Annotated in this window: 101 protein-coding genes, 2 tRNA genes, 1 pseudogene and 1 other annotated feature (1 of these 105 only partly in view); of the genes and pseudogenes, 90 read left to right on the top strand and 14 right to left on the bottom strand. The window is 52.9% G+C overall.

Features of this window, described 5'->3' with window-relative positions:
- The 4 genes from recQ to ACFVTB_RS06180 form a co-directional block, all read left to right on the top strand.
- Nucleotides 1–1,242: the 3' portion of a DNA helicase RecQ gene (gene recQ / locus ACFVTB_RS06195; protein WP_387746442.1), read on the top strand. Its footprint begins 930 nt before the window's first position; the window shows 1,242 of its 2,172 coding nt (coding positions 931–2,172); the start codon falls outside the window, past its left edge; it ends in the stop codon at nt 1,240–1,242.
- 90 nt (nt 1,243–1,332) lie between these two features.
- A complete protein-coding gene (locus ACFVTB_RS06190; protein WP_387746440.1) occupies nt 1,333–1,752 on the top strand; it encodes a hypothetical protein in 420 nt (139 codons plus the stop codon).
- A gap of 27 nt (nt 1,753–1,779) precedes the next feature.
- Entirely contained in the window at nt 1,780–2,736 is a 957-nt protein-coding gene (locus tag ACFVTB_RS06185; RefSeq protein ID WP_387746438.1) for a sugar kinase, read from the top strand.
- Nucleotides 2,737–2,738: 2 nt separating this feature from the next.
- On the top strand, nt 2,739–3,536 hold the full coding sequence (locus tag ACFVTB_RS06180; RefSeq protein WP_387746436.1) for a DeoR/GlpR family DNA-binding transcription regulator: 798 nt from the start codon (nt 2,739–2,741) through the stop codon (nt 3,534–3,536).
- Between the two features lie 121 nt (nt 3,537–3,657).
- On the opposite strand, the gene nagA is transcribed toward ACFVTB_RS06180, so the two are convergent.
- Nucleotides 3,658–4,875 (bottom strand): N-acetylglucosamine-6-phosphate deacetylase, encoded by a 1,218-nt coding sequence (gene nagA / locus ACFVTB_RS06175; RefSeq protein ID WP_387746434.1) that lies wholly within the window; start codon nt 4,873–4,875, stop codon nt 3,658–3,660.
- On the bottom strand, nt 4,872–5,600 hold the full coding sequence (gene nagB / locus ACFVTB_RS06170) for a glucosamine-6-phosphate deaminase (protein ID WP_387746432.1): 729 nt from the start codon (nt 5,598–5,600) through the stop codon (nt 4,872–4,874). Before nagB ends, nagA begins: the two co-directional genes overlap by 4 nt.
- Before the next feature lie 266 nt (nt 5,601–5,866).
- On the opposite strand from nagB, the gene fni reads away from it, so the two are divergent.
- Together fni and ACFVTB_RS06160 are read left to right on the top strand one after the other, a co-directional pair.
- Nucleotides 5,867–6,937, top strand: coding sequence for a type 2 isopentenyl-diphosphate Delta-isomerase (gene fni / locus ACFVTB_RS06165; RefSeq protein ID WP_387746430.1), 1,071 nt, complete (start codon nt 5,867–5,869; stop codon nt 6,935–6,937).
- A gap of 119 nt (nt 6,938–7,056) precedes the next feature.
- Nucleotides 7,057–8,055 carry an MBL fold metallo-hydrolase gene (locus ACFVTB_RS06160; RefSeq protein ID WP_387746428.1) on the top strand — a complete coding sequence of 333 codons (999 nt, stop codon included), beginning with the start codon at nt 7,057–7,059 and terminating at the stop codon, nt 8,053–8,055.
- Between the two features lie 755 nt (nt 8,056–8,810).
- Here ACFVTB_RS06160 and ACFVTB_RS06155 read toward each other — a convergent pair.
- Nucleotides 8,811–9,347 (bottom strand): phosphatidylglycerophosphatase A family protein, encoded by a 537-nt coding sequence (locus ACFVTB_RS06155; RefSeq protein WP_387746426.1) that lies wholly within the window; start codon nt 9,345–9,347, stop codon nt 8,811–8,813.
- A gap of 131 nt (nt 9,348–9,478) precedes the next feature.
- Here ACFVTB_RS06155 and ACFVTB_RS06150 point away from each other — a divergent pair, with 131 nt between their 5' ends.
- The 3 genes from ACFVTB_RS06150 to rdgB all read left to right on the top strand — a co-directional run bounded on the left by ACFVTB_RS06150 (nt 9,479) and on the right by rdgB (nt 12,136).
- Complete coding sequence (locus ACFVTB_RS06150; protein WP_387746424.1) at nt 9,479–10,540, top strand: GerMN domain-containing protein; 1,062 nt, start codon at nt 9,479–9,481, stop codon at nt 10,538–10,540.
- A gap of 193 nt (nt 10,541–10,733) precedes the next feature.
- Nucleotides 10,734–11,480 carry a ribonuclease PH gene (gene rph / locus ACFVTB_RS06145; RefSeq protein ID WP_387746422.1) on the top strand — a complete coding sequence of 249 codons (747 nt, stop codon included), beginning with the start codon at nt 10,734–10,736 and terminating at the stop codon, nt 11,478–11,480.
- A complete protein-coding gene (gene rdgB / locus ACFVTB_RS06140) occupies nt 11,477–12,136 on the top strand; it encodes an RdgB/HAM1 family non-canonical purine NTP pyrophosphatase (protein ID WP_387746420.1) in 660 nt (219 codons plus the stop codon). The genes rph and rdgB overlap by 4 nt, the downstream gene beginning before the upstream one ends.
- 117 nt (nt 12,137–12,253) lie before the next feature.
- Here rdgB and asnB read toward each other — a convergent pair whose 3' ends face one another.
- A complete protein-coding gene (gene asnB, locus ACFVTB_RS06135; RefSeq protein ID WP_387746418.1) occupies nt 12,254–14,098 on the bottom strand; it encodes an asparagine synthase (glutamine-hydrolyzing) in 1,845 nt (614 codons plus the stop codon).
- A 149-nt stretch (nt 14,099–14,247) separates the two neighbouring features.
- Between asnB and ACFVTB_RS06130 the strand changes: the two genes are divergently transcribed.
- The 3 genes from ACFVTB_RS06130 to ACFVTB_RS06120 all read left to right on the top strand — a co-directional run bounded on the left by ACFVTB_RS06130 (nt 14,248) and on the right by ACFVTB_RS06120 (nt 15,143).
- Complete coding sequence (locus ACFVTB_RS06130; RefSeq protein WP_387746416.1) at nt 14,248–14,586, top strand: hypothetical protein; 339 nt, start codon at nt 14,248–14,250, stop codon at nt 14,584–14,586.
- A 50-nt stretch (nt 14,587–14,636) separates the two neighbouring features.
- Complete coding sequence (locus tag ACFVTB_RS06125) at nt 14,637–14,783, top strand: hypothetical protein (RefSeq protein ID WP_387746414.1); 147 nt, start codon at nt 14,637–14,639, stop codon at nt 14,781–14,783.
- Between the two features lie 162 nt (nt 14,784–14,945).
- Entirely contained in the window at nt 14,946–15,143 is a 198-nt protein-coding gene (locus ACFVTB_RS06120; protein ID WP_387746412.1) for a WYL domain-containing protein, read from the top strand.
- A gap of 84 nt (nt 15,144–15,227) precedes the next feature.
- Here ACFVTB_RS06120 and ACFVTB_RS06115 read toward each other — a convergent pair whose 3' ends face one another.
- From ACFVTB_RS06115 to ACFVTB_RS06105, 3 genes are all read right to left on the bottom strand, one after another.
- A complete protein-coding gene (locus ACFVTB_RS06115; protein ID WP_387746410.1) occupies nt 15,228–15,836 on the bottom strand; it encodes a hypothetical protein in 609 nt (202 codons plus the stop codon).
- Nucleotides 15,837–16,304: 468 nt separating this feature from the next.
- Nucleotides 16,305–16,381: transfer RNA gene (locus tag ACFVTB_RS06110), tRNA-Arg, on the bottom strand.
- Nucleotides 16,382–16,443: 62 nt separating this feature from the next.
- A tRNA-Gly gene (locus ACFVTB_RS06105) sits at nt 16,444–16,517 on the bottom strand.
- A 301-nt stretch (nt 16,518–16,818) separates the two neighbouring features.
- Here ACFVTB_RS06105 and ACFVTB_RS06100 point away from each other — a divergent pair.
- The 58 genes and pseudogenes from ACFVTB_RS06100 (at nt 16,819) to yajC (ending at nt 84,591) form a co-directional block, all read left to right on the top strand.
- Nucleotides 16,819–17,814: a hypothetical protein gene (locus tag ACFVTB_RS06100; RefSeq protein WP_387746408.1), complete on the top strand. Its 996-nt coding sequence runs from the start codon at nt 16,819–16,821 to the stop codon at nt 17,812–17,814.
- Between the two features lie 88 nt (nt 17,815–17,902).
- Nucleotides 17,903–19,192, top strand: coding sequence for a trigger factor (gene tig, locus ACFVTB_RS06095; RefSeq protein ID WP_387746406.1), 1,290 nt, complete (start codon nt 17,903–17,905; stop codon nt 19,190–19,192).
- Between the two features lie 274 nt (nt 19,193–19,466).
- Nucleotides 19,467–20,054, top strand: a complete 588-nt coding sequence (clpP, locus tag ACFVTB_RS06090; RefSeq protein ID WP_387746404.1) for an ATP-dependent Clp endopeptidase proteolytic subunit ClpP — start codon at nt 19,467–19,469, stop codon at nt 20,052–20,054.
- A 25-nt stretch (nt 20,055–20,079) separates the two neighbouring features.
- Complete coding sequence (gene clpX / locus ACFVTB_RS06085) at nt 20,080–21,336, top strand: ATP-dependent protease ATP-binding subunit ClpX (RefSeq protein WP_387746402.1); 1,257 nt, start codon at nt 20,080–20,082, stop codon at nt 21,334–21,336.
- 155 nt (nt 21,337–21,491) lie between these two features.
- Nucleotides 21,492–22,601 carry a flavodoxin-dependent (E)-4-hydroxy-3-methylbut-2-enyl-diphosphate synthase gene (ispG, locus tag ACFVTB_RS06080; protein WP_387746400.1) on the top strand — a complete coding sequence of 370 codons (1,110 nt, stop codon included), beginning with the start codon at nt 21,492–21,494 and terminating at the stop codon, nt 22,599–22,601.
- Between the two features lie 281 nt (nt 22,602–22,882).
- Entirely contained in the window at nt 22,883–24,586 is a 1,704-nt protein-coding gene (gene lonB, locus ACFVTB_RS06075; protein ID WP_387746398.1) for an ATP-dependent protease LonB, read from the top strand.
- A 36-nt stretch (nt 24,587–24,622) separates the two neighbouring features.
- Nucleotides 24,623–27,094: an endopeptidase La gene (lon, locus tag ACFVTB_RS06070; RefSeq protein WP_387746396.1), complete on the top strand. Its 2,472-nt coding sequence runs from the start codon at nt 24,623–24,625 to the stop codon at nt 27,092–27,094.
- Nucleotides 27,091–27,690, top strand: coding sequence for a ribosome biogenesis GTP-binding protein YihA/YsxC (yihA, locus tag ACFVTB_RS06065; protein WP_387746394.1), 600 nt, complete (start codon nt 27,091–27,093; stop codon nt 27,688–27,690). Before lon ends, yihA begins: the two co-directional genes overlap by 4 nt.
- A 196-nt stretch (nt 27,691–27,886) precedes the next feature.
- The gene (locus ACFVTB_RS06060) at nt 27,887–28,477 is read left to right on the top strand and encodes a non-ribosomal peptide synthetase module (protein WP_387746392.1); all 591 of its coding nucleotides are present in this window, start codon (nt 27,887–27,889) and stop codon (nt 28,475–28,477) included.
- 1,098 nt (nt 28,478–29,575) lie between these two features.
- Entirely contained in the window at nt 29,576–30,310 is a 735-nt protein-coding gene (locus ACFVTB_RS06055) for a YjgB family protein (protein WP_387746390.1), read from the top strand.
- 281 nt (nt 30,311–30,591) lie between these two features.
- Nucleotides 30,592–30,990, top strand: coding sequence for an adenosylmethionine decarboxylase (gene speD / locus ACFVTB_RS06050; RefSeq protein ID WP_387746388.1), 399 nt, complete (start codon nt 30,592–30,594; stop codon nt 30,988–30,990).
- Between the two features lie 257 nt (nt 30,991–31,247).
- Nucleotides 31,248–32,648 carry a glutamyl-tRNA reductase gene (gene hemA / locus ACFVTB_RS06045; RefSeq protein WP_387746386.1) on the top strand — a complete coding sequence of 467 codons (1,401 nt, stop codon included), beginning with the start codon at nt 31,248–31,250 and terminating at the stop codon, nt 32,646–32,648.
- A 49-nt stretch (nt 32,649–32,697) separates the two neighbouring features.
- Nucleotides 32,698–33,510 carry a cytochrome C assembly family protein gene (locus ACFVTB_RS06040; protein WP_387746384.1) on the top strand — a complete coding sequence of 271 codons (813 nt, stop codon included), beginning with the start codon at nt 32,698–32,700 and terminating at the stop codon, nt 33,508–33,510.
- Between the two features lie 72 nt (nt 33,511–33,582).
- Nucleotides 33,583–34,242, top strand: a complete 660-nt coding sequence (locus ACFVTB_RS06035) for a precorrin-2 dehydrogenase/sirohydrochlorin ferrochelatase family protein (protein WP_387746382.1) — start codon at nt 33,583–33,585, stop codon at nt 34,240–34,242.
- Nucleotides 34,226–35,209, top strand: a complete 984-nt coding sequence (gene hemC, locus ACFVTB_RS06030; RefSeq protein WP_387746380.1) for a hydroxymethylbilane synthase — start codon at nt 34,226–34,228, stop codon at nt 35,207–35,209. Before ACFVTB_RS06035 ends, hemC begins: the two co-directional genes overlap by 17 nt.
- A 3-nt stretch (nt 35,210–35,212) precedes the next feature.
- Entirely contained in the window at nt 35,213–36,784 is a 1,572-nt protein-coding gene (gene cobA, locus ACFVTB_RS06025; protein ID WP_387746378.1) for a uroporphyrinogen-III C-methyltransferase, read from the top strand.
- A 131-nt stretch (nt 36,785–36,915) separates the two neighbouring features.
- The gene (gene hemB, locus ACFVTB_RS06020; RefSeq protein WP_387746376.1) at nt 36,916–37,911 is read left to right on the top strand and encodes a porphobilinogen synthase; all 996 of its coding nucleotides are present in this window, start codon (nt 36,916–36,918) and stop codon (nt 37,909–37,911) included.
- 6 nt (nt 37,912–37,917) lie between these two features.
- Entirely contained in the window at nt 37,918–39,219 is a 1,302-nt protein-coding gene (gene hemL, locus ACFVTB_RS06015) for a glutamate-1-semialdehyde 2,1-aminomutase (RefSeq protein WP_387746374.1), read from the top strand.
- A gap of 85 nt (nt 39,220–39,304) precedes the next feature.
- The gene (locus ACFVTB_RS06010; RefSeq protein ID WP_387746372.1) at nt 39,305–40,270 is read left to right on the top strand and encodes an RluA family pseudouridine synthase; all 966 of its coding nucleotides are present in this window, start codon (nt 39,305–39,307) and stop codon (nt 40,268–40,270) included.
- A gap of 88 nt (nt 40,271–40,358) precedes the next feature.
- Entirely contained in the window at nt 40,359–41,687 is a 1,329-nt protein-coding gene (locus ACFVTB_RS06005; RefSeq protein ID WP_387746370.1) for a LysM peptidoglycan-binding domain-containing protein, read from the top strand.
- A gap of 294 nt (nt 41,688–41,981) precedes the next feature.
- Nucleotides 41,982–42,211: a binding site (T-box leader), on the top strand.
- 298 nt (nt 42,212–42,509) lie between these two features.
- Nucleotides 42,510–45,170: a valine--tRNA ligase gene (locus ACFVTB_RS06000; protein WP_387746368.1), complete on the top strand. Its 2,661-nt coding sequence runs from the start codon at nt 42,510–42,512 to the stop codon at nt 45,168–45,170.
- A 29-nt stretch (nt 45,171–45,199) separates the two neighbouring features.
- Nucleotides 45,200–46,573, top strand: coding sequence for a bifunctional folylpolyglutamate synthase/dihydrofolate synthase (locus ACFVTB_RS05995; protein WP_387746366.1), 1,374 nt, complete (start codon nt 45,200–45,202; stop codon nt 46,571–46,573).
- A 7-nt stretch (nt 46,574–46,580) separates the two neighbouring features.
- Nucleotides 46,581–47,972 carry a UDP-N-acetylmuramate--L-alanine ligase gene (gene murC / locus ACFVTB_RS05990; RefSeq protein ID WP_387746364.1) on the top strand — a complete coding sequence of 464 codons (1,392 nt, stop codon included), beginning with the start codon at nt 46,581–46,583 and terminating at the stop codon, nt 47,970–47,972.
- Between the two features lie 140 nt (nt 47,973–48,112).
- The gene (locus ACFVTB_RS05985) at nt 48,113–49,624 is read left to right on the top strand and encodes an SPOR domain-containing protein (RefSeq protein WP_387746362.1); all 1,512 of its coding nucleotides are present in this window, start codon (nt 48,113–48,115) and stop codon (nt 49,622–49,624) included.
- A 62-nt stretch (nt 49,625–49,686) separates the two neighbouring features.
- Entirely contained in the window at nt 49,687–49,929 is a 243-nt protein-coding gene (locus tag ACFVTB_RS05980; protein WP_387746360.1) for a DUF4321 domain-containing protein, read from the top strand.
- Between the two features lie 54 nt (nt 49,930–49,983).
- Nucleotides 49,984–50,634, top strand: a complete 651-nt coding sequence (locus ACFVTB_RS05975) for a Maf family protein (protein ID WP_387746358.1) — start codon at nt 49,984–49,986, stop codon at nt 50,632–50,634.
- A gap of 232 nt (nt 50,635–50,866) precedes the next feature.
- A complete protein-coding gene (gene radC / locus ACFVTB_RS05970; protein WP_387747018.1) occupies nt 50,867–51,556 on the top strand; it encodes a RadC family protein in 690 nt (229 codons plus the stop codon).
- Between the two features lie 41 nt (nt 51,557–51,597).
- Entirely contained in the window at nt 51,598–52,620 is a 1,023-nt protein-coding gene (locus ACFVTB_RS05965) for a rod shape-determining protein (RefSeq protein ID WP_387746356.1), read from the top strand.
- A gap of 44 nt (nt 52,621–52,664) precedes the next feature.
- Nucleotides 52,665–53,546 (top strand): rod shape-determining protein MreC, encoded by an 882-nt coding sequence (mreC, locus tag ACFVTB_RS05960; RefSeq protein ID WP_387746354.1) that lies wholly within the window; start codon nt 52,665–52,667, stop codon nt 53,544–53,546.
- Nucleotides 53,546–54,076: a rod shape-determining protein MreD gene (gene mreD, locus ACFVTB_RS05955; RefSeq protein ID WP_387746352.1), complete on the top strand. Its 531-nt coding sequence runs from the start codon at nt 53,546–53,548 to the stop codon at nt 54,074–54,076. The genes mreC and mreD overlap by 1 nt, the downstream gene beginning before the upstream one ends.
- An 87-nt stretch (nt 54,077–54,163) precedes the next feature.
- Nucleotides 54,164–54,796: a septum site-determining protein MinC gene (locus ACFVTB_RS05950; RefSeq protein ID WP_387747015.1), complete on the top strand. Its 633-nt coding sequence runs from the start codon at nt 54,164–54,166 to the stop codon at nt 54,794–54,796.
- A gap of 16 nt (nt 54,797–54,812) precedes the next feature.
- Nucleotides 54,813–55,604: a septum site-determining protein MinD gene (minD, locus tag ACFVTB_RS05945; RefSeq protein WP_387746351.1), complete on the top strand. Its 792-nt coding sequence runs from the start codon at nt 54,813–54,815 to the stop codon at nt 55,602–55,604.
- Nucleotides 55,605–55,611: 7 nt separating this feature from the next.
- Entirely contained in the window at nt 55,612–56,760 is a 1,149-nt protein-coding gene (locus ACFVTB_RS05940) for an FtsW/RodA/SpoVE family cell cycle protein (RefSeq protein ID WP_387746350.1), read from the top strand.
- A 147-nt stretch (nt 56,761–56,907) separates the two neighbouring features.
- Nucleotides 56,908–57,828, top strand: coding sequence for a peptidoglycan DD-metalloendopeptidase family protein (locus ACFVTB_RS05935; RefSeq protein ID WP_387746348.1), 921 nt, complete (start codon nt 56,908–56,910; stop codon nt 57,826–57,828).
- On the top strand, nt 57,821–58,705 hold the full coding sequence (locus ACFVTB_RS05930; protein WP_387746346.1) for a M50 family metallopeptidase: 885 nt from the start codon (nt 57,821–57,823) through the stop codon (nt 58,703–58,705). The genes ACFVTB_RS05935 and ACFVTB_RS05930 overlap by 8 nt, the downstream gene beginning before the upstream one ends.
- Nucleotides 58,706–58,789: 84 nt before the next feature.
- Entirely contained in the window at nt 58,790–60,034 is a 1,245-nt protein-coding gene (locus tag ACFVTB_RS05925) for an Rne/Rng family ribonuclease (protein WP_387746344.1), read from the top strand.
- 452 nt (nt 60,035–60,486) lie between these two features.
- A complete protein-coding gene (gene rplU, locus ACFVTB_RS05920; RefSeq protein WP_387746342.1) occupies nt 60,487–60,798 on the top strand; it encodes a 50S ribosomal protein L21 in 312 nt (103 codons plus the stop codon).
- 12 nt (nt 60,799–60,810) lie between these two features.
- On the top strand, nt 60,811–61,149 hold the full coding sequence (locus ACFVTB_RS05915) for a ribosomal-processing cysteine protease Prp (RefSeq protein WP_387746340.1): 339 nt from the start codon (nt 60,811–60,813) through the stop codon (nt 61,147–61,149).
- Nucleotides 61,150–61,164: 15 nt separating this feature from the next.
- The gene (gene rpmA / locus ACFVTB_RS05910; protein WP_387746338.1) at nt 61,165–61,476 is read left to right on the top strand and encodes a 50S ribosomal protein L27; all 312 of its coding nucleotides are present in this window, start codon (nt 61,165–61,167) and stop codon (nt 61,474–61,476) included.
- 144 nt (nt 61,477–61,620) lie between these two features.
- Nucleotides 61,621–62,358: a Spo0B domain-containing protein gene (locus tag ACFVTB_RS05905; protein WP_387746336.1), complete on the top strand. Its 738-nt coding sequence runs from the start codon at nt 61,621–61,623 to the stop codon at nt 62,356–62,358.
- Between the two features lie 12 nt (nt 62,359–62,370).
- Nucleotides 62,371–63,690 carry a GTPase ObgE gene (gene obgE / locus ACFVTB_RS05900; protein ID WP_387746334.1) on the top strand — a complete coding sequence of 440 codons (1,320 nt, stop codon included), beginning with the start codon at nt 62,371–62,373 and terminating at the stop codon, nt 63,688–63,690.
- Nucleotides 63,691–63,996: 306 nt separating this feature from the next.
- Nucleotides 63,997–68,052, top strand: a complete 4,056-nt coding sequence (locus tag ACFVTB_RS05895; RefSeq protein ID WP_387746332.1) for a discoidin domain-containing protein — start codon at nt 63,997–63,999, stop codon at nt 68,050–68,052.
- A 251-nt stretch (nt 68,053–68,303) separates the two neighbouring features.
- Nucleotides 68,304–68,741: an ACT domain-containing protein gene (locus ACFVTB_RS05890; protein ID WP_387746330.1), complete on the top strand. Its 438-nt coding sequence runs from the start codon at nt 68,304–68,306 to the stop codon at nt 68,739–68,741.
- 46 nt (nt 68,742–68,787) lie between these two features.
- The gene (locus tag ACFVTB_RS05885; RefSeq protein ID WP_387746328.1) at nt 68,788–70,074 is read left to right on the top strand and encodes a homoserine dehydrogenase; all 1,287 of its coding nucleotides are present in this window, start codon (nt 68,788–68,790) and stop codon (nt 70,072–70,074) included.
- Nucleotides 70,075–70,117: 43 nt separating this feature from the next.
- On the top strand, nt 70,118–71,089 hold the full coding sequence (thrB, locus tag ACFVTB_RS05880) for a homoserine kinase (protein WP_387746326.1): 972 nt from the start codon (nt 70,118–70,120) through the stop codon (nt 71,087–71,089).
- Nucleotides 71,086–71,964, top strand: a complete 879-nt coding sequence (pheA, locus tag ACFVTB_RS05875) for a prephenate dehydratase (protein WP_387746324.1) — start codon at nt 71,086–71,088, stop codon at nt 71,962–71,964. Before thrB ends, pheA begins: the two co-directional genes overlap by 4 nt.
- 117 nt (nt 71,965–72,081) lie before the next feature.
- Nucleotides 72,082–72,963 (top strand): branched-chain-amino-acid transaminase, encoded by an 882-nt coding sequence (ilvE, locus tag ACFVTB_RS05870; protein WP_387746323.1) that lies wholly within the window; start codon nt 72,082–72,084, stop codon nt 72,961–72,963.
- Nucleotides 72,964–73,113: 150 nt separating this feature from the next.
- Nucleotides 73,114–73,266 (top strand): annotated as a pseudogene (locus ACFVTB_RS05865) (branched-chain amino acid aminotransferase); the annotation flags it as partial.
- Between the two features lie 1,027 nt (nt 73,267–74,293).
- Entirely contained in the window at nt 74,294–76,297 is a 2,004-nt protein-coding gene (locus tag ACFVTB_RS27615) for a LysM peptidoglycan-binding domain-containing protein (RefSeq protein WP_483875110.1), read from the top strand.
- Between the two features lie 164 nt (nt 76,298–76,461).
- Nucleotides 76,462–77,085: a BofC C-terminal domain-containing protein gene (locus tag ACFVTB_RS05850; protein ID WP_387746321.1), complete on the top strand. Its 624-nt coding sequence runs from the start codon at nt 76,462–76,464 to the stop codon at nt 77,083–77,085.
- 261 nt (nt 77,086–77,346) lie between these two features.
- Entirely contained in the window at nt 77,347–77,847 is a 501-nt protein-coding gene (gene ruvC / locus ACFVTB_RS05845; RefSeq protein WP_387747010.1) for a crossover junction endodeoxyribonuclease RuvC, read from the top strand.
- Entirely contained in the window at nt 77,844–78,473 is a 630-nt protein-coding gene (gene ruvA, locus ACFVTB_RS05840) for a Holliday junction branch migration protein RuvA (protein ID WP_387746319.1), read from the top strand. Before ruvC ends, ruvA begins: the two co-directional genes overlap by 4 nt.
- A 20-nt stretch (nt 78,474–78,493) precedes the next feature.
- The gene (gene ruvB, locus ACFVTB_RS05835; RefSeq protein WP_387746316.1) at nt 78,494–79,495 is read left to right on the top strand and encodes a Holliday junction branch migration DNA helicase RuvB; all 1,002 of its coding nucleotides are present in this window, start codon (nt 78,494–78,496) and stop codon (nt 79,493–79,495) included.
- Nucleotides 79,492–79,938 carry a thiol-disulfide oxidoreductase DCC family protein gene (locus ACFVTB_RS05830; protein ID WP_387746315.1) on the top strand — a complete coding sequence of 149 codons (447 nt, stop codon included), beginning with the start codon at nt 79,492–79,494 and terminating at the stop codon, nt 79,936–79,938. The genes ruvB and ACFVTB_RS05830 overlap by 4 nt, the downstream gene beginning before the upstream one ends.
- Before the next feature lies 1 nt (nt 79,939).
- Complete coding sequence (locus ACFVTB_RS05825) at nt 79,940–82,039, top strand: SpoIID/LytB domain-containing protein (RefSeq protein ID WP_387746313.1); 2,100 nt, start codon at nt 79,940–79,942, stop codon at nt 82,037–82,039.
- Between the two features lie 8 nt (nt 82,040–82,047).
- Nucleotides 82,048–83,094, top strand: a complete 1,047-nt coding sequence (queA, locus tag ACFVTB_RS05820) for a tRNA preQ1(34) S-adenosylmethionine ribosyltransferase-isomerase QueA (RefSeq protein WP_387746311.1) — start codon at nt 82,048–82,050, stop codon at nt 83,092–83,094.
- 30 nt (nt 83,095–83,124) lie between these two features.
- Nucleotides 83,125–84,258, top strand: coding sequence for a tRNA guanosine(34) transglycosylase Tgt (tgt, locus tag ACFVTB_RS05815; protein ID WP_387746309.1), 1,134 nt, complete (start codon nt 83,125–83,127; stop codon nt 84,256–84,258).
- Between the two features lie 15 nt (nt 84,259–84,273).
- Entirely contained in the window at nt 84,274–84,591 is a 318-nt protein-coding gene (gene yajC / locus ACFVTB_RS05810) for a preprotein translocase subunit YajC (RefSeq protein ID WP_387746307.1), read from the top strand.
- 86 nt (nt 84,592–84,677) lie between these two features.
- Here yajC and ACFVTB_RS05805 read toward each other — a convergent pair whose 3' ends face one another.
- Nucleotides 84,678–85,070, bottom strand: coding sequence for a TIGR04086 family membrane protein (locus tag ACFVTB_RS05805; protein ID WP_387746306.1), 393 nt, complete (start codon nt 85,068–85,070; stop codon nt 84,678–84,680).
- A gap of 294 nt (nt 85,071–85,364) precedes the next feature.
- On the opposite strand from ACFVTB_RS05805, the gene ACFVTB_RS05800 reads away from it, so the two are divergent.
- Nucleotides 85,365–86,114, top strand: coding sequence for a YetF domain-containing protein (locus ACFVTB_RS05800; protein WP_387747007.1), 750 nt, complete (start codon nt 85,365–85,367; stop codon nt 86,112–86,114).
- Nucleotides 86,115–86,199: 85 nt separating this feature from the next.
- On the opposite strand, the gene spoVB is transcribed toward ACFVTB_RS05800, so the two are convergent.
- Nucleotides 86,200–87,789: a stage V sporulation protein B gene (gene spoVB / locus ACFVTB_RS05795; protein WP_387746304.1), complete on the bottom strand. Its 1,590-nt coding sequence runs from the start codon at nt 87,787–87,789 to the stop codon at nt 86,200–86,202.
- Between the two features lie 213 nt (nt 87,790–88,002).
- Here spoVB and ACFVTB_RS05790 point away from each other — a divergent pair, with 213 nt between their 5' ends.
- From ACFVTB_RS05790 to ACFVTB_RS05725, 14 genes are all read left to right on the top strand, one after another.
- A complete protein-coding gene (locus ACFVTB_RS05790) occupies nt 88,003–88,242 on the top strand; it encodes a post-transcriptional regulator (RefSeq protein ID WP_387746302.1) in 240 nt (79 codons plus the stop codon).
- A gap of 81 nt (nt 88,243–88,323) precedes the next feature.
- Nucleotides 88,324–89,556, top strand: a complete 1,233-nt coding sequence (secD, locus tag ACFVTB_RS05785; protein ID WP_387746301.1) for a protein translocase subunit SecD — start codon at nt 88,324–88,326, stop codon at nt 89,554–89,556.
- A complete protein-coding gene (secF, locus tag ACFVTB_RS05780; protein ID WP_387746299.1) occupies nt 89,546–90,466 on the top strand; it encodes a protein translocase subunit SecF in 921 nt (306 codons plus the stop codon). The genes secD and secF overlap by 11 nt, the downstream gene beginning before the upstream one ends.
- 44 nt (nt 90,467–90,510) lie before the next feature.
- Nucleotides 90,511–91,416 (top strand): cation diffusion facilitator family transporter, encoded by a 906-nt coding sequence (locus ACFVTB_RS05775; protein WP_387746297.1) that lies wholly within the window; start codon nt 90,511–90,513, stop codon nt 91,414–91,416.
- Nucleotides 91,417–91,447: 31 nt separating this feature from the next.
- A complete protein-coding gene (recJ, locus tag ACFVTB_RS05770; RefSeq protein WP_387746295.1) occupies nt 91,448–93,481 on the top strand; it encodes a single-stranded-DNA-specific exonuclease RecJ in 2,034 nt (677 codons plus the stop codon).
- Nucleotides 93,482–93,524: 43 nt separating this feature from the next.
- The gene (locus ACFVTB_RS05765; RefSeq protein ID WP_387747004.1) at nt 93,525–94,040 is read left to right on the top strand and encodes an adenine phosphoribosyltransferase; all 516 of its coding nucleotides are present in this window, start codon (nt 93,525–93,527) and stop codon (nt 94,038–94,040) included.
- Between the two features lie 435 nt (nt 94,041–94,475).
- The gene (locus tag ACFVTB_RS05760) at nt 94,476–95,438 is read left to right on the top strand and encodes an ABC transporter permease (RefSeq protein ID WP_387746293.1); all 963 of its coding nucleotides are present in this window, start codon (nt 94,476–94,478) and stop codon (nt 95,436–95,438) included.
- A 52-nt stretch (nt 95,439–95,490) separates the two neighbouring features.
- The gene (locus ACFVTB_RS05755; RefSeq protein WP_387747001.1) at nt 95,491–96,384 is read left to right on the top strand and encodes a carbohydrate ABC transporter permease; all 894 of its coding nucleotides are present in this window, start codon (nt 95,491–95,493) and stop codon (nt 96,382–96,384) included.
- A 99-nt stretch (nt 96,385–96,483) separates the two neighbouring features.
- Nucleotides 96,484–98,160 carry a type 2 periplasmic-binding domain-containing protein gene (locus ACFVTB_RS05750; protein ID WP_387746291.1) on the top strand — a complete coding sequence of 559 codons (1,677 nt, stop codon included), beginning with the start codon at nt 96,484–96,486 and terminating at the stop codon, nt 98,158–98,160.
- A gap of 114 nt (nt 98,161–98,274) precedes the next feature.
- Nucleotides 98,275–99,084, top strand: a complete 810-nt coding sequence (locus tag ACFVTB_RS05745; protein WP_387746289.1) for a response regulator transcription factor — start codon at nt 98,275–98,277, stop codon at nt 99,082–99,084.
- Nucleotides 99,085–99,086: 2 nt separating this feature from the next.
- Nucleotides 99,087–100,880, top strand: coding sequence for a sensor histidine kinase (locus ACFVTB_RS05740; RefSeq protein WP_387746287.1), 1,794 nt, complete (start codon nt 99,087–99,089; stop codon nt 100,878–100,880).
- 80 nt (nt 100,881–100,960) lie between these two features.
- Nucleotides 100,961–103,141, top strand: coding sequence for a RelA/SpoT family protein (locus ACFVTB_RS05735; RefSeq protein ID WP_387746285.1), 2,181 nt, complete (start codon nt 100,961–100,963; stop codon nt 103,139–103,141).
- 85 nt (nt 103,142–103,226) lie between these two features.
- Nucleotides 103,227–103,670 (top strand): D-aminoacyl-tRNA deacylase, encoded by a 444-nt coding sequence (gene dtd, locus ACFVTB_RS05730; protein WP_387746283.1) that lies wholly within the window; start codon nt 103,227–103,229, stop codon nt 103,668–103,670.
- Nucleotides 103,671–103,821: 151 nt separating this feature from the next.
- Entirely contained in the window at nt 103,822–103,998 is a 177-nt protein-coding gene (locus ACFVTB_RS05725) for a hypothetical protein (protein WP_387746281.1), read from the top strand.
- A 274-nt stretch (nt 103,999–104,272) separates the two neighbouring features.
- Here ACFVTB_RS05725 and ACFVTB_RS05720 read toward each other — a convergent pair whose 3' ends face one another.
- Nucleotides 104,273–104,950: an LrgB family protein gene (locus ACFVTB_RS05720; RefSeq protein ID WP_387746279.1), complete on the bottom strand. Its 678-nt coding sequence runs from the start codon at nt 104,948–104,950 to the stop codon at nt 104,273–104,275.
- Nucleotides 104,947–105,348 carry a CidA/LrgA family protein gene (locus tag ACFVTB_RS05715; RefSeq protein WP_387746277.1) on the bottom strand — a complete coding sequence of 134 codons (402 nt, stop codon included), beginning with the start codon at nt 105,346–105,348 and terminating at the stop codon, nt 104,947–104,949. Before ACFVTB_RS05715 ends, ACFVTB_RS05720 begins: the two co-directional genes overlap by 4 nt.
- 120 nt (nt 105,349–105,468) lie before the next feature.
- Between ACFVTB_RS05715 and ACFVTB_RS05710 the strand changes: the two genes are divergently transcribed.
- From ACFVTB_RS05710 to ACFVTB_RS05695, 4 genes are all read left to right on the top strand, one after another.
- A complete protein-coding gene (locus tag ACFVTB_RS05710; protein ID WP_387746275.1) occupies nt 105,469–106,350 on the top strand; it encodes a LysR family transcriptional regulator in 882 nt (293 codons plus the stop codon).
- 637 nt (nt 106,351–106,987) lie between these two features.
- Nucleotides 106,988–108,238 carry a histidine--tRNA ligase gene (hisS, locus tag ACFVTB_RS05705; protein WP_387746273.1) on the top strand — a complete coding sequence of 417 codons (1,251 nt, stop codon included), beginning with the start codon at nt 106,988–106,990 and terminating at the stop codon, nt 108,236–108,238.
- Between the two features lie 95 nt (nt 108,239–108,333).
- Complete coding sequence (aspS, locus tag ACFVTB_RS05700) at nt 108,334–110,136, top strand: aspartate--tRNA ligase (protein ID WP_387746271.1); 1,803 nt, start codon at nt 108,334–108,336, stop codon at nt 110,134–110,136.
- A 30-nt stretch (nt 110,137–110,166) separates the two neighbouring features.
- The gene (locus ACFVTB_RS05695) at nt 110,167–110,922 is read left to right on the top strand and encodes a tRNA threonylcarbamoyladenosine dehydratase (protein WP_387746269.1); all 756 of its coding nucleotides are present in this window, start codon (nt 110,167–110,169) and stop codon (nt 110,920–110,922) included.
- Nucleotides 110,923–111,086: 164 nt separating this feature from the next.
- On the opposite strand, the gene ACFVTB_RS05690 is transcribed toward ACFVTB_RS05695, so the two are convergent.
- Nucleotides 111,087–112,580, bottom strand: a complete 1,494-nt coding sequence (locus tag ACFVTB_RS05690) for a methyl-accepting chemotaxis protein (protein ID WP_387746267.1) — start codon at nt 112,578–112,580, stop codon at nt 111,087–111,089.
- A 33-nt stretch (nt 112,581–112,613) separates the two neighbouring features.
- Nucleotides 112,614–113,174 carry a hypothetical protein gene (locus ACFVTB_RS05685; RefSeq protein WP_387746265.1) on the bottom strand — a complete coding sequence of 187 codons (561 nt, stop codon included), beginning with the start codon at nt 113,172–113,174 and terminating at the stop codon, nt 112,614–112,616.
- Nucleotides 113,175–113,458: 284 nt separating this feature from the next.
- On the opposite strand from ACFVTB_RS05685, the gene ACFVTB_RS05680 reads away from it, so the two are divergent.
- A complete protein-coding gene (locus ACFVTB_RS05680) occupies nt 113,459–114,766 on the top strand; it encodes a replication-associated recombination protein A (protein ID WP_387746263.1) in 1,308 nt (435 codons plus the stop codon).
- Between the two features lie 359 nt (nt 114,767–115,125).
- Here the strand turns inward: ACFVTB_RS05680 and ACFVTB_RS05675 are convergent.
- On the bottom strand, nt 115,126–115,343 hold a 218-nt coding region (locus ACFVTB_RS05675; protein ID WP_387746261.1), incomplete at its 5' end, for a hypothetical protein.

The following is a 115,343-nucleotide window of genomic DNA, read 5'->3' as shown; positions in this document are numbered from 1 at the left end:
GAATCGTATTACCAGGAAGCCGGACGCGCGGGTCGCGACGGCGAGGAAAGCGAATGCGTGCTGCTGTTCGAGCCGCAAGACGTGCAGGTGCAGCGTTTCCTGATAGACCAGGGAATGGGCGGTGACGAACGGAAGTCCATTCAACTGGGCAAGCTGTACACGATGATGAATTACAGCCGCACGCAGCGTTGCCTGCAACAATTTATTGTCGATTATTTTGGCGAGAAGGACGTAGAGCCTTGCGGCAAATGCAGCAGCTGTCTCGACAAAAGCGAGTTGGTCGATCGGACGCCGGAAGCGCAAAAAGCGCTCAGCTGCGTCGGCCGGATGAAGGGCCGTTTCGGCGTAACAATGGTCGCCAAAGTACTGAAGGGCTCCCGGGATAAACGGGTCATCGAATTCGGTCTGGACCGGCTGTCGACCTATGGTTTGTTCGGCAACTGGCCGGAGAAGGAAATCGCCGATTGGTTGTACTGGCTTGTCGCAGAAGGCTATTTGCGCATGAGCGAGGGACAATATCCGACCGTTTCGCTGACTGCCGAAGCATTGCCGGTGCTGGAAGGGAAAACGACAGTCATGCAGCGGCTGCGGACGACCGTTAAGCGTCAAGCATCATCGGGAGGAGCGGCGAATGCGCCGCTGTTCGAGGCGCTGAAGGCATGGCGGAAGGAGGCGGCCGCCCGCGAGAATGTGCCGCCGTTCATGCTGTTCTTCGACGCGACGCTTAAGGAACTGGCCGATCTTGCACCCCGAAGCGAAGAACAACTGCTGCAGACGAAAGGGATTGGTGCGGCGAAGGCGGCGAAATATGGCTCTGAATTGTTTCGGATTATCACCGAGCATGCCGGTGAAACGGCAACTGCTGAGCGGGATGAGGACGGGAACGGTTTCGTTCGTCGTCCGCCCGCCGCAGCCAAAGCAGACAACGGCGAGCCAAGCCATCTCCAATCGCTGAAGCTGTTTAATGAAGGACTTACAACGAAAGAGGTTGCCGAAGCGCGTGGCTTTAGCAGGGTTACGGTCGAAGGCCACATCATTCGCGGCGCGGAGGAAGGCCATGAAGTTGATTGGAGCCGTATTGTTCCGGAGGAGTACGAGAGTCGAATTGTAGAGGCCGTTAAGGAGCTGGGGGCGGCGAAGCTGCGCCCGATCAAGGACGCGCTTCCGGAAGAGGTCGACTACTTCGCGATTCACGGTGTTCTCGCCAAATACGGTTTCAAGGACGATCCGCAAACACTGTAAAATCGGCTGCCGCTGTGAAGTCGCTTTTGTAATTACCGCTTTCATTTAGTATACTATTTGGTAGATTAATTAATTTAGGAGGTAAGTTTCATGACTGAAATTATGTTGTTTTTGCACGTACTCGGCGCAGTTGGCATGGGCTTCTACGTCGTGCTGCCGATTATGATTGGCAAAGCATCGAAGCTTGCAGGCGTTGGCCAGGAAGGACTAGCGGAAGGTTTGTCGTCGGCGAACCGGATCGCGCAATATTTCTTGATCGTGCAGCTGCTTACAGGCGGCTACTTGATGTCGAAAAGTGATTATGCAGTCGCTTGGATGATTATTGTTACTGTGCTGTTCCTCGCTATTGCGGCACTTTCCGGCATTATGTCCAAGCCGCTGAAACGAATCATCGCTTCGATTCAAGAAGGACAAAGCGCAACCTCGCACATTAAGAAAACTCGCGTATTCAGCATTATTATCCTGTTGGTGTACATTCTGATTCTTTATTTTATGAAGTTTACATTCTAAGGATAAGTAGCTCAGGGGGAGAAAATCGTGCATCAGTCATCACCGGATATTGTGACGTTTGGGGAATCCATGGCTTTATTCATGCCGCCGGAGCACAAAGCATTGGAACGTGCAACGGTGCTTGAGCAAGGCTTTGGCGGAGCGGAGAGCAACGTGGCGATCGGTATTGCGCGGCTCGGCGGCTCGGCCGGCTGGTTCGGCGCACTAGGCAATGATCCATTCGGTAAAATGATTTTGAAAACGCTGCGCGGCGAAGGGGTCGATGTATCCCGCGCTGCGCAAAGCGATGAAGCGTCCACAGGAATGATGTTTCGTGAAACGGTTGCTGGCCGCATGGCGGTCCACTACTACCGCAAGCATTCGGCAGCGAGCCGAATGGAGCCGGAGCAGCTGGACGAGGATTATATTCGCGGAGCGAAGCTGCTCCACGTTACCGGTATTACAGCAGCGCTGAGCGACAGCTGCCGAAGAACGGTCAAGCGGGCGATCGAAATTGCGAAAGATGCCGGCGTAAAAGTCAGCTTCGACCCGAATTTGCGCCTGAAGCTTTGGACGATCGAGGAAGCTCGTGAAACGCTTCTACCATTCGCCGAACAGGCCGATTATTTTCTGCCCGGCTGGGATGAATTGAAGCTGTTGTACGATACCGATTCGTACGAAGAGGTAAAGACGAAGCTGACGCAGTTGAAAGCGGTAACGGTCATTAAAGGGGTCGGCGATACGACCGTTGTGCTGGAGAACGGAACGGAGACGCCGGTGCCGTTCTACCCGGCGGAGAAGGTAGTCGATACCGTCGGCGCTGGAGACGGCTTCTGTGCAGGCTTCCTCGCTGGATTAATGAAAGGCATGACGCCGGCCGAAGCGGTTGGGCTTGCCAGCATTAACGGATCCTTGGTTGTGCAAATGCGCGGCGATTGGGAGGCGCTTCCAGAGTGGAGCGCAGTTGAACAAAGAATGTCGGCTAAAGCGTGGGTGGAGAGATAACAATGGCAGACGCAAGCGTATCCGCATCGAAAGGTCAGCGCCGTCGAGAGGCGATACTTCAGGTTCTAAAACAGCAAGGGCGCATTACCATTCAAGAAATGGTTGAACGGTTTGATTGCTCCGAGGCGACGGCTAGACGGGACCTGGAGCAAATGGAGGCGCTCTATCCGATTATTCGAACGATCGGCGGAGCGATGTACGACGGCATGAATACGGTACGCGATATCGGTTTTGCGGAGCGGGAAGGTTTGTCTTATCTCGAGAAGGAACGCATTGCCGCGAAAGCGGCTGCCTTGATTAACGAAGGCGATGTTATCGGCTTGTCTGGCGGGACGACCAATTATTTGCTGGCGAAGCTGCTGAAGCATCGCAGCGGCATTACCGTTGTTACCAATGCGGTCAATATTGCGCTGGAGCTGGCGGGAAGCGAAGTTCAGGTTGTTGTGACGGGCGGAATTATGCGTCATAACAGCTTTGAACTGTGCGGACCGCTAGGGGAAGGGATGGTATCCCATCTGAACATCGGCAAAATGTTTATCGGTGTGGATGGCATTTCGGCGGCTGGAGGCATTACGACATACTCCGAGCAGGAAGCGCAAATTGCCAAGGCGATGATTAAGCGATCCCATGTCACCTATGCGGTGTTCGATCAGACGAAGGTTGGCAAAACGTCGCTATTCTCCATCGCCTCCTTGGAGGAGCTGCAAGCATTCATTACCGACGTCGCGGTACCTGCTGAATTAGAGGAAGCGGCTAATAAGCAGGGTATCCAAATTCACGTAGCAGATCAAACGAAATAGCGTCAAATTCATCATTTGACGCTTAGATCAACTAAAAAGGGCTTGCCCGGTTAAAAGCTTTTGATAAGCGATTAACCGGGCAAGCCCTTTTTTTGTATTTGATTAGTTATAAAGCCGCCTATTAGTTTGTATAAGCTTCATAGACCAGCTTGCCGTTCACCCAAGTGCGCGAAACGGTTTTGAAATCTGGACTTGCCAGTACGAGGTCGGCGCGCTTACCTTCGGCAATCGAGCCCGTTATGTCGGACAAGCCCAATTGACGGGCTGCATTGCCGCTGGCGCAGCGGCTGACGTCGATGACGGACAAGTCGGTGTGCTCCGTCATATAGCGAAACGCTTGGATCATCGTCAAACTGCTGCCGGCCAGATTGCCTTCCTTCAGTCGGGCAACGCCTTCTTGCACGAAGACGGGCAAGCCGCCCAGCTCGTACTGCCCGTCCGGCATACCGGCGGCCGATATGGCATCAGAGACGAGGACGAGCTTGTCAGCCGGCTTCGAGGAAGCCAGCAGCCGAATGGCGCCAGGATGAACATGATGACCGTCAGCAATAATTTCCGCGCAAATCCGGTCGTCGGACAGAACTGCGCCGACCGTTCCCGGTTCGCGATGATGAAGCGGACGCATCGCATTATACGTATGAACCGCATGCGATAAGCCTGCGTCGGCCGCTTTGTTCATCGTTTCGAAGGAGGCGTCGGTATGACCGCATGCCGCGACAATGCCGTTAGCTGCCATCCATTCAATCGCTTCAAGCGCTCCTTCATTTTCAGGAGCCAGCGTGACAAGCTTCACTAAGCCGGGGTAACGTTCCTGCCATTCCTGAAGCCAATCGAGACGAGGCGGCGAAAGGTAGGCGGGATTTTGCGCGCCGATCCATTTCAGGCATAGGAAAGGCCCTTCCAAATGGACGCCATACAGCGCCGCATAAGGCATTTCGACGTTCATGAAGGCGCTGGACGCCTCCAGCACCTTGTCGATCGCTTCCTTTGAAGCGGTGACCGTCGTCGCCAGCAAACCGGTTGTGCCTTGCGAAGCGTGCAGTTTCGTAATCGTTTCGTAGCTTTCCGCGCTTGCATCCATGAAGTCGCCGCCGGCTCCTCCGTGAACGTGAACATCAATGAAGCCGGGAAGCAGCCATTGGCCTTCGCCATCGATCCGAGCGGCCCCGGCCGCTGCTTGCTTTACGGCCGCTGACAAGCGATTTGTCTCCGGTATGATTTCTGCAATACGCCCGTTTTTCACACGTACGGCTCCTTCGACGACTGACTGCTCGAGTACGATTTTAACGTTGTCGATCAGCAGCTCATCGCGTTCGGTTTGATTGCCGCTTTCGTTCATAGTTCCAACTTCCTTCCGGCTTCGAGGTCGAGAAGCACGACGACCCGGGCATGGGTCTGCAGGAGCGAGGCCGGTACCTCCGTCGTAATCGGTCCGGTCAACGCTTGCTTGACAATGTCCGCTTTGTCCGCGCCTCTGACCACCAGCAGTATCGTGTTTGCTTTCAATATCGATCCAACGCCCATCGTAACAGCTTGCTTCGGAACGTCGTCCATCGAGGCGAAGAAGCGAGCGTTCGCTTCTAGCGTCTCTTGTTTCAGTTTGACGACATGAGTGCCGCCGGAGAGCGATCCATCCGGTTCATTAAAGCCAATATGGCCGTTGTGGCCAAGTCCGAGCAATTGCACGTCGACGGGCTGTGCTTGCAGCATCCGGTCATAGTTCTCGCATTCGGCTTCCAGCTGCTCGCCCATGCCGTTAGGCAAATGAGCCCGGCTTGCAGGCAGATCGATATGAGAAAATAAGTGCTCATTCATATAGTAAGCATAGCTTTGATCATTGTCGGACTGTAATCCGACGTATTCGTCTAAATTAAACGTCGTTGCGTCTTTAAACGAAACTTCGCCGCTTTTGTATTGCTCTACTATTTTGGCATAAATGCCGACCGGTGTCGATCCGGTGGCGAGTCCGAGCACGGCATTTGGCTTCTCGCGGACGATGTTAACGAGATAATCGGCGGCGAATGCATCTAGTTGTTCATTGCTGTCAAAAATTTTGATTTCCATAGTCGGGGCCTCCTAGGCAGCCATTGTGTGAAAAATGGAGTTTGGTTTTGGATTTGGATTGATGTCTTACTTTGCATGCTTTGACTTCCTTACTCTGATTCTATTTTACGATATAACACTCATCCTAACAATAAAAATGATTGAAAAAATCAAAAATATGAAATATAAGATCACTGAAGATGATTCAAAGCTCCATTGTTGCCGGTTGACCGAACGCTGCGTTATGATGGACAAAGCAAAGTTAACAAGTTCGCAGGGGGAAAACGATGACAGATCAAATTCAAGCATCCGAGGTAGCGGCCGTCACGTCGCGCAGGAAAAGCGAGCATATTCGCATATGCCTACAAGAAGAAGTGAACGGGTTGGGAGTCGATACCGGTCTGGATCGGCTCCGGTTTCGTCATAACGCGCTGCCGGAGCTGTCATTCGACGATATATCGCTTGCATCGAACCTATTTGGGCGGCAGCTAAAAGCGCCACTACTGGTCAGCTCCATGACGGGGGGGACCGATGCCGCCGGCGCCATCAACCGCAGGCTCGCGGAGGCAGCGGAGGAGCGGGGCTGGGCGATCGGACTCGGCTCCATGCGTGCGGCGATCGAGCAGGATCAGCTTGCGGCTTCGTTTTATATTCGTAAAGAAGCGCCTTCGGTGCCGGTCATCGCCAACCTTGGTGCGGTTCAGCTCAATTACGGTTATGGAGCGGAAGCGTGCAGACGAGCGGTCGCTATTGCGGACGCGGACGCGCTCGTGCTTCATTTGAATAGCATGCAGGAAGTGTTCCAGCCGGAAGGGGACACGAACTTCTCCGGCTTGCTTCGCCGCATCGAGGAAGTGTGCCGTGCGCTGTCTGTGCCAGTCGGCGTGAAGGAGGTGGGCTGGGGAATCGATGCGAACGTCGCGGTCAAGCTAGCTGCCGCAGGGGTTTCTTTCATCGATGCAGCTGGCGCGGGCGGCACGTCCTGGAGTCAGGTAGAAAAATATCGGGTCGCTGATCCGATTCGCAAACAGGCGGCGGAAGCGTTCGCCGATTGGGGGATTCCGACCGCAGAGAGCGTTAATGAGATTCGCGGCGCATTGCCGAATATGACGGTTATCGCAAGCGGCGGACTGCGCCACGGAGTGGACGCGGCCAAGACGCTGGCGCTTGGAGCCAACGCTGCAGGCTTTGGTCGCGTGCTGCTGCCGCGCGCCGCTCAAAGCGACAAACAAGTATCGGTGGAGCAGTTGATCGAGCAGTTTGCAAAAATAGAATTCGAACTGAAGACGGCCATGTTCGGCATCGGAGCAGCAAATGTCGAAGAGCTGCGGGGAACGGACAGGCTGGTCAAGCGTTAATGGGCAGGTTAGTCGAATGACTGCTGTCATACAGCGAAATACCGCGTGATGGGAGCTGGGGCGAAAGCGACAGCGTATCATCTGGATCGAAGCTTTTTATATAGGAAGGATGCAGCATAATGGCAGACGGGCAAACGTCTACAACAATATGGAACGGAAACTGGATACAAGTAAAAGTTCCGCTCCCTTTTTCGCTCAAGTGGGTGAACAGTTATGTGCTGCCTGAACCGGACGGGGAAGGATTCACAGTCGTCGATCCCGGCCTGCGGACTGAGGAAGCGATCGGCGCCTGGCAAGAAGCGATGGAACGGCACGGACTGTCTATGCGCGACGTTAAGCGAATCATACTGACGCATCAGCACCCTGACCACTACGGTTTAGCTGGTTACTTCCAGGAGCAAAGCGGCGCTCCCGTCTATATGACAAAGCGGGCGCATGACTATACGATAAGGCTTTGGGGAGAGCGGGCCGATTTTTCCGGCGATCTGCACCAGCTGTTTGAAGTACATGGCATGCCGAGAGAGCTGCTCGAGGCGATTGACGGCAATCTTGATGCCTTTTTGGAGCGGGTGTCTCCGCAGCCTGTCGTCACTTACATAGAAGCGGGCAGCGAGATGGAGTTCGGAGGATCGATATGGCAGTTGATCGACGCGCCGGGCCATGCGTTCGGTCAAGTTTGCTTTTACGATGCGCAGCATGGCTGGATGCTGTGCGGCGACCAGGTGCTGCCACGGATTACGCCTAATATTGGCTTTGTGCCGGGGGAAGAGGAGAATCCGCTGGAGCATTTTTTAACGAGCTTGCGGGAGTTGTCGCGTTATGAGGTAAAGATGGCGTTTCCGGGACATCGCGATCCTTTTCCTGAATTTGAAGAGCGCATTGAGGCGCTGCTTCAGCATCACGAGCGCCGGCTGACTAGTATGCTCGGTCTGTTGAAGCAGCCGTTGACCGCGTTCGAGTTATGCGAGGAAACGTTCGGAAAGAGTCTCCGCAGCAACCCGCACAACTTGCGCTTCGCCATGCAGGAGACGCTGGCGCATTTGCATTATTTGGAGCAGCAAGGAAGCGTCATTCGGACTGTAGGAGCGCCTGTTGTCTTCCAGGCGGCTGGAGATTAGTTTTATCGGTGGGGCAGTGTTGGGAGAGGCGGGTGTGTGTGTAGATTCTGAGGAGATCACTCGGTCTCAGCGTGTTCGATTGCGAGCATTCGTGAAGGAATAACTGCAATTGAGCAGTTATTTGCTCGCCCTGACCCTGAAACTAGCACAATAACTGCGTTTTGGCAGTTATTGCGGTCTCAGCGAGGTCGATTGCGAGCATTCGTGAAGGAATAACTGCCATTACGCAGTTATTTACTCGCCTTGGCCCTGAAACTGGTACAATAACTGTGTTTTGGCAGTTATTGCGGTCTCAGCGAGGTCGATTGCGAGCATTCGTGAAGGAATAACTGCAATTGAGCAGTTATTTGCTCGCCTTGGCCCTGAAACCGGTATAATAACTGCGTTTTGGCAGTTATTGAGCTCTCAGCAGCGTTGGGTGCGAGCATTCGTGAAGGAATAACTGCAATTACGCAGTTATTTGCTCGCTCTGTCCCTGAAACCGGTACAATAACTGCGTTTTGGCAGTTATTGCGGTCTCAGCAGCGTTGGGTGCGAGCATTCGTGAAGGAATAACTGCAATTATGCAGTTATTTACTCGCTCTGCTCCTGAAAATGGTACAATAACTGCGTTTTGGCAGTTATTGCGGTCGCGGTGCCGCTGAATGTTTTAGCTGAGAGCTACCCGACATCGATTTGTCATAACATAAAAAAGAAGCAGGGAGCCTAGGCTAAGCTCCCTGCTTCTTTGCGCTGCGCTTCCCAATGACGGATCGTTAATCGAGAGGCAGGTTCGTGTTGCTTTCGCGTTCGGCCTGCTTGCGGTGAGCGATCCGGCTGGCGGCGGATGCGGCGATGGCGCCAACGATGTCGTCCAGAAACGTATGCGCATGCTTGCCGTTTTTTTCGTTCAGCTTTTTCAATATGCCGGGCTTGAGCTTATCGATATAGCCAAAGTTGGTAAAGCCGATGCTGCCATATACGTTAACGATCGACAGCGCAAGTATTTCGTCGCAGCCGTACAGGCCTTCGTCGTTGCGAATCATCTCCTGCAGCGGACTCATCAGCTTGCCTTCCTCGGCGAGGATATCCAGCTGAATGCCGGTCAGAACCGCGTTTTGCACTTCTCGTTTGGACAATACGGCCTCGACGTGCACGACGCATTCATCAAGCGTCAGTTCAGGAAAGTAATCCTTTTGCAAAAAATGGACAAGCTGTCCAATTTGTATTTTCGTTACTCCGCGCTTGGCAAGCCATTCGTCAGTTGCTTCGGCTACCTTGCGGCTGTTAAGACTGTAAGAATTAGGTGTCATAACAATTTACCCCCTCATGATTTTGTGGACAAAACTGGTCTAAAAAAGGGAAGGGCTCGTATACATAGTACTACAAAATCAACAAATGTAAAAAGCCGCAAGGCAAAAACGATTGGGGAGGAAAGGTTATTATGGTTCGTACGAAATGGCTTCGCCGCGCAGCGATCGGCGCTTTACTGGTACTGCCCATTCTGACGGCTGGATGCGGAATCTTTTCCAGACAAACGGATGGGGCGATCGATCCGCCGCAAAATGGTTCCGGGGTGACCGACGAAGGAACGAAAACCGGACAGGCTGCGACGTCGGAGCAAGGCGATGGTTCGCATCTCACGGTGTACTTAAAGGATCGCAATGGCTATTTAGCGCCGGTCGCTTTGCGGACGACGTTTGGTAAAAACGAGGAACCTGGTCAAAAAGCGCTTGAAATGATGGTAAACGGCGGCGCGTACGCCAGCCAAATTCCGGAAGATTTCAGCGCGGTGCTGCCAGAGGGCACGCAAGTTAATTCGTTCCATGTCGACAAGGACAGTAAAATCGCCACAGTCGATTTCTCAGAGCCGTTCAGCGGCTACACAGCAACAGAGGAACGCTCCATCGTTGAAGCCATTACGTGGACGCTGACAGCCATTCAAGGAATCGAAGGGGTCGAAGTATGGTCCGAGGGCGAGAAGCTGACGGAAATGCCGGTGGACAGCTTCCCGTTGGATGAGCCGCTCACTCGTGCGGTCGGCATTAATCTTGAGGCGGCCGACGGCGTCAACTATTCCGATTCAACGCCTGTTACGCTTTACTTCTCATCGCAAACGTCGAACGACGAGCAATATTATGTTCCAGTAACAAGGCTGATCGCCAGACCTCAAACCACCAAAGCGCAGGCGGCGTTGGAGCAATTGATCGCAGGTCCGCTGGATCGCAAACAGCTCAGCGCGGTTATTACAGACGATGTTAAAGTGACAAGCGTACAGGAGAAAGATCATATTTTGACAGTCGACTTGAAGGATGACGCTTATGAAAGAGGGCAAGCGGCTCCGAAAGAAATGCTGGAGGCGTTAGTGCTTTCGTTAACAGAGACGACAAGTGCGGATAAGGTGCAAATTTTGTTGAACGGCGACTCTAATATTGTGGACAGCGAAGACAATTCGTATCAGGAGCCTGCATCCCGGCCGCATCACGTCAACGCGATCAAAAGCTAGAAGAAAGCGCGGCAATAAAGGGGCCGGTCGGAATGACCGTGGGAAAAGAAGGAAGGAGCCAAGGCGCGGCTCCTTCCTTCTTTGTTTGAGCGGGTGCAATTCTTCGGCTACTTTGGTAAAATAGACAGGATTGCAAGGAAGCAATCGTGGAAGTTTATACATAAAGAGATGCGATTTTCAGGAGGATTACAAAATGAGAATAGACGGACGCGCGCCGAGCGAGCTTCGACCGGTAAAAATAACGACAGGCGTCAATAAATATGCGGAAGGCTCCGTGCTGATTGAAGTGGGCGAAACGAAAGTGATTTGCACGGCTTCAGTGGAGGAACGAGTGCCTCCTTTCATGAAAGGACAAGGCAAGGGATGGATCACGGCGGAATATTCTATGCTGCCGCGCGCTACCCATAGCCGCAATCAGCGGGAATCGGCAAGAGGCAAGCTGACGGGCCGGACGATGGAAATTCAGCGGCTGATCGGCCGAGCGCTTCGTTCCGTTGTCGATCTGCATGCGCTTGGAGAGCGGACAATTACGCTCGATTGCGATGTCATCCAGGCTGACGGAGGTACGCGGACGACGTCGATTACCGGCTCTTTCGTTGCTTTGTGTCTGGCGGTCAACAAACTGAACGCTGCTTCGCCGTTTGCTAAATACCCAATTACGGACTATTTGGCTTCGGTCAGCGTGGGCGTCATTCAGGAGGAAGCGTTGCTCGATTTGAACTATGACGAGGATTCCAAAGCCAAGGTCGATATGAACGTCGTGATGACCGGCGGCGGAGCGTTTGTCGAGGTGCAGGGCACAGGCGAGGAAGCGCCATTCTCGCGGGCCGAGCTGAATCAGCTGCTTGAGCTGGCGGAAGGCGGCATCTTGCAATTGGTTGAACAACAGCGCGAAGCGCTGGGCGAGAACGCCGTTCGAATCGGAGGAGCGGGAAAATGAGCGGATTGTCTCAGAACCGGGTGCTAGTTGCGACGAAAAATGAAGGCAAAGCGAAGGAGTTCGCACATGCGCTTGCCAAACTGGACAAAACGACGGAAAGTTTGAATGATTATCCCGCTTTCCCCGATATTCCGGAAGACGGCGACACGTTCTCTGCTAATGCCCGCATTAAAGCAAAAGCGGCGGGCGACGCATTCGGCGTTCCTGTATTGGCCGACGACTCGGGACTGCGGGTCGAAGCGCTGAATGGCGAGCCTGGCGTCTATTCGGCAAGGTATGCTGGTGAGAAGGCGGCGGATGAAGCAAACAACGCCAAGCTGCTGCGGGAGCTGGCCAAGCTTGCGCTGCCGGATGCGGCGGAGCCGCTGGCGGACGGCACGCGTCTGCTTAGCGCAGCGCAGTTCGTCTGCGCGCTCGCTCTGTACGATCCGTCAACCGGCTCCTTCGTGGAAGCGGAAGGAACGGTCGATGGCTTCATCGCCGACCGCCCTCACGGCGACGGCGGCTTCGGCTACGATCCGTTGTTCTGGCTGCCGCAGCTTGACCGGGGAATGGCCGAGCTGTCGAAGGAAGAAAAACAGCAGATCGGCCATCGCGGGCATGCGCTGGCTGCATTGATCGCCAAATTGGAGCAGGATGGCGGTTTGGTGAAATAAGCGAAGCCATAAGGCTGCTGCAAATTCGTCTGCTTTTCATCTAAATCTTCTATAAATAAAAGCCCCTGAACAAGCGCTTTCCGAAGCGCCGGTTCAGGGGCTTATTTGGTTACCGTATTATTTGACAGAGACGCCGTATTCCTTCAGCCATACGTTCACCTGGTACAAATAGGCGAACAGCTGCGGGCCGGACATTAATTGGCCGAACCATGGAATGTTCGACTTTGCGGAATCGGATTCCGCCAGCTCTCTCACTTTTGTTGCATTTATGAGCGGTAGGATTGGGGAAGACGGATCGTTCAGCACATCCAGCACTAAACCTTTTACCGCAGCCAAGTAATTGGGATTGTGAGTTTTCGGATAAGGACTTTTTTTGCGCGTCAGCACATCGTCAGGTAGTACGCCCTTCAGCGCTTTTCGTAAAATACCCTTTTCGCGGTCGCCAGCCGCTTTTATCTCCCATGGAATATTCCACACATACTGTACGAGCCGGTGATCGCAGAATGGCACGCGAACTTCGAGGCCCGCGGCCATGCTCATACGGTCCTTCCGGTCGAGCAGCGTGGGCATAAAGCGGGTAATGTTCAAGTAGGACATTTGCCGCATTTTTCTTACCTGAGGGGACTCTCCGTCCAAATGAGGCACTTCGGCAATAGCGGCGGCGTATCGGTCTCCGATATAATCGAGCGGCTTGATCCAATCGGCAACTTCCGGATTCAGCAGTTCTGCGCGCATTGCGGAGGCGAGGGACCATGGGAAGATATCTGCATTCAAAGCTTCCTCCCGATGAAACCACGGATAACCGCCGAAGATTTCATCGGCTGCCTCCCCAGAAATAGCGACGGTTGCGCCTTTTTTAATTTCTCGGCAAAACAGCAGCAGGGAAGCGTCGACGTCGGCCATGCCCGGCAAATCGCGGGCTAGCGTTGCGTCTCGGAGGGCGGCGACCAGCTCCGGCGTATCGAATTGCACCGGATGATGGATCGTTTCAAGATGGGTCGTCATTCGCTCGATCCAGGGAGCGTCGCTGTTCGGCTGGAAGGCGTGAGCCTGAAAATGCTTGTCGTTGTCGCGGTAGTCCACCGAATACGTATGGACGCTGCCTTGCCCGGTCTGCTCATAGTAGCGGACAGCGAGCGTCGTCAATGCGCTTGAGTCCAAGCCGCCGGACAGCAGCGTGCAAACCGGCACGTCCGAGACGAGCTGGCGCTCCGTCGTATCCCGGAGCAGCTCGCGCACCCGATCGGCCGTCTCGTCAATCGTTTCCGCATGCGGCAAGCTTTCCAGCTTCCAATATTGCGTTCGGCGGATGCCGCCGCGGCTAACCGTCATGCACCAGCCCGGCAGCAATTCAGTTAATCCTTTGTATACGCCTTGGCCCGGCGTGCGTGCAGGTCCCATAACGAACACTTCCGCAAGGCCTTCCGCTCCTACTTCGGCTTTCATCGCCGGATGGGCCAAAATCGCTTTCGGCTCGGAGCCGAACAGAAACAGGCCGTCTTCAGCGCTATAGAACAGCGGCTTCACGCCGAGACGGTCCCTAGCGAGAAACAGCTCCTGCTCCTCCGTATTCCAGATCGCAAAAGCGAATATACCGTTAAAGCGCTCTATGCAGCTTTTTCCCCATTCCATGAATGAGACAAGCAGCACTTCAGTATCACAAGTTGTTGAAAAGGTTCTGCCCCTGTGCTCCAATTCTTTGCGCAATTCCAGCGCGTTATATAGCTCGCCATTATAGACGATGACATACGTGCTGTCGCCCGAGTGCCGAATCATCGGCTGTGCGCCGTTCACGGGATCAATAACGCTGAGCCTTCTATGACCGAGCGCGCAGCTTGGCGATAGCCAGGTGCCGGATGCGTCGGGGCCTCGCAGCGACAGCGTCTCTGTCATCCGCTCGAGGCTGTTGCCGTCTTGAGTCAAATCGCGGCTCCAATCGATCCAGCCGGTTATTCCACACATCGTAACTCATTCCTTTCTTCTGCTGGGCGCAAATAGCGATAATAACCGTTATATGCCGGAAAAAGGCATAAAATGTCTGTCCGCCAGGGGAAGCTATGGGAGCATCGAAGCGACGGGGTATGACGGTGCGAAAGGAGACGTTGATGGAAATGGGTAACGAGTTTTATTCGGAGGACGAACGGAAAATATATTACGTATCGGTTCAAACCGGACAACTGCTGGAGGAAGAGGGGGCCGCAGGTTACGAGCTTGTCATTAAAGCGAACCGAGAAGAATTGACCGAGCTGCAGGAATTGTTTGAGCAGCTGTCAACGGTGGATGAGGCGCAAACTGCCCAGTTTGGGCTTCGCCCATTTGCAGGTGCGGGCGTTGATGACGAGGAAATGAACAAAGGGTACGACCAAACCATCCAGCAAATCTACAAAAGACTTTACGATTTGGGCACCGACTCAACGAAGCGGCATATCGAATCGATGAGATTGTTTTAGCCAATTGGCAATGCCCGCACGCGCATCCTCGCGGAAAGGAGGTGAAGCGAGTGACCCAATCTCCGAAGGATAAAAGCTTGAAATATGACATTAACCCGGAGTTCGCCGATCGCGTGCTCGAGAAAAACCGGCAGCAAAACGCGCAAAATAACCCGAGCGGTAATCGAGGCGGAAACCGCCGCTCCGGTCGCCATTAAGAAGCTTTGCTAAAATAAATAAACGCGCCGGATGGGGGAGCAATCGTTCCGGTTCCTGCCTTTCCGGCGCGGTTTAATCTGATTGGATTATTTTTTCGGTTGCATACAGAACGTATGTTTGGTATATAATAAGAACAAACGTTCTATTGAGGGGGCTGCCGAATGGAAAGCTACATCGGGCAAACCGTGCAACTGATTTATATCGATCGCAAACGGAAGGTAAGCATTCGTGAAGTTAAAGTCATTTCGGTGAAGGGGCCGCTGTTCAAAGCATATTGTTACAATGCTCAGGCCTTTCGTGTTTTCAACGCGGCAAATGTCGTCGACATAGAGCCGGTTCGAAAAAGAGTGCAGGCTTAAAGGAAGCGAATATGGCGCTAACAATAAAAAAGCCATCGAATAGCGGCAAGCCGCCGCTTCGATAGCTTTTTTTGCGATTGAAAATTATTGTTTGTCCTCTGTTTGCGGGAAGACTTGCGTATGGAACACTTCGCCTGTGCTCTCGTCTTTCACGTTCATTGTCACTTTTTGTTTGTCGGCGCTGATGCCTTCAAACGTTTTGTAGGTTATGGCTTGGATACTTAGTCCAATAATAACGAAGCCGTCCATGCTTTGTTGGTAGGCTGCCTTGTCTACGGAGATGGTATACTCGCTAAAGTCATCCTTATACTGGATATCCTTAATGGAGGCGAATGTACCATCCGTCAGGATCTCTTCGATCGATTCTTTGATACCGGCTGCCATTTCCTTCAACATTGCTTCATGAGTGGATTTGGACATTGTATAGGTAAGCGATCCATCATCATTTTTCACAACTTCCTTAACGCCATCAGCTTTCGCATCTTCGATAATTTGCTCCATGTCCTGGCCTTCAAACATTGCTGCGGGCAGCGTCACGTCCACGTTCAGCAATTTTTTGTCCACTTCGATGCCCTTGTCCTGCTTGTTATTGGAGACTTCATTTGTCGAGGCCGGTGTGTTTTCCTTCTTTGCTCCCGAGCAACCCGATAAAACAATAGAAGCGGCCAACAGTAAAACAGCTAACTTTTTCAAAAAAATAACCCCCTTGTTCTGATAACTCCAACAGTCTACTATATAATCCACAATATGACTATCCTCTTTTCGACATATTTTTCCTCTGTTTTATGTCGAAAAATGTAATATTGTGTGTAGAATGTAACGACTCAACCTTAAAATCAGTGCTTGACTGAAAAGGTGAAAAAACGAAGGGGCAGAGGGATTCTGGAGAGTCGACAGTGGTCGCTTTTAAAGCATGATTCCTACCACAACCATCAATAAAATAAAGGAATCAGGCTTTAATGGCGATTGGAAGAACCCTCTGCCCCGCAGTGCTTCCCCTCACTTCAAGTCAAGCAGTGTTTTCGTTTTAAGAGGAGGTCATTCAACATATCGCAAACGCATTTTTATATTCCAAGCATAACAAAAAGACCGAAAAGCCTGATGAACCAAGCTCTTCGGTCTTTTTCAAATCTATATGTCCGTTGCATAATTTCATAAAAATGGCGTCCCAGAAGGGATTCGAACCCCTGGCCAACGCCTTAGAAGGGCGTTGCTCTATCCAGCTGAGCTACTGGGACACGTAAGAAAGATTATAGCATGCTAATCGTGGTTATGGCAACAACAATTTTTTCAGGCATGCTGGAGCGGGTGATGGGAATCGAACCCACGCCTCAAGCTTGGGAAGCTGGCGTTCTGCCATTGAACTACACCCGCAAGAAGCAACAATGGATAATGTAGCATATCGAGGAAGAAAACTCAAGCCGAAATACTATTGACGAAATATTCAACATTTTTATAAGAAAAAATGCCTATAAACCGTAACGGGAAAGAAGAATTTTGTCGATAAAAAGATCAATGACTAGAAATCGGCATTCGAGGCAACAACTACAACCAACGCTTCTAAAAAAGAAAGAAGCGGATAGCGGTTGTGGACTTGTCCTGTTGTGCCTTCGCAATCGCATAATTTATTCTATGGGCGCATCCATGGTATAATCGAACGCGAGGAAGCAAACGAATGATGCGGTTTGACCGACAAGGCGGTGGTACCATAACGACTCCAAACGACAGACAAACAGAAAGCAAAGACGGCAACGTTTATTTATTTCCTAAAATGCTCGACCATTATCAAATTCAATTGACGCGTCTGCTAGAGTCGGAGCAGTACGGAGAGGCGAAGAGGCTGCTCCGGTTTTTAATGCAATGCCAAGGGGAAGACGAGCGGCATTACGAGGAGTGGGCAAGCTTGCTCTCGTGGCTCGATATGGCTTTTCCCGAGGCGGGCGTTACGGCCGGACGCAGCGAATACATAACGGAAGCGGATCAACAAGAAGAAGAGGATGAAGCGCTGCTGCGCGAGCATGCGCTTAATCCATTCGGACAAGACGAGGCATACATCAAGCAGGTGCTCTACATTATGGAGCATCATCCGATGATCGACCAGCAAATATTGGCGCTGGAACGGGCCGCCTACATTAAGGATCCGGAAGTGGACGACGCAATCAAGCAGTGGCTGACCGCCGGCAAAGACATTCATCCGATCGTTCAATTCAAGGCGCTGCAATGCTTGCGCAAACGAGACGTCACTGGAACGATTGTGCTGGAGCGCATGGGCGAGACGGTGGAACTCGAGGTTGAAGCGACGCCGCTCTCGATGGAACAGTTTCCGCCTTCCGTTACGCGCATATTGGAACGGGTGGAGGACGTGACGGAAGCGGACGATCCGACGCTGCCCCATTTCGCAAGAGAGCTATGGAAAGAGAGCCTGCAGTTTTTGTACGGCACAACGGCGTATGCATGGATGCTGCGAGAAGAAGACGACACGATCGATTGCTTTGCGGCAGCGTTGCATCTTACGCTCATGCTGGCGGTTTACGGAACGGCTAACGACGACGACATTCGTGAAACCTATTTAATAACGGAATCGCTTCGGTTTCGGTATGAGCAAGCGTGCAGGCTTTTGAGGCAAGTGGCCGTATTTCGGCAAAGTGGGGAAGATGATCCCCAGCCTTGAAATGATCGCGCAGAATGATTATAATAGAATGGTTTATGAAACGTGAAAATTTGAAGACGCATGCGTTTTTTGGAGGGGAAAGCATAAAATGAAAGCTACTTGGGAAAAAATAGACAAGAACGTCGTTTCCATCGACGTTGAGGTTGAAGCGGAGAAAGTTACCGTTGCGCTTGACCAAGCTTTTAAGAAAGTCGTTCAAAAAGTGAACGTACCTGGTTTCCGTAAAGGCAAAGTGCCTCGGGGCATTTTCGAATCCCGTTTCGGCGTGGAGAGCCTGTACCAGGATGCGATCGACATTTTGCTGCCGGACGCGTACTCCGAAGCGGTAAAAGAAACGAACTTGCAACCTGTTGACCGTCCTGAAGTGGACGTTGAGCAATTCGCGAAAGGCGAAACGTTCAAGTTCAAAGCGAAAGTCATCGTTCGTCCTGAAGTACAATTGGGCGAATACAAAGGACTGGAAGTACCTGCTGCCGACGTAACTGTTGGCGACGAAGAAGTAAGCGCAGAGCTCGAGCGTCTGCAACAACGCCATGCCGAACTGGCTGTCGTGGACGAAGGTCCAGCTGAGAACGGCGACATCGCTGTTATCGACTTCGACGGCTACGTTGACGGTGAAGCATTCGAAGGCGGCAAAAGCGAAGGACACTCGCTGGAACTCGGTTCCGGTTCGTTCATCCCTGGCTTCGAAGAGCAAGTCGTAGGTATGCAAATCGGTGATTTCAAGGACGTGGAAGTGACGTTCCCTGAAGAGTACCATGCCGAAAATCTGGCGGGCAAACAGGCCGTATTCAAAGTGAAGCTGCATGAGCTGAAACGCAAATCGTTGCCGGCTCTTGACGACGAGTTCGCAAAAGATGTTAGCGAATTCGATACTTTGGAAGAGTACAAGCAGGACCTCGTTGTCAAGCTGAAAGAAAACAAAGAAAAAGCGGCTGAGCAAGATCGCGAGAACGCAATCGTAGCTAAAGCTGCTGAAGCGGCGGAAGTGGATATTCCGGAACCGATGATCGTAACGGAAGTCGATTTCATGATTCGCGATTTCGAAAACCGTCTGCGTATGCAAGGCATGAACATGGAGCTGTACTATCAGTTCTCCGGCCAAGACGAGTCCGTGCTTCGTGAGCAAATGCGCTCCGACGCCGAGAAGCGCGTCCGCAACAACCTGGTGCTGAGCGCTATTGCTAAAGCGGAAGGAATCGAGGCTACGGAAGAGGACGTAACTGAAGAGCTTGAGACGTTGTCGAAAGCTTACAACCGTCCTGCTGAAGAGCTTCGCACGATCTTCACAGAAAACGGCAACATCGACAGCCTGAAAGAAGACGTAGAGCTTCGCAAAACGATCAAGTTCCTGCTCGATAACAGCAAAACGGCTTAAATATCAGTCGTCTCTGAGCGAGCGCGAAACTGTTCAACTGAATATATAGCTTTAAGCAGAAAGTAAGGCACGTCGTCGATATGATACGTGCCTTATTTTCACCCTACATAACATATTGTGGTGGATTTGGGGATTCGTCTGGTGTACATATCGAGCACTAAGCGCAGTATAATGTAATATCGGAATGCGGTGCTGCGGGAAAAATGACATTGCCGTTTCTTCGTGTTACAATATCTTTGTTTAATAAGTCATATACCGAAAAGAGGTTGGTCGCATGAATCTGGTACCGATCGTAGTCGAACAAACGAATCGCGGTGAGAGATCTTACGATATTTACTCGCGATTATTGAAAGACCGCATTATATTTCTCGGGAGCGCAATCGACGATGATGTAGCAAACTCCATCATTGCGCAGCTGTTATTCCTGGCGGCCGACGATCCAGAGAAGGACATTCATCTGTACATTAATTCCCCGGGCGGCAGCGTAACGGCCGGCATGGGCATTTTTGATACGATGCAATATATTAAGCCGGACGTATCGACGATCTGCATGGGCATGGCGGCGAGCATGGGCTCCCTCTTGTTGACGGCTGGCGCCAAAGGCAAGCGCTTTGCGCTGCCGAATGCAGAAGTTATGATTCACCAGCCGCTCGGCGGCGTGCGTGGCCAGGCTTCGGACATTAAAATCCATGCTGACTGGATCTTGAAGACAAAGCAAAAGTTGAATCAAATTTATGTGGATCGCACCGGTCAACCGTACGAGAAAATCGAACGAGACACCGACCGCGACAATTTCCTGAGCGCTCAGGACGCGTTGGAATACGGTTTGATCGATAAGGTGATTACATCTCCGGTATCGTGAAGATTTTATTGAAGGGGTGATACCAGTGTTTAAATTTAACGATGAAAAAGGCCAGTTGAAATGCTCGTTCTGCGGCAAATCGCAGGAACAAGTGCGCAAATTGGTAGCCGGACCCGGCGTCTATATATGCGATGAATGCATCGAGCTTTGCACCGAGATCGTTGAGGAAGAGCTCGGCCACGAGGAAGAGCTCGACTTGAAAGACATTCCAAAACCGAAGGACATTCGCGCCATTCTTGACTCGTATGTCATCGGACAGGAATTTGCGAAAAAATCGCTGTCCGTAGCGGTTTACAACCACTACAAGCGCGTTAATTCCGGCAGCAAAATCGAAGACGTCGAGCTGCAAAAAAGCAATATTTTGCTTGTAGGCCCGACAGGCTCCGGCAAAACGCTGCTGGCGCAAACGATGGCTAAAATATTGAACGTGCCTTTCGCTATTGCAGACGCGACTTCCTTGACGGAAGCGGGTTATGTTGGCGAGGACGTCGAGAATATTTTGCTTAAGCTGATTCAGGCAGCAGATTACGATGTCGAGAAAGCGGAACGCGGCATTATTTATATTGACGAAATCGATAAAGTTGCCCGCAAATCGGAGAACCCTTCGATTACGCGCGACGTATCGGGAGAAGGCGTACAGCAGGCGCTGCTCAAAATTTTGGAAGGCACGGTCGCATCCGTACCTCCTCAAGGCGGCCGCAAGCACCCGCATCAAGAGTTTATTCAAATCGATACGACGAACATTTTGTTCATTTGCGGCGGCGCGTTCGACGGGCTGGAGCAGCTGATCAAACGTCGTATCGGTAAAAAGGTAATCGGTTTTAACTCCGCTGGAGAAACACAAAAGGATTTGAAACCGGGCGAGTATCTGTCGATGGTACTGCCGGAAGACTTGCTGAAATTCGGTCTTATTCCGGAATTCGTCGGCCGTTTGCCGGTTATTTCCACATTGGAGCCGCTCGACGAAGCTGCTTTGATGCGTATCCTCTCGGAGCCTAAGAACGCGCTTGTCAAGCAGTATCAAAAGATGCTTGAGATGGACAACGTGAAGCTCGATTTCGAGCCGGCCGCGCTGGAAGCGATCGCCAAGGAAGCGATCAAGCGCAATACCGGAGCGCGCGGTTTGCGGGCGATCATCGAAGGCATTATGCTGGAAGTGATGTACGAAGTTCCATCGCGCGACGACGTGAGCACTTGCCTCATTACGGAGCAATCCGTACAGGAGAAGATCATGCCGGAGCTTACATCGAAGAAGGGCAAGAAGAAGGAAGAAAGCGCCTAAGTTTAAAGATACGTCACAGCGGCAGCTTGCCTCCCAGGGTTGGGGGCGGCACGGCTGCCGCTGAGGCGTTATTACCGTTAATGCATCCACCCTTGTTTTGCGGCTAGGCCGTGCATTCGGGGGTGGACTTTGACGTTCATGGGAGAGATCACTTTATGTATTTGCGCAAAGACACAGTACCGGTAAAAGTGGGCAACCTGACGATTGGCGGCAGCGACGAGGTCATTATTCAAAGCATGTGTACGACGAAGACGGCCGACGTTGAAGCGACTGTCGCCGAAATTTTGCGTCTGGAAGAAGCAGGCTGCCAGATCGTTCGCGTTACCGTCAACAATAAGGAAGCAGCCGATGCGATCAAGGAGATCAAGAAGCGGATCCATATCCCTCTCGTTGCGGACATTCACTTCGATTACCGGCTCGCGCTGGCAGCGATTGAGAACGGCGTCGATAAAGTGCGGATCAACCCGGGCAATATCGGCCGCCGTGAAAAAGTCGAAGCGGTCGTAAAGGCGTGCAAAGAGAAGGGGATTCCGATTCGAATCGGTGTGAACGCCGGATCGCTTGAAAATCATTTGCTCGAGAAGTACGGTTATCCGACGCCGGAAGCAATGGTTGAGAGCGCTTTGTTCCATATCGGCATTTTGGAGGAGCTCGATTTCCACGATATTATCGTGTCGCTGAAAGCTTCCGATGTACCGATGGCGATCGCTGCTTATCGGATGGCGGCGGAGAAAATCAAATATCCGCTTCATCTCGGCATTACAGAGGCGGGTACGCTTCATTCCGGCACGATCAAAAGCTCGGCGGGCATCGGCGCTTTGCTGGCGATGGGGATCGGCAACACGGTTCGCATCAGTCTGAGCGCGGACCCGGTTGAAGAGGTAAAGGTAGCGCGCGAGCTGCTGAAGACGTTCGGACTCATTACGAACGCGGCGACGCTTATTTCCTGCCCAACCTGCGGCCGGCTTGATATCGATCTGTTCTCTATTGCGAACGAAGTGGAAGAATATATCTCCAAAATTAAGGTGCCGATCAAAGTTTCGGTGCTCGGCTGCGCGGTTAACGGGCCGGGTGAGGCGCGTGAGGCGGATATCGGAATCGCCGGAGCACGAGGCGAAGGCATGCTGTTTCGCTACGGCGAGATGATCCGCAAAGTGCCGGAGGCCGAGCTTCTAAACGAGCTGAAAAAAGAAATCGACGTCATCGTTCGCCATTTCGAAGCGACCGGGGAAATACCGGGCCGCAAGCAGCATTCGCACGCCTAATTGGCGTGCGTACTCCATAAGTATGGCCGCAAAGGCATTCGGACCGTTCGCTCAGCGAAGAGCGGGCGTAACCGAATGCCTTTTTTGTATGAGCTCTCCTTCCAACGGTTATTCCCGCCTTTCCGAGGCAATACTACCAAGTACGAACTCTATTTGGCGGTGCTGTCTCGGAATGTCCGCTGCTCGGGCAGGGACAGCGCCCTTTCGATCGTTATATCATCTCGGGAACGGCGGTCTGCGCGGGAAGCGTTAGCCGTTGCCGTATAAGGGAGCGGATGGTAATGAATTTAAGTATGGCGTTAATGTTAATTCAAGTCTTTTTTGCGGTCGTCATCGGCTTGTATTTCTGGAACTTGCTGCGTAATCAGAAGACGAATCGGTCGGCGGTCGATCGTGAATCGCGCAAGGAAATGGATAAGCTGCGAAAGTTGCGCTCGATTTCTTTAACGAAGCCGTTGGCGGAGAAAACGCGTCCGCAGGCGATGCAGGATATTGTCGGACAGATCGATGGCTTACGGGCGCTGAAAGCGGCGCTATGCAGCGCGAACCCGCAGCATGTTATTATTTACGGCCCGCCTGGCGTCGGCAAGACGGCGGCGGCTCGCGTCGTTCTGGAGGAAGCGAAAAAAAATCCAACATCGCCATTTCTGCCGGAGGCGAAATTTACGGAGATCGATGCCACGACGGCTCGATTCGACGAACGGGGTATAGCCGACCCGCTGATCGGGTCCGTTCACGACCCGATCTATCAAGGTGCGGGAGCAATGGGCGTTGCGGGCATTCCGCAACCGAAGCCGGGTGCGGTTACGAAAGCGCATGGCGGCATCCTGTTTATCGATGAGATCGGGGAATTGCATCCCGTTCAGATGAATAAACTGTTAAAAGTGCTCGAGGACCGCAAAGTGTTTCTCGAAAGCGCCTATTACAATTCGGAAGATACGAATATTCCGATGTATATTCATGATATTTTTCAAAACGGTCTGCCCGCCGATTTCCGTTTAGTCGGAGCCACGACGCGTTCGCCGCAGGATTTGCCGCCGGCGATCCGTTCGCGCTGCATGGAAATTTATTTCCGTCCGCTGCTGGCGGGCGAAATCGGCTTGATTGCAGACAATGCGGTCAAGAAGATCGGCTTTGCGCCATGCCCGGAAGCGGTCGAGGTCGTAAAGCGATACGCAACAAACGGTCGCGAAGCGGTAAACGTTATTCAATTGGCCGCAGGGGTTGCTTTGTCCGAGAAACGAGATTCGATTACGGCGGCGGATGTAGAATGGGTTGTCAACAGCAGCCAAATTCCGCCTCGCCCGGACCGCAAAGTGCCAGCTGTGCCGCAAATCGGCTTCGTCAACGGCCTTGCCGTTTACGGACCGAATATGGGGACGCTGCTGGAAATCGAGGTTAGTGCAATTCCCGTGGCGCAAGGTAAAGGGCAATTCACGATTACAGGCGTAGTAGACGAAGAAGAGCTGGGCGGCGGTTCGCGTACGCTTCGCCGGAAGAGCATGGCCAAAGGCTCCGTTGAGAATGTGCTGACGATGCTGCGCCGCTACGGCCTTAATCCGCAAGATTACGACCTGCATATCAACTTCCCGGGCGGCACGCCAATCGACGGTCCGTCGGCTGGTGTTGCCATGGCGACGGCGATTGCTTCGGCGATCAAAGAGCAGCCAATTGACAACAAACTCGCTATCACCGGAGAGGTTGGCATTCACGGCGACGTGAAACCGGTTGGAGGCGTTCTGGCGAAAGTGGAGGCCGCTTTTCAGTCGGGGGCGGAGACGGTCATTATTCCAAGAGACAACTGGCAAGAAATTTTCAACAATCTGGAGGGCGTTAAAGTGATTGCCGTCGAACGTGTAGACGAAGTATTTGCACTCGTATTCCCGATTGCCGGAACGGTCGTGAACGAGGTGGAAACGCATGTCGGCACCGATCTTTTTATGCCTTCCGGGGTTCCCTATTTGCAGGCGGATTCCGCAGAATGATAATATAGGGGAGACACATAATTTGGAGGTGCTGGTGTGGGACCCGGAAAAACGAAAAACCGTCGGCTTCCCCTGCTTCCGCTTAGGGGGCTGCTCGTATATCCCAGCATGGTGCTCCACCTTGACGTGGGAAGAGATAAATCGGTAAGAGCGCTGGAAAAATCGATGATCGACGATCATATGATTCTGCTGTGCTCGCAGTCCGAGGTGAATATCGAGGAACCGACGGAGGATGATATTTATCGCGTCGGCACTATTGCTCGCGTACGTCAAATGCTTAAGCTGCCGAACGGGACGATCCGCGTTTTGGTCGAGGGCGTCACGAGAGCGGAAATTATCGATTACTTGGCCAATGACGAATTTTACGAAGTGACCGTCAAAGAATTGCCAGAGCAAGAAACGGACGATCCGGAAGTCGACGCGCTCATGCGCACGGTGCTTAGCCAATTCGAGCACTACATATCGCTTTCCAAAAAGGTAACGCCGGAAACACATGCCGCCGTATCGGATATCGAAGAGCCCGGTCGGCTGGCCGATGTTATAACGAGCCATTTATCGCTCAAAATTAAAGATAAGCAAGACATTTTGGAAACCGTCGACGTTCGCAAGCGGCTGGAAAGGCTGCTCGACATTTTGAACAACGAGCGGGAAGTGCTCGAGTTGGAGCGCAAAATCAATCAGCGCGTCAAAAAGCAAATGGAAAAGACGCAGAAGGAATACTATTTGCGCGAGCAAATGAAGGCCATCCAGAAGGAGCTTGGCGAGAAGGAAGGACGCGCCGGCGAGGTTGAGGAGCTTCGCAGCCAGCTGGAGGAATCCGGCGTGCCGGAGCAGGTCAAGGAAAAGATCGAGAAGGAGATCGACCGTCTCGAGAAAATGCCGGCCACGTCGGCCGAGGGCGGCGTCATTCGCAATTACATTGATTGGCTGCTGGCGCTTCCGTGGAACAAGCTGACGGAGGACGATCTCAGCTTAGCGAAAGCGGAAGAGATATTGAACGACGATCATTACGGCTTGGAGAAGCCGAAGGAGCGCGTGCTCGAATATTTGGCCGTTCAACAGCTTGTCCGTAAAATGAAAGGGCCGATTCTTTGTCTCGTCGGACCTCCCGGCGTCGGTAAAACATCGCTAGCGCGCTCCATCGCCAAGTCGCTGGACCGCAAATTCGTTCGCATTTCGCTCGGAGGCGTTCGTGATGAAGCGGAAATACGCGGTCATCGCCGGACGTACGTCGGGGCCATGCCAGGACGCATTATTCAAGGCATGAAGACGGCGGGATCGCTGAACCCGGTTTTCCTGCTCGATGAAATCGATAAAATGGCGATGGATTTCCGCGGTGACCCGGCATCGGCGCTGTTAGAGGTGCTTGATCCGGAACAGAACAATACGTTCAGCGACCACTTTGTGGAAGTGCCTTTCGATCTGTCCAACGTTATGTTTATAACGACGGCTAACGCCATGCATAACATTCCGCGTCCGCTGCTTGATCGGATGGAAGTACTCTACATCCCGGGTTATACGGAACTGGAAAAGCTGCAGATCGCTTCTCGTTATTTGCTGCCAAAGCAGAAGAAGGAGCATGGTCTCGTCGAAGGACAGCTTTCCGTCAGCGAGGATGTCCTGCTGCTTCTAATTCGAGAATATTCGAGAGAGTCCGGTGTCCGTAATCTGGAGCAGCAAATCGCTGCGTTGTGCCGGAAAGCGGCGAAGCATATCGTCGCAGAAGACGGCAAGCGAGCAAGCGTTGCCGTTACGGATGAAGATCGGCGCGTACAAGAAGATGATCCGACCTTGCATACGCTGGATGCCGCATTCGGTTCCGAAGAGGGAAGCGGGACAGACTCTCCATCGCTCGTCGTCACCGAAGAGCTGCTTCGGGAATGGCTCGGTCCGGCTAAGTTCCGATACGGCATGGCCGAAAGCGAGAATCAGATCGGGGCGGTTACAGGCCTTGCATGGACGGAAGTTGGCGGCGACACGCTTGTCATTGAAGTGACCGTTATGCCAGGCAGTGGCAAGCTGACTCTCACAGGCAAGCTTGGCGACGTGATGAAGGAATCGGCGCAGGCTGCTTTTAGCTTCACACGCTCTAAAGCGCATGAGCTAAACATCGATCCGAGCTTCCACGAAAAGAACGACATTCATATTCATATCCCGGAGGGAGCCATTCCGAAGGACGGCCCGTCCGCTGGCATTACGATGGCCACGGCCCTAATCTCGGCTTTGACGAATCGTTATGTTGCCAAGGAGGTCGCCATGACCGGCGAAATTACGCTGCGGGGCCGCGTGCTGCCAATTGGCGGCTTGAAGGAGAAGTCGCTTGCGGCGCACAGGGCAGGCATTAAGAAGGTGTTGATGCCGAAGGATAACGAGCGCGACCTTCGCGATATTCCGGACAGCATTCGCGGCGAGCTTGAATTCGTTCCGGTCGCCCATATGGACGAAGTGCTGAAGCATGCGCTTCTGCCGGTTATTAACGAAGAGAAAGCAGGAACGCCAATACTATGAAAATTACACAAGCGGAATTTATAATCAGTGCCGTAAAGCCTCATCAATATCCCGATGACGCCTTGCCAGAGATTGCTCTGGCAGGGCGTTCCAATGTCGGCAAATCATCGCTGATCAATAAAATGATTATGCGCAAAAATTTGGCCAGGACAAGCTCGCAGCCAGGAAAAACACAGCAGCTCAACTATTACCGCGTCAATGATCAGGTTTATTTCGTCGACTTCCCCGGTTACGGCTACGCAAAGGTGTCGAAGACGCAGCGCGAGCAGTTCGGGCAAATGATCGAGACCTATATACGGGATCGGGAGCAACTGAAGCTGCAATTGCTTATTATTGATATTCGGCACGCGCCGAGCCAGGATGATCAACTGATGTACAACTGGCTGAAGCATTACGGCATACCGACGTGCATCGTCTGCACGAAAGCAGACAAAGTGCCGAAAGGAAAATGGGACAAGCATATTAAGGTCATTAAGGATACGCTAGAAGCTGATCCGCGAGACCGAATCGTTAAGTTTTCGTCCGAAACGGGGCTTGGACGGGAAGAGCTTTGGGACGTCATCATGCAATCGACTGAAGGTTCGGGAGAAAGATAAGAGACTTCGAGCATAAGGCGGAGGATACAGTTAAAAAGGTCCGCTTCATCGCAATTTTTTCCGTTTTTCTCAGAAATACGCTAGAATATCGCGGCTGGCCGGCAGGAATAAAACGCTCTGATCACGTATAATATACTTAAGCAAGAAACCACCGATCTTCTACAGTCGTGCAAGATCAAAGAATTGAGGAGATTTTATGGCTAAGCGGCTAGCCACGGAGTATGTAAGCGCCAAACTGCAATTATCGTCTGACGAGATGTCCCAATTCGCACGGTTTTTCGACGACCAGCAAATTCGCCTTCAGGTGAAGGTGTTCGATAACGGCAATCAGGAGCTCATTCTCGAAGATGCAGTAGGGATGGAAGAGGTGAAGTTGACGTTCGAACGTCAACAGGAGCGATATGAGTGTGTGCTTTCCTGCCGCCTTGTTCACCCTAAATTGACCAATGCTATGAGAAAAGCGGTATCCGCTTTCCATGGCGACGCTATCGTCAATCGCATTTATAGTCAATATACGATGACCTACTACTATATGAACGGCAACGTTCGGCGAATCGTCGAGAACAGTCCGTCAGGTGCCAAAGTTGTGTTCGACTATAAGAATACGGCCGGACAACTGGAAACCGTGTTTCGCAGCCGTTTGATCGAAAGCGAAATTGAAACGATCCATAACGCCATTAACGAGCTGCTCGATTTGCGCAACCAAGCTTCCGACCGGAAGCAAGTCGCAGCGATCGACGAGCGGCTTGCCGAGCAGACCCACAAGCTGTTCGTGCTGGAAGCTTAGCTCGCTGCACTGCGCACCGTTATACCGTACGCTCGGAGCTATGAGCGATGCGGAGGCAAAGAGTGGCTTGCCGGCAGGCAGCCTAGCAGTCTATAAATGTATGAGAAGAAACCCGGCACCCGGCCCTATTGTGTCGGGTTTCTTTTATATTAGCGCAACCAGTACGGCAGGTAGTTGACCGCGTTCGTTAACTGTTCGGAGAAGGCGTTCTTCGACTCCGTTCGAATAAGGCTGCTGTGCAGCGATGACGATGTTGTGTAGTTGTATGCAGCTTTATTGCTTGGTTTGTGTGTGTTTGCAATTTTCCGCCTACCCAGCGTGCTTCCTGTACAACCGCTCTGGATTCTAAAAATAAAATAACTGCTGAAATGCAGTTATTGTGCGCGTTTCGGGCAAGCTGCGAGGAAATAATATCTTTTTTGCAGTTACTGGTTACCAAGAGCGTGCATATCGAGGCATAGCGCTGAAAATAACTGCCAAAATGCAGTTATGGTGCGCGTATCGGGTGAGCTGCGAGGAAATAACATCCTTTTTGCAGTTATTGGCTGCCATGAGCGTGCATACCGAGGCCTAGCGCGGAAAATAACTGCCTTGAAGGAAATGCAGTTATTTTCCGCGTATCGGTCGATCTGCGAGCTAATAATCCTTTTTGCAGTTATTGGCTGCCAAGAACGTGCATTCTGAGGCCCAGCACGCACGGTAATATCTCTCCAGTAATTGTGATCGTGATCGTAACGTCTGCAAGAGGCGATGTGTCAGGTAATGAAGAGCAACTGCAATCAACATGCGATTCTCCCAGCGCGCGTTATGGCGTCGAAGACGCTGGGCGTCGGGACGCAGCACGATGGCAGCGATCGCACACCATTCCGCCTAAAGACACTGTCTTGACAGCGTGCAGGGGAGAGCAAGGCTTGAGCATCTATTAACCAGTATAGTAAAGCATAAACGGTGTAATCTCCAACGATCCAGCGGTATGTATCCATAATGCGGTAGAAAGAAAAGATTGGCTGCAACTTATTAGGGAATGGGTATGTTAATAATAGTGAAAACAGCCCAAGTGCGCTTTCAATTAAGTCATCTAAGAGGAGTCGATGCACTATGATAAAAAATAAAGCGATGATCGCGCTCGCCGCAGCCGCAATGCTGGCTCTAGCCGGTTGTAGTCAGGCGGAAAACGGGGGAACGGACAATAACAAGCCCGGGTCTGGGTTGCCCAGTCCAACAGCCAGCATACAGCCGAGTCAGCCTCCCGCAGGCGGAGCGGGCCAGCCATCAACCGGCAACGGAGCAGATCAAGGCGCGCAGCAGCCTCCTGCTGGCAATGGAGCCAATCAAGGCGCGCAGCAGCCTTCCACTGGAAATAGCGCTGGCAATAAGGACGGAGGCGCGAAGCATGCAGCACAAGCGGTGACCGTCGGGGAACTTGTGGAGCTGGCGAAGAAGGGGAAGGTGCCGGGCTGCGAGTATGCCGCTCATACCGCCCTGTTCGACGACATTGAGCAGGCATGGGGCAAGGCCGATACGAACGAATCGGCCGGCAAGGGCATATACGCGGAATACCGGTCGCACGGCGTTGCGTTCGGTTATAATAAAGGGATGCTTGTGTTCGACGTCAGATCATTCGATAAAAGCTTGCATACGATCGGCGCCGCTGACATTAAGAAGGCGCTCGGCAAAGCGGACAGCGAAACGGTAAGCGGAGACGATCGTATCTATATGTACCGGGTAAACGACCAATATGAGCTGAAATTTGCCGTCCCTAAGAAGACAGGCAAGGTCGACCATATCTCGGTTTACAGCCCGCAGGACGCCAAAAATTTAATGGCCGGATAAGCTGTGCGCAGGTACAGAACGAAACTGCCCATCATACGTTATAAGCGGGGTTTTCGGCAATAGCGCTTAACCAAAAAATTGTAAAAAATAGGTGTTGCATTTCAGCCTAATTGATGTTATTTTTAATCTCGTTGAAAACATTGTTCTATGTAAAATAGGAACCAGGATTCACTCAGGACATGGTTATGTTGCGAGAGATTTTTCCCTCGGGAAGTGAATGACGTAGGTCCTAGCGGATGAAATTTTTTAAACATTTTATTCCTAGGAAGGGGGACCGAAAGATGGAATATTCAACTTTCGGAAGACACGTTGCCGTTGACGCTTGGGGAGTAGATTTTGATCTTTTGAACAATGCCGAGTTTTTGCAATCCCAACTGGTGGAGGCTGCAGAAGCATGCGGCGCTACCGTATTGTCCGTGCAATCGAAACAGTTTGAGCCTCAAGGAGCAACCGTACTTGTGCTGCTGTCGGAGAGCCATCTCTCTATTCACACGTATCCTGAGAAAGGGTTTGCCGCCCTTGATTGTTACACCTGCGGCGAAACCGTGGATCCACAGCTTGCGATCGACTATATGATTGCCGTTCTTAAACCGACCGCAACGCATGCGAAGAAGCTTGTTCGCGGTATGGGAGAATTGCGAGTCGAAGAATCGAAAATGAATCAAATCGAGCTCGTCTAACAGCCGGCTCTCACTTGAACGATATGAATAACCATCGATCTACCGCCGCTGCGCACGGAAAGAGAGCGCAGGGCGGAAGGGTCTATGGTTATTTCTTTATGTGGAAGGGGAATAATGTGAATTAGTTTTTCAAACATTATTCATAAATGAAAGTAGTCACCCTGTCGAACTATGCTATAATAATCGTTGACAAGCGCGGGCATGCCTCGTGATAACTAGAGATCGTTCATTTAAAAAAGAAAGGCAGGTGATCGCGCATGCACATTATCGTAGTCGGATTGAACTATCGGACCGCTCCCGTGGAAGTAAGGGAACGCTTCGCCGTTGCGGAGAAGGAATTGACCGAGGCGATAAAGCAGTTTAAACAGACAAGCAGCATTATGGAGTGTGTCATTGTAGCGACCTGCAACCGTACGGAATTGTACGCAGTAGTCGACAGACATCATTTATGCGGTCATTATATTCGCAGCTTTATGGAACAATGGTTCAAGCTGCCGCGGCAGCAGTTTACGAACCATTTGTATATGTACGAGGACACTAAAGCGATCGAGCATTTGTTCCGAGTGACGAGCGGTCTCGACTCGATGGTCATCGGGGAAACGCAAATTCTGGGTCAGGTCAAGGACGCTTTCGCCGTCGCTCAGCAGGAGAAAACGACGGGTACGCTGTTCAACATGCTGTTCAAGCAGGCCGTGACGATGGCCAAACGCGCCCATTCCGATACGACGATCGGCGAATCGGCCGTTTCGGTCAGCTACGCTGCCGTTGAGCTCGGCAAACGTATTTTCGGCCAGTTCAACAAGAAATCCGTTATGGTCGTGGGCGCGGGAGAGACCGGCGAGCTGACCGCCAAGCATTTGTACGCAAACGGGGCGGACCGGGTTATCGTCGTCAACCGGACGTATGAGCGCGCCGCTCAACTGGCGAGCAAATTCAACGGTACTGCTTACTCGATAGAGGAAGCGGCGGATCGGCTCCATGAAGTCGATATCGTCATCAGTTCGACAGGCGCGGAAGGCTACGTATTGGATCGCCAGGCTGTGGCGGCTGCTATGAAGCGCCGTAAATCGAAGCCGCTGTTTATGATCGATATCGCGGTTCCGAGAGATTTGGACCCGTCCATTGCCGCGATCGATAACGTTTTTCTATACGATATCGACGATTTGGAGGGCATCGTGGAGAGCAATCTGGAGCATCGCCGCCAGGAAGCGGCCAAGATCGAGCCGATGATTCAAGAGGAGATCCGTTCCTTTGAGCAATGGTACAAAACGCTTGGCGTCGTACCGCTTATTCGCGCGCTTCAATCGAAAGCGGCGGACATTCATCAGGAAACGATGGCCAGCATGCACAACAAGCTGCCCGATCTAGACGAGCATGAGCTGAAAGTAATTAGCAAATTGACGAAGAGCATCGTCAACCAAATGATGCAAGACCCCATTTTACGGATTAAAGAGATGGCGGGCGAGAAACGGGCGGACGACGCGATGGATATGTTCGTGAAGCTGTTCGCGCTGGAGGAGCGGCTGGCGGAAGCAAAGCAGGCGGAGAAAGAGGCAAGCTTGGCTAAAACCGCCGAAGACGGCTTAAGCGCAGGATCGGCTGCGAAAGCGGGAGCGCTTCAACGCGCGGCATCCGCACTCGCGTCCGTTACGAGGTAGCAGCGCTCTCTCGCCGAGTCGCGGAAGAGCGTGCAGTGTGGAGGCGCTTATGGGAACGCAAAATTGGTTGTATGACACGATACTTTATATGTACGCCCTGAGCCTTCTGTTTTATTTCTCCGATTTCATTGATGCGAACCGGAGAGCGAAACGAATCGGAACAGGGCTCCTTATTTTTGTTTGGGTATTGCAAACGGTTTTTATTTTGGTCAGAGTGGTCGATCATTTCGGCTTGACGTCAATATCTGCTTTTGAATATTGGCTTGGTTTCTCTTGGCTGCTTGTTACGATATCGCTTGTGATCAGCCGTTTTTTCAAAATTGAGTTTGTTGTTTTTCTTGTTAATCTGGTCGGGTTTGCCGTATTGGCGCTTAATATGTACAGCACGCCAGGGGCTGAAGGCGGCTACGCGCTGCCCGCTACGATGCGGGAGCTGCTAATCGTACATATAAGCCTAATATTGTGCGCCTATGTGGCGTTAACTATCGGATCGATCTTTGCGGGAATGTACTTGTTTCTTCATAAGCAATTGAAAAGCAAGCGATGGTCAAAGGTTGTCCGCAGATTTCCGAGTCTGGATACGATCGAACGGTTCTCCGATCGGGCGATTATTATCGGAGTACCGCTGCTGGCGCTGTCGCTTTCCGTTGCGGTAACGGTTCTTATCGTTGAGAATCAGTGGGAGCTGCTGCTCGACTGGAAGGTATTGTCTTCCTTCGCGGTACTTGTCATTTATATCGTTTATGTGATTCAAAGGGCGATGTTGAACCGCCCGGGCACGCAATTGGCGCGTCTGCATCTGGCTGCGTTTATCGTACTTATTCTCAATTTATCGACCAATTTTCTATCTACGTTTCACTGATACTGATATAGGAACAACGAAAGAAGAACCGATTATGGAATGGAAGGCGAAAGGCGGAAAGGGGAGCGGCGGATGAACGGGTTTTACCCTATCATGCTGAAGCTGCGAGGTGAACGAGTCGTCGTTGCGGGCGGTGGCCGCATAGCTGAGCGAAAAGTCGAAGCGCTGCTTGAAGCGGGCGCGGACGGAATCGTTGTGGTCAGCCCTTCACTCACGCCGAGGCTGGAGAAGCTGGCTTCTGAGGGCGTTATCGGCGTTATCTGTCGCGCGTACCAAGTCGGAGACGCGGAGAACGCGCGTCTTCTGTTTGTTGCCACAGACGACGAAGCCGCGAATGATGAGATTGCCGAGGATGGCAGACGCTGGGGCGCGCTAATCGGCTTGGCAGGAGACGGCGGCAGCGGCGATTTTGCAAGCGCCGCCGCCTTCCGCCGTGGCGATCTCGTGATTGCCGTATCCGCCTCGGGGGCAAGTCCGGCGCTTGCCGCACGTATCAAGCGTGAACTGGAACGATCATTTGGGCCGAAATACGAGGATAGTACAAGTAAGCTGAAGGAGCTTCGCGCGTTAGCTAAAGCGAATGTGCTGGACCGCAGCGAGAGGGAAGCTTTATTGCGGCTGGCGGCCGAGGAAGCACCGCATCATCCGGAAGAAGAAGACGCGTCGGCTTGGCTGAAGCGTCTTCGCAGCACGTTGATAACGGGAGGAAAATATAATGACAACAGCAAGTAACGGCCAGCGTACAATTGTCGTCGGCACGAGACAGAGCGCTTTGGCTTTGACACAGACCGGACAGGTTATAGATGATCTTCAACGCATTAGCGACAAGCACGGATTCGGTTATTCGTTCGAGGTGCGCAAAATTGTGACCAAGGGCGATCGAATTCTGGACGTCACCCTATCCAAGGTAGGCGGTAAAGGGTTGTTCGTTAAGGAGATCGAGCAGGCGCTGCTTTCGGGCGATATTGATCTTGCCGTGCACTGCTTGAAGGATATGCCGTATGCGCTTCAGGAAGGGCTGATGAACGGAGCGGTGCCGAAGCGAGTCGATCCGAGAGACTGTCTCGTATCGAGGGATGGAGCGTCGTTAGAGGATTTGCCTAAAGGAGCAAGAGTCGGAACGAGCAGCTTACGGCGGGCAAGCCAGCTTAAAAATGCCCGTCCCGATTTGCAGATCGAATCGATTCGGGGCAACATCGATTCGCGTATCCGCAAGCTGGAAACGGAAGGCTTGGATGCCGTGGTGCTGGCCGCCGCTGGTTTGACCCGAATGGGATGGCAGGATAAAATATCGGCCTTCATCCCGGTCGACGTCTCCATCCCCGCTGTCGGACAAGGGGCGCTTGGCATCGAGTGCCGGTCGGACGACCAAGCGGTACGCGAGCTGCTGGAGCTGTACAACGACGAAGAAGCGTTGCTTGCGGCCAGGGCTGAGCGAAGCTTTCTCGGTACGCTGAACGGAGGCTGTCAAATTCCAATCGGCGCGTATGCGACGGTGCTCATTCCGGAAGGCGGTTCGCTGAACGAAGCGGAGTTGGAGCTAACCGGCATTGTTGGTTCGCCGGATGGAGAAGTGCTGCTGAAGGAAATGATGAGAGGCCGCGATCCGGAGCAGCTGGGCAAGGATGTGGCGGAAGCTTTAAAGGCCAAAGGTGCGGATCGTATACTTGCTGAAATCGGGGCGGAAATCGAGGGATAGCGCATGAAGAAGGAGAAGGGCATCGTCTACTTGGTCGGAGCCGGACCGGGAGATCCGAGGCTTATAACGGTTCGTGGATTGCAATGCTTGAAGCGCAGTGACGTCGTCGTATACGATCGGCTGGCGAGCCCGAGACTGCTCCGTCATTTGCCGGAGGGAACGGAAAAGATATACGTCGGCAAATTGCCCGACCGCCATACGATGAAACAGGAAGCGATCAATCAATTGCTCGTCGATTTGGCGCTGCAAGGCAAGACGGTTACGAGGCTGAAGGGCGGAGATCCGACGATTTTCGGCCGCGTTGGGGAAGAAGCCGAGCTGCTTCGAGCGAATGGGATCGAATTCGAGATCGTTCCGGGTATTACATCCGCCATTGCGGTGCCGGCTTACGCGGGCATTCCGGTGACGCATCGGGATATGGCTTCCTCGCTGTCTATCGTGACCGGCCATGAAAGTCCGGACAAGCTGGATAAATCGATTTATTGGGATAAAGTGACGAATGCGACGGGTACCCTTATTTTTTTGATGGGCGTAGCTAAAGTTGGCTATATCGCCGAGCAACTGATCCGGCACGGCAAGCGGGCCGATACGCCGATTGCCTTGATTAGATGGGGAACGCGAGTCGAGCAGCGGACAATTACGGGCACGCTGGAATCGATTGAGCGGATCGTGAAGGAGGCGAACTTCCAGCCGCCGGCCGTTATCGTCGTAGGCGATGTCGTTTTGCAACGGGAGAAGCTGGCCTGGTACGAGAAAAAGCCGTTGTTTGGCGTAAGGGTGCTGGTAACGCGGGCCAGAGCGCAATCCAGTGAACTGGCCGACTTGATCGAGGAGCTTGGGGGCGAGCCTTGCGAGCTGCCGGTTATCGAGATTCGCGAGCCGCGGGACGAAGCAAAGATCGAGGCGATCCAGTCCGCGTTGACGCAAGCGGAGCAATTCGATTGGCTGCTTTTTACGAGCGTGAATGGGGTTGAGTATTTCTTCCGCTGGCTCCGCCGGTTCGGAGTGGATATTCGCAGCTTCCATCGGGCGCGAATTGCCGCCGTGGGGCCTAAGACGGCCGAAGAGCTGGAAATCCGGGGCTTGACCGTTCGCGAGCTGCCTGCTCAATATCAGGCCGAAGGGCTGCTGGAAAGTATTGCGGGCGAACTGCAGCCTGGTCAGAAGGTGCTGCTGCCGCGCGGCGATCTGGCTCGTGAAGTGCTGCCGAAAGAGCTGGCGGCGATGGGATTGCTACCGACGGAACTGGACGTTTACGAGACGGTGCTTGCTGATGTGCAGGACGAGTTGGCGTTCGAATGGATCCGTGAGGGCGTTATCCATGCCGTCACCTTTACAAGCTCGTCTACCGTAACCAATCTCATGACGATTCTTCGCCGCAACGGATTTGAAGATCCGGCCGCTGCGCTTTCGGGTGCCACAATTGCTTCGATCGGTCCGTTGACGTCGAAGACGGCGAGGGAGCATGGACTTAATGTAATGGTTGAACCGGAGAAGGCAACGGTCGAAGCGCTCGTAGAGGAGCTTGTACGCCATCAAGCGTCTATCCGTTCGAGAATTGAACAGTCATTATAAATAACGATTTTGCAAACGCGGCATGCGTCGCGGTGATATACAAAGCAAGATTGAGCAGATTTGAAAGAGCAGCTGCCGATGACGTCTCATAAGCGTCGCCGGCGCTGGACAGAAAGAGGGAGGACTCCATCATGGCATTTCCAATCGTAAGGCATCGCAGACTGCGTCAATCGGCAGCAATGCGCAACTTGGTGCGGGAGACCATTCTTACCGCAAATGACTTTATTTATCCGATTTTCGTACAATACGGCACCGGCATTAAAGAAGAGGTTTCATCGATGCCCGGCGTGTACCACTTCTCGCTTGACCTTCTCGAAGAGGAAATTCGGGAAGTTGTCGGGCTCGGCATCCCGTCGATTATGCTGTTCGGCGTGCCGGAAACGAAGGATGCGGAAGGCAGCTCCGCTTATGATCCGAACGGCATCGTGCAGGAAGCGATCCGTGCTGTGAAAGGTTGGGCGCCGGAGCTGGTCGTCATGGCCGATACTTGCCTGTGCCAATTTACCGACCATGGCCATTGCGGCGTCATTCATGTCGACGAGTCGGCTGGTACGGCCGTTATCGATAACGACGCGTCGCTTCCGCTGCTTGTCCGTACAGCCGTGTCGCAGGCGCAAGCCGGAGCGGACGTCATCGCGCCGTCCAATATGATGGACGGCTTCGTAGCGGCGATTCGCGACGGGTTGGACGAAGCCGGTTATACGCATGTGCCGATTCTCTCTTATTCGGTGAAATACGCTTCGGCCTATTATGGACCTTTCCGTGAAGCAGCCCATTCGGCTCCGCAATTCGGCGATCGCAAAACGTATCAGATGGACCCAGCCAATTCGCGCGAAGCGCTGCGGGAAGCCGAGTCCGATGTTATCGAAGGCGCGGATATGCTGATGGTGAAGCCGGCGCTTGCTTATTTGGATATTTTGCGCCAGCTTAAAGATCAATTTGATCTGCCGCTCGTCGCTTATAACGTAAGCGGAGAATATGCAATGGTGAAAGCGGCGGCTGGAAACGGCTGGATCGACGAGAAGGCGATCGTGCTGGAGACGCTGGTCGGCATGAAACGCGCGGGGGCAGACATGATTATTACCTATCATGCCAAGGATGCGGCCCGCTGGCTGAGAGGAGAATAACGGACAATGAGCGATCAACTCGGAAGAAAACAGGATAACCGCTCGAGAGAAGCTTTCGAACGGGCTAAAAAGGTGTTGCCCGGCGGCGTAAACAGTCCGGTCCGCGCCTTTAAGTCGGTCGGCTTGACGCCGGTTTATATGGAGCGCGGCGAAGGCAGCCGGATTTACGATATCGACGGGAACAGCTACATCGATTACGTCGGTTCGTGGGGTCCGCTAATTATGGGCCACGCCCACCCGGAAGTCGTCGAAGCCATTAAGAAGACAGCGGAAAAAGGGACGAGCTTCGGTGCGCCTACCGAACTGGAGACGCTCATGGCGGAACTGGTTTGCGAACGTGTGTCGTCTGTCGAAATCGTGCGTATGGTCAATTCCGGTACAGAAGCGACGATGAGCGCGCTTCGGCTTGCCCGGGGCTATACGGGACGAAGCAAAATTTTGAAATTCGAGGGCTCTTACCACGGGCATGCGGACAGCCTGCTCATTAAAGCCGGTTCCGGCGTCGCCACGCTGGGCCTGCCGGATAGTCCGGGCGTGCCGGAAAGCATCGCTTCGCAGACGATTACCGTTCCTTACAACGATATCGAATCGGTCAAGCTGGCATTCGAGAAGTTCGGCGAACAGATCGCATGCGTGATCGTCGAACCGGTTGCCGGCAATATGGGCGTTGTGCCGCCGCTGCCTGGTTTCTTGCAGGGCTTGCGCGACGTAACGACGAAATACGGCAGCCTGCTTATTTTCGACGAAGTGATGACCGGCTTCCGCGTCGGCTACGGTTGTGCGCAAGGACTGTTTGGTATTACGCCGGATTTGACCTGCTTCGGCAAGGTGATCGGCGGCGGCCTGCCGGTCGGCGCATACGGCGGCAAACGTGAAATTATGGAGCAGATCGCGCCAAGCGGTCCGATCTACCAAGCGGGAACGCTGTCCGGCAATCCGCTGGCGATGGCAGCCGGCTACACGACGCTGAAGCTGCTGACGACGGAAGTTTACGAGCGTCTGGAGCGTCAAGCGGTACGCCTGCAGCTTGGCTTTGAGGCAAATGCGCAGAAGCATGGCATTGCGACGACGATTAACCGCGTCGGTTCGATGGTTTGCCCGTTTTTCACCGAGCTTACGGTTATCAACTTCGAGTCGGCAAAAACGTCCGATCTTGAGCGGTTTAAAGCTTATTTCGCATCGATGCTGGGACTGGGCGTCAACATCGCTCCTTCGCAATTTGAAGGCATGTTCGTATCGGGCGTCCATTCGGACGAAGATATCGACGCAACGATCGAGGCGCATAACATAGCGTTCGGGCGTTTGTAATTGGAACGAATTTCGAAGATAGCGATAGAGCGCGACAGGTTGCGCGTTCTATCGCTTTTTTTCGCAATAGGAAAGGGGATCAACCATGTCTGATAGACCTTATCGCCGAGCAGGCGAATGGATGGAGCTGGATCGGGACGGCTTGTCCGCGCTGGCCGGCTTCCGCGAAGCTTTTCCGGAGGAGCAGTTGAATGCTCATCAAGTTCGGCAATGGCTGCTAACGCATACGAATCTTTCGGCCAAATGGATAAATCGACTGTTTTCGGTAGGCGGCATTCAAGCGGAAGGCGACATCGTTCAACTGTTAGCTTTTCCTGCCTTGGGTAAAAACGGCAGTCGGGCTGCTGCGAGCTATGGGGCTGCCGCTGCGCCTTCTTCCTCTGCCGCTGTTCCGGTACTGTTCGAGGACGACTTCTGCCTTGTATTGCTAAAACCCGCCGGAATGCCGGTTCACGAGTCCAGACCTGGACAGACGGGAACGCTCGACGAGGCGGCCTCCGCACATATGCGGCTTTCAGGCGATCCGCTTACAGTTAGACATATTCATCGGCTGGATGAGGATACATCAGGACCGGTGCTGTACGCGAAAAACGATCTTGCTCAATGGGTGTTGGACGAGGCGATGCGCGCCAAACGGATTGGGCGTCAATACATCGCGCTCGTCCACGGCCGCCTGCAGCGTTCAAGCGGCGTTATCGATGCGCCGATCGGCAAGGACAGGCATCATCCGGCGAGACGCCGGGCGGGAAGCGGCGATCCGGCCGTGACCCGCTATGAAACGATAGAATCGTTTGGCGACAGCACGCTTGTACGATTGACGCTGGAGACGGGGCGGACGCATCAAATCCGCGTCCATATGAGCTATCTCGGTCATCCGTTAATCGGAGACCGGCTGTATGGAGGAGATGACCGCATACTGCCGTATCAGGCGCTTCACGGCGAGTCTCTTCGGTTCGACCATCCCTGGTCGGGGGAGCCGATCGACGTCGCCGCGCCCGATCCCGACTGGCTGCAGCCTCTCGTTGACAAGCTGCGCCGACGCAGAAATTGATAGTCATGCTCCTCTTCCCCCCGCCATATAAATAATAGGGAATGTAATAGCAGCCTAAGCATTCATATTAGGGAGGGAGGACGAAGGCGTGTCAGAGCAAACGAAAGGATTGCGATTCGACGTGTACGAGCGCATTCATCTGCCGGATGAAGTCGCAGCGATTGAAGAGCTGGAGGAGATTGAGCTTGTTCCGCGCATTCAAGTCATCGAGCAGGATGACCATGCGGTTTTGAAGGGACAGCTGCTCTTGACCGGCGTCTATCGGGGACAGACTGACAACTCGTTATTACAGACGCTGGAGCATTGGATTCCAGTGGAAATTACACTTCCGCTCAACCGCATTTCTCGCTTGGACGATATTTCGGTGGAGATCGACAACTTTGACGTAGACTTGCTGTCTTCGCGCACGCTGAACATCACCGGCGTGCTTTCGCTGCAGGGCATATTGGTCGAGCCGCTGCCTGAAGCCGAAGAAGCTTGGCGTGAAGAGCCGATTACGGCCGTTCATGAAAGAGAAAACAATGGATATGGCGACGAGGCTGTGTTGGCCGCAGATTCTTTCCCATATGCGCAGCCTTTCGCGCCGCAGCCTTATTTCTTCGGCCAGGCCGGACAGATTGCCCGGGCGGATGAGAACAATGCGGATGAGGAAGAAGGCTTAGAAGCTTACGAAGCGGAAGAGTCGGCTGAAGAGGAAGAAGCGACGGTGACGATTTCGGCATCGCCGCGCGATTCCGGTTGGTCGGCTGCACAATGGTTCGAGCCACCCCCGGCTGAACAGCAGCCGTTCATTCAGCAAGATGCCCGTGAGTTCGCCTATTCATCGCCGATTTCCGCGGAGGAGGCTTGGCAGCCGCATTCGCAGGAACAGGAAGTGTCCGAGCCGGCCCCGGCTCCTTTTGCATTCGCCTCCCCCCCGGAGTTCTCCGGATGGCAAGAGCCGCAGAGCAGCCGTGAGGATGAAGTCGTTCAGCCGGCGGCCGAAGCAATTCCTGAAGTGATTCCCGCAGCGATTCCCGAGGCGGAGCCAGAAAAACCAGAGCTGCGGATTGGGCTCGGCGCTAAGCCGGCCGGACAGGATCCGGACCCTGCGCCCGGGGTCGGATTGCTGACGCTGCTGCAGACGAGCAAGCGGGAGCAGGCCGCGAGACATGCGGCGGAGCAGGAAGCCGCGCAGCAAGCAGTTGAGCAGACGAAATCGCGCAGCTCGGGCGACGAGATCGAATGGAAGTCGCTTTTCCTCGGTAAACAGGCGGATGAACAGGAATTCAGGAAGATTAGACTTTGCATTGTGCAGCGCGACGAGACGCTTGAATCGATTGCTGTCCGGTACAGCCTGAATCCGCGTGAAATATTGCTGTACAACGGATTAAACGAATCGGCAGTTGCGGAAGGTCAATTGCTCTATATTCCATAAAGGGTGTATGAAAATTGAATATAAGAGATGCTTTCTGCACGGATTTGGCGAAATGTACTCTAAAAATCGTTTATATTGTACAACTCAAAACTTGAAACCCGTCGTTTGAAGTAGGTTTCTCTATAATTTGGCCGGGCTTCTCTCTGCGGAGAGAAGCCCGGTTTTTATTAAACGGAAAGTTATTAAAGTTTAGAAGAAGGTTGAGAGCGTATGGGTGCGGGTAGGCTTTGGTTGACTTCCCTTGTTTTTTTCGGTAAAATGTTGTATATCTGTCTGAAAGACGACAACTATCGAAGATCAACCTTGAAGGGGAAGAGTAAGCAGTCAAGCCTTCAGAGAGCGGAGCCGTTGCGCTGAGAGGTTCCGCAGGAAGTTGCTGTTACATGTCGCCCCGGAGTTGCTTGAAGGAAGCGGGCTTTTCGTCCGTGAATTCGAGCCGGCAGCAGCCGTTATCTGTTTGAGTGCCGCGCAATTTTGCGCGGAACAAAGGTGGTACCGCGGAAGCTTAACCTTTCGTCCTTTGCTTAAGGACGGAAGGTTTTTTTGCGTTCGCAAACCGGTTACGAATTGTCCGAGTAAGGAAGTCCGTTCATTCGGTCGAGCCGGAGCGAACGCTTACGAAGCAAGTTTTGAGTGAAGGAAATTCAGAGAAGCTGATGCTTCTCAAAACTTTAATCAGACGCTTACGAAGCAAGTTTTGAGTGAAGGAAATTCAGAGAAGCTCAGCTTCTCAAAACTTAAGCGAACGCTTACGAAGCAAGTTTTGATGCGAAGAGAATCCAGAGAAGCTAAGCTTCTCAAAACTTTTTAGGAGGATAAAGCATGTCAGACAACCAAACGACCTCCGCAATGCCAACGACGTACGATCCGAAGGCAGCGGAACAAAAATGGTATGATTTCTGGAAAGAAGGACAGTTTTTCCAAGCGGGAAAACGTCCCGACGCTGAGCCATATACGATCGTCATCCCGCCGCCGAACGTGACGGGGATGCTTCATATCGGGCATGCGCTCGATTTTACATTGCAAGATATTTTGATCCGTACAAAACGGATGCAGGGCTACGACGCGCTTTGGCTGCCGGGCACGGACCACGCGGGCATCGCTACGCAAACGAAGGTTGAGCAAAAGCTCCGCGAGCAAGGGCTCTCCCGTTACGATCTCGGACGCGAAGCGTTTCTGGAGAAGGTGTGGGAGTGGAAAGAGCAGTATGCGAACACGATCCGCGACCAATGGGCTAAAATGGGCTTGTCCCTCGACTACTCCCGTGAGCGCTTCACGCTGGACGAAGGGCTGTCGAAGGCTGTCCGCGAAGTGTTTGTCAGCTTTTATGAAAAAGGCTTGATTTACCGCGGCAAAAAAATTATTAACTGGGACCCGGCGGCCCGTACGGCGCTGTCCGATATCGAGGTGGAATACAAGGAGCTGAACGGCCACTTGTACCACTTGCAATACCCATTGAAAGACGGCAGCGGATTTATTACGGTCGCTACGACGCGTCCGGAGACGATGCTGGGCGATTCGGCCGTGGCCGTTCATCCGGAAGACGACCGTTACAAGCATTTGATTGGACAAATGATCGTTCTGCCGATTGTCGGACGCGAGATTCCGATTATCGCTGACGAGTACGTGGATAAAGATTTCGGATCGGGCGCGGTTAAAATTACACCAGCTCATGATCCGAATGACTTTGAAGTTGGCCTGCGCCACGATTTGCAGCAAATTATTGTTATGGATGAATCCGGTACGATGAACGATGAGGCAGGCCCTTATGCGGGATTGGACCGCTTCGACTGCCGCAAGCAGTTGGTGAAGGACTTGCAGGAGCAGGGCGTTTGCATCCGTATCGAGGATCATGTGCATCAGGTCGGCCACAGCGAGCGCAGCGGCGCAGTCATTGAGCCGTACTTGTCGACGCAATGGTTCGTTGCGATGAAGCCGCTCGCTGATCGCGCGATCGATGTGCAAAAATCGGGTAAAGGCGTTCAGTTCGTACCGGACCGGTTCGACAAAACGTACTTGCAATGGATCGAGAACGTTCGCGACTGGTGTATTTCCCGTCAATTATGGTGGGGCCACCGCATTCCGGCTTGGTATTGCAATGCCTGCGGCGAAATGCATGTTGCGCGTGAAGATCTGACGGCTTGTCCGTCTTGCGCGAGCGCCGATTTGACGCAGGACGAGGACGTTCTTGACACGTGGTTCAGCTCTGGACTGTGGCCGTTCTCGACGCTCGGCTGGCCGGAGGATTCAGAAGACTACAAGCGCTACTATCCGACGAACGTGCTCGTAACTGGGTATGATATCATCTATTTCTGGGTGGCGCGGATGATTTTCACCGGTCTCGAATTTACGGAGCAAATTCCATTCAAAGACGTGCTGATGCATGGGCTTGTGCGAGACGCCGAAGGACGCAAAATGTCCAAATCGCTTGGCAATGGCGTCGATCCGCTTGAAGTGATCGAGAAGTATGGCGCCGATGCAATGCGCTATATGATCTCGACTGGCAGCACGCCGGGCCAAGATTTGCGCTTCCGCTTGGAGAAGGTAGAGCAGGCGCGCAACTTCGCCAATAAAATTTGGAATGCCTCGCGCTTTGCGCTTATGAATCTGGAAGGATTCAAGGCCGAGGATATCGATATTACAGTTCCGCTTGGTACGGCGGACCGCTGGATTCTTCACCGTCTGAACGAGACGGTTCGCGACGTGACCCGTATGATCGACGGCTACGAATTCGGCGAAACGGGCCGATTGCTGTATAATTTCATTTGGGACGACCTTTGCGACTGGTACATCGAATTCGCGAAGCTGAACCTGTACGGCAGCGACGAGAGCGCGAAACGGGCGACGCAGTCGGTGCTTGCTTACGTGCTTGACCGTACGCAGCGGTTGATTCATCCGTTTATGCCGTTCATCAGTGAAGAAATTTGGCAGCATTTGCCGCATGAGGGAGAGACGATCACGCTGGCCGCTTGGCCGGTATACGACGAGTCGCTTACCGCGCCGGAAGCTGTCAAAGAGATGGAATTGCTGATGGATATGATTCGCGCGGTGCGCAACGTACGTGCAGAAGTAAACGTGCCGATGAGCAAAAAAATCGAGCTGCTCGTGAAGCCGTCCGCTGCGGCAGAGGAAGCGATTTTGCGCCGCAACGAGGAATTCCTCGTTCGTTTCTGCGGCACGTCGAAGCTGGCGATCGAGTCGAACTTGAGCGCTCCGGACAAAGCAATGACGGCGATCGTTACAGGAGCGGATCTGTACTTGCCGCTCGCGGGCTTGATCGATATCGCACAAGAAATCGAACGGCTTGAGAAGGAAGTAGCTACGCTGAACAGCGAGGTTGAGCGCGTCGAGAAGAAGCTCGGCAACGAGGGCTTCGTTGCGAAGGCGCCGGCGAAAGTCATTGAGGAAGAGCGTGCGAAAATGGCCGATTACGCCGGAAAGCGCGATAAAGTGCTGGCTAGAATCGCCGAATTGCGCGGTTAACGAACCGAATGGAAGAAGGATTGACAACGATGGAAGAGATTGTAGTGACGGAACGAAGCGGTGGGCTCCGTTCCTACGGCGAGGCGGTCGATTGGATAAACGGGCTCATTCCGTTCGGCATTCGGCCGGGCCTCGACCGGATTGAAACGCTGCTCGATAAATTGGGCAATCCGCATCGCCGGTTGAAGTTTATTCATGTGGCGGGAACAAACGGCAAAGGCTCGACCTGCGCTTTCCTGACCAGCGTTCTAATTAAGAGCGGGTATGACGTAGGCACGTTTACGTCGCCTTACATTACGAAGTTTACGAATCGTTTCCAATATAACGGCACCGATATTGAAGAAGAGACGCTCCTGAAGCTGTCGAACGCGCTTAAGCCGATCGTCGAAGAGATTGCGGAGACTGAGCTGGGCTCGCCGACGATGTTTGAGGTTGCTACGGCATTGGCGATCATGTTCTACGCAACGGAAACTTATCCGGATTATGTCGTATGGGAAACCGGCCTGGGCGGCCGGTTGGACGTAACCAACATCGTTACGCCGGTCATTTCGGTCATTACGAATGTCGGCCACGATCATATGGACCGGCTCGGCGACACGCTTGAAGCGATCGCTTTCGAGAAGGCAGGCATTATCAAGTCGGGCGTTCCTGTCGTCAGCGCCGTCACACAGCCGGAAGTTGTACGGGTTGTGAGAGAAACGGCTGCTGCTAAAAAAAGCACGTTATATTTGCTCGGCGAGCAATTCGACATCGAGCCGCTTTCAAACGCCGAGAACGAGCAATCGTTCCGTTTCCGGGGATTGTTCCGGGGCATTGAATCGCTCTCGATTACGTTAAACGGCACGCATCAATTGACGAACGCGGCTGTCGCCGTTATGACGCTCGAAGTGCTGCGCCAATACTACGCGCTGATCGTCGATGACGAGGCTCTCGAGGAAGGCTTGCGAGCAGCCGCTTGGCCTGGAAGAATGGAAATGGTTGTGGATTCGCCGCGCATTCTGCTGGATGGAGCGCATAATCCGGAAGGCGTGCAATCGTTAGTTGAAACGTTGAAATCGACTTACCGGTACGACCGCTTGCGTCTAGTTGTCGGTATGCTGGAGAATAAGAATCACGAAGACGTTATTAAGCATATACTACCAATAGTGGATACGCTTATCGTGACCGAGCCCGACTTCCGCACGAAAATGGAGGCCGGCCCTCTTGCCGACCTTATCCGAGGCATTCAGTCCGATAAGCCTTCCTTTGAGCTTATCGTCGAGCCGGATTGGCGGAAAGCCGTTACGCATTTGCAGCAAATAACCGGGGAAACAGACCTTGGGGTTGTGACTGGATCGCTTTATTTAATAGCTGACGTTCGCTCCCGCTTATTGTACAACTCGGATTCTGAAAAAGGTTGGTGAACCGTCTTTGAATACGGCAGAACACATTCATTTCATCGGAATCGGCGGCTACGGGATGAGCGCTATCGCCCGCGTCATGCTCGAAATGGGCTATACGGTGACCGGTTCCGATGTCGCCCGTCAGGAACTGACGGAGAAATTAGCGGCAAAAGGAGCCCAAATCTTTATCGGTCATGAACCGGAGCATGTAACGGGAGCGGACTTGGTGGTCTATTCTACGGCGTTGTCCAGAGACAACGTGGAACGGCGCGCCGCGGAAGAACTGAACATTCCGGTGCTTCACCGCGCCCAAATGCTGGCTAGGCTGATGAACGCAGGCAAGGGAGTAGCCGTAGCCGGTGCGCATGGAAAGACGACGACGTCCTCCATGATTGCGCTTGTGATGGAAACTTGCAAGGCGGACCCGACTTATATTATCGGCGGAGAGATCGTCAACGTCGGTACGAACGCGAAAGCGGGCAAAGGCGAATACGTCGTCGCCGAGGCAGACGAAAGCGATGGCTCTTTCCTTCAGTATCATCCGGCGCTGGCGATCGTCACCAACATCGAACCGGATCATCTGGAAAACTACGACGGTGATTTCGAAAAGCTGAAATCGGCATACGTTCAATTTCTGTCGCAGGTTAAAGCGGACGGTAAAGCGATCGTATGCGGGGACGACGAAACGGTCAACGAAATCGTTCCGCGCCTGTCGCAAGAGGCGGCTGGGCGGCTGGTGACGTACGGCATCGATTCGGATGCCCACTACCGGGCGGAAAACATCGAGCTTGGCGACCGCAAGGTGTCGTTCGTTATGTCGCACCAAGGCTTGCCGCTCGGAAAAGTACAATTGTCCGTTCCGGGCCGTCACAACGTTTACAACGCGATGGCGACCATTATTACCTGTCTGGAAGCGGGTCTGCAATTTGAAGATATTGTAGTCGCCATTCACGAGTTCCGTGGAGCGAAGCGCCGGTTCCAGGTGCTAGGAGAAGTCGACGATATTCTTGTCATTGACGATTACGCGCATCATCCGACTGAGATTGAAGTCACGATCAGCGCTGCCAAAGCAACTGGAAAACGAATCGTAGCGGTATTCCAGCCGCAGCGCTACACGCGCACCTTTTTCCTGCTGGAGCAATTCAGCCGCGCATTCTCCGATGCCGACGAAGTCATTATTACCGACATCTATTCGCCGGCCGGCGAGCAGCAGATCGAAGGCGTCAATTCAAGCAAGCTCGTTGAAATGATTAAGAAGAACAGCAACGCCAATACGTCTTATATTCCGACGAAGGAAGAAGTGCTCGTTTATTTATCCGGCAAGGTCGCTCCAGGTGATCTGGTCATTACAATGGGTGCGGGCGATATTTGGAAGGTTGCCGATTCGCTTGCTAAAACATTGAAACAAGAGCGGGCATAAAAAATACAGAAGCGCCCCGGCAGGTCAACCTGCCGGGGCGCTTTTTTGCGACGATAGAGCCGTCTTCTTCTATATCCCAAATCATAATTCTCTCATTTCGTTCATAGAGTAGAGAGAGAAGAACGGGACAAGGAGTGAGAATGATGGAATCGAACAACCGTATTACTTACCGATTCGACCGCAACGGCCAAGCAACGTCCGAACAGGCGGGACGCGAGAAACATGAGGCCGTTTATAATGAGATGGAAGTGAAGGGCGCAGCTGACAAGGGAGCATCCGGCGAAACGAAGCGGAGCGAAGGGAAGAAGCCGTCTGCCGCCGATCGTTCGCCGTCCGATAAAAGAGGAAATGTTGTACCTATATATTCCGATTCTTATTCGACAAGCGCATTCAGTCCGTGGAACAGCCCTTTCCAAGAGGATGTCGCCGCGCTGGAGAAGCTAATACGAGAGGCCGAAGAGCCGGAACCGTCCGTAGTTCAGCCGGGTTCCAAGGAGGCCTCGGATAAGCGTCAACAGAAACCGGCGCAGCTCGACCAACCTGGCAAGACCCGTCCGCAACTGCAGTCGCAGCCGCAGCCAACGCACGCCGCGCCGAATCGCAGACGGTCGAACGCTGACCTTGAGAGAGACTGGATGGAAGAAGAACATAACGACGTTGTTCGTCCAATACGCACGGGCCAAGAGGAATATGGACCGATCGTGGAGGAGGAGGCCGGCAATTCCTTTTATCGAGCAGTCAAGCAGAGGTCTGCTTCTCCTTCTTGGATAAAGGTATTCGCATCGGTAGCCGCTGCGCTGGCGACCGGCGCGTTGTTTGGTTATTTGCTGCTCTCTCTCTTTACAGGATCTCCCATATGGCCGGGAGCCGAAGGGAACGGCGCCGTCAAACCGGTAGACGCGCCGGTTGTACAGCCGGGCGGAACAGGAAAAGAGGAGAGCGCCGGGACAGACAAAGCCGGAGGAGAAGGCGGGAAGAAAGCGGTCAATGCCGGTACCGTGAGCGGAGAGCAAAGCAAAACGGCCCATTTGTCGCTTCCGGGGCAAAGCTATCATTTGCTTCAGTACGGCGTATTCAAATCGGAGGAAGGGCTTAATGCGGCTATCGCCGAGCTCGAAGGGAAAGGCATCGCCGCGGCCGGCTATTATACGGGAACGGATTACCGCGCTTATGCCGCTATGGCTGTAGACCGTACCGGCGCTGCCGCACTAGCCGATCGGTTAACGGGCGTGGAGATCTATATGAAGCAGGTAAACGTACAAGTGCCGCAGCGTTTCTCCTTCGATGGCAAAGCGGCCGATCCGGAAGCCTTTTTCACTTCAACAGCGGAGCTTGTCTCCATGCTGGACAATCTAGTGCTGACACAGTTGGAGCAGCCGACGCTGTCGCCGCTCGGCAAGGCGGCTTCGGACGGTTGGAAGGACGAGTATGCCCGTTGGACCGATTCGGTAAAAGCGATGCAGGAAGGCGTACGCGACGAGGCGGGAAAAGCGTTTCTCATAAAATTAATTCAAGCCGTCCAATCAGCGGCGGAATCGATGACAGATTACGATAAAAAGCCGTCGGAATCGCATTTGTGGACTGTTCAAAGCGCGCTCATGAAGACCGTTTTGACGCAAAAAGAATGGTTTGAGCGGAACAGCGCATTGTAAACAAAAACATTCCTAAGTATAATAGGAAGCAGGTGTCAATAAATGGCGAGAGGCGTTGAACAATGAAGAAAAACGGCTGGATATTATTGCTTTTTCTCGTGCTGGGATTATTAGCTGGGGCGCTTGTTTCGCGCTGGCTGGAGTCTGTTCCGGGAATATCCTTTTTGACCAAAAAGATCCAAACAACTTGGTCTCCCGCCGTCGATCTTTACGCCTTTAGCTTTGATTTGACGATTACCCTTCAGATCAGCTTGCTTAGCATTATCGGCGTCGTTGTCGCCCTGTGGCTGTACCGCAAAATGTAAGCCTCGTATTGTATGACCAATTGCGGCGAGGGATAGAAGGAGCGTAAGCATACGTTGAACAACGAAAGCAGCAACTCAACTAGCACACAAACGATTAGCCGGCTTGTGCTGGCATCGTCTTCACCGCGCCGGAAGGAACTGGTCGCATCGATGGGCCTTTCCTTGCCGGTTTATATTTTGTCATCGGACGCGGACGAATCAACTCGGGCAGATTGGACGCCCGATCAGATTGTTCTCGAGCTAAGCTTACGGAAAGCCCGGGCAACGGCCGCTATGCTCAAGGAGCACGGCGATGAACAGCCTTCAATCATTGTGGGCGCCGACACGATCGTCGTTATTGACGGAGACGTGCTGGGCAAGCCCCGTGATCGGGAAGAGGCGTTCTTGATGCTTCAGCGGCTGCAAGGCCGCTCGCATGAAGTTTACACGGGAGTCGCTTGCGTGAACAGCACAAGCGGACAAGCCGAGTCTTCCTGCCGTATGACGCGGGTTTCTATGAAACCGCTGAGCGATGAAAGAATCTCGAAATATGTCGCCACAGGCGAATCGGACGATAAAGCCGGCGCTTATGGCATTCAAGGCTTTGGCGCCGCGATCGTAGACCGTATCGAAGGCTGCTATTTCAACGTCGTCGGCCTGCCGGTGTCATTGCTGGCGGACATGTTGGATCGCAGCGGCATTGGCGTATTCGAGAAACAGGTTTAATCATGACCGGACTCGGGCATGAAGAGAAAAGCATGTTGGAGTCATAGCAAACGGCTGTACATGAATCCGCTTGCTTTGTTATGTACTCACAAATGGAAATGAAATGTATGCAATGACTATGAAAACAACCAATTAACCAATGAAAACAACTTATGAAAAAATGGACCCATTAGACGGAATAGCGCGTATGCGCTTTAACTGAAACGAGGAAATGGGAAGGGCAGGGATGGACATGGAAACGCAAAGCAACGCCTTGCGGAATGTCCCCCATGACGAACGACCAAGAGAGCGCATGATGCGATATGGGGCCGAGGCGCTAAGTCATACGGAATTGTTAGCGATCCTGCTTCGTACGGGTACGAAGCGGGAATCAGCCGTTTACCTAGCTGGAAAAATATTGAAGGAATGTGGCAGCCTGCGTAATCTGGTTGATATGAGTATGGATGAGCTGACGCAAATTCGCGGCATTGGTCCGGCTAAAGCGACACAGCTGCGCGCCGGCATTGAGCTGGGCCGCCGAATTTCCAGAAGCAAGCAAGATGAGCAAGTGACGGTACGAAAACCGAAAGATGCTGCGGATTATGTAATGGAAGATCTCCGTTACTTGAAAAAAGAGCATTTCGTCTGCTTGTTTTTGAATACCAAAAATCGCATTATTGCCCGGGAAACATTGTCGGTCGGTACGCTCAACGCCTCTCTCGTTCATCCTCGGGAAGTGTTTCGCGCGGCGATCAAATGCAGCAGCGCTTCTCTTATTTGCGTGCATAATCACCCCAGCGGAGACCCTACGCCGAGCCCGGAAGACGTCGTAATGACGAAAAGGCTGAAGGAAGCGGGGGAGCTGGTCGGCATTGAATTGCTCGATCATCTCGTAATCGGAGATGGAAGGTTTATCAGTTTGAAGGAACAAGGTTTTTTGTAATATAATAAGAGGGATTGTCGCAATTAGAAGGGAGCATTAACATGTTTGGTGGTAAGGACTTAGGAATCGACTTGGGAACGGCGAATACGCTTGTATTTGTAAAAGGTAAAGGGATTGTCGTAAGAGAACCTTCGGTGGTTGCTCTGCGTACGGATACGAAAACAATCGAAGCGGTAGGCGAGCAGGCGAAAAAAATGATCGGCAGAACGCCGGGCAATATTCGAGCTGTTCGTCCGATGAAAGACGGCGTAATCGCCGATTTCGAGACGACTGCTACGATGATTAAATATTTTATTCGCTCCGCGCAAAAACAAAAATCATTGTTCCCGCAGCATCCAAACGTGATGATTTGCGTACCGTCGGGCATTACGGCGGTTGAGAAACGCGCTGTTGAGGATGCGGCCAAGCAAGCGGGCGCGCGCGAGGCGGTAACGATTGAAGAGCCGTTCGCGGCTGCGATCGGCGCGGATCTTCCAGTATGGGAACCGACTGGCAGCATGGTTGTCGATATCGGCGGCGGCACGACTGAGGTTGCGGTTATTTCGTTGGGCGGTATCGTTACGAGCCGTTCGATTCGCGTTGCCGGCGACGAAATGGATGAATCGATCATCCAATACATTAAACGTTTCTATAATTTGATGATCGGGGAAAGAACATCCGAGCAGCTTAAAATGGAGATCGGCTCCGCGCTTCCGCTCGAGCAATCGGAATCCATCGAGATTCGCGGTCGCGATCTGGTGACGGGACTGCCGAAGACGCTTCCGATTACGTCTGACGAAATTACCGAGGCGCTGACGGATACCGTCAACTCGATCGTCGACGCGGTCAAAATCACGCTTGAAAAATGTCCGCCTGAGCTTTCCGCCGACATCATGGACCGGGGCATTGTGCTGACTGGCGGCGGAGCTTTGCTGCGCAATTTGGACAAGCTGCTGGCGCGTGAAACGGGCATGCCGGTTATCGTAGCGGACAATCCGCTTGATTGCGTGGCTATCGGAACGGGCCGCTCGCTGGACAACATCCATTTGTTCAGAACAAAAGGCTCTTCTCGCTCGAAACGCTAATCGCTACTTCGTAGCAAACGACGAATCGGAAATGAAACGGGCAGGTGATCGAACTGTTTAAGCTGTTTAGAAATAAGCGGATGTTTATGCTTATGATCGGCTTTATCCTGTTCATTGCGGTTATCGGTTTCTCGCTGAGCGACCGTAAAGAACTGACATGGCCGGAAAAATTTCTAGGCGATTCGGTCGGATACGTGCAGCAATGGTTCTACAAGCCCGCTGGGATGATAGCGGGCTTCTTTGAGGATATTCGCAACTTGCGCACCATTCACGAGGAAAATGAGCAATTGCGTCTGACAGCAGCGGCGTACGCGCGGGACAAAATCAATTATAATTTTATCCAGCAGGAGAACGAGCGGCTTCAAAAGGAATTGTCATTTACCGAACGCCAAAAGGAATTATACAACTATACTTATAGAATCGCTCAGGTCATAGCCGTTGACAACGATGCATACAATCGTACGATGGTGATCAACCTCGGCTCGAAGAACGGAATTAAGCCTAATATGGCTGTTACCACGATCGATGGACTCGTAGGATTCGTTAGCGAGGTACGGCCGTTTACGAGTACAGTTATGCCGATTACATCGCTTGACGAATCTTCTCCGAACTCCAACTCGATTGCAGCTACCGTTATGGGCCGAGAAAATGAATCTTTCGGCATCGTGAGCAGCTACAATCAGGAAACGGATCGGCTTATTATGACGCGAATTGACGAGAAGGACAAAATGACGGTGGATGACACAGTCATTACGTCAGGTCTCGGTAACGTTTATCCGCGCGGGCTCGTAATTGGAACGGTCGAAAACAAGCAAGTCGGCGATTTTGGTTTGACTTATACCGCCTCTGTCAAACTTGCTGCGAAATTCGATCATCTTACCGAAGTGTTCGTGGTTGAAGTCCAGAACATGGAGGACGGCGAATAATGAGCAGTCTCGGGTTGAACCGGTTGATCGGCATTATGTTTCTTATCTTTATTATCGAAGGTGCAATTATGCCTTGGCTGGTGCCCGCCCAATTCAGCGGGCGTCTCATCTCGCATTTCGTATTCGTTTTTGTCATGTATGCCGCGTTGTACAGAGGGCGGCATCAAGCGCTGCTGCTAGGCATCGGCTTCGGCTTGCTGCAGGATGTCGTTTTTTACGGTCATTTGATCGGTCTGCACGGCTTCGCGATGGGTCTGCTCGGCTATTTTGCCGGCTTGTTGCTGGAGAAGCGCCGCAGCACGCTGCTAACCGCGCTTTCCGTTATCGGGTTGGGCTGTATTTTGTACGACTCAATGATTTATTTCACATACTCCGTATTCCGCATTACGAACGAATCGTACGCTTGGGCGCTGCTTGATCATATTTTGCCGAGCCTGTTCCTTCAACTCGCTTTCGCTCTAGCGGTATATGTACCGGCAAGGAAATGGTTCGAAAGCCGTTCGATGCCTTTAGATCAAGAAGAGGAATAAAATATGGCCGGTAAGCAGGAATTCGTTGCACAGGGCAAGAAGTGATAACGTTGGGGAGGGACTGACGTGGCCGAGAAGCAGCATATTATGATAAAAGGCGTTAAGGAAGGTCTCGTGTTCCTTCTCGACGATAATTGCGAGTTTGCCGTGTTAATGGACGAGCTGCAGTACAAGCTGGAGAAAACGCATCAGCAATTGCTTACAGGCCCGCTTGTGCACGTGCATGTGAAGCTGGGCTCCAGACAGCTGGGCGATGAAGATAAAGAACGAATCCGCTCAATCATTCGCTTGCAAGGCAATTTGATGGTTCAATCGATGGAATCGGACTCTTTGATAAAAGAACCGGTTGAGCAGGTAATAACAGGGCCGCATGTCATGACCGGCATCATCCGTTCGGGGCAGCTTGTTGAGCATGATGGGGATCTGCTCCTGATCGGCGACTTGAATCCTGGCGGTACGATTTTGTGCACCGGCGATATTTACATCATGGGCGCTTTGCGCGGCGTTGCTCACGCCGGCGTCTCCGGGAGAACCGATGTAGTGATTGCGGCATCGTTGATGAAGCCGACGCAGCTACGAATAGCCGAAGTCATCAGCAGGCCGCCCGAGGAGTGGATGACGGGAGACGCGTCGATGGAATTCGCTTTTTTGAAGGAAGGCAGCATGCAACTGGACAAAATTACGCAGCTTTATCGTTTGCGCAATAATCCGATCATGTGAAAAGGGGTGCAAAAGCATGGGAGAGTCGATCGTAGTAACATCCGGAAAGGGCGGCGTCGGCAAGACGACGACATCGGCCAATTTGGGAACAGCGCTTGCGCTGCTCGGCAAGAAGGTTTGTATGGTAGATACGGATATCGGTCTGCGCAACTTGGATGTGGTGATGGGGCTGGAAAACCGCATTATTTTTGACTTGATCGACGTCGCCGAAGGCCGCTGCCGATTGAACCAAGCGCTGGTTAAGGATAAGCGCTTCGAAGAACTGTACATGCTTCCGGCTGCGCAGACGAAGGACAAAAACGACATTTCTCCGGATCAGGTAAAAAAAATCGTGTTGGAGCTCAAAGAGAGCTTCGACTACGTTATTATCGATTGCCCGGCCGGGATCGAGCAGGGTTTTCGCAACGCGATTGCCGGCGCAGATCGGGCGATCGTCGTCACGACGCCGGAAAATGCGGCGGTACGCGACGCCGACCGCGTCATCGGATTGCTCGATAAAGAAAAAATCGCGGCGAAGATCATTATTAACCGCATCCGCAACAATATGGTGAAAAGCGGCGAGATGCTGGATGTCGACGAAATTTGCCAGGTTTTGGCCGTTGATTTGATCGGTATAGTCCCGGATGATGAGAAAGTCATCAAAGCGGCCAATGCGGGCGAGCCGACGGTTATGGACCCGTCCTCAAGAGCGGCCATTGCGTATCGCAACATTGCAAGGCGCATTTTGGGTGATATGGTTCCTTTGATGCTGCTAGACGAGAAGGCCGGCGCCTTCAAGCGGTTCCGCAAGTTTCTTGGAATAGGATGAATGCTTAGTGCTTAATAAACTGAAGAAAGTGGACTGGGGCATCATCGTTATTTTGGTTTGCTTGATGGCCATCAGTTTCGTTCTTGTCCGTAGCGCCACATATGGCAATCCGATGTACCCCAATTTCGATATTAAAACGCTCATTTATTATGCGCTCGGTTTTTTTGTCGTTTTTGTCATTACAATCTTTGATTACCGGATATTTCTGAAAAGCTGGCATGCGCTGTACGGAATAGGCGTTGCGCTGCTTATACTCGTCTATTTCTTTGGCAGCACCATCAACGGCGCTCGCGGCTGGTTCAAGATCGGCGAATTGAGCGTCCAGCCGGCGGAGATTATGAAAATTATCCTGATCATCGGTATCGCCTATCTGATGGGCAGAAGACAAGGGGAACGGCTCAATTTCGGACAGGACTTGCTACCGATCGCCGCCTTTTCCTTCTTGCCGTTCGCACTCGTTATGATGCAGCCGGATTTGGGTAATGCGATTATTTATTTGGTCATCGTGCTCGGCATGCTTTGGATCGGGAACGTCAAATATTCTCACGTACTGGTTGGATTAACTGTGTTTATCGGCAGCATTGTGCTGTTTGTTTCGCTGTTTAATATGTTCAACCAGGAAATATTCGATTACTTGAATGGTCACGAGAAGAAGCACTGGTATGAACGGATCAATACTTACATTAATCCGGAACAAGCGTCTTCTGACGCCAAGCACCAATCGGAAAATGCGAAAATCGCCATCGGGTCCGGCGGCTTGAGCGGAGACGGTTACATGCAGGGCGATATGTTGAAAGGAAAGTTTATTCCGTATCCGTACTCCGATTCGATTTTTGTCGTTATCGGCGAGGAATTCGGCTTTCAAGGAGCGGCTGTGCTGCTGCTCTTATACTTCCTGCTCATATACCGAATGATACTGATCGCCTTTAGGTGTTACGACTTGCGGGCCTCTTTCATCGTCATCGGGGTAGCCTCCATGTTCGTGTTTCAAATTTTCCAGAATATTGGGATGATGATCGGGCTGATGCCAATTACCGGCATTACGCTGCCGTTTATCAGCTATGGCGGCACCTCTTTGCTGCTCAATATGGTATCGATCGGCGTCGTCTTCAGCATAAAAGCTCATCAAGAAAAATACGAGCTGGCTGCCGATTAGTTTTTATGCCAAGCCGCTCTCTCAGCGACAATGAGAGAGCGGCTTTTTGTTTATCCTCCAGCTTCCTCCCGCATACTTGTCTCTCTTTTCTCATATGGATGAATAGAGGTACATGCTCTCTTGAGGGAGATCGGGGAGGGAATAGGCATGAACACGAGGGATGCCGTTCGTAAACGGAGACGGGAAAAAATGAAGCAGTTGATGGAACGTCCGCCGCAAAAGGAAGAGAGACGGCCTGAACCTGCGCGGCTGTCCGGTTCGTTGATTGGGGAGCCGCGGAGGGCGGAGCCGGTCAATCTTCGCGATGCGGGTCAAGAGATTGATCCGGAGAAGCAGTGGAAGGCAAATCCGAGTCCATGGATGGGCTGGGGCGCAGATTCCGATTCAGGCGGCGGGACGAAGTGGCCGCGGCTTGGAGAGACGGATGGATATGACAATAATCAGAGGGGATGGAATTCCTTCCGCAAATCGCTTTTATGGCGAACCGCCGTAGCGGGCTTGTTATTCGCAGCCATCTGGGGCATGTACCGCTACGACGCACCATGGTCGATGGAGGGACGGGCTTTTGTGAAAAATGCGTTAACCGACGAGATCGATTTCGCGTCTGCAGCCGCATGGTACAAATCAACCTTTGCCGGCGCGCCTTCGTTTATCCCGATATTCAATAATGAGGAGAAGGCTGTGGAGATGTCTAACGGATCGGTCGAGCTGCCGGTGGTTGCCCCGCTGCAGGATGCGGCAATCATTCGAACGTTTGCTGAACTGCTGGATGGCGTTGAGCTTGCCGGCGCGTCGCAAGCGAAAGTAATGGCTGTGGAGACGGGCAGAGTGTCCATTGTAACGGAAGAGAAGGGCGGATCCGTCGTCGTGGTCGAGCACGCAAACCGCCGGACAAGCGTATACGGCAATTTGGAAACAGCATCCGTCAAAGCGAACGAATGGGTAGAGGCCGGCGATCCGATCGGCACGCTTCACCGGTCGAATGGGAATGAACCGGGGCTGCTGCTTTTTAAAATGAAGCAAAACGGTATTTTTATCGACCCTGCCGGTGTGATTCCGCTTGATTAAGTGGCTCGGCATCCGCTGGTCGGCTCATCCGCTGTTTGTCGTTATTATGCTGGCGTCGCTTGTGACAGGTTACTTCGGCGAGTTGTTTACGCTTTTTCTAATTGTGCTCGTTCATGAAATTGGACATGTGGTCGTCGCAAGAGGCTTTGGCTGGCGCATTCGGGAAGTGAAGCTGTTGCCTTTCGGCGGCGTCGCGGAGGTAGAGGAAGCGAGCGGCACGCCGGCTTCACAGGATGCGTTGGTCGCGATCGCCGGCCCTTTGCAGAATGTATGGATGGGACTCGCCGCATGGGGATGCGGTCAGCTCGGCTGGTGGGACCAGGACGCCGCGCAATACGTATGGAAGGCGAATGCGATGATCGGCTTGTTCAATTTACTGCCTATTTACCCGCTGGACGGCGGAAAGCTGCTGCAAGCGCTATTCAGCCTCGGTTTGAATTATTATGCGATGATGAAATGGACGGCGCGCATCAGCATGGCGCTCAGCCTTATTATGATTGTACTGGCTCTGGGCGCTCCGCTTTTTTTTCATAGTCAAGGCGTTCAATTAAACCTGCTTATTATAGGCGCGTTTTTAGTGATGACGAATTGGACGTATTACCGGAATATTCCGTTTCTATTCGTTCGTTTTCTCATGCATCGCGGCCGCGTGGCGGAGCGTGCGGAACGTAGAGGCGTCCGGGCCGCTCCCATAATCGTGGGAGCTTCGCAGCCGCTCGCATCGGTTGTCCGCCTGTTGAAAAGGGAGCAAACCCATCTGATCTGCATCATTGGGCGGAGCGGCAAAGTGGCGGCCGTTATTCCCGAGGAGCAGCTCGTTGACCGTTATTTCGAGGAAAGAAACCCCAATCGGCCGATAGGCGAGCTGCTTCGCTAAAATAATGCAAAATGAGTTAGTTAATCTGCCCGTCCTCTGTGATAGAATAAGAGAAAAGCTTACCTAGGCGGGTGATAAACGGGAATGAAGCGGATGTTGATGCACGGACACGGCGAACTGCTGCAGACGGCGGTGCAGGAGGACGGACGCTTGGTCGAGTTCTATATGGAAAGGTCGGAGAATAGCGGACTAGTAGGAAGCATTTATAAAGGAAGGGTCGTCAACGTGCTTCCCGGCATGCAGGCGGCTTTTGTCGATATCGGACTCGGCAAAAATGCGTTTTTGTACATTGACGACTTGCTGCACCCGCATCTTGAAAGACAGCCGGAGCAGAAGCCGCTCATTCAGCAGCTGATTCGGCCTGGGGCGGAATTGCTCGTTCAAGTGATGAAGGAGCCGCTTGGCGGCAAAGGAGCGAGAGTAACGACGCATTTCTCGCTTCCGGGGAGATGGCTCGTCTTCATGCCGATCGCCGGCTATGTGGGCGTTTCCAAGAAGGTAGCGACAGAGAATGAACGGAACAGGCTGCGTCAGATCGGCGAACGGCTGCGTCAAGGCGAGGAAGGCATTATTATGAGGACCAATGCGGATGGCGAGCCTGAGCAAGCTCTCGCATCGGACGTGGAGCAGCTTAGAAGCTTATGGAACGGCATCCGTCTGCGTGCGGAAGAAGCGTCTGTTCCTTCAGAGCTGCATCGCGAAGCGGGGCTGATGCGAAGAGTGGTGCGCGACGCCTTGACGGCCGATATGAACGAGCTGTGGATCGACGACGCTTCCAGGTATGAAGAGGCGAAGGCGCTGCTTCAGGAGCTCACGCCGCAGCTTGTTCATCGGCTCAGGCTCTACGATAGAAATGCTGACATCTCGCTTTTTACCGAATACGGCGTGACGGAGCAGGCCAACGCGGCGTTTCAGCCGCGCATTCAGCTGGATAGCGGCGGATCGCTCATTTGGGACGAAACCGAGGCGCTGACGGTCATCGATGTAAACACCGGCAAATATACAGGCGATACCGATCTCGAGGATACCGTCTTCAAAACAAATCTAGAAGCGGCCGACGAAATTGCTCGGCTGCTGCGCATTCGAGACGTCGGTGGCATTATCATTGTCGATTTTATCGATATGGAGAACGAGACGAATCGCGAGAAAGTAATGAACCGGCTTGCCGAGCGAATGAAGCAGGATAGGACTAAGAGCACCGTGCTCGGTTGGACAAGGCTCGGCTTGCTGGAGCTGACGCGCAAAAAAGCGAGGGAAAATGCGGTGCAGCAGCTGACGGTGAGGTGTGCGGCCTGCGCAGGAACCGGAAAAAAAACCACCACCATTTAATAAGGTAGTTCAAAATGCCGGCTCCCATAACGATGCTGCTTCAGGGAAGCTGATTCGGTGTCGAATCTTGAACGCTGCTCGCGGAGTCCGGTGCTCACTTAGCACCCCACTAAGCTCCGCTCCTCCTCCACAAGCATCGTTTAACCTTCTCGGTTCTGAAAACCGACATTTTGAACCTCCATTGGAAGAGGTAGTTCAAAATGCCGGCTCCCATAACGATGCTGCTTCAGGGGAGTGGATTCGGCGTCGAATCTTGAACGCTGCTGGCTTCCCTTGACATAGGTGTTGAACTATTGGGGCAAGTGTGCTAGAATGTTCTAGTATGTCTGATTGTGTTTTGATACATAATCGACATTTGATACCGCTCCGATCGGGTTATGAAGCGCGAAGGGCTTGTCCCTGAGCCACCTGAGATTAGGCGAGTCTTCGAATATAAGGAGGTGCAACCCACAATGTTCGCAATTATCGAAACTGGCGGAAAGCAATACAAAGTTCAGGAAGGCGATGTAATTTACATCGAGAAACTGGACGTTAACGCAGGCGAAAACGTAACGTTTGATCGCGTATTGGCTGTATCCAAAGGCGACGGTCTTGTGACTGGTGCTCCAGTCGTATCCGGCGCTACTGTTTCCGGCAAAGTCGAGAAACAAGGCAAAGGCCAAAAGATCATCGTATACAAATACAAAGCCAAAAAGAACTACCGTCGCAAACAAGGTCATCGTCAACCGTACACGAAAGTAACGATCGAGAAAATCCAAGCGTAAGAGGGTTTTTCTATGATATCGGTCACGTTCGTGCGTAACGCGGATGACAGGCGGATTATATCGTTCGCAGTCGAAGGACATGCGAAATATGCAAAGCCCGGCAAAGATATCGTCTGCGCCGGCGTGTCGGCCGTTTCGGTCGGCACCGTCAACGCCATTGAGGCGCTGACAAACGTGGAGCTTCCGGCTTCCATGAAGAACGGCTGGCTGTCCTCGGATATTCCGATTCAGCCTGACCGGGAAACGGACGGCAAGGTGCAGCTGTTGCTCGAATCGATGCTGGTTATGCTGGGATCGATCGCGGAGTCATATGGCAAGCATGTCGTCATTCAAGAAAAACTTCTTTCGTAAAGGAGGGAAATTACCATGTTGAAACTGAATCTCCAGCTTTTCGCATCCAAGAAAGGTGTAGGTTCCACAAAGAACGGTCGCGACAGCCAATCGAAGCGCCTTGGCGCTAAACGTGCGGACGGTCAAGTCGTAACTGCCGGCAGCATCTTGTTCCGTCAACGCGGAACGAAGATTCATCCAGGCAACAATGTGGGTATCGGTAAAGACGATACGCTTTTCGCGAAAGTGGAAGGCGTCGTGAAGTTTGAACGTTGGGGCCGCGATCGCAAAAAAGTGAGCGTGTACCCTGTTGACCAGGCTCCGGTAGCCGCAGCAGTCGAAGCCTAATAGCAGCAATTGCCCCGGCCTGACAGATAGGCTGGGGCTTTTTGTCTTTTTATGGCCCTGCGTTCGGATAAACCTATTCCGGCTAGCCGAGCCGGCATGCTATACTTGGAAACGAAGGATATGAGCAGAAAGTAGGATCGATACATGGATCGCATTGTTGCAGCGAAACGGATAACGGCGGCATCGATCATTTTGCCGGCGGCGGCCGTCTTTATTTGGCCGGGAACGTATTGGACGCTTGCCCTGTTTCTCGTATGGTTGGTCGCGGCTGCGGCTGCGTGGGTGCTTGCTGAACGCAAGGAGCATGAACGCAGGCTGGACCGCACGATACATACGCTTCAATCTTCCGGCATCCGCACGCTAAATCATCATCGCCACGATTGGATGAACGATCTGCAGGTGTTGTACGGCTACATCCGAATGCAAAAGCTGGATAGAACGGCGGAGTACGTGGAAAAAATAAAAGAACGAATGGCTGCGGAAAGTCAAATTGCCAAGTTAGGCACTCCTTCGCTTGTCAGCTACATTCAATCCTTTCGAACGTTGTCGTCCTCTCTGCAACTTGATGTAAAGAACGGCGACGATATCCAATTGAGTGAATGGCCGGACCGTGGCGAGCTCATTGCGGACAAGCTGATTCAGCTCATAAACGCCTACCGGCTGGCGGTCAAATCGAACGGCGGCGAACCGGCCGTTTTGACCGTAGAGTTCAGCCGTAACGACGGCCGGCTTGTCGCTTCGTTCCTCTATGAGGGAGAACTGTCTGGCGAAACTCATTTTACAGATCAAATAAAACAGCAGTTGAAAGGCGCTCCACTGCAGCCGATCGATATTAACAGGCCGCAGGAGAAAATGGTGCTAGCGGCGGAATGGAGCGCTTGAACGGAGGCATACATGTTTGTCGATAAAGCGAAGATATTTGTAAAAGGCGGCGACGGCGGCAACGGGATCGTCTCGTACCGCCGTGAGAAATACGTTCCGGAAGGCGGACCTGCGGGCGGCGACGGCGGAAGAGGCGGCAGCGTCATTTTTCGAGTAGACGAAGGCTTGCGGACGCTGATGGATTTCCGGTACCAGAAGCATTTCAAAGGACCGGCTGGAGAACGGGGTAAAGTCAAGAGCATGCACGGCGCCAGCGCCGAGGATATGATTGTCCGCATCCCGCCAGGCACCGTCATCGTGGATGACGATACGCAAGAAATCATCGGCGATATGACGCGCCATGGGCAGGAAGTTATCGTAGCGCGCGGTGGACGCGGCGGACGCGGCAACATTCGCTTCGCGACGATCAACAATCCGGCTCCTGACATTGCCGAGAACGGCGAAGAAGGCGAAGAACGCTGGGTGACGCTAGAGCTGAAAGTAATGGCGGACGTCGGTCTTGTCGGGTTCCCAAGCGTGGGTAAATCGACGCTGCTCTCGGTCGTGTCCGGCGCTAAGCCGAAGATCGGCGCGTATCATTTCACGACGATTACGCCGAATCTTGGCGTTGTGGACGTGGGAGACGATCGCAGCTTCGTTATGGCCGATTTGCCTGGCCTGATCGAAGGAGCGCATGAGGGCATTGGACTCGGTCATGAGTTTTTGCGTCATGTCGAGCGGACGAGGGTCATCATTCACGTTCTCGATATGGCGGGCTCCGAAGGGCGCGATCCGTTCGAGGACTGGCAAAAAATCAATGAGGAGCTTGTGCTTTACAACGAGAAGCTCGCTCATCGCCCGCAAATTATCGCGGCTAACAAAATGGATATGCCGGAATCGGAAGACAATCTGGAGCTGTTCAAGCAGCAGCTCGCGGAATTTAACGACGGCAAGGAATACCAGATCATTCCGATCTCCTCTCTGACCAAGAAGGGCGTGCAGGAGCTGCTTTACAAAGCGGCCGATACTCTTGAGCAGGTGCCGGAAGAAGTCGATATCGAAGAAGTGAAGGATGTTGCAGAACGGAAGGTATACACGTACGAGAAGCGTCAGGAATCGACCTTCACGATTCGCCGCGAGGACGAAATTTTCGTCGTTGAGGGCGCTACGATCGAAAATTATTTGAAGCGAATGAACATGAATTCCTACGATGCTATTATGCGGTTCGCGCAAATTATGCGGAAAATGGGCGTAGACGCCGCGCTCCGCAAAAAAGGCGCGAAGGATGGGGATACGGTTCAAATCGCCAATTTTACGTTCGAGTTTTTCGAAGGCACCGATTATTTGGGATAAGCGTGCAACAATTTTTCGGGATGGGCCGGAAACCGCGCGATTCGCGCGGTTTCCGGCTTTTTTTTGCATGCAATCCTGGATGATGGAAATGAATGCGTCTATAATCTGGCATAAATCGCTAATTTAAGGCATGTCCTTTCGTCAAAGTTTGCTTTTATACTAGTTAATGTACGAACGATGGAAACGCTTTCTGGAAAAGATTGAAAGGGGTGATGCATCCATAAATCGATAAGAAGCAAGGCTCGTCATCGAAACGATTGCGAGCGGACGAAAAGATTTCAACGATTCGAAGGAGGAATTTTGTTAATGTACGCAGTGAATTTCAAAAAAACGACGGTGAGCTTCTTGATAGCGGCTCTGCTGCTAGGATTGGTCGCCGCCGTGTCAGCCCAACCTGCTTATGCTGCAAGCTATTTGCTGTCGCAAAACCGGACGGCTTATGCTTCGTCTGCAGAAGGCGGCAATGCCGCGCATCTCGCGGTAGATGGCAGCACGGCCACACGCTGGGGAAGCTCATGGGGGTCGGACCCGCAATGGATCTATGTCGATTTGGGCTCGCCTGCCGCAATCGACCGCGTCAAAATTGAATGGGAAGGCGCATACGCCAAATCGTATAAAATCCAAGTTTCCAACGATGAAACGACATGGACAGATGTATACACGACGTCATCGGGAAATGGCGGCACGGATGACATTACGCTTGAAGGCAATGGGCGTTACGTACGCGTCTTTGGTACAGAACGGGCTTTGCCTGCTTATGGCTACTCCATACTCGAACTGGAAGTATACGGGACGGGCGGCTCAGGTACGCCTCCGCTTCAATACGGACCGAATGTCGCTCTAGGCAAGCAAGTATCGGTATCCTCGTTCGAGGAGTCCGGTTATTTGCCGCCAGGCTCGACACTGCCGGAAAACGCCGTTGACGGCAGCAACGGAACGCGTTGGTCGTCCAATCATACCGACGATGAATGGTTTACCGTCGATTTGGGAGCCAATCATACGATCGGCCGCGTCGTTCTAAACTGGGAGGCGGCGGCCGGCCGGGCGTTCGACCTGCAAGTATCGCCAGACGGCACGCAATGGACAACCGTCTACCGCGAGCTGCAAGGCGACGGAGGCAAGCAGGATATCCAGTTGTACACAGAAGGCCGGTATGTCCGGATGAATGGCATTGCCCGGGCAACGAGCTTTGGCTATTCGCTGCTTGAATTTGAAGTGTACGATTATGTGTCGGGTCATCCGCAGCCAACGTACACGATTCCGTCGATCCCGACGCCGTCTGCGGTGCAGGTCGGAAAAGGCAGCTATAAAATAAACGACATTAAGATGCCGCAGCCGAAGGCACCGATTTACAAGACTTCTGAGGTCAATGCGCCGATCGCTTCCAATGACTGGTGGCAGTCGATGCTGATTAAGCCTTTTGGCGATTATTTAGTGACATTGCCGTTGAAAATGAAGTTTTTCCCGCAAGGACTCGGCATTTTGAACCCGGGCAAAGGTTGGATAAACGGAGACGGCTCAGTCGTTAACGCCGACGGAAACCCCGATTTGTACGTCATGGCCGGAAATATTGATTCGTCCAAGCTGGTCAACCGGGTAACCGGCTATAGCGATTGGGCGGTCGAAACGGCGCTCAGCGACGATACGGCTGACAAAATGAAGACGACGATCGTTAAAGGCTCGCCTTACGTTTACACAACCTTTAGCGACCCTAGCTCAGCTGAAATATATTCGCCGCTCATTACGGGTATTTATGACGGCAGCGGAGCTTCCGTGCTCACAACGGATGGCGAGAGCGTGACGGCCGACCATCTGCGCGTGACCGTGTCGAATACAGACGGTCGACCGAATGCGACGCCGGAAACAAGGCAATATGGCATTTTTGCTCCTCCAGGCACCGTATTTACGAAGGCCGGGGCGAAGATCAAAATGCAATTGGGGGGCGGCGAAAATTATCTTTCGATAGCGTCGCTGCCGTCGGCATCCGATTTGGACTATTTCCATCAGCATGCCTACGCGTTCGTAACAGGGACGCAAGTCAGCTACAACTATGACGAATCGACTTCGCAAGTAACGACGCAATTCGATGTGACGACGCAGTTGAAACGTTCGGGCTTCTCTGAACAAACGCTGCAGGCGCTGTATCCGCATCAGTGGAAAATAGCGACGTCGCCGTTGACCGATGTGGAGTATCCTTCCATCCGGGGCACGCTTAAAATAAGTGAAGGAAATTCTTTTACGACGGTTGACCGCTTCTATGGCATCGTTCCGCAATTTACACAGCCGGACAATCCGGACTATAATCGGTCGCTCATGGTCGAGTATTTGAAAACGTTGGACAGGGACACGTCCTCCAATTTGATGGCAGCCGATGCGTACTGGCAAGGAAAAAGGCTGCATCCGCTCGCGATGGGCGCTTTGGCGGCGAACGAAATGGGCGAAACCGGGTACCGGGATAAGTTCCTTTCGCGCATTCGCTTGATTTTGGAAGATTGGTATACGTATACAGAAGGCGAGCCGGATTACTTCCTGTATTACAACTCCGATTGGGGCACGACCTATTATCGGGTCAGCGAATTCGGAGCCAACTCCGGTATAACTGACCATCACTTTACTTACGGCTATTACGTATTCGCATCCGCGGTACTGGCGACTTTCGACGACAGCTTCCGCACGGAATACGGCGAGCTTATCGAGCATTTGATCCGCGATTACGCGAATCCTTCGCGCAACGATCCGATGTATCCGTTTTTCCGCAGCTTTGATCCGTATCAAGGTTATTCATGGGCGGGCGGATATGCCGACAACGATAGCGGCAACAACCAGGAGGCGGCCGGAGAATCGCTGTTCGGCTGGGTCGGACAATATATGTGGAGTCTCTTGACCGGCGACACCGCGTTCCGCGACGCCGCGATCTATGGCTTCACAACGGAATTGAAAGCGGTAGAGCAATACTGGTTCAACTATGACGGAGACAACTGGCTGCCAGAATGGAAACATAAATCGGTAGGGCAAGTATATGGCTCTTCCTATTTCTACGGCACCTTCTTCAGCGGCATGCCGGTTCATATTTACGGCATTCATTGGCTGCCGACAGCGGAATATTTGACGAGCTATGCGTTAACGCCAGGCAAAGCGGCTGACTTGTACAACGGCTTTGTCGAGGATAACGGCGGTCCGGAAACGGATTGGCAGCATATCGTCTGGCCGATTCAAGCGCTTAGCGATCCGCAAGCGGTGATCGGGAAATGGAACGACGAGACGATGCAAAGAAACGAAATTTTCAATACGTATTGGTTCGTACACAGCTTGGCCTCGCTTGGCCAGCGGACGAAAGAGGTATGGGCAACCGGCTGGTCGAGCGCTACCGTTTATAAAAACGGAGGCGACTACAAGGCGGTCGTATGGAACCCAACATCCAGTCCGATTACCGTAACATTTAAGAACGAGTCAGGCACGACCGGCACGGCCGTAGTTGGCGCTAAATCGCTTGTGACTGTCGATCCGATGACGGATTCAAATGCTTCGGATGATTGGGTACCGATCGGTGAAGGCGGAAATGATGACAACGATTTTAACTTTGCGGAAAGCAGACCGGTGACGGCATCGAGCACGCAATTGCCGTTCGCCGCAGCTAACGCGACAGATGGCAACGACGCGACGAGATGGGCATCCGCTTCAGCTGAAGAAACGCAATGGCTGGCGGTTGATTTAGGTGCGACGCGGCAGATCGGCAAGGTGAAGCTGAACTGGGAAACGGCTTACGCCAAATCGTATCAGATTCAGGTATCGGAAGACGGCAGCGAATGGACCGATCTCTATTCCACGACGAGCAGTGAGGGCGGCCTCGAGGAGATTGCTGTTAGCGGAGCCGGCCGTTACATTCGCGTCCATATGACGGAGAGAGGCACGATTTACGGCTATTCGCTGCATGAGATTGAAGTTTACGGTGGTGGAAGCAAGACACTGCCATCCTCCGCGCTGCTTTCCTTGAACAAGCAAGCCAGTGCTTCTTCCGTGCAGGAGCCGTTCGCCGCAGAGAGCGCATTTGACGGCGATCCGGGTACACGCTGGGGCTCCGAGCACAGCGCAGATCCGCAGTGGGTTGCGGTTGATTTGGGAGAGTCGCACACCATTACCGGCGTAAAGCTGGAATGGGAAGCGGCCTTTGCGAAGTCGTTCGCTATCCAAACCTCCGCGGACGGCGACGAATGGACCGATATTTACTCGACAACGACTGGAGAGGGAGACGTGCAAAACCTGTCCGTGAACGGAACGGGCCGTTACGTTCGCATGCTGGGGACAGAACGGGCAACTCCATACGGTTATTCGCTCTGGAACTTTGAGGTTTACGGAAACTAGCAGTCTATTGACAGTAAAAAATAGCAGCTAAGCGCTGCGCTTATGAAAGAGGATCGTCCCGACGGCCAGAATGGCAGGGGCGGTCCTTTTTTTCGCTTGCCCGTAAGCTTCTTAGTCCTAGATGGCGATATAAGGAAGGAAAGTCCTTCTTCATGTTTGTCCTTTCTTGCAAACACCTATTGCCGCAGACTATGGATTTCGATATAATGTCCATTATAGAAAAACATTTGTCTTTGTAGGGAGGACGAATAGTGACGCAACGTTATTATGTCGTTCGGGAAGATATGCTGCCGGAAGCGATCATGAAGACGATCCAGGTAAAAGAAATGCTTGGACGCGGAGACGCGGCAACAGTGCATGAGGCGGTCGAGCGGGTTGGAATGAGCCGCAGCGCCTTTTATAAGTACAAAGACGGCGTTTACGCGCTTCAGGAGCTGGAGCGGGAACGCATCGTCACGATCGCCATGGACTTGGAGCATCGATCGGGCGTATTGTCCAAGGTGCTTAGCCTCGTAGCGGGGCTGGAAGGAAACGTGCTGACGATGAATCAAAGCATACCGCTGCAAGGATTCGCTAATGTTGTCCTATCGGTGGATATTTCGAAAATGACCGGAGAGTTATCCTCGCTCATCGACGTGATTAAAAGCCAGCAAGGCGTGCGCAAAGCTTCCGTCATCGGGCAAGGTTGAAACCATATCGAATAACAATTAGAGAGTTATAACGGAGGGGAATGTTATGAAGCCAGTTAAGGTAGGCCTGCTCGGTCTAGGCACGGTAGGAACAGGCGTCGTTCGTATCGTCGAAGGACATCAGGAAGATCTGCAAGGCCAGGTCGGATCGCCGATCGTCATTGAGAAGGTGCTCGTGCACAATAAAAGCAAGCAGCGGAGCGTTGCGATCGATCCATCCAAGCTGACCGAAGATCCGTGGGAAATTATCGAGCATCCCGAAATCGACGTAATCGTCGAAGTGATGGGCGGCACGACTCATACGAAGGATTATATTATGGAAGCGCTGACCCGCGGCAAGCATGTCGTAACGGCCAACAAAGACCTGATGGCGCTGCACGGCCAAGAAATTATGGCCAAAGCCCAGGAGCATCAATGCGACGTTTTCTACGAAGCGAGCGTGGCTGGCGGTATTCCGATCATTCGGACGCTGATCGACGGCTTTTCCTCCGACCGGATTACGAAAATTATGGGCATCGTGAATGGTACAACAAACTACATTTTAACGAAAATGAGCCAGGAGGGCGCCTCCTACGCCGACGTGCTTAAAGAAGCGCAAGAGCTCGGATACGCGGAAGCGGACCCTACTTCCGACGTAGAGGGACTTGACGCTGCGCGCAAAATGACGATTTTGTCCACGCTCGGCTTCCGGGCCAATGTTGCGCTCGAGGACGTATCTGTACAGGGGATGTCCAAAGTAAGCAAAGAGGACATTTTATACGCCAAGCGTCTCGGTTACGAATTGAAGCTGCTCGGTATCGCCGAGCGCCAAGACGATGAGTTCAGCATTAGCGTGCAGCCGACAATGGTGAAAAACTCCCATCCGATCGCTTCCGTCAACGGCGTATTCAACGCGGTATACGTGTACGGCGAAGCAGTTGGAGAGACGATGTTCTATGGACCGGGAGCAGGCGGATTGCCTACAGCAACGTCGATCGTAGCCGATTTGGTAGCCGTCGTTAAAAACTTGAAGCTCGGCGTCAACGGCAAGCAGGGCCTCGTTACGTTCAAGGAGAAAAAGCTGAAAACTGACGAGCAAATCTCGTCGAAGTATTTCTTGCTGCTCCATGTCGACGACCGGGCGGGCGTTCTTGCGCGCATCACGCAAGTATTCGCAGACTTCGAAGTGAGCTTGGAATCGGTGCTGCAGCAGCCGAATCCAACCAACCCGGAAGCGGAAATTATCGTTATTACGCATGACGCGAACAAAGCGGCAATCCACAAGGTGCTGCAGCGGTTCGAGTCGCTTGAAGTGATCCGCAAGGTGAAGAGCGTTTATCGCGTGGAAGGCTAACGGAAATACACACTATGTGGCAGAAAAAGGAGCTTTACCCGCTATGAAACGAGTTATTGTAAAGGTGCCGGCCAGCACCGCTAACCTCGGCCCGGGCTTCGACTCGCTGGGCATGGCGCTCTCCCTCTATGCGTGGATTGAAATGTCGATTGCGGACAAAACGACTTTTCGTCTTCACGGAGAGCAAATGAAAGGCTTGCCAACCGATCGATCGAACTTGATCTATAAAGTAGCGCAGCTTGTGTTCAAGGAAGCGGGCGTGCATGTGCCCGAGCTTCATATCGAAATGTACAGCGAAATTCCGCTCACGCGCGGATTAGGCAGCAGCGCCTCTGCAATTGTGGGCGCGCTTGTCGCGGCCAACGCGCTGATCGGCAGCCCGCTAAGCGAAGACAAGCTGTTTCAGCTTGCTACCGCATGGGAAGGACATCCCGACAATGTGGGCGCTTCGTTATTCGGCGGTATTATCGCTTCCGCCTGGGACGGAGAAAGGGCTGATTATGTAAAGCTGGCCCCCCCTGCGAGCCTTTCGACGCTTGTCGCGATTCCAGCTTTTCAACTGTCGACCGAGAAGGCGCGTCATGCGCTTCCTTCCCAATTGAGCATGGCTGACGCGGTGTTTAATATCGGACGCAGCTCGCTGCTTGTCGCGGCACTGGCGACTGGAGAGCTAGGCCTCATCCGCAGCGCGATGCGCGATCGGCTGCATCAGCCTTACCGCGCGGCTCTCATTCCCGGAATGGCTCATATATTAGATCATGCCTGCGATCACGGCGCGTTAGGAGCCGCGCTCAGCGGAGCGGGACCGACCTTGATCGCTTTCGTAGACAAGACGAGCGAGCGGAAGGAAGAACTAGAGCAGTTCCTGCTTGCGACGCTGAAAAAGGAAGGAATCGAAGCCGAAACGCGTTGGCTCGAACCTTGCAAGGAAGGACCGCAAGTGATCATCGAAGCTTTGGCGGGCGGAGCGTCCCCTTTGCTCATGGATCGAATTAAAGGAGAAATTAAGCGATGAAAAAGACGATTGCGCTGCTGCCGGCCGGTTCCGTATCCGACGAAGCGGCGAAAAAAATGTTCGGCAATGAGGAAGTAAATTGGAGTCATCATCGTCTAATTGCCGACGTGTTTTTATCCACGGTTAACGACATCAGCCAATACAGCGTCATACCGATTGAGAATACAATCGAGGGCTCGGTTAGCCTGCACATGGACTGGCTTGTTCACGAGATCGACTTGCCGATTCAAGCTGAATGGGTCTATCCATCCATTCAGAACTTGATCGGCCGCCGCTCGGAATTTACTGGCGAGGACGGCAAGCTCGACTTGGGCAAAATCGATAAGGTGTTCAGTCACCCTGTAGCGATCGCTCAATGTTTGCAGTTTCTGCGCAGCGAGCTGCCGCAAGCCGATAAGGAAACGGTCGGCAGCACGTCCGAAGGCGTGCGCATCGTCCGCGACAATCCAGGTAACGGTTTTGCGGCGATCGGCACGGCTACTGCCGCGTCGAACAACCAGCTGGATGTGCTGGCGGAGAGCATTACCGACCACAACAACAATTACACGCGGTTTTTGCTCATCGGCAACGAGCCGTTCACGACCAGAGAATCGGCAACCCGCAAAACAAGCATCCTGATTACGCTGCCTGACGATTTTCCAGGGGCGCTTCATCGGGTGCTGTCTGCCTTCTCCTGGAGGCAGATCAACCTGTCGAAAATCGAGTCGCGGCCGACCAAGAAACAGCTCGGCACGTATTATTTCTACATCGATATCGACATGGCCCTCGACACGGTGCTGCTGCCGGCGGCGCTGGAAGAGATTCAAGCTTTAGGCTGTCATGTGCGAGTGCTCGGCAGCTACCCGAGCTTCACGTATGAACAGTTAAGCGAGTAGAGCTGATCTGGAAAAGGATCGATCGATAGCGCAATCAAGTAGTCGGGCAACGGCAGACTTTCGGAGCGTCGTTCGGCGCCTCCGGCATAAATTCCAATCAGAAGGAGTGTAAGCAAGATGTCACAGCAATGGATCTATTTAAATGGCGATTACGTATCGAAGGAAGACGCGAAAATTTCGGTGTACGATCATGGATTTTTGTATGGCGACGGTATTTTTGAAGGCATTCGCATCTATAACGGCAACATCTTTAAATGCAAAGAGCATTTGGACAGGCTGTACGATTCCGCTAAATCGATTATGCTGGATATCCCGCTTACACAGGAGCAAATGCAGGAGGCGCTGGTCGAAACGATCCGGCGCAATGAAATGCGGGATGGTTATATCCGGCTTGTGGTCTCGCGAGGTCCGGGCAATTTAGGACTTGATCCGAAGCGCTGTCCGACCGCATGGGTGATTATCATCGTAGAGCAGCTGACGATTTATTCGGAGGAGGCGTACCGGAATGGTCTGGTGTCGGTATCGGTTTCCCAGCGCCGCAATATCCCGGACGCGTTGAATCCGAAAATCAAGTCGCTTAATTACCTGAACAATATACTTGTAAAAATTCAGGCAAACCTTGCAGGCGTCGGCGAAGCGATCATGCTGAACTCTCAAGGTTATGTGGCGGAAGGGTCGAGCGACAATATTTTTATTATCAAGAACGGCACTGTTTACACGCCGCCTTGCTATGTAGGCGCGCTTGAAGGCATAACGCGGGGCGCGATCATCGAGCTTTGCGGCAAGCTGGGCTACAAGCTGAAAGAGGAACCGTTTACGCTGCATGACGTTTATGTCGCCGACGAAGTTTTCTTCACCGGAACGGCGGCCGAAGTAATCGCGGTACGCGAGGTGGATGGACGGACAATCGGCGAGGGCAAAGCCGGTCCGATGACGACATCGCTGCTGCAAGAGTTCCGGGCGATCGTCGAGAAGGACGGCGTCAAAGCGTTCGATTAGACACGGACGGGGAACCGTCGAAATGAGAGAGTACGGCAGACTGGCCGTACAACCGGCAACGCGGAGCATGCGCTTGAATGAGCGCGTGCCCCGCGTTGTTTGCGTAAGTGCGTGCTGAGACACGAGTGCGTTAGAAGTAATGGAGCGTGTATAGTCTTCACGGGAACGGTAGCCGAGGTAATCGCGGTACGTGAGGTGGATGGACGGACAATCGGCGAGGGCAAAGCCGATCCGATGACGACATCGCTGTTGCAAGAGTTCCGGGCGATCGTCGAGAAGGACGGCGTCATGGCGTTCGCATAATAGACACGGACGGACAGCCGTCGAAATGAGAGAATACGGCCAACTGGCCGTACAACCGGCAACGCGGAGCATGCGCTTGAATGAGCGCGTGCTCCGCGTTGTTTGCGTAAGGGAATACCGAGGCACGAGTGCGCGAGAAGAAACGGAGTGAGAGCTGCGGCACGAGTCCGAGCAATAACAGAGTGAGCGCGGTGGCGCGGGTGCGAGCAATAACAGAGTGACTACAGTGGCACGAGTTCAAGTAATAACTGCGAAAACGCATTTATTTTACCTTGAATGGGCGCAAAACAGGGAATAACTGCTAAAAAGCAGTTAATGGCTAGTGGTGAGTACGTATGGCAGGGCGAACGAGAGTAATAACTGCAGAAACGCAGTTATTTTACCCTGGATGGGCATAAAAGAAGGGAATAACTGCTAAAAAGCAGTTATTTTCCGGTGGTGAGTTCATATGTGGGTACGAAAGAGAGCAATAACTGCGAAAACGCAGTTATTATGTTCTGAAGGATCGTGAAACCAAGAAATAAATGCCAAAAGGCAGTTATTGTACGTGATGAGTAGAGCAGCAGTGGCACAGGCGTGAGTATGCGGAGTAACTTTTGTAACCTGTTGCGATCACGGCTTTTCTTTATAGCTTGAACATGCGCTGAATACAGTGCATGTTCTTTTTTTTAGTTCAAACTTAAAAGCAGTACGCGACGGAAAAAGAGAGCACAGCGAAGGGTCATAGGGATTCTTGATAAACGATGGTGGTCGCTTTTAAAGTCAGATTCCTACCGCAACCCTCTATCAAACAAAGGAATCAGGCTTTAGTGGCAATCGGAAGAACCCTCTGCCCCGCAGCGTTCCCACTCACTTGGAATCAAGAGCTGATTTCGGTTTTGAGCCTTTTTTTGTTGTTTAAGTATGCGATGTATGCAAAAATTTTTCGCCATATTGGAGACACCCGCCTATTTTGTGCATAGGATGTATGGATCGATAGCGGGCATTAGCCTGTTGTACAAAGTACGTGATAGGAGGTTTTCGGCGAGTGAAGATTTACGTAGTCAAAAAAGGCGATACATTGTATTTCATCAGTCAGAAGCATCATGTATCGATTGAAGACATTTTGAAGCTGAATCCGGCCATTACTAATCCGGATGAAATCGACGTCGGAATGAAACTGAAAATTCCGTCCGCAGGCACGGGCACAGGCGCGGGGACGGGAGGTCACGAAATTATGCATCAGCATGTCGTCAAACAGGGCGATACGCTGTGGAAGCTGTCGAAAGCATGGGGAGTTCCGCTTGCTGACATGATAAAAGCGAACCCGCAGCTTAAAAATCCTAACGTTTTGCTGACCGGAGAAATCGTAAACATACCGAAGACGGGCCAAACTCAAGTCGAGCTGCCGGCAGCGACGGGGGAATCGTCCAGTCATCATCCGCTTCATCCTTCTTCTATTATGCATGGAGTGCAGAGCCTGGTCGGTAAAAAGAACACAGCTCCTATCGCTGAAAAGAAACCGACAGCTCCAATTGAAGAGAAGCAGCCAACAGCGCCGATCGCTGAGAAGAAGCCTACAGCTCCGATTGTGACGCCTGTCGCTCCAGCCAATATTCCTGCACCGCAGCCTGCGGCCGTCAAGCCGAGCAAAGCGCTTCCGGTCGAGAAAAAGGCGGCTGCGAAAAAAGGAAAGCATGAAGTGGAAGCTCAGCCGCTGTCCGACTTATTCAAACAGAAAAAGATACCGGCCACAGAAGCGTCTTCGCCCGCTAATCAACAGCCGATCTTCTCAGGCTATGGCTATCACCACGGCGCGAACATCGGCCCATCGAACATCGGCCCATCGAACATTGGTCCGTCGAACATCGGTCCGTCGAACATCGGTCCGTCGAACATCGGTCCGTCGAACATCGGTCCGTCGAACATCGGTCCGTCGAACATCGGTCCGTCGAACATCGGCCCATCGAACATTGGCCCATCGAACATCGGCCCATCGAACATCGGTCCGTCGAACATCGGCCCAGAAACGGGCGGCGGTTACGGTTACGGCTGGCCGAGCGCGGTATCGCCGGCAGAAACGGGCGGTCACGGCTACGGCTACGGCTGGCCGGGTGCGGTATCGCCAGCGGAAACGGGTGGTCATGGTTATGGTTACGGTTGGCCGGGCGCGGTATCGCCAGCGGAAACGGGCGGCTACGGCTACGGTTGGCCGGGCGCGGTATCGCCAGCGGAAACGGGCGGCTACGGCTACGGTTGGCCGGGTGCGGTATCGCCAGCGGAGACAGGCGGTCACGGCTACGGTTACGGCTGGCCGGGTGCGGTATCGCCAGCGGAGACAGGCGGTCACGGCTACGGTTACGGCTGGCCGGGTGCGGTATCGCCAGCGGAGACAGGCGGTCATGGCTACGGTTACGGCTGGCCGGGTGCGGTATCGCCGGCAGAAACGGGCGGCTACGGCTATGGTTACGGTTGGCCGGGTGCGGTATCGCCAGCGGAGACAGGCGGCTACGGCTATGGGTACGGTTGGGATCATACTGCCGTTTCGCCTGAATCGAACGTTGCACCGTCGAACATCGGCCCATCGAATGCGGCTCCTTCCAATGTAGCGCCGTCCAATATTGGTCCTTCCAACATCGCTCCATCGAACGTTGCTCCTTCCAACATCGGCCCGTCAAATATTGCGCCGTCCAATATTGGTCCTGAAGCAATTGGTTACGGCTATGGACCGGGAGTCGTTTCACCGGCTGGAGCGGGTCCACACGGCGGCTATGGTTACGGCTACCCAACTTGGGGAGGCTTCCCGCCGTTTCCTCCATTCCCGCCCATTCCTTCATGGCCCCAAACGGCAGGGGTAGCGGAAGAACCTTGCGGCTGCAAAGGCAAACGAGAGGATGAAGGGGGCAACGAGGGCGAGCAGCTGCATATCGAATCGGTGAAAGAAGAAAAAGCGCAGATTCAGAAAAAAACGCAAAAGAAAGCGGTCATTCGTACCGCTTCCACTCGCAGCAAGCCGAAAAAACGGCGCAGCGGCCCGTGGATTAATCGATAATATCACTTATGGATAAAAAGCGACCCGAGTTTGCTTTTAGGCGGACTCGGGTCGCTTTTTTGTTTATCTAGATCAATTGCTCAAACGAGGCCAAGACGATGCGTGCATATATATGGAAGGTTGGTGAAACAATAATGTCAAAATGAAGCAAAGGGGCTATGGTGATGGAATTCAGCCTATGGAAGCAAGTAAGGAAACGTCTTCGCCGCCGTCGCCGTTCATTATGGATATTGGGATCTTTTGTTTTGCTGCTGACTGCCGCGAATGCGACCGTTTGGACGCATGAGGTCTACGCGGCGTCGCCGGATGCGATCGAAACGCTGGAAAAGCTGGAGGAGCAGAAGGAGCCGCTTGTTGTTTGGCTTCGTCATGTGTATGTGTGTGGAGAGGAAACGCGTCCGCTCGGACTTTTGAATGCTGCCCGTATTAAGCAGATGCTGGCCGGGCAGCCTGAACTGAAGCCAGTCATGGGACAAGACGGTCGGAGTTTGACGCTTGAGAAACGAATCGAAGATTTGTCTGAAGAATGCCGGGCCAACGCCTACTTCGGAATGGATCGTGATGGCAATCTGTCGCTTTTCGAAGGCGAGCCCAAGGAAGAAAAGGTGATGCGGACCTTTTTTCAGCTCGATGTGAAATACATGGAAAGCAGCCTGTCGCAGGATAAGGTGGATCAGCTGACCGCAGGTATTAAAGTGAACGACATCGACGAATACAACAGCGTCCTTTCTACCTTCAGCGATTTTGCGCTGCAGGAAAACGAAAGAGCGATGAAGCCGGCCTATTGACGACCGGCTGCCGCGAAGCCGCGGGAGCGAACCAGGCGCCGCCTAAGAGAGCGAAAGCAATCTGCCGGCCCGGTTTGTCTCCTTGCGGCTTTTTTGGCATTCCCTGCGGCGATCCGAAACGCGTGTTCTCATACGGACCAACTTTTGCTATAATGGACGGAGCGATCTAATGTTAGGGCGGGAGCGCAGAAGGCCGTGCTTGCTGTCGAGGCTGAGAGGAATAGCTGGACGGACGCGGCGAACGTAAAGGAGTTGGATAGATTGCGCGTACTGGGCATCGACCCCGGCATTGCCATTGCAGGCTTTGGATTCATTGACAAGGAAGGGCATAAGCTGACCCCCGTTCAATACGGCTGCATCCAGACGGCCGCGCATACGCCGCCGCAGGAACGACTGCTGCAGGTATATGATTCGGCGGTCGCGTTGATTGATAAGTATAAGCCGGATGCCGTTGCAATCGAGAAGCTGTTTTTCAATCGCAACGTGACGACGGCCTTTGACGTCGGGCAGGCGCGCGGCGTCATTATTTTGGCCGCTGCTCAGCGAGGTCTCCCGGTTGCGGAGTATACGCCGCTGCAGGTGAAGCAGGCGGTGGTCGGCTACGGAAAAGCGGAGAAGCGTCAGGTGCAGGAAATGGTCCGAATGTTTCTTAAGCTTTCGCAAATACCGAAGCCGGATGATGTAGCCGACGCTCTCGCGGTGGCAATCTGCCATGCCCATTCGGCCGTTATGGCCCAGAAAATAAACGAGGTGCGTCGATGATCGATTTTTTGCGGGGTAAAGTAGCCCTATTGGAAACGGAATATATCGTGCTTGACGTTCGAGATGTCGGCTACCGCGTATTTACGCCTAATCCATACGCCTTTGCGGCCAAGGAGGATGCGATAACGGTATATATTCATCATCATGTACGCGAGGACGCTGAACTGTTGTACGGCTTCGAGTCGCGCGAGGAGCAGGCGCTGTTCCGCAAGCTGCTGGAAGTGTCCGGAATCGGACCAAGAGTCGCGCTTGGTATATTGGCCGGAGGACGGCCGGATGCTGTCATCGCAGCGATTCATCAAGAAAATATCGCATTTCTGACGAAATTGCCGGGGATCGGAAAAAAAACGGCGCAGCGCATGATCCTCGATTTGAAGGACAAGCTGTCAGGCAGTGTGTCCGACGCAGGTTTGCTGGCCGCTGCCGGTCTAGCGCCGTCAAGTTCGTCAACCGGATTATCGGGAACGGGAACGGCATGGGAGGAAGCGCGCGATGCGCTCGCGGCGCTTGGCTACACAGCGGCTGAGCTGGATCGGGCATGGATCAGCTTGCAGCCGACGGTTACCGAGGAGGAAACGGTCGATTCGCTGATGAAGCGAGCGCTGCAGCAGCTGTTCAAGGGTTGATTTAAAGGAGCTGAAGGCGGTTGGATGAGAGAATTATTTCCGCGAATTTAATGATGGACGAGCAGGCCATGGAGCTTAGCCTTCGTCCGCGCTATTTGGCTGAATATATCGGGCAATCGAAAGCGAAGGAAAATTTAAAAATATATATCGACGCGGCGAAGCTCCGCAAGGAAGCGTTGGATCATGTCTTGCTCTACGGTCCGCCAGGGCTGGGCAAGACGACGCTGTCCAACATTATAGCCAACGAATTGGGCGTCAATCTTCGAACGACGTCCGGTCCAGCGATCGAGCGGCCGGGCGATTTGGCGGCGCTGCTGACCAACTTGCAGGAAGGCGACGTGCTGTTCATCGACGAAATTCATCGCCTGCACCGGACGGTTGAAGAGGTGCTCTATCCGGCGATGGAGGACTACGCGCTTGATATTATGATCGGCAAAGGTCCGAGCGCTCGCTCGGTAAGGCTTGATCTGCCGCCATTTACGCTTATCGGGGCAACGACAAGAGCGGGCTTGCTGTCCGCGCCGCTTCGCGACCGATTTGGCGTAATTAGTCGCTTGGAGTTTTATACGGTGGACGAACTGGCGTATATCGTCACGCGGTCAGCCGAAATTTTCGATATTGCGATTATCGGCGAAGCTTCCCAGGAAATTGCAATGCGCTCACGGGGGACGCCGCGTATTGCGAACCGGCTGCTGAAACGAGTGCGCGATTACGCGCAGGTTCGCGGGGACGGCATCATTACGCATGAAATTGCGAACGCCGCGCTTGAATTGCAGCAGGTCGACCCTGTAGGTCTGGACAGCATCGATCATAAAATGCTGCTCGCGATGATGACTACTTTCTCCGGCAGGCCTGTCGGTCTCGATACGATCGCCGCGTCGATTGGCGAGGAATCCCAAACGATCGAAGACGTATACGAGCCGTATTTGATGCAGATCGGCTTCCTGCAACGGACACCGCGCGGACGGATAGCAACGGATCAAGCATACCGGCATTTGGGCTTGCCGCTGCCGGAACGATGAGCGGATCTAGCAAAGAAACGCTTTACGTCATTTATGACGGGCATTGCCGGCTTTGCATCGCTACCGTCACTAAGCTGCAAGCTTGGCCATCCAAAGCTGAACTCCTATTTTTGACGATCCAAGCGCTCGAGGAAAGCTCGGCGGCTTGGCCCCCAACCGGGAAGGCAATGCCGTCTTCCTCTGAATTGTATGAGCGGATTCACGTCTTAGACGCAGAGGGGCTTCTATTCGGAGGAGCGGACGGCGTCGTGCGAATTATGCGCACGCTTCCCGGCATGGGACCGATCGCTGCCTTGTATCGGGTGCCTGGAATGAACCGGCTGGCAGATCGGATGTATCGGTTCATCGCCGCTAGGCGATATGAATGGTTTGGCAGAACGGAGAGCGGCTGCGCCGCCAACGGCTGTTCACTGCCGAAGACAACTGGGGAAGGGGAACGATAACATGAAATTCCGTTCGCCATTATGGCGACTGACTGCATTGACGTTAATCGGTTTATTGACCGTCTCGACGCTCGCGGTTCAGCCTTCGCAAGGGGCCGTTCCAACGTGGGATACGATTCGTGTCGCGATCTTTTTGCAATTGCCGGGGAAATACACGGTAAATACACCGGCAGCTACGCTTTCATCCAGCGGCGGTTTGACTGTCGGCATGCGGGAGCCTTCCGGCACGAGCGAATGGCTGACGGCTGGCGGCGGCGCACAACTGCGTTTCGCAAAGGACGATTACAAAGTCAAAGTGGCGGAAACGGCTAGCTTCGATACCGCCCTGAACGTGTATAAACGTCTACAATCCGCTTCCGGCACCGGTTTTATTACATCGCTGACTAAAAACGGCAAGCGGGTATATCAGGTTACGGAGGGTACATACGCCAAAGCGTCGGATGCGTCCGCCGCTTTGAACAAATGGAACGGCGACGCGCAGCTTACAAAGCTGACAGGCGGTGCGGCCGGCGAATTGGTCGGTCCGCTTCATTTGGAAGCGGGAAGCTATGCGACGGCGTCGGCCGCACAGCAAGCGGCTAATCAAATTGGCGCAGAAGGCGTCGACGCTTTTGTCGCCGTCCGCAAACTGGCCAGCAGTAATGCTGCCGTATATTCGGTCATGGTCGGCGCAGCGGCGGATGCAGCCAGCCTGGAGTTAATCCGAGTACAGGCTGGCGCCTCCGGCGCCGGTCTGCGGCCAGCGGCAGACGGTTCATACTTGCTGCTGCGCAATGATCATACGCTGACAGGGAAAGCGGACAGCCCGCTGACGCTGTATGCCTTCCCGTCTAGCTCGAAGGTTTGGGTGCAGCCTAATGCTGCTGATCCAATCAAACTAACGGAAAGATTTAACCGAACGTATCGCGGACAGTTTGAAATGAGTGATTTCAACGGCAAGCTCGCCGTCGTTAACGAGTTGCCGTTCGAGCATTATTTATATTCGGTTGTAGGGGGCGAAATGAGCGCTTCTTGGCCGAACGAAGCGCTGAAATCGCAAGCGGTGGCAGCGCGGACATACGCGCTTTATCAAGGCTACGGCTTTCAAATTGCCAACGTAGTGGATAGTGTCAACAGTCAGGTGTACAGCGGAACAAGCACAGAGAAGCCATCTACGATCCAAGCGGTCAACGAGACTGCGGGAGAAGTGCTGCTTCACAAAGGCAAGCTGATCGAAGCGTTGTTCTCGTCCAGCGCAGGCGGAATGACGGCTGACGCGAAAGAGATCTGGGGCAACGCCGTTCCTTACTTGCAAGCGGTGAAAAGCCCAGAGGACAAAGCTTCCGAGAAGGGACTCTACCGCTGGTTCCGCGTTGCACTATCGAACGGCTCTAGCGGCTATATCCGGGAAGATCTGCTCAGCGATACGGGACGGACGAACCCCGCTGGTTTAAAGCTGATGCGGGTCACGACGGACGGGACAAAGGTGCGCAAGGAACCGGTTATTCAAGATTCTACGCCGCTTGTTGCAACGTTAAATACAGGCGCCGAAGTCGCCGTTCTGGAGATCGCTACTCAAAACAACCAAATGTCATGGGTAAAGGGACCAGTTACTTCGGACGAGCTTCTTGCTTCAATGAAAGGGCAGACGACGCAGGCGGTTCAAGGGCCGATTGTTTCGCTTGAAGTGAGTGCCACCGGGCCTTCCGGCCGGGTAACGGAAATGAAAGTGAACGGAAGCACGCTGCCGGTCAAGAGTCCGGTCAATCTGCGGCCGGCGCTTGGCGGCTTGCAGAGCACGCTGTTCCAGGTTGACGAGACGGCGAAGGTTTCGATCACCGGAGCGGGAGGCGCTTCCAGAACGAAGAAAGGCTCGGAAACGCTCTACGTGATCGGAGCGGACGGCTCGTCACGCCCGGCGGACAGTTCGATGTATGTGTTAAACGGTTCGGGCAAGGTGCGCCAAACAACCAAGGATCCTGCTTACCGCTTCATAGGGACCGGCAACGGGCATGGCGTCGGATTATCTCAATATGGCGCACTGGGGTTGGCGAACCAAGGGTATGACTATTCCTATATCTTGCAATACTACTATAAAGATGTAACCATCGCTAAGGAATGAATAACATTATGAATGTCGATTTATTCGATTTTGATTTGCCTGAGCGTTTGATCGCACAGACGCCGCTTGCGGAACGCTCGTCGTCTCGGCTACTCACGCTGAACCGCAGCACTGGAGCGATCGCTCATCGCAGCTTTACCGATATTGCCGACTATATGAAAGCCGGCGATGTCCTAGTCTTGAATGACACAAGAGTTATTCCTGCCAGATTAACCGGGATCAAGCCGGATACCGGTGGGCGGGTTGAGCTGCTGCTGCTGCGGCAGCTCGAGGATGACCGCTGGGAGACGCTGGCCAAGCCGGCCAAGCGTTTGAAAACGGGCTCCGAGCTTTGGTTCGGCGATGACGGGGAAGGCAAGCCGCTCCTGCGCGCAGTCGTGGAAGCGGAAGGCGAAATGGGAGCGCGCAAGGTGCGGTTTCATTACAATGGCATTTTTAACGAATTGCTGGACCGGTTAGGCGAAATGCCGCTTCCTCCGTACATTAAGGAGCGGTTAGAGGAGAAGGAACGGTATCAAACTGTATATGCAAAGCATGAAGGCTCGGCCGCTGCGCCGACCGCTGGCTTGCACTTTACGAAGCCGTTTCTGGCCCAGCTAGCGGACAAAGGCGTGCAGATCGCCTTTATCACGCTTCATGTCGGGCTTGGCACGTTTCGTCCGATGTCTTCGGATACGATCGAAGAGCATGAAATGCATTCGGAATATTATGAACTGAATGAAGAGAATGCACGTATAATTAACGAGGCGAAAGCGAGAGGCTCGAAAATAATAGCTGTCGGAACGACGTCCTCACGAACGTTGGAGACAGTTGCCGGCCGCTTTGAAGACAAGCCGATCGAGGCATGCAGCGGATGGACGAGCATATTTATTTATCCCGGATACGAGTTTAAGCTTGTAGACGCGCTGTTGACCAATTTTCATTTGCCGAAATCGACGCTTGTCATGCTGGTCAGTGCGCTGGCCGGCCGCGAAACAATTATGGCGGCTTACAAGGAAGCGGTCGACCTGGAGTATCGGTTTTTCAGCTTCGGCGACGCTATGTTTATCTATTAGAAACTTCATTGAGAACAGGAAGAGTGAACGGTGGCAGTAAAATACGAATTGATAAAAGTGTGTAAGCAATCGGGGGCGCGTCTCGGACGCGTTCATACCCCCCACGGCGTCATTGAAACGCCGGCGTTTATGCCGGTTGGCACGCAAGCGACCGTGAAGACGATGAGCCCGGAAGAGCTCAAAACGATGGATGCGCATATAATTTTAAGCAACACCTATCACCTCTTTCTTCGTCCGGGCCACGAGCTGGTGAAGAAAGCGGGAGGGCTGCACAAGTTCATGAATTGGGACCGCCCGATTCTGACCGACAGCGGCGGATTTCAGGTTTTCAGCCTAAGTGAAATGCGTAAAATTACGGAGGAAGGCGTTCATTTTCGTTCGCATTTGAACGGAGACAAGCTGTTTCTATCGCCGGAAGTGGCAATGGAAATCCAGAATGCGCTCGGCTCAGATATTATGATGGCGTTTGACGAATGCGCGCCTTATCCGGCTGAATACGATTATGTCAAGAAATCGCTTGAACGTACGACCAGATGGGCGGAGCGTTGCTTGAAGGCGCACGAGCGTACGCATGACCAAGCGCTGTTCGCAATCGTTCAGGGCGGAATGTACAACGATCTGCGCGTGCAGAGCGCTAAAGATTTGACTTCCATGGATTTCCCGGGGTATGCTATTGGTGGATTGAGCGTAGGCGAGCCTAAACATTTGATGTACGAAGCGCTCGATCATACGGTGCCATGGCTGCCGTCGGACAAGCCGCGTTACTTAATGGGAGTAGGGTCTCCCGACGCGCTGCTCGAAGGATCGATTCGAGGAGTCGATATGTTTGATTGCGTGCTGCCGACGCGAATCGCCCGCAACGGGACGACAATGACGAGTCAAGGGCGTCTGGTTATCCGCAATGCGAAGTTTGCGGAAGATTTCGGTCCGCTGGACCCGAATTGCTCCTGCTATACTTGCCAAAATTATTCGCGCGCTTATATACGTCATTTGCTGAAAGCCGACGAGACGTTCGGCATCCGGCTTACGACCTATCATAACTTGCACTTTTTACTGCAACTCATGCGGGACGTGCGACAGGCGATTATGGATGATCGTCTGCTTGATTTCAGAGATTCGTTCTTCGAGTCGTACGGTCTGTATGAAAACGATAAAGGATTTTAGAAAGGGGGGAAAACGATGTCATTGTTACTGGCTGAAGGCGCAGCACCGACCCAAAATATTTGGGGCATGATCTGGCCTTTCATTTTAATGTTTGCCGTCTTCTATTTCTTGCTTATCCGTCCGCAGCAAAAGAAGCAAAAGCAACGCACTTCATTGCTGAGCCAACTGAAAAAAGGCGACAAAATTTCGACAATCGGCGGTCTGCACGGCACAATTGTGGAGCTGACTGACGATACAGTCGTTCTTCGCGTCAACGACACGACGAAGATGACTTTCGAGCGCAGCGCGATCAATGCGGTTATTAATAGCGCGCCAACTACCGAAACGGAATAATGAAAAGGCAGCAATTCTGCCGCCGAAAGCCTGTAACCTGATGTTAATCAGATTACAGGCTTTCTCTTTTTGTTGGGCAATCTCAATTACTTCTTCAAATTGACGCCAATCATGCCGCCGACGGCGCCAGCAAACAAAGCGACGGTAAGCAGCGTAAGGCTGCGCAGCGATAAACCGGCGTCCGCAGCAAGAAAGCCGATAATCAGAATAATTAAGCTGTACACAAATCCGAGCAATCCTCCAAAGTACCAGCCTTTGCGGCCAGATCGCTTGCCGGAGACGATGCCGCCGGCTAGTGCAGACAATCCATGAACGCCCATCGAATAGGCGGGCAGATTGTTTTCCCTCATATTTCCTAAATGGAGCAATAGCGAAAGCAACAGCGCCCCCGCTGCCAGCCAGAGAATGGCAAACAAGATGCCTGCCAGCACAGGAGAGCCGATAAGCGGCGATTTGGGTACAGGCTTGACCGTATTCACAAATTTTCCCCCTCCCTATACAAGGTTCCAATTGTAGCTCTATTAATCCATATGGCCAAGCCGCATCGAATAGTACAAGGAGTTGGCTTGTAAGGCTTTCTTTTTCGAAAGACGATCCGTTTCGGTTTTCGCTGGAAGCTGCCATAAATTCGTAAGCCGGCTAGTCGTATGATGCGGCGATGAGGAGGTGAGAATAGCTGTACAGGCAGCCGCAGACGGCCGAACCGCTGCGGGCATGGGCATAACGAGGAGGGATTTTCATTGGATTTTTGGGGCCTGCTGGTCCGAACCGTGATGATTTACTTCGTCGTATTTTTGATCATGCGATTTATGGGGAAGAGGGAAATCGGCAAGCTGTCCGTTTTTGATTTTGTTATCTCGATTATGATCGCCGAAATGGCGGTTCTTGTTATCGAAGATATGGATCGTTCCTTTTGGGAAGGAGTCGTCCCGATGGCAGTTTTGCTGGTCATACAGCTAATCACGGCGTTTATCAGCTTGAAAAGCCGCAACATGAGATTGCTCTTGGATGGAAAGCCTAGCGTTATCGTTGCAAACGGCAAGCTAAATCGCGACGTTATGAAGAAACAGCGTTATAACTTGGACGATCTAATGCTGCAGCTCAGAGAAAATCGGGTGAGCCGGTTAGCCGATGTGGAATTTGCCATTTTGGAAACGTCCGGCAAGCTGTCGGTGATCACGAAGGAAGATGATCTCGATTCGTTGGAATCGGACGAAGAGGGAAATACGGATAAGAGAAAGCCGATCGATATCGGGGGAGAAGCAGAACGAGTAAAACCGGTTGTGTTCCAGAAAGAAAAATCGGTGATACCGCCTAAATACCGGTTTGAAATATTGCCGATTCCGCTAATAATGGACGGCAAGGTACAGGACCGGAATTTAGAGAAGCTGGAGAAGACGCGATTCTGGCTTAAAAATGTGCTTCAGGAGCAGGGCGTTACTGATTTTAAGGATGTTTTTCTATGTACGATCGACCATAAAGGCAAGCTGTTTATCGATTCCGATCGAAAGCCGCGTTCGTGAAGAGGGGCAATCACCCTCTTTCGCGAGACGCGGCTTTTTTTAGCGTGCTTTTTTATTTTGATATCTGTTTCCGGCTCACTGCAAGTCATTTGAACCATTGGCCAAAGAGCGGGATTCTGGCGATGTCGTACCGGTCGATAATACGCATCCACACCATCAGCAGCAAATAAACGGCGACGCCGGCAGCACAAGCGGCCAACAAATCGATCCACTCGGTGCCAAGCGGCCCGCGATTAAGAATCCATTTCGCAGCGGCTCCCATGATGACCATAGCCGCCCCGACTTTCAGGAAGTCCAGCATATTCATTTTAAAGCCGATGAACCGAAGTACGCTGATGCCGTGCAGTACCGTTACGAGCACGATATTGACGTTGATAGCGATGAGCGCTCCGTAGATGCCCAGTTCCGGCTTTGACGCGAGCTGCACGATTAATACCAGCTTGACGGCCGCACCGATGAAAGTATTCATTAGAGCCGTACCAGGCTTGTCTAACGCTTGAAGAGCAGCCTGCAATGGAGCTTGCAAATAGATGAATAGTCCGACCGGGGCGATCAGCGCAAGCATGGGGGCGATATCCGCGTGGTTGTAAAGGATGCGGCATATCGGCTCGGCAAAAAGGCCCATAACGACAACAAACGGCGCCCCCGCGACAAGCGAAAGCCTCATCGATTGATGCATGCGTTTATGAATGATCGCTTTCTCGCCTCTTGCCGCCGCTTCGGACAGCGAGGGCACAAGCGAGGCAGCGAGAGAGGACGTCAAGGCGGTCGGCAGGAGCAGCAGCGGAATAATCATCCCTTGAAGCGCCCCGTACTGCGCGGTAGCAGCTCCCGTTGCAATGCCGGCGGCAGCCAGGCTCCGGGCGGTAAAAATCGATTCCAGCAAGTAGGACAGAGAGCCGACCATGCGGCTGGCCGTCACTGGCACTGACAGGGTGAGCAAGCGGCGCAGTACCGGTGTTCGAGGCTTGGAGGCAGTGGAGCTGTTTTTAGAGAGGTCCTCGCTCAGCATGTCCGCCGGAACGGTTGGCTGTCCTTTGCGGCTTCGGTCGCGCGCATACTTCCACAGCATGACCGCAAGGCCTCCGACTTCCCCAACCACAACGCCCAGCATTGCTCCAGCGGCGGCCCATTCTAGTCCTTTTGGCAGCAGCAAATAGGCGAAGACGAGCGTGCACAGAATGCGGATGACCGTTTCAGTTATTTGCGAGACGGCAGATGGAATCATATTTTGCTTGCCTTGAAAATAACCGCGGTAGACGGAAGAAACACCGATGATGAGCAGAAGAGGCGTCATCGCCAAAAAGGTGCGGTATACCCTTGCGTCGGGCAGCACGTGGGAAGTAATCCAGGGAGCAAACAGCAGCAACGCCGCTGTCATCAGCAAGGAGAGAATAATGGTAAGTCCCATGGCGCTGCGAAAAATCTGTTTGACCCGCCCGTGGTCGCCTTTCGATTCCGCTTCGGCGATCCACTTGGCTACGGCAAGCGGAATGCCTCCTGTTATGACGGTCAGCATGACGGTCAAAAACGGATAACTGAGCTGGTACAGTCCGACGCCTTCGGCACCGATAATGCGCGGCAGGGCAATACGCGGAACGAAGCCGAGCAGCCGGTTAATGACGCCGGCCGCAAGCAGGATCATGGCGCCTTTGATAAAGGTTTGCTTGGTCATTTTCGAGGCCCCTCATCTCTTCCATCTTGAACTGGAAAGGTCCGGCTTCGCCGATGGTCGGTGGAGACAGGCCTTTTGTAAAACTTTATGCGCGGCATGTCCGATTCATGATTTTATCCAATTTTATCATTTGACCTGCGGCTTGAAGGAATTGTCGAACGGGCAGCGAATACTTTGTACAGGAACGAATTATCAACCGGGAGGACGCAGGTAATGGGAGATGAAGAACTAAATGGCGTCATCGAGCAGTTATGCCAAAGCAAAGCGGAGGAATTTCATCTCATCGGGTACGAGCATGTAACGGGACAGGAAATATGGGAATGCGTGAACGACGGATACCGCAAAACCGGACAGCCGGGGCTTCATCAAATCGTGAATGATATTTTATCGTTGAAAATAACGAAATTTATGAATTTCATGACGTTGAACGCTTATCGGGGAACCCATTTCTAAGAGAGGGTTTCTTTTTTTTGACTCGTATTTTCTACACAAGTATAATAGGAATATTGAGAACATAAGGGGGACTATGGACGTATGAACGCGAAAAGAATTATAGCCTTCCTGGCAATCGTCGTCATTATGTTTGGCGTCATCGCTTGGAGCAGTCCTGATTTAGTCAAAGGCATGCGGCTTGGGCTGGACTTGAAAGGCGGATTCGAAGTTTTGTACGAGGCGACTCCGCTTGAGGGCGGGGACAAGGTAACGCCGGAATCGCTTAAGAAAACAGCGAAAAGCTTGCAGGAACGGGCGGACAAGCTCGGGATCGCCGAGCCGGACATTAAGACGGAGGGCACGAACCGGATCCGCGTACAGCTGGCTGGCGTAACGAACGAAGAAGAAGTTCGGACAATTATGAGCAAGCCGGTCAACCTTACTTTCCGTGCGCCGGACGGTACGATTAAGCTGAACGGCAACGATTTTGTACAAAACGGCGCGAAGGTCGAATACGACTCGATGGGCCGTCCGATGATTACGATTAAGCTGAAGGACGCTTCCAAGTTCGAGAAAGTGACGACGGAGCTGACGGGCAAATCGCTCGGCATTTATTTGGATGAAGAAATGCTGTCCAATCCTGGCGTCGACTATCCGATTAGCGGCGGCAGCGCGCAAATTTCGGGCTCTTTTACATTGGAAGAAGCTAACAATTTGAAGGATACGATCAACTTGGGCGCATTGCCGCTTAAATTGACGGAAAAATATACGCAAAGCGTAGGCGCAACGCTCGGCAAGCAGTCGCTTCAGGACACGGTAGGGGCAGGCCTGATCGGTACGGCAATCGTTCTCTTGCTGATGATTGTCTTGTTCCGGATTCCAGGCGTGATCGCTGCAATTACAGTTATTACGTACACTTGGCTGCTCGTGCTCGTGTTTGAGCTAATGAACGCGACCTTGACGCTGCCGGGCATTGCCGCCTTTGTGCTCGGGATCGGGATGGCGGTCGACGCCAACATCATTATGGCGGAAAGGATCAAGGAAGAGATTCGCAGCGGCAAGAGCTTGCTGTCCTCCTTGAAGGCAGGCTCGAAAAACTCCTTCCGTACCATTATGGACGCCAACATTACGAACATTATCGCAAGCGTTGTGCTTTACTACGTCGGCAATGGCGCGATTCGCGGCTTTGCTTTGACGATGATCTTCAGCATTTTGGTAAGTATTTTGACGAACATTTTCTTGTCTCGATTCCTGATCAACCTGCTTGTACGCAGCAATGTATTTACTAAACCTGGCTATTTCGGCGTGAAGGAGGCGGAGATCCGTGAACTTTAATACAAAAGTGCATTTTGATTTCATGAAGCACCGCAAAACGTTTTTCATCGCTTCCGCGGTACTCGTGGTCATCGGCATTCTCTCGCTGCTTTTATTCAGCATGAATTTCGGCGTCGATTTCAAAGCCGGCACAACGATGGATATATCGGTCGGCAAAAGCGTATCGCAGCAGGAAGCGAAGGAAGTGCTTGCTGGGGCCGGCTTTGAAGATGTGACCCCTGTCATCGGCGGATCGGATAGCAGTCGCGTATCGGTCCGATTCGACGAGGTGCTGGAACAATCGGAAACGAAGAAAATCGAAGGCGCTTTTAGCGAGAAGTTCGGCGATCATGTATCGACCGAGGTCTACGTCGTATCGCCGGATATGGCCAAGGATTTGGGCAAAAAAGCAATCGTCGGCATCGTTATCGCAAGTTTGGCGATTATGCTGTACGTCATGATCCGATTTGAATGGCGCTTCGCAGTAGCCGCCAATATCGCCATTTTATATGACGCATTCGTCGTAATCGCGGTGTTCTCGATTTTCCGTTTGGAAGTCGATTTGCCGTTTATCGCAGCCGTATTGACGACGATCGGTTATTCGATCAACGATAAAATCGTTATTTTTGACCGGATTCGTGAAAATCTTCGTTTCGGCAAATTCAAGAACGGAGAACAACTGGCGGAAATGGTCAACCAAAGCTTGTGGCAAACGATGGCAAGGAATATTTATACCGTATTGACCGTATTGATTATTGCAGCCTGCCTGTTCGCATTCGGCAGCGAATCGATCAAACTGTTCGCACTTGCGAAAATGATCGGTCTCGTAAGCGGCGCGTACTCGTCGATTTGTATCGCGGCGCCGTTGTGGCTCGTATTTAAATCGAAACAAAAACCGAAGGCGAAGCAGCCGGCCAAAACAGCTGTGTAACTCGCAGGAACGTCCATACTATTACATGACGAGCTGGAGGCATTATGTTAACCAAACAACGAAATGCTGGAGCAGAGTCGGCCGTTCGGACGGATTTGTGGGGAAATGCGGCACTTGCGTTGTTTAAAGGCATAGTAGCCGTTTTATCGGGCAGCAAGTCTTTGCTGGCCGATGCCATCCGAACGGCCGCCGTATCGGCGGAAACGTACGCCGGACGATACGGCGCGCGCCATAATCGCAAACAGCCGAAAGAGGGGCGTTCCAGGATCGGCAAGACCGTCAGCGTTTTGCTGCCGGTCCTGTTTTTAATTGCCGGTCTAGAAATCGGAATCGCTGCCGTCAGAGACATGACCGAAGCGGCGGAAGCGTCGCTTAAGGTTCCTCATTGGAGCTCGCTCGCAGCAATTGTCGCAGCCATTCTCGTGCAGCAATTTTTACTGCCGCCAAAGGAGCGGGGACTCGGGTTGTTCGTTTCCTTGGCAGCTTTAATCGGAACGGGCGGGGCGCTGGTCGGTAAGCAGCTTGAACTGCCCGCCCTGTATTATTTGGATCCAGCCTGCGCAATCGTCATTGCGGTTGTCGTTCTGCTGGACGGTTATCGCATGTTTGCGGCTTTCATGCGCAAGGAGCAGCGGTTCGCAGCCGACCAGTATGAGGATGCTGACGATTTGATGCAGCTCATTCAGCGCGTAGAAGGGGTTATTACTGTTGAATCGCTGCGCGCCAGGGAACAAGGGCATTATGTAGCGGCCGATGTCGTTATCAGCGTCAACCCGCGCATTTCGGTACTGGAAGGCCATCATATCGCAAAGCGTGTCAAACAGCTGCTGATGATGCGTTTCAGCCATGTGACGGAAGTGCAAATTCATGTCGAACCGTATGATCCGGGCTATCCGTATAAGTCCAACCATGATCCGAATCAGGAGCATGCGCCGACTTTACTGCAATAACGGCAAGTAGAAGGAAGGGGTTGAACTCGGCGTGATACAAGCAAAGACACGCTGGACTTTGGCGCCTTGGAATTCGGAATATGAAAGGCAGGCGCAGCAGCTGTCCGATTCGCTGCGCGTTTCGCCGTTAGTGGCGAAGCTGCTCGTGCAGCGGGGTTACGGCGATCAAGCAGCCGCGGAGCGGTTTTTGCGCGGCGGAGAAGACTTGCTACATGATCCTTTTTTGCTCAAGGACATGGAGGCGGCAGTCGCCCGTATTCGCGCCGCAGCGGATAAACAAGAGAAAATCAGAATATATGGCGATTACGACGCCGATGGCGTGTCCAGCACATCGCTGCTCGTACATGTTTTTCGCGAACTTGGCTATCATTTCGATTATTATATTCCGCATCGCGTGCAAGAAGGGTATGGTCTGAATCGCGGGGCGATTGAACTCGCAGCCTCCGAAGGCGTGTCGCTGCTGGTCACGGTTGATACCGGCATTAGCGCTTACGAAGAAATTGAGTATGCGAAGGGACTTGGCATCGATGTCGTCGTAACCGACCATCACGAGCCGCCAAGCCTCATCCCTGCAGCCGTTGCGGTCGTTAATCCGAAGCGTGCCGATTGCCCGTACCCGTTCAAAGGGTTAGCGGGCGTCGGTGTCGCTTTTAAGCTGGCGCATGCGCTGATGGGGCGGGCTCCGATGGAATGGGCGGATATTGTCTGCCTCGGCACGATCGCCGACATTATGCCTTTGACGGGCGAGAACCGGATGCTGGTGCGAAGCGGTCTTCAGCGTCTGCGCAACACAGGCAATATCGGCTTCCGCGCTTTGGCGGAAGCCGCTGGCTTCGAGCTGGGACAAACAACATCGCAGACGGTCGGCTTTAGTATGGCTCCGCGCATTAACGCGGCCGGCCGGCTGGATCATGCGAAGCGCGCCGTTGAACTGCTTACGAGCGTCGATTACGACGATGCGATATTGGCAGCTTCCTCGCTGGATGCATTAAACAAAGAGCGTCAACGGATTGTCGACGCGGTCGTCAAAGAAGCGGCGCAGCAATGGGCGGAGAAATGCGAGGCTGCCGAAGCGGCGGGAGAAGAAGCTCCCGCCGTTATCGTGCTTGCCGGGGAAGGCTGGAATGTCGGCGTTATCGGTATTGTCGCCTCCAAGCTGTTGGATCGCCATTACAAGCCGGTTGTCATCCTTGGCATCGACTCGGAAAGCGGCATGTGCAAAGGCTCCGCTCGTTCGATCGACGGCTTCGATCTGCATGAGGCGCTGACCGAATGCGCTGAGCTGCTGGACCACTACGGCGGCCATCAGGCGGCGGCGGGCATGAGCCTGCACCGCGATCGGCTGTCCGAGCTCGAGAGACGCCTTGGCGAGCTGGCGCTTGCCAAGATGAGCGAGCAAGAGTGGATACCGAAGACGCCGATTGATCTCGTCTGTCGCGTTGGCGAAGCCAATACGGATACGATTGCGGAGCTGGCCAAGCTGGAGCCTTTCGGAGCGGGGAATCCTTCGCCCCGTCTGCTGCTGCAAGGCGGAGCGCTTGGCGATTACAGGACGATGGGCAAGGAATCCAAGCATCTGAAGCTGCTGATGCGAGAAGGCCGGGCGGCGATCGATGCCGTCGGTTTCGGTATGGGTGAGCTTGCAGTAAGTTTGGAAGCGGGCATGCCGCTCGATCTTGTCGGCGAATTGTCTATTAACGAATGGAACGGGCAGCGTAAGCCGCAGCTGCAGATTCAAGATCTGCACCCGGCTAGCGCTTCCGGCCATTTTCCGGGCCGCGAGCAATTTGGTGCGGTATACATACAGCTGCGCAAGCTGAAGCGTGCTCCGCTTGCCGGACTGACAAGTATGCTCGCCGAAAGCTGCGGACATCCCGAATCGGTCATTGCGATGATGATGAACGTGTTCATGGATTTGGGCTTTATGACGGAAAAAGACGGCGAGGCGATTGTCGCCGAAGCGCCGGAGAAGAAGGATTTGAGCACTTCATCCTACTATCGGGAAGCGAAGCGGCAAGCCGAACGGCTGAATGCGCCGCATGTCTACTACGAAGAGATGGCATAATGATACGTGTATGAATAGAAAGGATAGATATTTCATGAGCAATATAAACTTTAAAGATCATATTCGAGTCATTCTCGATTATCCGCAGCCGGGTATCCGGTTCAAAGATATTACGACGCTGCTGAACAACGGCGAAGTGTATCGGGCGGCGATTGAGGAAATGCGCAAGCTCGTGCAGCATCTCGAAATCGATGTCATTGCTGGTCCGGAAGCGCGCGGCTTTGTCATCGGCGCTCCGCTTGCTTTGGCGCTCGGAGTCGGCTTCGTACCAATCCGCAAGCCTGGCAAGCTGCCTGGCGAAACCATTGAGGCAGGCTATGATCTGGAGTACGGCAAAGACAGTCTGGCGATGCACAAAGACGCGATCAAGCCCGGGCAGCGCGTATTGATCGCCGACGACCTGCTCGCGACAGGAGGAACGATCGCGACGTCGATCAACCTCGTGAAGCAGCTCGGCGGCCAAGTCATCGGTGCGGCGTTTCTGATCGAGTTGGGCTATCTGACAGGCCGTGAGAAGCTCGAAGGCATTGAAGTCGTATCGTTGATGAAATACGAATAATTGGCCAATATGGCGGCGCAAGCAATTCAGGCTTGCGCCGCTTTTTTTATGCCCGCCGATTGCTGTGCGCATGGGGAATAACGGCCAAAATGGCCGTTGCGCAGAAAGGAAGCGGGTGTAAGGCGGGGATGAAGCGGGTTAAGTAGAAATAGCGGCCAAAATGGCCGATTCGAGACGGGTCCTCATCCCATTATGTAAACAACATGTAATGTTTACGCCAAATCTTCGAACATTCATGTTAGCTGATAGCGGATACATTTTATGTCGTTAAAAATGGAAACGGATACATATTGAAACAATTGATAGGAAATTGATTGAAATGCTCATGAATGTGATGTTAAATAACATTTTGATTGAAAAGTATCATTTTTCGTTGCTTAGGCAAATAGAAAGCGTGCCCGCCCCCTTATACAATACAGGTAAGGAGGGAATGGAATGGCAGATACCGCAACCACAACCGCATCGAATAGTCAGCCTGTACCTGCTCGTAAAAACGGGTTCAAAAAGTTTCTTAGGCAATGGGATCTGCAGCTAATGGTCATCCCGGCTATGCTGCTCGTTATTTTATTTAGCTACATTCCAATGTACGGCGTATTGATGGCCTTTCAGGATTACAACATTTTCAAAGGTTTTTGGGACAGCCCTTGGGCCGGCTTCAAGCATTTCGAAATGTTTTTTAACGCTCCTGAGTTTTACAAGGTGATGCGAAATACGATCGTCATCAGTTTGCTCAAATTTTTTATCGGGTTTCCGGCGCCGATCATTCTGGCGCTGATGCTGAATGAAGTGAGAAACATGGCTTTCAAGCGCGTCGTGCAGACGGTCAGCTATTTGCCCCACTTTTTATCCTGGGTTATCGTGTCGGGGTTTGCGATTTCAATTCTTTCGACGGAGAACGGTTCGCTGAACATTCTTCTTCAGTCAGTTAACCTCATCGACGAACCGATCAGCTTCCTCGCCATTCCGGAATATTTTTGGACCATTATTGTAACGACCGGGGTTTGGAAGGAAATCGGCTTCGGTTCCATCGTCTATCTGGCAGCTATCGCTGGCGTTGACCCAAGCATGTATGAGGCCGCTTCAATCGACGGAGCTAGCCGGTTTAAGCAAATTTTTATGATTACAATTCCAACGATAATGCCGGTGGTCGTTATATTTATGATTCTAAGTATCGGCAACCTGCTGAGCGCAGGCTTTGAGGATTTGCTCCTGCTCGGCGTCAACCCGGTGCTGAAGGATGTTTCCGATGTGCTTGACACTTATGTCTACCGAACAGGCATAAGCGGCCAACGCTTCTCCTACGCGACGGCGGTCGGTTTGTTTAAAGCGATCATTAGCGTCGGCTTGCTGACATTCGCGAATTTACTCGCCAGAAGAACGGGTAACAGCTTATGGTAGAAATCGATTGCAGCAGCGAGAGAGCGGCGAAGGAGGCATGGCAGCGGTGAAAATCAAAGCAACGCTCGGCGATAGAACGTTAACTATATTCGTATACGTCGCCCTAGCAATTATCGCATTTACGACGTTTTACCCGTTCTGGAACGCGGCTGTCATCTCTGTGAACAAGGGGATGGACACAGCGCTGGGAGGCATTACCTTCTGGCCGAGGGCGTTTACGCTTGAAAACTACGAGGTTGTCTTTCAGGACTCAAGAATATTGCACGCCTTTTATATATCTGTGATGAGGACGGTTATCGGCACGATAGCGGCCATCATCTGCACCGCGATTTTTGCTTACGGCATGACCAAGCGGGAGCTGATGGGACGGAAGTATTATATGATCGCATGCGTTATTACGATGTACTTTAGCGGCGGTCTAATCCCGACCTTTCTGGTCATTCGCTCGCTCGGGCTGATGGACTCCTTTCTCGTGTTTGTCGTGCCAGGCTTGATCAGCGTGTGGAACATGATTATTTTCCGGACCTTTTTCATGGGGCTTCCGATCGGTTTGGAGGAATCGGCGAAGATTGACGGCTGCGGTTATTGGTCCACCTTTTTCCGCATCGTACTGCCGCTTTCCGGACCCGTTATCGCTACGCTGGCGCTGTTTACGGCGGTCGGTCATTGGAACGACTGGTTTTATCCGAGCATTTACATTACAGACGAGAAGCTTATTCCGATTCAGACGATGCTTCAGCAAATATTGAATTCCAACATTATGACAGAGCAAATGTCGCAGCTCGATTCAGCTTCGCAAAGCCGTCTGTCGGCGATGAAGAGCATTACGAGCAAATCGCTTTCGATGGCTACGATGATGGTGGCGACGATCCCGATTGTGCTGGTATACCCTTTCGTACAAAAGTATTTTGTTAAAGGCGTGTTGGTTGGTTCCTTGAAGGAGTAGCGGTTCGTCTTCAACGCCGGGCGGCTGGAACCTCTTAACAGAGGAGTTTGCTGCCGGGCGCTGAACATAAATAAGTGAAGGAAGAGAGGGGTTTACAAGATGAACAGATGGAAAAGGTCATGGTTTCTAGCTTTGTCGTTAGTAATGGTCGGAACGCTTGCTCTCGCCGGGTGCAGCAGCAATAAAGGCACCAATTCCCCGACGAATGCGCCAAATGCCGAAACGGCAGCGCCAACCGATAAGGCAGCGGAGGAAAAGCCGGCCGCATTCGAGCTAGGCAGCGAGCAGCTTAGCTTCACTTTCTACGGACACTATGACTGGTATACGATGCCTCCTTGGGGCGGAGACGAATCGACGAAATGGATTAAGGAGAACAAAAAGGTCGACATTACCGCCGTTCAATCGGGCGGCAACGCGGCGCAAAAGCTGAACACGATGATTGCGGGCAAAAATTTGCCGGACGTCATCTGGCTCGACCGCGGCGCGGACGTAGAGCGTTTGCGCGCAGCCGACATGCTCGTTCCGTTTGACGACTATTTGGATAAATACCCGAACTTCAAAAAGTGGGTCGGCGAGGAAGCGATCAACATGCTTCGTTCGAGCGACGGCAAAATTTATCAATTCCCGAACTGGTATACCTCTCAGCCGATCGGAAACTCCGGTTATCTTGTAAACAAGAAGATTTACGAATCTCTCGGATCGCCGGAAATCAAAACGACGGATGATTTCTATAATTTCCTGAAGCAAGTGAAAGAGAAGTATCCGAAAGTAACGCCGTTCAATCCCGATTTGGCCGTCGACGGCCAAGGACTGGACGTCTTGTACGGCGGCTTTGCGGACGGATCTACTCCGGCTTACATCGCCAACCGTGCAGTGCCGCAAGGCGACAAGCTGACCTCGATTTTCACTGATCCCGTATTCCGCGAGGCGTCGCAGTACGCTAGCAAGCTGTTCCGAGAGAAGCTGATTTCGCAGGATGCTTTTACGCAAACGAAGGATCAAGTCAAAGAAGCGGCTTATAACGGCACCGCAGCCGTATTTGCCGGAGCCAGCCCGACAGAATACGGCGCAGTTGGAGACTCGGAGCTCAAGAAGAAGGACCCGAATGACGGCTATATTATGATCTGGCCATTCGGCAAACCGGGCGTCGATACGAGCAAAATTTTGACCGGTACGTATACGCAGCTCGGCTGGAACGTCAGCGTCATTACGAAAGCGGCGAAAGATCCGGAGAAAATTTTCGCTTTCCTCGATTACTTGACTGGTCCGGAAGGCACGCGGACGCTGTTCTGGGGTCCAGAAGGCATTTACTGGCAAGGTCAAGACGAAGACGGCTCGCCGAAATTTACGGAAGCGTACGATACGGACGTTGAAGGCCGTACGAAAATGATGGATGCAACGGTTAACTTCCAATGGAACGGCAACAGCGTATTTATCGATACGTCGAAAATGAAGCATGAGCTGACGCTTCCGGTTGAGAAGCAATCATGGGAAGCGCGTTGGCAAAACTCGATTACATGGAAAACGCAGCATAACGCGACGGAGTTCATTAACATGGCTCCAGCGCCGGACACCGAAGAAGGCATCATCTCGACAAGCGTAGAAGAAATTTTCGACGAAGCGCGTGCAAAAGCGATCTACGCGAAGAGCGACGAAGAAGTACTGGCAGTGCTCGACAAAGCGGAGAAGGACGCGATGGCTGTCGGTTATCAGAAGCTGCTTGACTACAAGACAGCCAAGTGGCAGGAAAACCTGAAAAGCATTAAAGGCAACTAACATCCCGTCTGAAATCGGGTTATAATGAGGTTGAATTGGCCGCCGTCCTATTCAGGACGGCGTTTGCCTATTTGACGCTGACGCCTTACATTCACGAAGAGGGGATGATCTGCGATGTACAAGGTGCTTCTTGCCGACGATGAAGTTCTCGATCTGGAAGGCATGAGAAGATTTATACCGTGGACGGATCTCGGCCTCGAGGTTGTCGCTGCATGCAACAACGGATTTGACGCATTGGACGTTCTGCTTGAACAGTCGGTTGATATTTTGGTTTCCGACGTGCACATGCCGAGCATGACGGGTTTGGAGCTGGCTCGAAGGGCGCTGGAGTCGGGGCGCTGTCACGATTTGCGGATTATTTTTGTAAGCGGCTATCAGGATTTTAATTATGTGAAACAAGCGCTTTCGCTTAAAGCGTACAGCTATGTGCTGAAGCCGATGGACGATCAAGAGCTTATAAAAGCGCTGGAAGCGGTCGCCAAGGAGCTTGACAAGGAAAGAACGCTTCGGAAAGAGCGCGAAGCGATGCAGGAATCGTATCGGATGGCAATGCAGCAGTCGGTCGAGCCGACGTCGCAGACGGATCAACGATTCGAATCAAAAAAGAATACAAAGCTCATTCAAGAGCTGATTCAATATATGAAGCAGCATTTGCACGAAAACTTGACGTTAAAGGAAACGGCCGACTACTTCGCGTTCTCTCCCAACTATTTGGGGCTGCTGTTCAAGGAAGAGACGGGCAGCACCTTTAGCGAATATGTCATTTCACTGCGAATGGAGCTTGCAGGACAGCTGCTTAAAGATCCAAAAGTGAAAATTTACGAGGTGGCGGGCCGTGTCGGCTATCGTTACATGCCTTATTTTAGCAGGCAGTTCAAAGAAACGTTCGGCATGACGCCGATCGAGTTCAGGAGAAAGATTTGACGATGGCGCACTTGTCCAAAGAGAAGCCCCGTAAATTCATTCCATTCGGGCTCAAGCTGCTTATTTCATACGTTTTACTTATTGTCATTCCGATTTTTATTTTCGGTTACATAGCTAATATGATTATGGTCGATTCGATCAAGTCGCAAGCCCGGCATACGATTCAAGGAACGCTGCAGCAAATTCAGGATAACGTGCTCTATAAAGCCGACGATACGCAGCGGTTGTCGGACTTCCTCTACTTCGACGCCAAGCTGGCTAAGACGCTGATGCATTATGAGGAAGGCTGGGTCAGCTACGAAGCGACGACCAAGCAGCTGCTTCCTACGTTCTGGCAAACGGTCGAATCGACGAACCGGAATGTGTGGCTAACCGCTTATTTGAAAAACGAGACGCTTCCCGAAGTGTATTACGACAGCAACGGGATCGATCCGCTGCAAATTAAAGGCCGCTTTTACGAGATGCGCCACTTGCAACGAATCGCCGAAAAGGATTGGTATACCGGTCATCCGAACGAGGTGTACGGTAAAACCTTGGTATGGCAGCAGATTGAGGACGATGTCACATACGGCCGCATCTCCCTGCTGCGAAGGCTTGTAGATACGAGAGACCCGACCGATTTGAAGGAAATTGGCTTTATGCGGATCAGCGTCTATATGAACGATATTTTCCAGAGCGTTGACTACCGTAAGATCGGCAGCGAAGGAACTTTGTTTATCACCGACCAGAACGGACAACTGCTGTACGGCTCCAGCGAGGAGTCGCAGAGCGCCGAGATGCTGCTGTGGCAAGCCGCCCGCGACGGTCATCTCGTAATTGAGCAGCCGCTCCCCGATCTCAATTGGACGCTTACGGCGATCATTCCGTCCCGCGTATTCGAAGCGGATGCGAACAAAATGACGAGATTGACGATTGTCATCTGCGTGCTGTGTTTCATCTTGATCTCGCTCGTCGCTTTCACCGTATCGCGCACGTTTTCCCGCCGCATTATGAAAGTCATCTCGGTGCTGCAATCGTTCCGTCAAGGCGATTTCCATCGCCGTATTCAATACAGCGGAAACGACGAGTTTACGACCATTTCGGCCTCGCTCAATGAGCTTGGCAAGAAAACGCATAGCTTGATTGAGGAAGTATATGAGACGAACCTGAAGAAAAAGGAAGCCGAGCTTGAAGTGCTGCAAGCGCAAATCAACCCGCATTTTTTGTATAATACGCTTTCCTCTATTAGCCGGTTGGCTAAATTCGGCGAAGTCGAGAAGCAGCACCAGATGATTATGAACTTGGCGAAGTTTTACCGGCTGACACTGAACGAAGGACAAACCATTATCCTTATTCAGCATGAAATCGAGCAGGTGCAAGCCTATCTCGACATTCAGCAGATCAAATATGCGGAACGGATGACGATTGAATACGAGATCGATCCAGATATTTTGACGTCTACGACGGTCAAGCTCATCCTCCAGCCTTTTGTTGAAAATGCGCTTGAGCATGCGTGGCGTGGCGACCGCATTCTCATTCGAATTACTGGCAAGCGGGAGAAGGAAGCGATCGTCTTCGAGGTCATCGACGATGGAAGCGGGATGCCGGAGCAGGCGATTCGCGCCGTCTTCGCCCACGAGGAGCGAAGCGGGTACGGGATCCGCAACGTTCATGAACGGATTCAGCTTTATTATGGCAAAGAATTCGGCGTTACGATTGCGAGCGAGCCGGGAATGGGAACTTGCGTACGCATTGCCATTCCGGACCGTCAAATCGAGTCCGAGAGCCAGCGTTCCCTAGTTGACGCAACGGCGTAATTACAGGCATAATATTAAGAAATACTCGGAAATCGCGCGAATCGAAGTCGAATGAGGCTATTTTCAGAAAGGGACGTTTCATGGGCATAGAGCAGTTACTCGAAAAGGCATCGGCCTATATGAAGGAACAGGACTTATTACGCATAAGGGAAGCCTATGACTTTGCGGAACGGGCCCATCACGGACAGGTCCGCAAATCGGGGGAGCCTTATATTTTACACCCTGTCGCCGTTGCGGATATTTTGGTCGATATGCAGATGGACGTGCTGTCGATTATTGCGGCGCTGCTGCATGATGTTGTCGAGGATACGACCGTCGATTTGGAAACCGTTCGCTCGAAGTTCGGCGAAACTTGCGCGATGCTGGTCGACGGCTTAACAAAGCTGGAGAAGATCCGGTTCCGCTCCAAGGAAGAGCAGCAGAACGAGAACTACCGTAAAATGTTCGTCGCCATGGCGCAGGACATCAGAGTCATTCTCATTAAACTGGCCGACAGGCTTCATAATATGCGCACGCTTAAATTCCAATCGGAGGAAGCGCAGCGCCGCATTGCATACGAAACGCTGGAGATTTTTTGTCCGATTGCACACCGTCTCGGTATTTCCGCGATCAAATGGGAGATGGAGGATATTGCCCTCCGTTATTTGAATCCGCAGCAATATTACCGGATCGCCAATCTGATGAAGAAAAAGCGCGTCGAAAGAATGCAGTTTATTTCCGACGTCATTTCCCGAATTAAGGAAAAGCTCGACGAGATGGGCATCGAGGGCGATATTTCCGGACGGCCGAAGCATATTTACAGCATTTACAAGAAAATGACGGCGAAAAACAAGCAGTTCAACGAAATATACGACCTTATGGCGATTCGTATCATCGTAGAAAATATTAAGGACTGTTACGCGACGCTGGGCATTATTCATACGCTGTGGAAGCCGATGCCAGGGCGATTTAAAGACTATATCGCGATGCCGAAAGCGAATATGTACCAATCGTTGCATACAACGGTTATCGGTCCGAACGGTGAACCGACGGAGGTACAGATCCGCACCACGGAAATGCATCGAACCTCGGAGTACGGTATCGCCGCTCACTGGGCGTATAAGGAAGGTTCGCTTGTACCAGGCGGCAGCTTCGGCGACAAGATGAGCTGGTTCCGCGAAATATTGGAGCTGCAGAATGAGACGCGCGATGCTTCGGAGTTTATGGAGTCGCTTAAAATGGACTTTTTCTCCGATCTCGTCTTCGTCTTCACGCCAAGCGGAGAAGTTATCGAGCTGCCGGCGGGGTCAGTGCCGCTCGACTTTGCGTACCGCATTCACACGGAAGTAGGCAATCGGACGATCGGCGCCAAAGTGAACGGCCGGATCGTACCGCTCGACCATAAGCTCAAGACCGGCGATATTGTGGAGATTTTGACGTCGAAGCACTCGTACGGACCGAGTCAGGATTGGGTGAAAATTGCGCAATCGTCCCATGCGAGAAGCAAAATTCGCCAATGGTTCAAGAAAGAGAAGCGTGAGGAGAACGTAGCCAAAGGCCGTGAAATGCTGGAGCGGGAAATGAAGCGGCTCGGTCTCGACGCGCAGGTGTGGCTGACCGACGACAAGCTGCAGGAGGTCGCGACTAAGTTTACGTTCAACGATATCGAGGATATGATGTCGGCGATCGGATTTGGCGGCATTACGGCAGCGCAAATCTGTACGAAGCTGACCGAGAAGCTGCGTAAGGAAGCGGAGAAAAGCAATGTTGTGGAGATGTCGAACGAGAAGGAATCGAAATCGTCCGGCAACCGCAAAAACCGTCCTCATCACGGCGTAACCGTGAAAGGAATCGACAATCTGCTCGTACGCTTTGCCCGCTGCTGCAACCCGGTGCCGGGAGATGAAATCGTAGGCTACATTACGAGAGGCAGAGGCGTCTCCGTTCACCGAATGGATTGTCAGAACATCCCCTTCGGCGCAGATGGAGAAGAAGCGGAACGGGTCATCGAAGTGGAGTGGGAAGAGTCGATCGAATCGAACTATAGCGTCGATATCGAAATCACGGGCCATGACCGCGATGCACTGTTGAATGAAGTGCTTCAGGCGGTATCCGAAAGTAAAACAAATATTTCGGCCGTCACCGGCCGTTCTGTAAAAAATAAAATGGTGCTCATTCACATGACGGTGCTGATCCGCAATATCGATCATTTATCGTCGGTTGTGGAGAAAATTAAGCGCGTGCAGGACATTTATTCGGTTCAGCGGATTATGAACAGCTGACGATCACGATAAGTGTGCCGGGCGGATTGGGTTGTTCCGTTCGGCACAGGCAAAGGAAAAGGAAAGCAAATCGGGGGTACATACAGTGAAAGTAGTTGTGCAGCGAAGCAAGCGGGCGTCCGTCGTGGTGGACGGGCAGACAGTTGGCGAGATCTCGTCTGGTCTCGTCCTTCTTGTCGGCGTCACTCACGAGGATACGGAAGAGGATGTCCGCTGGATGGCTGATAAGGTGGCGGGTCTGCGCATCTTCGAGGACGATAGCGGCAAAATGAATTTGTCGGTCACCGACACCGGAGGACAGATTCTGTCGGTATCCCAGTTTACGCTTTACGGCGATTGCCGCAAAGGCAGAAGGCCGAACTTCATGGCGGCGGCGAGACCGGAGCAAGTGGAACCGCTCTACGAGAAATTCAACGAAGCGCTTCGTACGGCCGGATTGACTGTTGAAACGGGCCGTTTCGGGGCGATGATGGACGTCTCGCTCGTCAACGACGGACCGGTCACGTTAATTTTGGAAAGCAGGCCGTAAGACTGGCCTTTTTACGCAAGGAACAGGAATGGGCGGAGTGAAGACAGGCAACACTAAGGACAGATTTAGGAAGCTGTCCGGTGTTGCTTTTTCTTTTTGCGGAGCAGGACCGGCGCGGCGAAACGACGAATGGCGAAGGAGCAGGGTCCGAATGCATCAATCCCGCAAAGAGCAAGGCATGGAGCGGACAACCCGCAGGCTGCTGCATGCCGACCGCAGAGAGGCGCTCGTTTGGTCGGAGCTGGAAGGCGATATTGAAGCGGCGGAGGAATTGACGGCCGGCCCGAACGGCATGCGTGACGTGAGCCGGACAAGGCTTTTTCCCTAGTGCGCAGCCAACAAGCAAGCAAAGCCGCTCCAGTGGACATGGACGAATGTCTGCCGAAGCGGCTTTGCTTTTGCTTATCATCATGCTTGAATGGTAAAAACGCTTTCTAATTTGTAATATTACTGTAATCTGTTTATAACGGTTCCTTAACATCGTATTCCTATAATAGAACTCGACCCCCTTTTTAAAAATAGATTGTCTTTTAAACCTGCGGCACAATGCGCGCAGGTTTTTTTCTGTTCATTTCTGTGCTTCCCCTTACCTTTATGTCAAGCTAGACAAATAAAGATACGATCCATGGTGCGGCAAGCAGTGTTACAAACGCCGTCAGCAGCATGGCGATGCCCGCAGCCGAGCCAGCAATCGGCCCGAACTCGATCGCTTTGCTAATACCGGCGGAATGCGCGCTCGTTCCGAACAGCAGCCCCCTTGCCACCGGATTGCGGATGCGGCACAGCTTCACGACAAGCGGTCCTGCGATCATGCCCATCAATCCGGTAATTAACGTCGCTACAGCGGTTATTGTAGGCAATCCGCCAAGCATCCCGGAGATGGATAGCGCTATTGGCGTCGTAGCGGACCGGGGCGCGAGCGTCTCCATCATTTGTGCGTCTAGACCGAACAGGCGGGCCAGTCCCGCCGACGTCACGATTGAGGCTATGGCTCCGGTGCCGACGCTGACAGCAATCATGAATACATTGCGTTTCAGTATATCCAAGTGTTTATACAGCATAACGGCGAGTCCGATCGTAGCCGGTTCGATCATATCGGTCAGCAGAATGGATTTGCGGTTGTATTGCTCAAACGAAGCGCCGCAAAGAAGGAGGGCCGAGATCATAATTGCTGGAGTTACCAGAAGCGGCGTCAGCCATATGCTTGGAAAACGCTGGTACAGCAGCTTGGCTCCTCCGTATACGGCTATGGTGCCGAATAACCAAAACCATGCGCTCATACCACAGCGCCTTCTTTCGCAGCCCCGTTAGGGTTAGGACGGCCCTTTCTCTTCTCCAGCCGTTCAGCGACCAGTCCAGTGCAGGCCATGACGGCCGTCGTACTGAGAATGATCGTAAGCAGTATCGCCGGACCGTTCGTTGCGATAAGTCCTTTGTAATTCAAAATGCCAACGGTTGACGGAATAAAAAATAGCAGCATTTCCGCAAGCAGGAAGGACGCGCCAGCGTCGATCCACGACAAGTGGACGATTCGCAGCCTGAGCAGTGCGAACAGCAGAGCAATGCCGATGACGCTGCCGGGTATCGATATCGGAAGCCATTCGGCAATGGCGTCCGAAAGTTTGGATAAAGCGATGAGCAGCAGAACCTGCGCAATCGTTTGAACTGTTCTTTTCATTGGGTCTGCCTCTCCTTTCAATATATTCGAGTGTACAGCATGGTATTTGATAGGTAAAATGAATTTACAGAATGATTTACATTCCATTTGGCTATGCTGGAAATAGGGGAGGCGTCCGGCTTGGACATCAGACATTTGCAATATATCCGGGAGATCGTCAAACGCGACAGCTTTACGAAAGCGGCCGAAGCGCTTCATATTGCGCAGCCGACGATCAGTAAGGCCGTTCGGCATTTGGAAGATGAGCTTGGAACTGAACTGTTCGTTCGGGAAGGCAAGTCGATCAAGCTGACCGATGCAGGCGAAGTGCTGCTTCGCTATGCGCAGCCGATTCTTCACTTGTGGGATGGTTTGCATGCGGAGCTCAACGATAAATCATATTTGCATCAAGGATCGATTCGCATTGGTTTGCCGCCGATGGCGGGAGCGAGCTTTTTTCCGTCCGTTCTGAAACGGTTTCAGCAGCGTTATCCGGACATCGCCGTTGAAATGATCGAATACGGATCGCTTCGCATTGAAGAGGAAGTCGGCAGCGGAGCGCTTGATGTTGGCGTCGTGCTTGAGCCCGTCGACAGCGGCCGATTCGCATCCTTCCCATTGGTCCGGGAGCGGTTGTCGGTTATTATGCCTGTGTCGCACCCGCTTGCCGCTCTTGAAACATTGTCGCTTTCCGATTTGTCGGGGGAAAAATTTATTTTGTTCAGCAACGAGTTTGCTCTGCATGACCGCATTATCGAGGAGTGCAGAAAAGCCGGCTTTGAGCCGGACGTCGTCTATGAAAGCTCGCAGTGGGACTTTATTAAGGAAATGACGGCTGCCGGGCTTGGTGTCTCGATGCTTCCGGAGACGATATGCCGAACGCTCGCGCCGGAGCAAATTCAGGTTGTGTCGCTGGACGATCCGGTTATTCCTTGGGAGCTTGCCATGGTATGGCGCAACGAAGGGTACTTGTCGCTTGCGGCAAAAGCGTGGATTGCTTTCGTTAAAGAGCAATTTGCTTAATTAACGAGGTCGTGGGCGGGCGGTCTATACTACTATTGGACGGCGTCATCCTGCGTGCAGAAGTCGCACTGTGCCAATCTGGGCTTGCCGTGCTGCGTCCTGACGCACGGCGCCTTCGGCGCCATAACGCGCGCTGGGAGAAGCGCGCGAAACTGCGGCGTACGGACAACGCTTGACGGCTTGACTGAATGGCATGCGACAAGTATAATTGAGTCTTAATACGAACATTTCGATTCGATGATGGAACCGAGTAATCCAACGCACGTACCCAGAGAGGGACGCCATGGCTGCAAGCGTCCTTATGGTGGCTGGATGAATAACTTTCCGGAGAACAGTCGGCGAACCTGACGACGGCATTGGCCGCGCGTCGCAGTAGCCGGTTTGCGGCTGGCGGACGTTAACCGCTATGAGCGGGCTGTGCGCGTTTGACGCGAACGGTTCCGGAATTTGGGTGGTACCACGGGAATTAGACTCTCGTCCCTAACGATGAATTTCATCGTTAGGGGCGGGAGTTTTTTTGCCTTATAGAGAGCGGGTGCGTCCAGCATGCCGTTCTTGGCAGAACAGGGCAATGCCGCCGCTGCCGTAATATCTAATGGAATGAATGATTGGAACGAAGGAGTCAGGAGGGAATCGCATGGCTTTTCAAAAATCGCCGGGCACGCAAGATATTTTGCCCAGTACCGTTGAGCGATGGCAGTACGTTGAGCGAAAAGCTCGTGAAATTTGCAGCCGTTTCAACTTCCGCGAAATCAGAACGCCGATGTTCGAATCGACGGAGCTGTTCCAGCGCGGCGTCGGCGAAACGACGGATATCGTAGAGAAGGAAATGTACACGTTCACCGACCGCGGCGATCGGAGCATTACGCTTCGTCCCGAAGGAACGGCCGGCGTCGTTCGCTCGTACGTCGAGAACAAGCTGTATGGCGAGCCGGACGTGTCTAAGCTGTATTACATCGGCCCGATGTTCCGGTACGAGCGTCAGCAAGCAGGACGTTACCGGCAATTTCATCAATTTGGCGTCGAGGCGCTGGGCGCGGTCGATCCGGCATTGGACGCTGAGGTTATCGCGCTTGGTTACACGTTTTATACGGAGGTTGGCCTAAAAGGCGTCCGCGTCGAGCTCAACTCGGTCGGTACGCCGGAAGTGCGCGCCGCTTTCCGCGAGCGTCTGCTGGCGTTTCTGCAGCCGAAGCGGGAGCTGTTGTGCAAGGACTGCCAGTCGCGGATGGAACGCAATCCGCTGCGTGTGCTGGACTGCAAGGTTGACCAGAAGCATTTCGAAGGGGCGCCTTCGATTCTCGATAGTCTGGATGAGGAGTGCAATGTGCATTTCGAGAAAGTGAAAGCTTACTTGAACGCTATGAACATTCCATATGAAATTAATCCTCGCCTCGTCCGCGGGCTTGATTACTACACGCACACGGCGTTCGAGTACAAGGCTGAAGGGATCGGCGCGATCGATACGGTAGGCGGCGGCGGACGGTATAACGGACTTGTCGCCGAAATCGGCGGGCCGGATCAGCCGGGCATCGGCTTCGGACTTGGCATCGAAAGAACAATTATGCTGCTTGAGCATCAGCAGACGGTGACGGAAGAAGCGGGTCAAATCGATGTTTACTTCGTCGGCCTCGGCGATGCGGCAGAACGCGAGACGGTTAGACTCGTCTACGAGCTGCGCAAAGCAGGTTTCCGCGCCGAGCGCGATTACTTGAGCCGCAAGATGAAGGCGCAAATGAAATCGGCCGATCGTCTGAATGCGCGCTATACAGCCATTCTCGGCGACGACGAGCTGGAGCGCGGTGAAATCGCGCTTAAATCGATGGTCGACGGCGAACAGCGGGTAGTGCCGTTGAACGGACTGGCCGAAGCGCTAGCGAACGGCTGAGCAAGAACAAATGCCCATTTGCCGGAGCTTTGAATCCATTTTTAGTAGTTGCTTAGAAGTAAACCCTACTTATACATTAAAGGAGTATGATCATTATGATGCTTAAGACGCATTCTTGCGGCACATTGACCAAAGCGGACATCGGTACGTCCGTCATTCTGAACGGCTGGGTACAGCGTCGCCGCGACCTGGGCGGCGTACTGTTCATCGATTTGCGCGACCGTACCGGTATCGTTCAAACCGTATTCAACCCGGATTTCTCAGGCGATGCGCTTGCCATTGCCGACCGCGCTCGCAACGAGTTCGTACTGGCTGTAAAAGGCACAGTCGTAGAACGCGACGCAGAGACCGTTAACAAAAACCTGGCGACTGGCGAAATCGAAATCCGCGTGACGGAAATCGAAGTGATGAACAGCGCGAAAACACCTCCGTTCCCGATCGAAGACGGCGTCGAGGTCGACGAGTCGCTTCGCTTGAAATACCGCTACCTGGACCTTCGCCGTCCAGAAATGCAAAAAACGATGCTGCTTCGCTCCAAAGCGTCGAAAGTATTCCGCGACTTCTTGGACGGAGAGGGCTTCCTCGATATCGAAACGCCAATCTTGACGAAAAGCACGCCGGAAGGCGCCCGCGATTACTTGGTGCCAAGCCGCGTTCACGACGGCGAGTTCTACGCACTGCCGCAATCGCCGCAAATTTTCAAACAATTGCTCATGGTTTCCGGTATCGAGCGCTACTACCAAATTGCTCGCTGTTTCCGCGATGAGGATTTGAGATCGGACCGCCAACCTGAATTTACGCAAGTCGACATCGAGACGTCGTTCCTGTCGCAGGAGCAGCTTTTCGGTTTGATGGAGCAATTAATTGCGCGTCTGTTCCGTGAAACGGTCGGCGTCGAAATTTCGCTGCCGATTCAGCGCATCACTTACGAAGATGCCATTAACAAATATGGCTCCGATAAGCCGGATCTCCGTTTTGGCATGGAAATTCAAGATATTACCGACATCGTTTCCGTCAGCGACGTGAAGGTGTTCGCAAGCGTAGCCGCAAGCGGCGGCGTTGTGAAGGCGTTCAATGCTAAAGGCTGCGGACATTGGAGCCGCAAAGAGCTTGACGATCTGCAGCCGTTTGCAGCCCGTTATGGCGGCAAAGGCCTGGCATGGATCACGGTTAAAGACGGCGAGTGGAAAGGTCCAATCGTGAAATTCCTGAAGCCGGAAGAAATCGCTGCGTTGACGGAGCGTCTGCAAGTGGAAGACGGCGACCTGCTGACGTTCTCCGCTGACAAGAAGAAAGTCGTTGCGGATGTACTCGGCAACCTGCGTCTGAAAGTCGGCCGCGAGCTCGGCCTGATCGACGATTCGAAATTCAAATTCGTATGGGTTGTGGACTTCCCGCTGCTCGGCTGGGATGAGGACGCGAAACGCTTCGTGGCCGAACACCATCCGTTCACCCGTCCGAAGGACGAAGATCTTCATCTGTTCGATACCGATCCGGGCCAAATCCGCGCGCAAGCGTACGATATCGTACTGAACGGCTATGAAGTCGGCGGCGGTTCAATGCGGATCTACAAGCGCGACGTGCAAGAAAAAATGTTCAAGGCGCTTGGCTTCACGATGGAAGAAGCGCATCAGCAATTCGGCTTCCTGCTTGACGCATTCGACTACGGCACGCCTCCGCACGGCGGCATCGCCTTCGGTCTCGACCGCCTGATCATGCTGCTTGCCGGCCGCACGAACTTGCGTGAAACGATTGCCTTCCCGAAAACGGCGAACGCGACCGATCCGATGACTGAAGCGCCTTCGGAAGTCAGTCTGTCCCAATTGGAAGAGCTGCATATCCGCACGGTGTTAAAGCCGAAGCCGGAAGCGGCCGCTGCGGGCAAACCGCAAGCTTAACGAGAACGGCAGAGGAAGGAGCTGAGCGGAATGCTGCATCAATTTTCACGCACGGAGCTCGCAATCGGTCCGGAAGGGCTGGAAGTAATGAAAGGCAGCACGGTGGCCGTGCTCGGCATCGGCGGCGTCGGTTCGATCGCTGCTGAGGCGCTGGCACGTACCGGCGTTGGCCGCATTATACTGATCGACAAGGACGTTGTCGACATTACGAACGTGAATCGCCAAATTCATGCGCTGACGACGACAGTCGGCCAGCCGAAGGCTGACCTGATGCGGGATCGGATCAAGCTGATCAATCCCGAATGCGACGTCATTTCGCTGCGCATGTTTTATACGGAAGAGACGTACGAGCAATTGTTTGCTTATCCGCTCGATTATGTCGTCGATGCATCGGATACGATCTCGTACAAGGTGCATCTCATTAAACAGTGCTTGGAGCGCGGCATCCCGGTTATCTCGAGCATGGGCGCTGCCAATAAAATGGACCCGACGCGCTTCCGCGTTGCCGACATTTCGAAGACGCACACCGACCCGATTGCGCGCGTCGTTCGCACGAAGCTTCGCAAGGACGGCATTAAACGGGGCGTGAAGGTCGTCTTCTCCGACGAGACGCCGAAGAAGCCGCGCGAGGACGTTACGCAGCGCATCGTGCCGGAGAACGCTCCGGAAATCCGCAAAGCGCAGCAGCCGCCGGCCAGCAACGCGTTTGTGCCGCCGGTAGCAGGACTTGTTATGGTTAGCGTAACGGTTAAGGATCTGCTGGAAAAGCACGGCATCGAGGTTTAATCCGTTAGAGGCAAGAATGTAAAAAATCCGCAAGAGATTGCCGCTGTTCAGCGGCCCTCTTGCGGATTTTTGTTTTTGATGAAGACTTCTAGGTAATTAAAATTAAAAAGCCTGACAGGACCGATTTGATTCGAAGTCCCGCCAGGCTTTTTTAGATGAATGAATTAAGGCTTGGTCCTGCGCTCCACGAGCTGCGTCAGATCCCGGATGAGATCGTCTAAGCTAGCGTAGCCTTTAACCAAATGGTTGATCTTTCCATCCTGATTTTCCATGCTGGCCAATACTTCCTCAACCGATGCCATATTTTGCTCCGTTGCCGCTGCCATGGAATTCATTTCATCGGCAATGACGGCGTATTGATCGTAAAGCTGGCGGGACGAATGGCCGACCGTATCCGATTGCTGTTTGACTTGATCGGTATTCCGGTTGATGCTGCCGATTATTTGCTCGACCTGGCGGGCGGCATCGACGCTGACCGCTGCCGCTTGATCGCCCTTACGGACCTGCTCGCCGACTGCACTGATTTGCGATTGAATCGAATGGAGAATTTCGCTGATTTCACCGGCCGCCACACGGGAGTTGTCGGCAAGCTTGCGAACTTCCCCGGCGACGACGGCGAAGCCTCGGCCTTGTTCGCCGGCGCGGGCCGCTTCGATTGCGGCGTTAAGCGACAGCAGATTCGTCTGCTCGGAAATTTCGCTGATCGAGGCGGCGATCGAGCTTACCTGCTCGTTTTGCTCCGTCAATCGTTGCATTAAGGAAACCGTCTGCGCGATGATCGAGCGAACTCGCTCGGCTTCCGTCGTCAGCGTCACGACCAGATCATTGCCGTTCGACGTCAGCGCAGCCGTATCGTTCGAGTGTTGCTGGAGCAGAGTCGCGCCTTCGAGCAGCAGCTTAACCGCATCCTCAATCGTTTGCACCGATTCGCTGACGTTAAGCACCATTCCAGTCTGCTTTTCAATGGAAGCCGACATTTCGGCAAAAGTGGCCGTTACTTCACGCGAGATTTGACCGGTGTTTTGCACCGTCTCCTTTTGCTCGCTGCTGAACTCGTTCAGGCTAGTGACCGAAGAGCTGACTTTAGTGAGCAGCTGCTCGGCGATTTCTTTCGAAGCGACTGCTTCGCTGCGCTCGACCAGTACTTCCTCCTGCAGCTTTTGGCTGAATCGGGCCGACGAAGCGAGTGCAATCGTCATGAATATGGTGTACAAGAACAAATAAAGCAGCGAATCGTTCGGGAACAGCAGCTCCTTATATTTCGGAGTGAGGAACAGATACGTGCTAAGCGCCATACTTAAAGCACCCGTTAAAATGATTGGTCTTGAATCGGCGTATAGCGTCATAAGCGCGATTCCGACAAAGGTCATAAAGTAGGTACTGATAATAGGCTGAGGGTCGGAGACGATCAGAAGTGTCGTCAGCCCTATGACGATGAAAGGAATAAAGTATTTAATGTAAGCCGGAAATATTCTTTTATAAGTCATGAAAGTTGCGATTCCTATACTGACGATACCGACCCCCACCAGCAGCAGGATCATGTTGAGCGGCAGGCCCGCCCCGATATCCGCGACGACTCCAAGCGCCAGGATGCCCCATAATATTTTCACGAATAATCGGTTTCGTTTATCCAGTACAGTCAGCACATTTTTGGCCATGATTGATTTACCATCTCTTTCAACTAGTTTTCATTACTGCTTAATGCCAGGCTTTGACGGGTCATCCTGAAGGACGAGCCAATCATATTGCGATTTGTTGTTGTATACTTCCTCGACGCGAATCAAAGTCGGTATGACATAGTCGCCTTTATAAAACGCTTTTTCTCCAAGGCGTTCCATTGGAACGTGAAACGTAATTCGAAGCGCGCGGTAAAAAATCGGCTCCAGCAGTGCAAGATAATAGCGGATTTGATGCTTCTCCGCGCATTGAACAGCAGAGGAGAGCAGATCGGCTAGCGGATGGCCTCTGTATTGCATTAAAACGGCCATTTTCTCGATTTCGCCTATAGAGCACAGATTAGCCGCAATAAGAGGATGCTGCCGCACATCGATAACCGACTCCATGGAGCTGGAACCGGGCTCATATCGTTTGTATTCTGCGCATCCTACGTACTCGCCTTCGTTAGAAAGGGCGACGTAACGTTCAAGCGCCGACGCCGAGTACTCCAGTTCGTAATTTTTCTCCTTCCACACTGTGGTCCAAATACTGTTGAACATTGTCAGTTCCCATTCGCTTTCGACTCGTTTGAACAAAAGAACAGCTCCTATGATCTCTCTCTCTTTCTACGGATTAGTCGACTCTCTAGTCTATTGTTTGTTCCCTCTCATTCAGGCAAGTCGAGATTACTCTGAAATAGGAATAGATTCCTACTTTAATTATCGGAAGAATAACGGTTGATGTTTACAGTTAAACCGACTTTTTTGGTTGGTATTTACATTAAAATCCTGTAAAGGAGCGGGAAGGGAGTCGTCTGGCGAACAAGTGTGCGGTGTGCTATGATAGATTTAACGCATGCAAAAGGTTGTGAGCGAACGAGATGGATTTATTTAATTTTCAAGAGGCAGAGACGCCGAGAGCGCGACTGCTGGCCGATCGAATGCGGCCGGAGACGCTGAACGAATATATTGGACAAGAACATATTATCGGCGAGGACAAGCTGCTGAGAAGGGCGATTGAAGGCGACCAAGTGTCGTCTGTTTTGCTGTACGGCCCGCCCGGCTGCGGCAAAACGACGCTGGCCCATATCATTTCGAAGCGAACGGCGGGAGAGTTCGTTAAATTGAATGCCGTTGACGCGTCGGTTAAGGATGTCCGGGAAGTGATCGACCGGGCTCGCTCGAACAAGACGCTGTACGGAAAGAAAACGATTCTGTTTCTGGACGAGGTGCACCGATTCAACACCTCCCGGCAGGATGCGCTGCTTCCGGCCGTGGAGCAGGGAATTATTATCTTTATCGGAGCGACAACGGAGAATCCGTTTCATCACGTCAACGGCGCTTTGCTGTCGCGTTCGACGCTGTTCCAACTGCAGCCGCTGAATGAGTGTCACGCGCTGGAAGCGATGCGCAGGGCGCTGGCCGACTCTGACCGGGGGCTCGGTTTTATGGACCTGACCGCCGACGAAGACGCGCTGGCTCATTTGGCGGCGATGGCAGGCGGCGACATCCGGCGGGCGCTCAACGCGCTGGAGCTGGCCGCCGTTACAACGCCGTCGGAACCGGACGGTTCGGTGCGCATCACGATCGATGTCGCACAGGAGTCGATTCGCAACAAAGCGCTGCGCGCCGATCCGTCGACGCAGTACGACGTGCTGTCCGCGTTTCACAAAAGCTTGCGCGGCTCCAGCGACGCGGCGTTGTTCTGGTTTCTGTATGCGGTCGAGAAGCTTGGCATGGACCCGATGACGTTCATCCGCCGGCTTATCGTTATGTGCAGCGAGGATATTGGAATGGCCAATCCTCAGGCGATGGTGCAGGCGGTAACCGCGATGGACGCCTATCACAAGATTGGCTGGCCTGAAGCGAAGTACAACGTCTCGCAGGCGATTTTATTTGCTGTGGAGAGCCCGAAATCGAATGCGACGGCGCTGGCGATCGCCAAAGCGACAGCCGCGATCGAGGGCGCGGGCAGTGCGGCCGTGCCGCTGCATTTGCGTGATACGCACTATCGCGGAGCGGAGAAGCTGGGGCACGAAGGCTATAAGTATCCGCATGACTACCCAGGCCATTATGTGGAGCAGCAGTATTTGCCGGATCAGCTGCAAGGCATGACTTTCTATAAAGCTTCAGAGCAAGGGATGGAGCAGAAGATCGCCCATAATCAGGGGCTGCGGCGGAAGAAGTAAGGCGCGGTTCGGGTATGGGGAGTTGGAGGAGCTAGGGGCGTTTTGAGCGGTGGTTGGCTGGCCGCTGTGAGCGTGGGTGTAGGGAATGTAGGGGATGTAGGGAATAAATGCAAAAAGGCATTTATTTTCCCTTGAATTGCCCATTTTGGAGGGAATAACTGCATTTATGCAGTTATTCCTGTCGAAATGAACAAAACGGTGACTAGACGAGCGAAATAACTGCTGAAATGCAGTTATTTTTTTATTAAGATAGATTTGGCGAAAAATAACTGCAGTTCAGCAGTTATTTTTGGAAGTAACGCCTACTCAACTCAAACAGTAACAATAATCGAGCGATCGCCTCGTGCTGGCGAGCCAAGCTATGCTTGTACAAGCTCTGTATTGCAATAATTGAAAGAGAAAGCCCCGCTGGCGATATGCGCCAGTGGGGCTTTCTGCTTATCCCAACAGTGCAAAGTACCTGCAGGAGGATCACCTATTCCTAACTGAGCTAACTGAGCTAACTGAGCTAACTGAGCTAACTGAGCTAACTGAGCTAACTGAGCTAACTGAGCTAACTGAGCTAACTGAGCTAACT

Source organism: Paenibacillus sp. NPDC058071, from assembly GCF_042885235.1.
In the GTDB taxonomy this organism is placed as follows: domain Bacteria; phylum Bacillota; class Bacilli; order Paenibacillales; family Paenibacillaceae; genus Pristimantibacillus.
The sequence above is the reverse complement of the archived record's forward strand: the minus strand, read 5'-3'. Positions and strand labels throughout refer to the sequence as shown.

Bases quoted from the DNA above. Each gene is read 5' to 3' on its own strand.
- queA (WP_387746311.1), top strand. From the start codon at position 82,048: ATGAATGTCGATTTATTCGATTTTGATTTGCCTGAGCGTTTGATCGCA.
- ACFVTB_RS06000 (WP_387746368.1), top strand. From the start codon at position 42,510: ATGTCAGACAACCAAACGACCTCCGCAATGCCAACGACGTACGATCCG.
- ACFVTB_RS05850 (WP_387746321.1), top strand. From the start codon at position 76,462: ATGGAATTCAGCCTATGGAAGCAAGTAAGGAAACGTCTTCGCCGCCGT.
- ACFVTB_RS05830 (WP_387746315.1), top strand. From the start codon at position 79,492: ATGAGCGGATCTAGCAAAGAAACGCTTTACGTCATTTATGACGGGCAT.
- yajC (WP_387746307.1), top strand. From the start codon at position 84,274: ATGTCATTGTTACTGGCTGAAGGCGCAGCACCGACCCAAAATATTTGG.
- ispG (WP_387746400.1), top strand. From the start codon at position 21,492: ATGTATTTGCGCAAAGACACAGTACCGGTAAAAGTGGGCAACCTGACG.
- nagB (WP_387746432.1), bottom strand. From the start codon at position 5,600: ATGGAAATCAAAATTTTTGACAGCAATGAACAACTAGATGCATTCGCC.
- ACFVTB_RS05695 (WP_387746269.1), top strand. From the start codon at position 110,167: ATGCTGCATCAATTTTCACGCACGGAGCTCGCAATCGGTCCGGAAGGG.
- ACFVTB_RS06180 (WP_387746436.1), top strand. From the start codon at position 2,739: ATGGCAGACGCAAGCGTATCCGCATCGAAAGGTCAGCGCCGTCGAGAG.
- hemL (WP_387746374.1), top strand. From the start codon at position 37,918: ATGAGCGATCAACTCGGAAGAAAACAGGATAACCGCTCGAGAGAAGCT.
- ACFVTB_RS06035 (WP_387746382.1), top strand. From the start codon at position 33,583: ATGAACGGGTTTTACCCTATCATGCTGAAGCTGCGAGGTGAACGAGTC.
- ACFVTB_RS05760 (WP_387746293.1), top strand. From the start codon at position 94,476: ATGGCAGATACCGCAACCACAACCGCATCGAATAGTCAGCCTGTACCT.
- ACFVTB_RS05725 (WP_387746281.1), top strand. From the start codon at position 103,822: ATGCATCAATCCCGCAAAGAGCAAGGCATGGAGCGGACAACCCGCAGG.
- ruvA (WP_387746319.1), top strand. From the start codon at position 77,844: ATGATCGATTTTTTGCGGGGTAAAGTAGCCCTATTGGAAACGGAATAT.
- clpP (WP_387746404.1), top strand. From the start codon at position 19,467: ATGAATCTGGTACCGATCGTAGTCGAACAAACGAATCGCGGTGAGAGA.
- ACFVTB_RS05950 (WP_387747015.1), top strand. From the start codon at position 54,164: ATGATAAAAGGCGTTAAGGAAGGTCTCGTGTTCCTTCTCGACGATAAT.
- ACFVTB_RS06190 (WP_387746440.1), top strand. From the start codon at position 1,333: ATGACTGAAATTATGTTGTTTTTGCACGTACTCGGCGCAGTTGGCATG.
- aspS (WP_387746271.1), top strand. From the start codon at position 108,334: ATGATGCTTAAGACGCATTCTTGCGGCACATTGACCAAAGCGGACATC.
- ACFVTB_RS05980 (WP_387746360.1), top strand. From the start codon at position 49,687: ATGAAGAAAAACGGCTGGATATTATTGCTTTTTCTCGTGCTGGGATTA.
- ACFVTB_RS06010 (WP_387746372.1), top strand. From the start codon at position 39,305: ATGTCTGATAGACCTTATCGCCGAGCAGGCGAATGGATGGAGCTGGAT.
- tig (WP_387746406.1), top strand. From the start codon at position 17,903: ATGAAAGCTACTTGGGAAAAAATAGACAAGAACGTCGTTTCCATCGAC.
- ACFVTB_RS05750 (WP_387746291.1), top strand. From the start codon at position 96,484: ATGAACAGATGGAAAAGGTCATGGTTTCTAGCTTTGTCGTTAGTAATG.
- asnB (WP_387746418.1), bottom strand. From the start codon at position 14,098: ATGTGTGGAATAACCGGCTGGATCGATTGGAGCCGCGATTTGACTCAA.
- ACFVTB_RS06160 (WP_387746428.1), top strand. From the start codon at position 7,057: ATGGCAGACGGGCAAACGTCTACAACAATATGGAACGGAAACTGGATA.
- hemB (WP_387746376.1), top strand. From the start codon at position 36,916: ATGGCATTTCCAATCGTAAGGCATCGCAGACTGCGTCAATCGGCAGCA.
- ACFVTB_RS05885 (WP_387746328.1), top strand. From the start codon at position 68,788: ATGAAGCCAGTTAAGGTAGGCCTGCTCGGTCTAGGCACGGTAGGAACA.
- ACFVTB_RS05680 (WP_387746263.1), top strand. From the start codon at position 113,459: ATGGATTTATTTAATTTTCAAGAGGCAGAGACGCCGAGAGCGCGACTG.
- yihA (WP_387746394.1), top strand. From the start codon at position 27,091: ATGAAAATTACACAAGCGGAATTTATAATCAGTGCCGTAAAGCCTCAT.
- ACFVTB_RS06155 (WP_387746426.1), bottom strand. From the start codon at position 9,347: ATGACACCTAATTCTTACAGTCTTAACAGCCGCAAGGTAGCCGAAGCA.
- minD (WP_387746351.1), top strand. From the start codon at position 54,813: ATGGGAGAGTCGATCGTAGTAACATCCGGAAAGGGCGGCGTCGGCAAG.
- ACFVTB_RS05965 (WP_387746356.1), top strand. From the start codon at position 51,598: ATGTTTGGTGGTAAGGACTTAGGAATCGACTTGGGAACGGCGAATACG.
- ACFVTB_RS05690 (WP_387746267.1), bottom strand. From the start codon at position 112,580: ATGGCCAAAAATGTGCTGACTGTACTGGATAAACGAAACCGATTATTC.
- ACFVTB_RS05800 (WP_387747007.1), top strand. From the start codon at position 85,365: ATGATTTACTTCGTCGTATTTTTGATCATGCGATTTATGGGGAAGAGG.
- ACFVTB_RS05915 (WP_387746340.1), top strand. From the start codon at position 60,811: ATGATATCGGTCACGTTCGTGCGTAACGCGGATGACAGGCGGATTATA.
- mreD (WP_387746352.1), top strand. From the start codon at position 53,546: ATGAGCAGTCTCGGGTTGAACCGGTTGATCGGCATTATGTTTCTTATC.
- ACFVTB_RS05720 (WP_387746279.1), bottom strand. From the start codon at position 104,950: ATGAGCGCATGGTTTTGGTTATTCGGCACCATAGCCGTATACGGAGGA.
- ACFVTB_RS06120 (WP_387746412.1), top strand. From the start codon at position 14,946: ATGGAAAGCTACATCGGGCAAACCGTGCAACTGATTTATATCGATCGC.
- ACFVTB_RS05790 (WP_387746302.1), top strand. From the start codon at position 88,003: ATGGGAGATGAAGAACTAAATGGCGTCATCGAGCAGTTATGCCAAAGC.
- radC (WP_387747018.1), top strand. From the start codon at position 50,867: ATGGAAACGCAAAGCAACGCCTTGCGGAATGTCCCCCATGACGAACGA.
- lonB (WP_387746398.1), top strand. From the start codon at position 22,883: ATGAATTTAAGTATGGCGTTAATGTTAATTCAAGTCTTTTTTGCGGTC.
- ACFVTB_RS06130 (WP_387746416.1), top strand. From the start codon at position 14,248: ATGGGTAACGAGTTTTATTCGGAGGACGAACGGAAAATATATTACGTA.
- cobA (WP_387746378.1), top strand. From the start codon at position 35,213: ATGAAGAAGGAGAAGGGCATCGTCTACTTGGTCGGAGCCGGACCGGGA.
- ACFVTB_RS06100 (WP_387746408.1), top strand. From the start codon at position 16,819: ATGATGCGGTTTGACCGACAAGGCGGTGGTACCATAACGACTCCAAAC.
- hemA (WP_387746386.1), top strand. From the start codon at position 31,248: ATGCACATTATCGTAGTCGGATTGAACTATCGGACCGCTCCCGTGGAA.
- ACFVTB_RS06040 (WP_387746384.1), top strand. From the start codon at position 32,698: ATGGGAACGCAAAATTGGTTGTATGACACGATACTTTATATGTACGCC.
- ACFVTB_RS05935 (WP_387746348.1), top strand. From the start codon at position 56,908: ATGAACACGAGGGATGCCGTTCGTAAACGGAGACGGGAAAAAATGAAG.
- nagA (WP_387746434.1), bottom strand. From the start codon at position 4,875: ATGAACGAAAGCGGCAATCAAACCGAACGCGATGAGCTGCTGATCGAC.
- rplU (WP_387746342.1), top strand. From the start codon at position 60,487: ATGTTCGCAATTATCGAAACTGGCGGAAAGCAATACAAAGTTCAGGAA.
- ACFVTB_RS05995 (WP_387746366.1), top strand. From the start codon at position 45,200: ATGGAAGAGATTGTAGTGACGGAACGAAGCGGTGGGCTCCGTTCCTAC.
- ACFVTB_RS05740 (WP_387746287.1), top strand. From the start codon at position 99,087: ATGGCGCACTTGTCCAAAGAGAAGCCCCGTAAATTCATTCCATTCGGG.
- rph (WP_387746422.1), top strand. From the start codon at position 10,734: ATGAGAATAGACGGACGCGCGCCGAGCGAGCTTCGACCGGTAAAAATA.
- ilvE (WP_387746323.1), top strand. From the start codon at position 72,082: ATGTCACAGCAATGGATCTATTTAAATGGCGATTACGTATCGAAGGAA.
- ACFVTB_RS05775 (WP_387746297.1), top strand. From the start codon at position 90,511: ATGTTAACCAAACAACGAAATGCTGGAGCAGAGTCGGCCGTTCGGACG.
- fni (WP_387746430.1), top strand. From the start codon at position 5,867: ATGACAGATCAAATTCAAGCATCCGAGGTAGCGGCCGTCACGTCGCGC.
- ACFVTB_RS06055 (WP_387746390.1), top strand. From the start codon at position 29,576: ATGATAAAAAATAAAGCGATGATCGCGCTCGCCGCAGCCGCAATGCTG.
- ACFVTB_RS05745 (WP_387746289.1), top strand. From the start codon at position 98,275: ATGTACAAGGTGCTTCTTGCCGACGATGAAGTTCTCGATCTGGAAGGC.
- ACFVTB_RS05715 (WP_387746277.1), bottom strand. From the start codon at position 105,348: ATGAAAAGAACAGTTCAAACGATTGCGCAGGTTCTGCTGCTCATCGCT.
- ACFVTB_RS06060 (WP_387746392.1), top strand. From the start codon at position 27,887: ATGGCTAAGCGGCTAGCCACGGAGTATGTAAGCGCCAAACTGCAATTA.
- hemC (WP_387746380.1), top strand. From the start codon at position 34,226: ATGACAACAGCAAGTAACGGCCAGCGTACAATTGTCGTCGGCACGAGA.
- ACFVTB_RS05825 (WP_387746313.1), top strand. From the start codon at position 79,940: ATGAAATTCCGTTCGCCATTATGGCGACTGACTGCATTGACGTTAATC.
- ACFVTB_RS05985 (WP_387746362.1), top strand. From the start codon at position 48,113: ATGATGGAATCGAACAACCGTATTACTTACCGATTCGACCGCAACGGC.
- speD (WP_387746388.1), top strand. From the start codon at position 30,592: ATGGAATATTCAACTTTCGGAAGACACGTTGCCGTTGACGCTTGGGGA.
- ACFVTB_RS06150 (WP_387746424.1), top strand. From the start codon at position 9,479: ATGGTTCGTACGAAATGGCTTCGCCGCGCAGCGATCGGCGCTTTACTG.
- obgE (WP_387746334.1), top strand. From the start codon at position 62,371: ATGTTTGTCGATAAAGCGAAGATATTTGTAAAAGGCGGCGACGGCGGC.
- ACFVTB_RS05895 (WP_387746332.1), top strand. From the start codon at position 63,997: ATGTACGCAGTGAATTTCAAAAAAACGACGGTGAGCTTCTTGATAGCG.
- thrB (WP_387746326.1), top strand. From the start codon at position 70,118: ATGAAACGAGTTATTGTAAAGGTGCCGGCCAGCACCGCTAACCTCGGC.
- spoVB (WP_387746304.1), bottom strand. From the start codon at position 87,789: ATGACCAAGCAAACCTTTATCAAAGGCGCCATGATCCTGCTTGCGGCC.
- secD (WP_387746301.1), top strand. From the start codon at position 88,324: ATGAACGCGAAAAGAATTATAGCCTTCCTGGCAATCGTCGTCATTATG.
- rpmA (WP_387746338.1), top strand. From the start codon at position 61,165: ATGTTGAAACTGAATCTCCAGCTTTTCGCATCCAAGAAAGGTGTAGGT.
- rdgB (WP_387746420.1), top strand. From the start codon at position 11,477: ATGAGCGGATTGTCTCAGAACCGGGTGCTAGTTGCGACGAAAAATGAA.
- hisS (WP_387746273.1), top strand. From the start codon at position 106,988: ATGGCTTTTCAAAAATCGCCGGGCACGCAAGATATTTTGCCCAGTACC.
- ACFVTB_RS05905 (WP_387746336.1), top strand. From the start codon at position 61,621: ATGGATCGCATTGTTGCAGCGAAACGGATAACGGCGGCATCGATCATT.
- ACFVTB_RS05925 (WP_387746344.1), top strand. From the start codon at position 58,790: ATGAAGCGGATGTTGATGCACGGACACGGCGAACTGCTGCAGACGGCG.
- ACFVTB_RS05735 (WP_387746285.1), top strand. From the start codon at position 100,961: ATGGGCATAGAGCAGTTACTCGAAAAGGCATCGGCCTATATGAAGGAA.
- pheA (WP_387746324.1), top strand. From the start codon at position 71,086: ATGAAAAAGACGATTGCGCTGCTGCCGGCCGGTTCCGTATCCGACGAA.